The sequence below is a fragment of the Pseudomonas sp. Gutcm_11s genome (assembly GCF_028649395.1).
Taxonomy (GTDB): domain Bacteria; phylum Pseudomonadota; class Gammaproteobacteria; order Pseudomonadales; family Pseudomonadaceae; genus Aquipseudomonas.
Genome location: NZ_JAQSUW010000017.1, coordinates 194,116 through 306,265 on the forward strand (window position 1 = coordinate 194,116; position 112,150 = coordinate 306,265).

At 65.4% G+C, this 112,150-nt stretch carries 95 protein-coding genes, 1 tRNA gene and 4 pseudogenes (1 of these 100 cut by a window edge); 52 read left to right on the top strand and 48 right to left on the bottom strand.

The window, feature by feature from the left end; genetic code table 11:
• The first annotated feature begins 116 nt into the window (after positions 1 to 116).
• The 3 genes and pseudogenes from PTT45_RS19430 to PTT45_RS22445 form a co-directional block, all read left to right on the top strand.
• Positions 117 to 1,343, top strand: coding sequence for a nucleoside recognition domain-containing protein (locus PTT45_RS19430; protein WP_273815575.1), 1,227 nt, complete (start codon positions 117 to 119; stop codon positions 1,341 to 1,343).
• 149 nt (positions 1,344 to 1,492) lie between these two features.
• Positions 1,493 to 1,990: pseudogene (locus tag PTT45_RS22440) on the top strand (MCP four helix bundle domain-containing protein); the annotation flags it as partial.
• An 87-nt stretch (positions 1,991 to 2,077) separates the two neighbouring features.
• Positions 2,078 to 3,076, top strand: a pseudogene (locus PTT45_RS22445) (methyl-accepting chemotaxis protein); the annotation flags it as partial.
• 9 nt (positions 3,077 to 3,085) lie between these two features.
• Here PTT45_RS22445 and norR read toward each other — a convergent pair.
• Entirely contained in the window at positions 3,086 to 4,648 is a 1,563-nt protein-coding gene (norR, locus tag PTT45_RS19440) for a nitric oxide reductase transcriptional regulator NorR (protein ID WP_273815577.1), read from the bottom strand.
• 141 nt (positions 4,649 to 4,789) lie between these two features.
• Between norR and hmpA the strand changes: the two genes are divergently transcribed.
• From hmpA to PTT45_RS19450, 3 genes and pseudogenes are all read left to right on the top strand, one after another.
• On the top strand, positions 4,790 to 5,971 hold the full coding sequence (gene hmpA / locus PTT45_RS19445; RefSeq protein ID WP_273815578.1) for an NO-inducible flavohemoprotein: 1,182 nt from the start codon (positions 4,790 to 4,792) through the stop codon (positions 5,969 to 5,971).
• A gap of 81 nt (positions 5,972 to 6,052) precedes the next feature.
• Positions 6,053 to 6,574, top strand: a pseudogene (locus tag PTT45_RS22450) (Tar ligand binding domain-containing protein); the annotation flags it as partial.
• Between the two features lie 12 nt (positions 6,575 to 6,586).
• Positions 6,587 to 7,669 carry a methyl-accepting chemotaxis protein gene (locus PTT45_RS19450; RefSeq protein WP_443218223.1) on the top strand — a complete coding sequence of 361 codons (1,083 nt, stop codon included), beginning with the start codon at positions 6,587 to 6,589 and terminating at the stop codon, positions 7,667 to 7,669.
• Positions 7,670 to 7,672: 3 nt separating this feature from the next.
• Here the strand turns inward: PTT45_RS19450 and PTT45_RS19455 are convergent, their stop codons facing one another.
• The 8 genes and pseudogenes from PTT45_RS19455 to PTT45_RS19485 all read right to left on the bottom strand — a co-directional run bounded on the left by PTT45_RS19455 (position 7,673) and on the right by PTT45_RS19485 (position 16,352).
• Complete coding sequence (locus tag PTT45_RS19455; protein ID WP_273815580.1) at positions 7,673 to 8,278, bottom strand: hypothetical protein; 606 nt, start codon at positions 8,276 to 8,278, stop codon at positions 7,673 to 7,675.
• Between the two features lie 62 nt (positions 8,279 to 8,340).
• Complete coding sequence (locus PTT45_RS19460; protein ID WP_273815581.1) at positions 8,341 to 9,345, bottom strand: DUF5924 family protein; 1,005 nt, start codon at positions 9,343 to 9,345, stop codon at positions 8,341 to 8,343.
• Between the two features lie 65 nt (positions 9,346 to 9,410).
• Entirely contained in the window at positions 9,411 to 11,093 is a 1,683-nt protein-coding gene (locus tag PTT45_RS19465) for a Na/Pi cotransporter family protein (RefSeq protein WP_273815582.1), read from the bottom strand.
• A 103-nt stretch (positions 11,094 to 11,196) separates the two neighbouring features.
• Positions 11,197 to 12,054 carry a methyl-accepting chemotaxis protein gene (locus PTT45_RS22455; RefSeq protein ID WP_443218224.1) on the bottom strand — a complete coding sequence of 286 codons (858 nt, stop codon included), beginning with the start codon at positions 12,052 to 12,054 and terminating at the stop codon, positions 11,197 to 11,199.
• Positions 12,055 to 12,456: 402 nt separating this feature from the next.
• Positions 12,457 to 12,786 (bottom strand): annotated as a pseudogene (locus PTT45_RS22460) (PAS domain-containing protein); the annotation flags it as partial.
• Positions 12,783 to 15,029 (bottom strand): putative bifunctional diguanylate cyclase/phosphodiesterase, encoded by a 2,247-nt coding sequence (locus PTT45_RS19475; protein WP_273815584.1) that lies wholly within the window; start codon positions 15,027 to 15,029, stop codon positions 12,783 to 12,785. The pseudogene PTT45_RS22460 and the gene PTT45_RS19475, both read right to left, overlap by 4 nt.
• A gap of 164 nt (positions 15,030 to 15,193) precedes the next feature.
• Positions 15,194 to 15,490, bottom strand: a complete 297-nt coding sequence (locus tag PTT45_RS19480; RefSeq protein ID WP_273815585.1) for a hypothetical protein — start codon at positions 15,488 to 15,490, stop codon at positions 15,194 to 15,196.
• 124 nt (positions 15,491 to 15,614) lie between these two features.
• Positions 15,615 to 16,352 carry a Bax inhibitor-1/YccA family protein gene (locus PTT45_RS19485; RefSeq protein ID WP_273815586.1) on the bottom strand — a complete coding sequence of 246 codons (738 nt, stop codon included), beginning with the start codon at positions 16,350 to 16,352 and terminating at the stop codon, positions 15,615 to 15,617.
• A gap of 110 nt (positions 16,353 to 16,462) precedes the next feature.
• Between PTT45_RS19485 and recC the strand changes: the two genes are divergently transcribed.
• The 3 genes from recC to recD are packed head-to-tail and all read left to right on the top strand — an operon-like array spanning position 16,463 to position 25,124.
• A complete protein-coding gene (recC, locus tag PTT45_RS19490; RefSeq protein ID WP_273815587.1) occupies positions 16,463 to 19,726 on the top strand; it encodes an exodeoxyribonuclease V subunit gamma in 3,264 nt (1,087 codons plus the stop codon).
• Positions 19,723 to 23,283, top strand: a complete 3,561-nt coding sequence (gene recB, locus PTT45_RS19495) for an exodeoxyribonuclease V subunit beta (RefSeq protein ID WP_273815588.1) — start codon at positions 19,723 to 19,725, stop codon at positions 23,281 to 23,283. The genes recC and recB overlap by 4 nt, the downstream gene beginning before the upstream one ends.
• Positions 23,280 to 25,124 carry an exodeoxyribonuclease V subunit alpha gene (recD, locus tag PTT45_RS19500; protein WP_273815589.1) on the top strand — a complete coding sequence of 615 codons (1,845 nt, stop codon included), beginning with the start codon at positions 23,280 to 23,282 and terminating at the stop codon, positions 25,122 to 25,124. Before recB ends, recD begins: the two co-directional genes overlap by 4 nt.
• Before the next feature lie 55 nt (positions 25,125 to 25,179).
• Here recD and PTT45_RS19505 read toward each other — a convergent pair whose 3' ends face one another.
• Together PTT45_RS19505 and PTT45_RS19510 are read right to left on the bottom strand one after the other, a co-directional pair.
• On the bottom strand, positions 25,180 to 25,941 hold the full coding sequence (locus tag PTT45_RS19505) for a TerC family protein (RefSeq protein ID WP_273815590.1): 762 nt from the start codon (positions 25,939 to 25,941) through the stop codon (positions 25,180 to 25,182).
• A 91-nt stretch (positions 25,942 to 26,032) separates the two neighbouring features.
• Entirely contained in the window at positions 26,033 to 27,337 is a 1,305-nt protein-coding gene (locus tag PTT45_RS19510) for a CitMHS family transporter (RefSeq protein WP_273815591.1), read from the bottom strand.
• 265 nt (positions 27,338 to 27,602) lie between these two features.
• Here PTT45_RS19510 and PTT45_RS19515 point away from each other — a divergent pair, with 265 nt between their 5' ends.
• Positions 27,603 to 28,004, top strand: coding sequence for a GFA family protein (locus PTT45_RS19515; RefSeq protein ID WP_273815592.1), 402 nt, complete (start codon positions 27,603 to 27,605; stop codon positions 28,002 to 28,004).
• 8 nt (positions 28,005 to 28,012) lie between these two features.
• On the opposite strand, the gene PTT45_RS19520 is transcribed toward PTT45_RS19515, so the two are convergent.
• Both PTT45_RS19520 and PTT45_RS19525 read right to left on the bottom strand, forming a co-directional pair.
• Entirely contained in the window at positions 28,013 to 29,971 is a 1,959-nt protein-coding gene (locus PTT45_RS19520; protein WP_273816040.1) for a DUF7844 domain-containing protein, read from the bottom strand.
• Positions 29,971 to 30,291: a DUF2388 domain-containing protein gene (locus PTT45_RS19525; protein ID WP_273815593.1), complete on the bottom strand. Its 321-nt coding sequence runs from the start codon at positions 30,289 to 30,291 to the stop codon at positions 29,971 to 29,973. The genes PTT45_RS19520 and PTT45_RS19525 overlap by 1 nt, the downstream gene beginning before the upstream one ends.
• Positions 30,292 to 30,691: 400 nt before the next feature.
• Here PTT45_RS19525 and PTT45_RS19530 point away from each other — a divergent pair, with 400 nt between their 5' ends.
• From PTT45_RS19530 to PTT45_RS19565, 8 genes are read left to right on the top strand one after another with little or no spacing between them, the layout of a single operon-like run.
• Positions 30,692 to 32,101, top strand: coding sequence for a glycosyltransferase (locus PTT45_RS19530; protein ID WP_273815594.1), 1,410 nt, complete (start codon positions 30,692 to 30,694; stop codon positions 32,099 to 32,101).
• The gene (locus PTT45_RS19535; protein ID WP_273815595.1) at positions 32,098 to 33,591 is read left to right on the top strand and encodes a glycosyltransferase; all 1,494 of its coding nucleotides are present in this window, start codon (positions 32,098 to 32,100) and stop codon (positions 33,589 to 33,591) included. The genes PTT45_RS19530 and PTT45_RS19535 overlap by 4 nt, the downstream gene beginning before the upstream one ends.
• A complete protein-coding gene (locus PTT45_RS19540; RefSeq protein ID WP_273815596.1) occupies positions 33,585 to 34,454 on the top strand; it encodes a class I SAM-dependent methyltransferase in 870 nt (289 codons plus the stop codon). Before PTT45_RS19535 ends, PTT45_RS19540 begins: the two co-directional genes overlap by 7 nt.
• A gap of 30 nt (positions 34,455 to 34,484) precedes the next feature.
• On the top strand, positions 34,485 to 35,318 hold the full coding sequence (locus tag PTT45_RS19545) for a methyltransferase domain-containing protein (RefSeq protein WP_273815597.1): 834 nt from the start codon (positions 34,485 to 34,487) through the stop codon (positions 35,316 to 35,318).
• Positions 35,315 to 36,436 carry an acyltransferase family protein gene (locus tag PTT45_RS19550; RefSeq protein WP_273815598.1) on the top strand — a complete coding sequence of 374 codons (1,122 nt, stop codon included), beginning with the start codon at positions 35,315 to 35,317 and terminating at the stop codon, positions 36,434 to 36,436. Before PTT45_RS19545 ends, PTT45_RS19550 begins: the two co-directional genes overlap by 4 nt.
• Before the next feature lie 7 nt (positions 36,437 to 36,443).
• Positions 36,444 to 37,874, top strand: a complete 1,431-nt coding sequence (locus tag PTT45_RS19555) for a hypothetical protein (protein WP_273815599.1) — start codon at positions 36,444 to 36,446, stop codon at positions 37,872 to 37,874.
• On the top strand, positions 37,864 to 39,057 hold the full coding sequence (locus PTT45_RS19560; protein WP_273815600.1) for an acyltransferase family protein: 1,194 nt from the start codon (positions 37,864 to 37,866) through the stop codon (positions 39,055 to 39,057). The genes PTT45_RS19555 and PTT45_RS19560 overlap by 11 nt, the downstream gene beginning before the upstream one ends.
• Positions 39,058 to 39,061: 4 nt before the next feature.
• Positions 39,062 to 40,609 (top strand): hypothetical protein, encoded by a 1,548-nt coding sequence (locus PTT45_RS19565; protein WP_273815601.1) that lies wholly within the window; start codon positions 39,062 to 39,064, stop codon positions 40,607 to 40,609.
• 194 nt (positions 40,610 to 40,803) lie between these two features.
• Here the strand turns inward: PTT45_RS19565 and PTT45_RS19570 are convergent, their stop codons facing one another.
• The 3 genes from PTT45_RS19570 to PTT45_RS19580 are packed head-to-tail and all read right to left on the bottom strand — an operon-like array spanning position 40,804 to position 43,245.
• Entirely contained in the window at positions 40,804 to 41,541 is a 738-nt protein-coding gene (locus tag PTT45_RS19570) for an SDR family oxidoreductase (RefSeq protein ID WP_273815602.1), read from the bottom strand.
• A gap of 1 nt (position 41,542) precedes the next feature.
• A complete protein-coding gene (locus tag PTT45_RS19575; protein WP_273815603.1) occupies positions 41,543 to 42,841 on the bottom strand; it encodes an FAD-binding oxidoreductase in 1,299 nt (432 codons plus the stop codon).
• The gene (locus PTT45_RS19580; protein WP_273816041.1) at positions 42,841 to 43,245 is read right to left on the bottom strand and encodes a GtrA family protein; all 405 of its coding nucleotides are present in this window, start codon (positions 43,243 to 43,245) and stop codon (positions 42,841 to 42,843) included. Before PTT45_RS19580 ends, PTT45_RS19575 begins: the two co-directional genes overlap by 1 nt.
• 29 nt (positions 43,246 to 43,274) lie before the next feature.
• Between PTT45_RS19580 and PTT45_RS19585 the strand changes: the two genes are divergently transcribed.
• Genes PTT45_RS19585 through PTT45_RS19630 form a run of 10 tightly spaced genes read left to right on the top strand, consistent with a single transcriptional unit; the run spans position 43,275 to position 53,519 of the window.
• Positions 43,275 to 44,153 carry a decaprenyl-phosphate phosphoribosyltransferase gene (locus tag PTT45_RS19585; RefSeq protein ID WP_273815604.1) on the top strand — a complete coding sequence of 293 codons (879 nt, stop codon included), beginning with the start codon at positions 43,275 to 43,277 and terminating at the stop codon, positions 44,151 to 44,153.
• A complete protein-coding gene (locus tag PTT45_RS19590; RefSeq protein WP_273815605.1) occupies positions 44,153 to 44,572 on the top strand; it encodes a divergent PAP2 family protein in 420 nt (139 codons plus the stop codon). Before PTT45_RS19585 ends, PTT45_RS19590 begins: the two co-directional genes overlap by 1 nt.
• Before the next feature lie 4 nt (positions 44,573 to 44,576).
• Positions 44,577 to 45,485: a GDP-mannose 4,6-dehydratase gene (locus tag PTT45_RS19595; RefSeq protein ID WP_273815606.1), complete on the top strand. Its 909-nt coding sequence runs from the start codon at positions 44,577 to 44,579 to the stop codon at positions 45,483 to 45,485.
• Positions 45,482 to 46,453: a GDP-mannose 4,6-dehydratase gene (gene gmd, locus PTT45_RS19600; protein ID WP_273815607.1), complete on the top strand. Its 972-nt coding sequence runs from the start codon at positions 45,482 to 45,484 to the stop codon at positions 46,451 to 46,453. The genes PTT45_RS19595 and gmd overlap by 4 nt, the downstream gene beginning before the upstream one ends.
• 4 nt (positions 46,454 to 46,457) lie before the next feature.
• Entirely contained in the window at positions 46,458 to 47,903 is a 1,446-nt protein-coding gene (locus tag PTT45_RS19605) for a mannose-1-phosphate guanylyltransferase/mannose-6-phosphate isomerase (protein WP_273815608.1), read from the top strand.
• Positions 47,903 to 48,700, top strand: coding sequence for an ABC transporter permease (locus PTT45_RS19610; RefSeq protein ID WP_273815609.1), 798 nt, complete (start codon positions 47,903 to 47,905; stop codon positions 48,698 to 48,700). The genes PTT45_RS19605 and PTT45_RS19610 overlap by 1 nt, the downstream gene beginning before the upstream one ends.
• Positions 48,700 to 49,932 (top strand): ABC transporter ATP-binding protein, encoded by a 1,233-nt coding sequence (locus tag PTT45_RS19615; protein ID WP_273815610.1) that lies wholly within the window; start codon positions 48,700 to 48,702, stop codon positions 49,930 to 49,932. The genes PTT45_RS19610 and PTT45_RS19615 overlap by 1 nt, the downstream gene beginning before the upstream one ends.
• Positions 49,929 to 51,290, top strand: coding sequence for a glycosyltransferase family 4 protein (locus tag PTT45_RS19620; RefSeq protein WP_273815611.1), 1,362 nt, complete (start codon positions 49,929 to 49,931; stop codon positions 51,288 to 51,290). The genes PTT45_RS19615 and PTT45_RS19620 overlap by 4 nt, the downstream gene beginning before the upstream one ends.
• Positions 51,274 to 52,407 (top strand): glycosyltransferase family 4 protein, encoded by a 1,134-nt coding sequence (locus tag PTT45_RS19625; RefSeq protein ID WP_273815612.1) that lies wholly within the window; start codon positions 51,274 to 51,276, stop codon positions 52,405 to 52,407. The genes PTT45_RS19620 and PTT45_RS19625 overlap by 17 nt, the downstream gene beginning before the upstream one ends.
• Positions 52,407 to 53,519 carry a glycosyltransferase family 4 protein gene (locus PTT45_RS19630; RefSeq protein WP_273815613.1) on the top strand — a complete coding sequence of 371 codons (1,113 nt, stop codon included), beginning with the start codon at positions 52,407 to 52,409 and terminating at the stop codon, positions 53,517 to 53,519. Before PTT45_RS19625 ends, PTT45_RS19630 begins: the two co-directional genes overlap by 1 nt.
• On the opposite strand, the gene PTT45_RS19635 is transcribed toward PTT45_RS19630, so the two are convergent.
• The 7 genes from PTT45_RS19635 to PTT45_RS19665 all read right to left on the bottom strand — a co-directional run bounded on the left by PTT45_RS19635 (position 53,509) and on the right by PTT45_RS19665 (position 61,155).
• Entirely contained in the window at positions 53,509 to 54,561 is a 1,053-nt protein-coding gene (locus PTT45_RS19635; RefSeq protein ID WP_273815614.1) for an acyltransferase family protein, read from the bottom strand. The genes PTT45_RS19630 and PTT45_RS19635 overlap by 11 nt on opposite strands.
• A 65-nt stretch (positions 54,562 to 54,626) precedes the next feature.
• A complete protein-coding gene (locus PTT45_RS19640) occupies positions 54,627 to 55,784 on the bottom strand; it encodes a hypothetical protein (protein WP_273815615.1) in 1,158 nt (385 codons plus the stop codon).
• 20 nt (positions 55,785 to 55,804) lie between these two features.
• Complete coding sequence (locus PTT45_RS19645; RefSeq protein ID WP_273815616.1) at positions 55,805 to 56,983, bottom strand: MBOAT family O-acyltransferase; 1,179 nt, start codon at positions 56,981 to 56,983, stop codon at positions 55,805 to 55,807.
• A 360-nt stretch (positions 56,984 to 57,343) separates the two neighbouring features.
• Positions 57,344 to 58,792, bottom strand: a complete 1,449-nt coding sequence (locus tag PTT45_RS19650; protein WP_273815617.1) for an NAD(P)(+) transhydrogenase (Re/Si-specific) subunit beta — start codon at positions 58,790 to 58,792, stop codon at positions 57,344 to 57,346.
• A 1-nt stretch (position 58,793) separates the two neighbouring features.
• Entirely contained in the window at positions 58,794 to 59,108 is a 315-nt protein-coding gene (locus PTT45_RS19655) for an NAD(P) transhydrogenase subunit alpha (RefSeq protein WP_021700956.1), read from the bottom strand.
• An 11-nt stretch (positions 59,109 to 59,119) separates the two neighbouring features.
• Positions 59,120 to 60,241, bottom strand: a complete 1,122-nt coding sequence (locus PTT45_RS19660) for a Re/Si-specific NAD(P)(+) transhydrogenase subunit alpha (RefSeq protein WP_273815618.1) — start codon at positions 60,239 to 60,241, stop codon at positions 59,120 to 59,122.
• A gap of 389 nt (positions 60,242 to 60,630) precedes the next feature.
• Positions 60,631 to 61,155, bottom strand: a complete 525-nt coding sequence (locus PTT45_RS19665) for an Mpo1 family 2-hydroxy fatty acid dioxygenase (protein ID WP_273815619.1) — start codon at positions 61,153 to 61,155, stop codon at positions 60,631 to 60,633.
• A gap of 83 nt (positions 61,156 to 61,238) precedes the next feature.
• Between PTT45_RS19665 and PTT45_RS19670 the strand changes: the two genes are divergently transcribed.
• The gene (locus PTT45_RS19670) at positions 61,239 to 61,931 is read left to right on the top strand and encodes a Crp/Fnr family transcriptional regulator (protein WP_273815620.1); all 693 of its coding nucleotides are present in this window, start codon (positions 61,239 to 61,241) and stop codon (positions 61,929 to 61,931) included.
• On the opposite strand, the gene PTT45_RS19675 is transcribed toward PTT45_RS19670, so the two are convergent.
• Together PTT45_RS19675 and PTT45_RS19680 are read right to left on the bottom strand one after the other, a co-directional pair.
• Positions 61,928 to 63,151 (bottom strand): HDOD domain-containing protein, encoded by a 1,224-nt coding sequence (locus tag PTT45_RS19675; RefSeq protein ID WP_273815621.1) that lies wholly within the window; start codon positions 63,149 to 63,151, stop codon positions 61,928 to 61,930. The two genes, PTT45_RS19670 and PTT45_RS19675, sit on opposite strands and share 4 nt — an antisense overlap.
• A 148-nt stretch (positions 63,152 to 63,299) precedes the next feature.
• Complete coding sequence (locus tag PTT45_RS19680) at positions 63,300 to 63,869, bottom strand: TetR/AcrR family transcriptional regulator (RefSeq protein ID WP_273815622.1); 570 nt, start codon at positions 63,867 to 63,869, stop codon at positions 63,300 to 63,302.
• Positions 63,870 to 63,951: 82 nt separating this feature from the next.
• On the opposite strand from PTT45_RS19680, the gene PTT45_RS19685 reads away from it, so the two are divergent.
• Positions 63,952 to 64,686, top strand: a complete 735-nt coding sequence (locus PTT45_RS19685; RefSeq protein ID WP_273815623.1) for an SDR family oxidoreductase — start codon at positions 63,952 to 63,954, stop codon at positions 64,684 to 64,686.
• A 162-nt stretch (positions 64,687 to 64,848) separates the two neighbouring features.
• Entirely contained in the window at positions 64,849 to 65,442 is a 594-nt protein-coding gene (locus PTT45_RS19690; RefSeq protein ID WP_273815624.1) for a 2-hydroxychromene-2-carboxylate isomerase, read from the top strand.
• Here PTT45_RS19690 and PTT45_RS19695 read toward each other — a convergent pair.
• The 4 genes from PTT45_RS19695 to PTT45_RS19710 all read right to left on the bottom strand — a co-directional run bounded on the left by PTT45_RS19695 (position 65,439) and on the right by PTT45_RS19710 (position 71,110).
• Positions 65,439 to 66,629, bottom strand: a complete 1,191-nt coding sequence (locus tag PTT45_RS19695) for an HDOD domain-containing protein (protein WP_273815625.1) — start codon at positions 66,627 to 66,629, stop codon at positions 65,439 to 65,441. The genes PTT45_RS19690 and PTT45_RS19695 overlap by 4 nt on opposite strands.
• Positions 66,630 to 66,848: 219 nt before the next feature.
• Positions 66,849 to 68,126, bottom strand: coding sequence for a 4-aminobutyrate--2-oxoglutarate transaminase (gabT, locus tag PTT45_RS19700; protein WP_273815626.1), 1,278 nt, complete (start codon positions 68,124 to 68,126; stop codon positions 66,849 to 66,851).
• Positions 68,127 to 68,319: 193 nt separating this feature from the next.
• Entirely contained in the window at positions 68,320 to 69,771 is a 1,452-nt protein-coding gene (gabD, locus tag PTT45_RS19705; RefSeq protein WP_273815627.1) for an NADP-dependent succinate-semialdehyde dehydrogenase, read from the bottom strand.
• 331 nt (positions 69,772 to 70,102) lie between these two features.
• Complete coding sequence (locus PTT45_RS19710) at positions 70,103 to 71,110, bottom strand: AraC family transcriptional regulator (protein WP_273815628.1); 1,008 nt, start codon at positions 71,108 to 71,110, stop codon at positions 70,103 to 70,105.
• A 136-nt stretch (positions 71,111 to 71,246) separates the two neighbouring features.
• On the opposite strand from PTT45_RS19710, the gene PTT45_RS19715 reads away from it, so the two are divergent.
• From PTT45_RS19715 to PTT45_RS19735, 5 genes are all read left to right on the top strand, one after another.
• On the top strand, positions 71,247 to 72,302 hold the full coding sequence (locus tag PTT45_RS19715; protein ID WP_273815629.1) for a fatty acid desaturase: 1,056 nt from the start codon (positions 71,247 to 71,249) through the stop codon (positions 72,300 to 72,302).
• A gap of 76 nt (positions 72,303 to 72,378) precedes the next feature.
• Positions 72,379 to 73,098 carry an NAD(P)H-dependent oxidoreductase gene (locus PTT45_RS19720; RefSeq protein ID WP_273815630.1) on the top strand — a complete coding sequence of 240 codons (720 nt, stop codon included), beginning with the start codon at positions 72,379 to 72,381 and terminating at the stop codon, positions 73,096 to 73,098.
• Positions 73,095 to 73,259, top strand: coding sequence for a rubredoxin (locus tag PTT45_RS19725; RefSeq protein ID WP_273815631.1), 165 nt, complete (start codon positions 73,095 to 73,097; stop codon positions 73,257 to 73,259). Before PTT45_RS19720 ends, PTT45_RS19725 begins: the two co-directional genes overlap by 4 nt.
• 55 nt (positions 73,260 to 73,314) lie before the next feature.
• A tRNA-Arg gene (locus tag PTT45_RS19730) sits at positions 73,315 to 73,391 on the top strand.
• Positions 73,392 to 73,562: 171 nt separating this feature from the next.
• Positions 73,563 to 74,324, top strand: coding sequence for a hypothetical protein (locus PTT45_RS19735; protein ID WP_273815632.1), 762 nt, complete (start codon positions 73,563 to 73,565; stop codon positions 74,322 to 74,324).
• Positions 74,325 to 74,331: 7 nt separating this feature from the next.
• Here the strand turns inward: PTT45_RS19735 and PTT45_RS19740 are convergent, their stop codons facing one another.
• From PTT45_RS19740 to PTT45_RS19765, 6 genes are all read right to left on the bottom strand, one after another.
• On the bottom strand, positions 74,332 to 76,917 hold the full coding sequence (locus PTT45_RS19740; protein ID WP_273815633.1) for a LuxR C-terminal-related transcriptional regulator: 2,586 nt from the start codon (positions 76,915 to 76,917) through the stop codon (positions 74,332 to 74,334).
• A 133-nt stretch (positions 76,918 to 77,050) separates the two neighbouring features.
• Positions 77,051 to 78,415: a DUF1329 domain-containing protein gene (locus tag PTT45_RS19745; RefSeq protein ID WP_273815634.1), complete on the bottom strand. Its 1,365-nt coding sequence runs from the start codon at positions 78,413 to 78,415 to the stop codon at positions 77,051 to 77,053.
• A gap of 14 nt (positions 78,416 to 78,429) precedes the next feature.
• A complete protein-coding gene (locus tag PTT45_RS19750) occupies positions 78,430 to 80,259 on the bottom strand; it encodes a DUF1302 domain-containing protein (RefSeq protein WP_273815635.1) in 1,830 nt (609 codons plus the stop codon).
• A 230-nt stretch (positions 80,260 to 80,489) separates the two neighbouring features.
• Positions 80,490 to 81,821: a spinster family MFS transporter gene (locus PTT45_RS19755; protein ID WP_273815636.1), complete on the bottom strand. Its 1,332-nt coding sequence runs from the start codon at positions 81,819 to 81,821 to the stop codon at positions 80,490 to 80,492.
• A 273-nt stretch (positions 81,822 to 82,094) separates the two neighbouring features.
• Positions 82,095 to 83,318, bottom strand: a complete 1,224-nt coding sequence (locus PTT45_RS19760) for a CaiB/BaiF CoA transferase family protein (RefSeq protein ID WP_273815639.1) — start codon at positions 83,316 to 83,318, stop codon at positions 82,095 to 82,097.
• Between the two features lie 71 nt (positions 83,319 to 83,389).
• Positions 83,390 to 84,571, bottom strand: a complete 1,182-nt coding sequence (locus PTT45_RS19765; RefSeq protein ID WP_273815641.1) for an acyl-CoA dehydrogenase — start codon at positions 84,569 to 84,571, stop codon at positions 83,390 to 83,392.
• Between the two features lie 176 nt (positions 84,572 to 84,747).
• Here PTT45_RS19765 and PTT45_RS19770 point away from each other — a divergent pair, with 176 nt between their 5' ends.
• On the top strand, positions 84,748 to 85,653 hold the full coding sequence (locus PTT45_RS19770) for a LysR family transcriptional regulator (RefSeq protein ID WP_273815643.1): 906 nt from the start codon (positions 84,748 to 84,750) through the stop codon (positions 85,651 to 85,653).
• 50 nt (positions 85,654 to 85,703) lie between these two features.
• On the opposite strand, the gene PTT45_RS19775 is transcribed toward PTT45_RS19770, so the two are convergent.
• From PTT45_RS19775 to oscA, 6 genes are all read right to left on the bottom strand, one after another.
• The gene (locus PTT45_RS19775; RefSeq protein ID WP_273815645.1) at positions 85,704 to 86,465 is read right to left on the bottom strand and encodes a hypothetical protein; all 762 of its coding nucleotides are present in this window, start codon (positions 86,463 to 86,465) and stop codon (positions 85,704 to 85,706) included.
• A 200-nt stretch (positions 86,466 to 86,665) separates the two neighbouring features.
• The gene (locus tag PTT45_RS19780) at positions 86,666 to 87,655 is read right to left on the bottom strand and encodes a sulfate/molybdate ABC transporter ATP-binding protein (RefSeq protein WP_273815647.1); all 990 of its coding nucleotides are present in this window, start codon (positions 87,653 to 87,655) and stop codon (positions 86,666 to 86,668) included.
• A gap of 3 nt (positions 87,656 to 87,658) precedes the next feature.
• Positions 87,659 to 88,531 carry a sulfate ABC transporter permease subunit CysW gene (gene cysW, locus PTT45_RS19785; protein WP_273815649.1) on the bottom strand — a complete coding sequence of 291 codons (873 nt, stop codon included), beginning with the start codon at positions 88,529 to 88,531 and terminating at the stop codon, positions 87,659 to 87,661.
• Positions 88,532 to 88,541: 10 nt separating this feature from the next.
• On the bottom strand, positions 88,542 to 89,360 hold the full coding sequence (cysT, locus tag PTT45_RS19790; RefSeq protein WP_273815651.1) for a sulfate ABC transporter permease subunit CysT: 819 nt from the start codon (positions 89,358 to 89,360) through the stop codon (positions 88,542 to 88,544).
• Positions 89,361 to 89,518: 158 nt separating this feature from the next.
• Positions 89,519 to 90,517 (bottom strand): sulfate ABC transporter substrate-binding protein, encoded by a 999-nt coding sequence (locus tag PTT45_RS19795; RefSeq protein WP_273815653.1) that lies wholly within the window; start codon positions 90,515 to 90,517, stop codon positions 89,519 to 89,521.
• A 107-nt stretch (positions 90,518 to 90,624) separates the two neighbouring features.
• On the bottom strand, positions 90,625 to 90,807 hold the full coding sequence (oscA, locus tag PTT45_RS19800; protein WP_273815655.1) for a sulfur starvation response protein OscA: 183 nt from the start codon (positions 90,805 to 90,807) through the stop codon (positions 90,625 to 90,627).
• A 280-nt stretch (positions 90,808 to 91,087) separates the two neighbouring features.
• Here oscA and PTT45_RS19805 point away from each other — a divergent pair, with 280 nt between their 5' ends.
• From PTT45_RS19805 to PTT45_RS19815, 3 genes are all read left to right on the top strand, one after another.
• Entirely contained in the window at positions 91,088 to 92,056 is a 969-nt protein-coding gene (locus tag PTT45_RS19805; RefSeq protein ID WP_273815657.1) for a GGDEF domain-containing protein, read from the top strand.
• A gap of 98 nt (positions 92,057 to 92,154) precedes the next feature.
• On the top strand, positions 92,155 to 92,736 hold the full coding sequence (locus tag PTT45_RS19810) for an RBBP9/YdeN family alpha/beta hydrolase (RefSeq protein ID WP_273815659.1): 582 nt from the start codon (positions 92,155 to 92,157) through the stop codon (positions 92,734 to 92,736).
• Positions 92,737 to 92,837: 101 nt separating this feature from the next.
• Positions 92,838 to 93,746 carry a sigma 54-interacting transcriptional regulator gene (locus PTT45_RS19815; protein WP_273815661.1) on the top strand — a complete coding sequence of 303 codons (909 nt, stop codon included), beginning with the start codon at positions 92,838 to 92,840 and terminating at the stop codon, positions 93,744 to 93,746.
• A gap of 51 nt (positions 93,747 to 93,797) precedes the next feature.
• On the opposite strand, the gene PTT45_RS19820 is transcribed toward PTT45_RS19815, so the two are convergent.
• Together PTT45_RS19820 and PTT45_RS19825 are read right to left on the bottom strand one after the other, a co-directional pair.
• Positions 93,798 to 95,018 carry an acyl-CoA dehydrogenase family protein gene (locus PTT45_RS19820; RefSeq protein WP_273815664.1) on the bottom strand — a complete coding sequence of 407 codons (1,221 nt, stop codon included), beginning with the start codon at positions 95,016 to 95,018 and terminating at the stop codon, positions 93,798 to 93,800.
• Positions 95,008 to 95,982 (bottom strand): aliphatic sulfonate ABC transporter substrate-binding protein, encoded by a 975-nt coding sequence (locus tag PTT45_RS19825; protein WP_273815666.1) that lies wholly within the window; start codon positions 95,980 to 95,982, stop codon positions 95,008 to 95,010. Before PTT45_RS19825 ends, PTT45_RS19820 begins: the two co-directional genes overlap by 11 nt.
• 336 nt (positions 95,983 to 96,318) lie before the next feature.
• Between PTT45_RS19825 and PTT45_RS19830 the strand changes: the two genes are divergently transcribed.
• The 4 genes from PTT45_RS19830 to PTT45_RS19845 all read left to right on the top strand — a co-directional run bounded on the left by PTT45_RS19830 (position 96,319) and on the right by PTT45_RS19845 (position 100,301).
• On the top strand, positions 96,319 to 97,641 hold the full coding sequence (locus PTT45_RS19830; RefSeq protein WP_273815668.1) for an OprD family porin: 1,323 nt from the start codon (positions 96,319 to 96,321) through the stop codon (positions 97,639 to 97,641).
• 90 nt (positions 97,642 to 97,731) lie between these two features.
• Positions 97,732 to 98,724: an aliphatic sulfonate ABC transporter substrate-binding protein gene (locus PTT45_RS19835; protein ID WP_273815670.1), complete on the top strand. Its 993-nt coding sequence runs from the start codon at positions 97,732 to 97,734 to the stop codon at positions 98,722 to 98,724.
• Positions 98,725 to 98,727: 3 nt separating this feature from the next.
• Positions 98,728 to 99,576 carry an ABC transporter permease gene (locus PTT45_RS19840; RefSeq protein ID WP_273815671.1) on the top strand — a complete coding sequence of 283 codons (849 nt, stop codon included), beginning with the start codon at positions 98,728 to 98,730 and terminating at the stop codon, positions 99,574 to 99,576.
• Between the two features lie 2 nt (positions 99,577 to 99,578).
• On the top strand, positions 99,579 to 100,301 hold the full coding sequence (locus tag PTT45_RS19845; RefSeq protein WP_273815673.1) for an ABC transporter ATP-binding protein: 723 nt from the start codon (positions 99,579 to 99,581) through the stop codon (positions 100,299 to 100,301).
• A gap of 48 nt (positions 100,302 to 100,349) precedes the next feature.
• On the opposite strand, the gene PTT45_RS19850 is transcribed toward PTT45_RS19845, so the two are convergent.
• The gene (locus tag PTT45_RS19850; protein WP_273815675.1) at positions 100,350 to 100,970 is read right to left on the bottom strand and encodes a LysE family transporter; all 621 of its coding nucleotides are present in this window, start codon (positions 100,968 to 100,970) and stop codon (positions 100,350 to 100,352) included.
• 66 nt (positions 100,971 to 101,036) lie between these two features.
• Positions 101,037 to 101,822 (bottom strand): MmyB family transcriptional regulator, encoded by a 786-nt coding sequence (locus tag PTT45_RS19855; RefSeq protein WP_273815677.1) that lies wholly within the window; start codon positions 101,820 to 101,822, stop codon positions 101,037 to 101,039.
• Positions 101,823 to 101,946: 124 nt separating this feature from the next.
• Between PTT45_RS19855 and PTT45_RS19860 the strand changes: the two genes are divergently transcribed.
• On the top strand, positions 101,947 to 102,348 hold the full coding sequence (locus PTT45_RS19860; protein ID WP_273815679.1) for a hypothetical protein: 402 nt from the start codon (positions 101,947 to 101,949) through the stop codon (positions 102,346 to 102,348).
• Positions 102,349 to 102,351: 3 nt separating this feature from the next.
• On the opposite strand, the gene PTT45_RS19865 is transcribed toward PTT45_RS19860, so the two are convergent.
• Positions 102,352 to 103,185, bottom strand: coding sequence for a hypothetical protein (locus PTT45_RS19865; RefSeq protein ID WP_273815681.1), 834 nt, complete (start codon positions 103,183 to 103,185; stop codon positions 102,352 to 102,354).
• Positions 103,186 to 103,292: 107 nt separating this feature from the next.
• Positions 103,293 to 104,285: a sulfate ABC transporter substrate-binding protein gene (locus PTT45_RS19870; protein ID WP_273815683.1), complete on the bottom strand. Its 993-nt coding sequence runs from the start codon at positions 104,283 to 104,285 to the stop codon at positions 103,293 to 103,295.
• Positions 104,286 to 104,491: 206 nt separating this feature from the next.
• On the opposite strand from PTT45_RS19870, the gene PTT45_RS19875 reads away from it, so the two are divergent.
• The 7 genes from PTT45_RS19875 (at position 104,492) to PTT45_RS19905 (ending at position 109,913) form a co-directional block, all read left to right on the top strand.
• The gene (locus PTT45_RS19875) at positions 104,492 to 105,130 is read left to right on the top strand and encodes a peroxiredoxin (protein ID WP_273815685.1); all 639 of its coding nucleotides are present in this window, start codon (positions 104,492 to 104,494) and stop codon (positions 105,128 to 105,130) included.
• A 9-nt stretch (positions 105,131 to 105,139) separates the two neighbouring features.
• Positions 105,140 to 105,733: an NADPH-dependent FMN reductase gene (gene ssuE, locus PTT45_RS19880; RefSeq protein WP_273815687.1), complete on the top strand. Its 594-nt coding sequence runs from the start codon at positions 105,140 to 105,142 to the stop codon at positions 105,731 to 105,733.
• A gap of 86 nt (positions 105,734 to 105,819) precedes the next feature.
• Positions 105,820 to 106,782, top strand: a complete 963-nt coding sequence (locus PTT45_RS19885; RefSeq protein WP_273815689.1) for a sulfonate ABC transporter substrate-binding protein — start codon at positions 105,820 to 105,822, stop codon at positions 106,780 to 106,782.
• A gap of 59 nt (positions 106,783 to 106,841) precedes the next feature.
• Complete coding sequence (gene ssuD / locus PTT45_RS19890) at positions 106,842 to 107,990, top strand: FMNH2-dependent alkanesulfonate monooxygenase (protein WP_273815692.1); 1,149 nt, start codon at positions 106,842 to 106,844, stop codon at positions 107,988 to 107,990.
• Positions 107,991 to 108,049: 59 nt separating this feature from the next.
• Positions 108,050 to 108,844, top strand: a complete 795-nt coding sequence (gene ssuC / locus PTT45_RS19895; RefSeq protein ID WP_273815694.1) for an aliphatic sulfonate ABC transporter permease SsuC — start codon at positions 108,050 to 108,052, stop codon at positions 108,842 to 108,844.
• Positions 108,841 to 109,641 (top strand): aliphatic sulfonates ABC transporter ATP-binding protein, encoded by an 801-nt coding sequence (gene ssuB, locus PTT45_RS19900; protein ID WP_273815695.1) that lies wholly within the window; start codon positions 108,841 to 108,843, stop codon positions 109,639 to 109,641. Before ssuC ends, ssuB begins: the two co-directional genes overlap by 4 nt.
• Positions 109,642 to 109,697: 56 nt before the next feature.
• Complete coding sequence (locus tag PTT45_RS19905; protein WP_043312198.1) at positions 109,698 to 109,913, top strand: TOBE domain-containing protein; 216 nt, start codon at positions 109,698 to 109,700, stop codon at positions 109,911 to 109,913.
• Between the two features lie 110 nt (positions 109,914 to 110,023).
• Here the strand turns inward: PTT45_RS19905 and PTT45_RS19910 are convergent, their stop codons facing one another.
• A protein-coding gene (locus tag PTT45_RS19910) for a putative bifunctional diguanylate cyclase/phosphodiesterase (protein ID WP_273815698.1) crosses the window boundary here: on the bottom strand, positions 110,024 to 112,150 show its 3' portion. 144 nt of this gene lie beyond the right edge of the window; only the last 2,127 of its 2,271 coding nucleotides appear in the window; its start codon lies off the right edge, out of view; its stop codon occupies positions 110,024 to 110,026.

Below are 112,150 nucleotides of genomic sequence, written 5' to 3' on the forward strand. Positions count from 1 at the left end.
GCAAACGGCGCCGCCCCACAAGGGCGAGCCGTTTGCGCCTTCGTTCATTCTGGGGCCATGACTCGCCCGCTCCCGGTCTGCTCGCTATCATCGCCAGCGGACAAGGGGAACTGACGATGCTCAACGGCCTGTGGCTAGGATTCTTCGTGGTGGCCGCGCTGGCCGCCCTGGTGCGCTGGATAGGCGGTGACGCGACGGTGTGGGCCTCCATGGTGGAGGCGCTGTTCACCATGGCCAAGACCTCCGTCGACGTGATGATCCTGCTGTTCGGCACCCTCACCCTGTGGCTGGGCTTCCTGCGCATCGCCGAGAAGGCCGGCCTGGTCGACATGCTGGCGCGCCTGCTCTCGCCGCTCTTTGCCCGGCTGATGCCGGACGTGCCACGCGGCCACCACTCCCTCGGCCTGGTCACCCTGAGCTTCACCGCCAACGGCCTGGGCCTGGATAACGCCGCCACGCCCATCGGCCTGCGCGCGATGAAGGCGCTGCAGGAGCTCAACCCCAACCCGACCTCGGCGAGCAACGCCCAGGTGCTGTTCATGGTGATGAACGCCTCGTCGTTCGTCCTGCTGCCGGTGTCGATCTTCATGTACCGCGCCCAGCAGGGTGCGGAGGACCCGGCCCTGGTGTTCCTGCCGATCCTCCTGGCCAACGCCATCTCCAGTGCCAGCGCCCTGCTGTCGGTGGCAGTGATGCAGCGCCTGCGCCTGTGGGACCCGGTGCTGCTGGCCTGGCTGGGCGGTGCGGCACTGGCCATCGGCACCTTCATGGCGGTGCTTGCGGGCCTCAGTGCCACGGCGCTGACCGCACTGTCCTCGCTGCTCGGCAACCTCACCCTGTTCGGCCTGATCCTGAGCTTCCTGCTGCTCGGCGCACTGAAGAAGGTGCCGGTGTACGAGAGCTTCGTCGAGGGCGCCAAGGACGGTTTCGAGGTGGCCAAGAACCTGCTGCCCTACCTGGTCGCCATGCTCTGCGCGGTCGGCGTGCTGCGTGCGTCCGGGGCGCTGGACGTGCTGCTCGACGGCGTGCGCTGGTGCGTCGAGGGCCTGGGCTGGGACACCCGCTTCGTCGAGGCGCTGCCCACCGGCCTGGTCAAGCCGTTCTCCGGCAGCGCGGCGCGGGCCATGCTGATCGAGACCATGCAGAGCCAGGGCGTGGACAGCTTCCCGGCGCTGGTCGCGGCGACCATGCAGGGCAGCACGGAAACCACCTTCTACGTGCTGGCCGTGTACTTCGGCGCGGTGGGCATCCAGCGCGCCCGCCACGCGGTGGGCTGCGCCCTGTTCGCCGACTTCGTCGGGGTAGTCGCCTCGATCCTGGTCTGCTACTGGTTCTTCGGCTGATGCGCCGGCAGCTCTAGCCTGCGGGCCTCGCCCGGGGCCTGCAGGAAGTTTTTCGCGGCCCCTAAATAACCGACCGATACTGACGCTAACCCTGTACTCCCCATCACTCCCTGGAGTCGATCATGGTTATGCGTTCAGTCAGTGTCGTAATGCGCAACATCATTGGCTTCGGGGTGCTCACCCTGATCCTGCTGTTTACCGGGGGCGTCGCCCTCAGCCAGCTGTCCAGCCTGCGCGGCGACCTGCTGGAGGTGAAGGACGTGTGGATGCTCGGCCTCGACCTGATGGCCAAGATCAAGTCCGAGCGCCAGAGCCTGCGCCTGGTCGAATACGAGCTGATGGCCAACCCGGAGCGGCAGGGCGCGCTGAGCACCGAGGCCCAGGCGATCCGCGGCCGGGTCAGCGGCTACGACAAGGCCTACGAGGAGACCATCATCCTCGACGAGGACCGTCGCCTGTTCCAGGACTACGAGAGCAAGAGCCACGCCTACGAGGAGTCGCTGAGCCGGGTGGTCGACAGCGTTCGCGCCGGCCAGCTGGACGAGGCGGCCGCCGACCAGTCGGCCCAGCGCTTCGACGAGCTGATCACCGCGCTGGACAAGCTGATCGACATGAACAACCGCGGCGCCGCCGATGCCGGTGACCGCGCGGAGAAGAACGCCGATGGCGCCACCTGGCTGTTCAGCGTGATCCTCGGCGCTGCCGTGCTGTTCACCCTGCTGGCTGCCTGGCTGCTCAGTCGCAGCATCACCCAGCCGCTGGCCGAGCTGAGTGCCTCGGCCAAGCGCATCGCCGGTGGCGACCTGAGCCAGCCGGTGCGCGCCGAGGGCGCCGACGAGGTGACCCAGGTTCAGCAGTCCCTCGCGGAAATGCAGCGCACCCTGCGCGATACCCTGCAGGGCATTCAGGGCTCGGCTACCCAGCTGGCCTCGGCAGCCGAGCAGCTGCATGCGGTGACGGACGAGTCGGCGCGCGGCATCACCCGGCAGAACGACGAGATCCAGATGGCAGCCACGGCGGTGACGCAGATGTCGGCAGCGGTGGACGAGGTGGCGCGCAACGCCAACCACACCTCGGACTCGTCACGCGAGGCTGAGCAGACCGCCGAGGCCGGCCGTCGTCAGGTCAGCACCACGCGCAGCACCATCGAGCAGCTCAGCCAGCGCCTGCAGCACACCTCCGGCACCATCGGCCGGCTGGCCGACGAGGCGATTGCCATCGGCCGGGTGCTGGAAGTGATCCGTACCATCGCCGAACAGACCAACCTGCTGGCGCTGAACGCGGCCATCGAGGCGGCGCGGGCTGGTGACCAGGGTCGTGGCTTCGCCGTGGTGGCCGACGAGGTGCGCGCGCTGGCCCAGCGCACGCAGAGCTCGACCCAGGAGATCGAGCGCATGATCAGCGCGATCCAGAGCGCCAGCCAGGAATCGGTCGAGGCCATGGGCGAGAGCAGCGAATACGCCGGACGCAGCAGCGAGCTGGCCAACGAGGCGGACAGCGCGCTGGCGCTGATCTCCGAGCGGGTCAGCCAGATCAACGAAATGAACCTGGTGATCGCCAGCGCGGCCGAGGAGCAAGCCCAGGTGGCCCGCGAGGTGGATCGCAACCTGGTGGCCATCCGCGATATCGCCGAGCAGAACGCCACCGGCGCCCACGAAACGTCGGTGGCCAGCGATCAACTGGCGCGCCTGGCCAGCGACCTCAACGGCATGGTGCAGCGCTTCCGCCTGTGAGGGCGGCGCTTACTTGATCCCCAGGCGCGTCGCCAGCCGGTGCAGGTTGGCGCGGTCCAGGCCCAACTCGCGGGCTGCTGCTGCCCAGTTGTCCTGGGTGCGCTGCAGGGCGGCCTGGATTAGCCGGCGCTGATATTCGTCCACTGCCTGGCGCAGGTCGCCCACGGCCGCCGGTGCCTCCAGAGCTTCGGGTGGCGGAGCGCCGTTGGCCGGTGCCACGGCGGCTGGCAGCCCCAGGTCTAGGTCGCAGGTCTCCAGGCTGAGGATGCGCGGCCGCTCCGGCTGGCGCGCCAGGGCCTTGAGCGCGGCGCGGCCGAGCAGGTGTTCCAGCTCGCGCACGTTACCCGGCCAGTCGTGGCGCAGCAGTGCCGTTTGGGCTTCGGCGCCCAGGCGTAGGCCGCGCAGGTGCAGGCGTGCGCGGTTCTGTTCGAGGAAGTGGCCGGCCAGCAGCAGCACGTCGCGGCCGCGCTCGCGCAGCGGCGGCACCTGCAGCGGATAGACGCTGAGGCGGTGATAGAGGTCGGCGCGGAAGCGCCCGGCGCGCACCTCCTCGGCCAGGTCGCGGTTGGTGGCGGCGAGGATGCGCACATCCACCCGGTGCTCGCGGTCCGAGCCCAGGCGCTGCAACTGGCCGCTCTGCAGCACGCGCAGCAGCTTGGCCTGCACCGGCAACGGCAGCTCGCCGACCTCGTCGAGCAGCAGGGTGCCGCCGTCGGCCAGCTCGAACTTGCCGCTGCGTTCGCCACTGGCGCCGGTGAAGGCGCCGCGCACATGGCCGAACAGCTCGCTCTCCACCAACTGGTCCGGCAGCGCCGCGCAGTTGATGCTGATCAGCGGCTTGCGCGCCCGCGCCGAGCGGGCGTGGATGGCCTGGGCCACCAGCTCCTTGCCGACCCCGGTCTCGCCGGCGATCAGCACGGTCAGGTCGCTGCCGGCCACAGTGTCGATCTCCGCCTGCAGGCGCTTGTGCGCGCTGCTCTGGCCGATGATCTCGGTGGCGCCAGCCTGCCCGGCGACCTCGCGGAAGCGTGCGGCCAACTGGCGCTCGGCCTCGGCGCGCTGGGTCAGGCTGAGCAGGCGGTCGTTGGCCTTCACGGACGCGGCGGCCAGACGGGCGAAGGCTTCCAGGTTGTCCAGGTCGCTCTGCGCGAAGCTGCCGGGTTCCAGGCTGTCGAGGGTGATCAGGCCCCAGGGGCGGTCATCGATGAACAGCGGGCAACCCAGGCAGTCGTGTACTTCCAGATGGCCGACATGCTCCTCGACCAGACCATCGTAGGGGTCGGGCAGATCGCTGTCGGCGGCGAAGCGGGTCGGCGCGCGGTCGCCGAGCAGCATCTCGAAGCGCGGATGTTCGGCCAGGGCGAAGCGCCGGCCGAGGGTGTCCGGACTGAGGCCATCCACCGCCAGCGGAATCAGCTGCTCGCCGTCCAGGCGCAGCAGCGCCGTGGCGTCGCAGGGAATCAGCGCGCGCAGGGCCGCCAGCAGGCGTCGGTAGCGCTCGTCCTCGGCCAGCTCGCGGCTGAGGTCGTCGACCAGCGGTAGCAGCGCCTGGAGCAATGGATGGGTTGTCATCTGGACTCCTTGATGTCGAAATGACTTGCTGTCTAATCGACTCTTAATTCATTAACTAATTGAAATTTATAGATAAATAATCTGGCATGAATGCTGATTGCTCCTGCTGCAGAAAAACCCTGCGTGCAAGAGGAATACCTTATGTTGTCCAACGAACACATCGCTCTCGTCAAGGCCACCGTGCCCCTGCTGGAAACCGGCGGCGAGGCGCTGACCACCCACTTCTACCGCATGATGCTCAGCGAGTACCCCCAAGTGCGCCCGCTGTTCAACCAGGCCCACCAGGCCAGTGGCGACCAGCCGCGGGCCCTGGCCAACGGCGTGCTGATGTACGCCAAGCACATCGATCGCCTGCAGGCGCTCGGCCCGCTGGTCGGGCAGATCGTGCAGAAGCACGTGTCGCTGCAGATCCTCCCCGAGCATTACCCGATCGTCGGTAGCTGCCTGCTGCGCGCGATCCGCGAAGTGCTCGGCGCCGAGATCGCCACCGACGAGGTGATCGCCGCCTGGGCCGCCGCCTACGGGCAGCTGGCCGACCTGCTGATCGGCGCCGAGGAAGAAATCTACGCCGCCACCGAACGTGCCGCGGGCGGCTGGCGTGGCGGGCGGGCCTTCCGCGTGGCGCGCAAGGTGCGCGAGAGCGAGGAGATCACCTCCTTCCATCTGCAGCCGGCTGACGGCGGCGCCATTCTCGACTTCATTCCCGGCCAGTACATCGGCCTGCGCCTGCTTCTGGATGGCGAGGAAGTGCGCCGCAACTACTCGCTGTCCGCCGTGCCGAACGGCCGCGAGTACCGCATCAGCGTCAAGCGCGAGCCTGGTGGCCGGGTCTCCAACCACCTGCACGACCGCGTCGTCGAGGGCGCCGAGATCGAGCTGTTCATCCCGGCCGGCGAGTTCACCCTCAACTCCTCGAAGAAGCCACTGGTGCTGATCAGCGCCGGGGTCGGCATCACCCCGCTGATGACCATGCTGGAGACGGCGGTGCACAGCGGGCGGCCCATCCACTTCATCCACTGCGCCCGCCACGCCGGCGTGCAGGCCTTTGCCGCGCGCATCGACGAGCTGGCCGCCGCCCATCCGCAACTGCAGCGCTTCTACTGCCTGGAAGAACAGCGTGCGGACGACGGCGCCGATGCCTACGGGCGCCTGAGCCTGGAACGCCTGCAGGCCTGGCTGCCGGCCGAGCGTGACGTCGACGCCTACTTCCTCGGGCCCAAGCCGTTCATGAGCGCGATCAGGCGCAGCCTGCGCGAACTCGGGGTGCCGGATGCCCAGGCCCGCTACGAGTTCTTCGGCCCGGCTTCGGCGCTGGAGGGCTGACGGCACTAGCGCTCGCGCGCTAATGGCAAAACGCGACTATGGTTCTGGTAGGTGCATTGGCCAGCAGTAAGGTGACCTACCATGAAGAACTGGACTATTCGGACAAGGTTGTTCGTCCTCATCGTCCTGATGATGGCGGGCAGCCTGGCCATAGGAAGCGCCGGCCTCATCGGCCTGCGCGGCGTGCTTGGCGGACTCAACAGTGTCTATCTCGATCGCGTGGTGCCCCTGCGCGATCTCAAGCTGATTTCCGACCTCTATGCGGTGAATATCGTCGATGCCAGCCACAAGGCGCGCAACGGCGGTACTTCGCCCGCTGAGGCCGCGCGCCAGGTGGAAGAGGCGCAAGGCAAGATTCGCGAGATCTGGCAGGCCTACAAGGCCACCCAGCTGATCGACGAGGAACAGCGTCTGATTGCCCAGATCGAACCCCTGATGCAACAGGCCGACGAGCCCCTGCGGCGGCTCAAGGACATCCTGCGTGCCGGTGACAACGAGGCTCTGGCGACCTTCACCGCCAAGGAGCTGTATCCGCGCATCGACCCGTTGTCGGAGAAGTTTTCCAAGCTGATCGAACTGCAGCTGCACGAGTCCGAGCGCCAGTACCACGACGGTGTGGCCCTGGAGCTGCGCAGCGAGTACATAGTCGCCGGGCTGCTGGCCTTCCTGCTGATCGGCGGTGGTTTGCAGGCCTGGAACATGAGCCGTGGCATCAACCTGCGCCTGTCCGAGCTGCGCGAGGTGGTGGCGCGCAATGCCGCCGGCGACCTGCGCGAACCGGTGCGCTGCAGCGGCAGCGACGAAATCACTGCGGTGCAGACCTCGCTCAAGCAGATGCAGGAGAACCTGCGCGACACCCTTCAGGGCATCCAGGGCGCCGCCACCCAGCTGGCCTCGGCGGCCGAGCAGCTGCACGCGGTGACGGACGAGTCGGCGCGCGGCATCACCCGGCAGAACGACGAAATCCAGATGGCGGCCACGGCGGTGACGCAGATGTCGGCGGCGGTGGACGAGGTGGCGCGCAACGCCAACCACACCTCGGACTCCTCGCGCGAGGCGGAGCAGACCGCCGAGGCCGGCCGGCGCCAGGTCAGCACCACGCGCAGCACCATCGAACAGCTCAGCCAGCGCCTGCAGCACACCTCCGGCACCATCGGCCGCCTGGCCGACGAGGCCATCGCCATCGGCCGAGTGCTGGAAGTGATCCGCACCATCGCCGAACAGACCAACCTGCTGGCGCTGAACGCGGCCATCGAAGCGGCGCGGGCTGGCGACCAGGGCCGCGGCTTCGCCGTGGTGGCTGACGAGGTCCGCGCGCTGGCGCAGCGCACGCAGAGCTCGACCCAGGAGATCGAGCGGATGATCAGCGCGATCCAGAGCGCCAGCCAGGAATCGGTCGAGGCCATGGGCGAGAGCAGCGAGTACGCCGGGCGCAGCAGCGAGCTGGCCAACGAGGCCGACAGCGCACTGGCGCTGATCTCCGAGCGGGTCAGCCAGATCAACGAAATGAACCTGGTGATCGCCAGCGCTGCCGAGGAGCAAGCCCAGGTGGCGCGTGAGGTGGACCGCAACCTGGTGGCGATCCGCGACATCGCCGAGCAGAACTCCACCGGCGCCCACGAGACGTCGGTGGCCAGTGATCAGCTGGCGCGCCTGGCCAGCGACCTCAACGGCATGGTCCAGCGCTTCCGCCTGTAGGCCTCAGCGCTTGGCCTGTTCGTCGCCATCCTCGTCGGCGAACAGGCCCTTGCCCCAGCTCACCAGCGGGTCGTCGTACTGGTGCTGGCGCAGGGCGACCAGCTTGGGCTCGATGAAGTCTTCGAACGACGCGGCGTCGGTGAAGTAGTGCTTGCCGGTGAATACGGTGAAGAACAGCTTCTTGCCGATGCTCACGGAGAACATGTTGCCCATCGGCTTGCCCTTGTTGCGCAGCAGGATCAGCTTGGCGTGGCTGCCTAGTTCGCGGGTCAGCGGCAGTTCTTCCTCGGTGACGTCGTCGGCGATCAGGCCCAGCGCGATGCCGGCGCCCTGCAGCGCGCTGTAGCTGGCCACCAGCGCCTCGCTGGCACTGGGCGTGAGCGAGGCCGTGCTGTGCAGGTAGAGGCCGCTGACCGAGTCCAGGTCGTAGCTGAGGTCGGTGGTGCGGGTCCAGTAGGTGGTGGTCTTCTCGAAGCGCCCGGCGTCCTCGCCGTAGCCGAAGTCGGCGCCGGTGAGCAGCAGCTGGCGTTCGGTTTCGGTCGGTTCCGCGCTGTCCACGCAGCCGCCCAGCAGCAGGGCGGCGAGCAGGCAGGTCAGGTGTCTGAGCATGATGCGATCCTTGCGATGTGCCTGGCCGCAGCTTGCCTCAGAGGCGCAGGCCTGACCAGCGACTAGTCGACGCGGAAGCGCAGCACGCCGATCTGCTGGCCGGCTTCCGTGACCACCTGCACCTGCCAGTCGCCGGCCGGTTGTGCCGGGAAGTTGCGCTTGTGGGTCCAGGCGCGATAACCGGCCTTACGCCCGCCGTGGATATCGAGGGCGATGCGGTCCATCTCCACGCCGTCGCGCTTCCACACATGGTAGATGCGCTCGTTGAGCCCGCGCGGCGCGCTGATCGAGGTGAAGGCATACAGCCCGGCCTGCTGCAGCTGGGCGGCCGAGACCTGCTCCAGGCTGCTGCCCGGATTGCGCTGTTGCAGCTGCTCGGTGACCGCCACCTGGGTCAGCCACAGGGTTGCCGGCGGCACCCAGGGGCGCGCCAGCCAGGCGCCGACGCCGAGCGCGGCGACCAGGCCGGCCAGGGCCGCCCAGCGCCAGCGGCGCTGGATGCGCAGGCTGCTGCCGAGGCTCGGCAGGGTCACCACCAGGGCGATGCCCAGCGCCAGGCGATAGCTCTCGGCGGTGGTCAGGTGGACGATCAGCGGCAGCGCCACCAGCAGCACGGCGAACAGCGCCAGGCTGTGGAAGCTGAGGTACAGCCAGCGCCGCGCGGCCAGCCACTTGTAGTACAGCGGGTCGATGATGGCGAGCAGCGCCGCCGCGCCGAGGAGGCCGGTGAACAGCGCCTGGCCGCTGTTCCAGGCGGTGGTGATGAAGAAGAACGGCAGGGCGAAGAACAGGCTCTCCTGGTGGATCATCTGGGTCAGGTAGCGCAGCAGCATCGGCGGCACTTCCAGCCCCAGCCAGCGCGCCGCACTGCGGGTCAGCAGGCTCTCCAGCAGCAGCACGGCCCAGCTCAGCAGCATCAGCACTGCGATCACCTTGCCCACGCCCGCCTGGCGGTCGACCAGGATGAAGCTGGCCACGCCGGAACAGAAACCGAAGGCCGCGACCAGGCCGGGGTAGCGTTGCAGCAGGGCGAGCAGACGAAGCAGGTGGGGTTTCCAGTGCGGCATGGGTGGCTGAGGCGGCAGGTGTCAGAGGGGACGGCAGGATACCAGCAAGCGCAGGTGGCTTGGCGCTAGCGCTGCCAGTCGCCGACCGGGGGCTGGCCTTGGTCTGCCTCGGCTGCCGCTGCCTCGCCCTCGCCCTCGCCCTCGCCAGCCTCCAGCACCAGGTAGGCGCTGCCGCAGAACAGCGAGTTGAGGCGCTTCATGTCGGCGATCAGCTCCAGGTGCAGGGCGCTGGTCTCGATGCTCTGCACCACCTGGCGGCTCAGGCGGCCGACGTGGGCGTGGGCCAGGCGCCGTTCCTCCTGGCGGAAGCGGCGTTTTTCCTGGAGCAGGCGCCGCGCGTTGTCGTGGTTGCCGCTGAGGAACACGTTGAGGCCCAGGCGCAGGTTGTCGCCGAGCATGCCGTGCAGGGTGCTGAGCTCCTCCAGGCCGCTGGCGGAGAAGCTGTAGTGGCGGGCGCGCTTGTGGTTGTCCAGCTTGCCGGCCATCTGCTCGATCAGGTCGCCGGCGTGCTCCAGGTTCACCGCCAGCTCGATGATCTCCGCCCAACGCCGGCTGTCATGGGCCGCCAGGTCGTCGCGGGGCATCTGCGCCAGGTACAGCTTGACCGCGTTGTATAGTGCGTCGACGTCGTCATCCAGGCGGCGTACCTCACGCCCCGCCTCCGTCGATTCCTCGCGCAGCACCTCGCCGAGGTGGCCGAGCATGCGTTCTACCAGGTCGCCGATGCGCAGGGTCTCGCGCACCGCGTTGGCCAGCGCCAGGCTCGGCGTGTCCAGCGTGGTGCGGTCGAGGTGGCGTGGTGCGGCGACGCCGACATCGCGGTTGCGCTCGGGCAGCAGCAGGCTGCACAGGCGCGCCATCAGCCCCACGCTGGGCAGCATCAGCAGGCAGCGCAGGCCGTTGTAGGCCAGGTGGAAGCCGATCACCAGGGTCGCCGCCGACCAGTCCAGTTCCTTCATCCACTCCACCAGCGGGTGCACGACCGGCAGTACCAGAAACAGGCCGAGCAGCTTGTACAGCAGGCTGCCGAGAGCCACGCGGCGCCCAGCGGCGGACTGCATGCTGCTGTTGAGCAGGGCCAGCACGCCGCTGCCGATATTGGCGCCGATGACCAGGCCGACGGCCACCGGCAGGCCGATCACGCCGCTGCCGGCCAGGGTCGCGGTGAGCAGCACGGCGGCCAGGCTGGAGTAGGTGAGCATGGCGAACAGCGCACCGACCAGGGCGTCCAGCAGCAGGTCGCCGGTCAGCGAGGCGAACAGCGCCTCGATGCTGTGCGACTCGGCGATCGGCCGCGCCGCCTCGACGATCAGCTGCAGGGCCAGGATCAGCACGCCGAGGCCGATCGCCACCCGGCCGATCTGGCCCAGGCGGCTCTGCTTGCGCGAGAGGAACAGCACCACGCCGGCGAAGATCAGCAGCGGCGACAGCCAGGACAGGTCGAGGGTCAGCACCCGCGCCATCAGCGCGGTGCCGACGTCGGCGCCGAGCATGATCGCCAGCGCCGGGGCCAGCGCCATCAGGCCCTGGGCGACGAAGGAGGTAGTCAGCAGCGCCGTGGCGTTGCTGCTCTGCACCAGGGCGGTGACGCCGATGCCGGCGAGGAAGGCCTGCGGCCGCTTGCTCACGCTATGGCTGAGTACGCGGCGCAGCTGCGAGCCGTACACGCGCAGGATGCCGGTACGCACGATGTGCGTGCCCCACACCAGCAGGGCAATGGCGGACAGCAGGTTGAGCAGGGTGAGCATGGCGCAGCCTCCACGCTGGGGCTCGCTTCTTCTTCGACGGACGCGATTCTCCGGCGCCCTCCTGTTTAGCTTTAGTTGTAGATAGGAGAAGGCGCCAGCCGGTTCAGCCTTGTTGTTGCCGGCCGCGGAACTGCTCCACCAGCAACTGCAGGCGCTCGGCCAGGGCCGCCACGTGCTCGGCGCTGCTGCGGCTGCGACCACTGGCTGCGACGCTGCTGTGGCCGGCCTCGCGGATGCCGTCGAGATTGCGCTGGATGTCCTCGCCCACCGCGCTCTGTTCCTCCACGGCGGTGGCGATCTGCAGGCTCATGCCGCTGATCGCCTCGACCTGGCGGTTGATCCCGGCCAGTGCCTCGGCGGCCTGCAGGGCGTTGTCGACGCTGCCCTGGGCCTGGTCCTGGCTGCGCTGCATGGCCGTCACCGCCGCCGCCGTGCCCTGCTGCAGGCGTTCGATGATGCTCTGGATCTGCGCGGTGGACTGCTGGGTGCGGCTGGCCAGGCCGCGCACCTCGTCGGCGACCACGGCGAAGCCGCGCCCGGCCTCGCCGGCGCGGGCCGCCTCGATGGCGGCGTTGAGCGCCAGCAGGTTGGTCTGCTCGGCGATGGCGTGGATCACCTCGATGACCTGGTCGATCTCCTGGCTGTGGCCCTGCAGCTGCTGGATCACCCGGTTGCCGCGCAGCACCTCGTCGGCCAGCACGGCGATCTGCCGGCGGGTCTGCTCGACCTGGCGCAGGCCGCTGTCGGTGGCGTGGTTGGCCTCGGCGGCGGCACTGGCGCTGAGCTGGGCGTGGCGCGCCACCTCCTGCACGCTGCTGGCCAGCTGGTCGACAGCGCAGGCCACCTGCTCGGTCTCCTGCTGTTGCAGCAGGCTGGCGCCGCGGTTGCAGTCCAGCGCCGCGGCCAGCTCGCCGGCATCGTCGCTGAGCTGGCGCGCCGAGTCAGCGATGCGCCCGACCATCGCCCCGGCTTCGGCCTCCAGGCTGTGCAGGGCGAAGGCGATCTGCCCGAAGCAGTCGTTGCGCCCGCTGTACACCAGCTGGCTCAGCGGGTTGTCGGCGATGCGCCGGGCCTGGCGGGTCAGCGCATCCAGCGGGCGCAGGCGCCAGTGCACCAGGCCGGCCAGGCCGGCGCCGAGCAGCGTGCCGCCGGCCAGCGCCGGCAGCAGTGGCAGGGACCCGGCCAATCCGAGCAGCGCCGCGCCGGCCAGCGGCCCGGCTGCCACCAGCAGGGCCAGGCTGCCGATCGCGCTCAGGCGTGGCGGGCGCAGCGCGCGTGGCGTCTGCCCGGCGGCCAGGGCGCGGTACAGCGGCTCGGCGCGCTCGACCAGTGCCGGCGCGGCATGGTTGCGCACCGACTGGTACTCCACCACTGCGCCGCCGCGCACCACCGGGGTGGCGAAGGCGCTGACCCAGTAGTGGTCGCCGTTCTTGCAGCGGTTCTTCACCAGGCCCATCCACGAGCGCCCGCCCTTGAGCGTCTGCCACAGGTGAGCGAAGGCTGCCGCCGGCATGTCCGGGTGGCGCACTTGGTTGTGGCTGTGGCCGAGCAGTTCGGCCTCGCTGAAGCCGCTGACCGCGACGAAGTCCGGGTTGACGTAGGTGACCACGCCCTTGAGGTCGGTGGTGGAGAGGATGTTGGCGCGCGGGTCGACCGCCACTTCACGCTGGCTGATCGGCAGGTTGAGCTTCATGGCTGGATTTCCCAGGGTTGGGTGGATTCGGGCAACAGGCCCCAGAGGCCTTCGCAACAGGTGTCGGCGCTGAACAGGCACTGCAGCTCGGCGGCCGGCCGCGGCCGGCTGAACCAGTAGCCCTGGGCCAGGCGGCAGCTCTCGTGGTGGAGGAAGTCGAGCTGCTCGTCGCGCTCCACGCCCTCGGCCACCACTTCCAGGCCCAGGCTGCGGCCGAGGCCGATGATGGCGCGGCTGATCGCCCGCGATTCGGCGTCGGCGCCGTCGATGAAGCTCTTGTCGACCTTGAGGATGTGCAGCGGGAAGCGCTTGAGGTAGCCCAGCGACGAGTAGCCAGTGCCGAAGTCGTCCAGCGCCAGGCGCACGCCCAGGCTGCCCAGCTCGCGCAGGGCGATCAGGGTGGCGGTGCAGTCGCGCATCAGCTGGCTCTCGGTGATCTCCAGCACCAGGCTGGAGGGCGCCAGGCCGCTGTCCATGAGGATGTCGGTGAGGCGGGCGACGAAGTCGTCCTGCTGCAGCTGGCGGCTGGACAGGTTGACCGAGCAGCGCAGGTGCTCCTGGCCTGCCAGCTGCCAGGCGCGCACCTGGCGGCAGGCCTCGCGCAGCACCCAGTCGCCGACCCGCAGAATCTCGCCGGATTCCTCCAGCGAGGGGATGAACTCCTGTGGCTGGATCAGCTGGCCGCCGTGCTGCCAGCGCAGCAGCGCCTCGACCGCGACCAACCGTGGCTGGCCCTGGTCGATGCGGCAGATCGGCTGGTAATGCAGGACGAACTCGTCGCGCTGCAGGGCCTGGCCGAGTGCGCTCTCCAGCTCCAGCTGGCGCCGTGCGGCGGCCTGCAGCTCCTGGCTGTAGCGCGCGTACTGCGCCTTGCCGGCCTGCTTGGCGCGGTACAGGGCAAGGTCGGCGGCCTGCAGTGCCTCGGCCGGATCGGCGCTGGCGCGCAGGCCGGCGACGCCGATGCTGGCGCTGACCACCAGGGTCTGCTCGCCCAGGTGCAGCGGGTGGTGCAGGGCCTCGAGCATGCGCTGCGCCACCTGCTCGGCGTCGGCCATGCTGGCCAGGTCGTTGAGCAGCACGACGAATTCGTCGCCGCCGAAGCGGAACAGGTGGTCGCCGGGACGCAGGCAGTGCTGCAGGCGGCGGCCGACCTCCACCAGCACCTGGTCGCCGCTGTGGTGGCCGAGGCTGTCGTTGATCAGCTTGAAGCGGTCGAGGTCGACGAACAGCAGCGCGGCCTGGCGCGCACCGGGCTTGGCCAACTGCTGCAGGGTCTGCTTGAGCAGCTCGTCGAGGCGCAGGCGGTTGGCCAGGCCGGTCAGCGGATCGTGGCGCGCGGCGTGCTGCAGCTGGTGCTCGACCATCTTGCGCGCGCTGATGTCGGTCTGCGAACCGGCCATACGTCGCTGGCCGTCCGGGTCCAGTTCGACCACGCCGCGCGCCAGCACCCACAGGTAGTCGCCGCGCCGGCGGCGCATGCGGTACTCGTGGTGCAGCAGCGCGGTGCGTCCACCGAGGTGCGCGTCGATGGCCTGGCGCAGGCCCGGCAGGTCGTCCGGGTGGACCCGCGAGAACCAGGCCGCGCAACCCTCGCCGAGGGCGTCGCGGCTGAGCTCGAGCATCTGCGCCCAGCGCTCGGAGACGTACAGGCGGTCGTGTTCCAGGTGCCAGTCCCACAATCCGTCGTTGGCCCCGCGCAAGGCGCGGGCGAAGCGTGCCTCGCTGTCTTCCAGGGCACGGCGCTGGGCGGCGCCGTAGGTGTCGATGGCCAGGGTCATGTCGAAGAACACCGCCTTGAGCAGGCTGGCGAACAGCTCGGCGTGCGGGTGGTCGTGGAACAGCGCGTCGTGCATGGCGTCCAGGTACAGGCGGTAGCCGGCCAGGTACCACTTGGGCTCGACCCCGGCCAGCTGGTGGATCAGGCCGATACGCAGGCGCCCGTTGAGATAGTCGTGGTCGTAGGGGCCGCGCCACAGGCGCTGGTAGTAGTCGAGCTGGCTGTGCTTGAGGTTGGCGACCTGCTGCTCGTCGTTGAGCAGCGCGGCCGGGCCCATGAAGCGCCCCAGGTGCTGGTACAGGCGGTCGACGAACACCAGGTGCGCGCTGCTCACCTCGTCCGCCCCGCCGTTCAGACGCTGCGGGTCGGCGTGTCCCCAGTCGAGCAGGCGCAGGCGCTCGCGAATCTCCCGGTCATCCAGGCCGATCCGTCCGATCAGGTCCTGCAGGCTTTCCTCTGACTTCATGGCATATCCCTTCCACTGCTTTTCTGCGGGCACAAAAAAAGCGCCGCACGGCGCATCCCCGGGGGAACGCGACGTCGCGGCGCTTCGTCTTGCAGGCCCATTCGTCCTGCCCGGCAAAGCCGGTCTCCACCTTGCGGCGGAACCTCGATAACGGCGGTTCTACCTCATTCGGGTGGTGCTGACAATTCGACCAACAATTGCTCCAGGCGCCGGCGCAGCAGGCCCAGCTCGCGGGAGCGGAAGGCATGGCGGGTACGTTCGAGGGTGGCGACGGTGTCGTTCAGGGCATCCTTCATCCGCGCCGCGAGGTCCATTTCGGCATCGTTCAGCCAGCGGCACAGCGGCGCCTGGCTGCAGTCTTGCGGGCTCTCGATCACCTCGCAGTGGCCGAGCAGATGGCGCAACTCACAGGCTAGCTGTGGGTCGCTACAGGCGATGCGTAAGGGACCGGGGGTAGTCATGGCATTTCAATGGCATCAGAGGATGCCGCGACCTTAGGGGTAGGTCGGCGAAGGGCCATTGATCTGCGTCAAGCGGCCCACCGAAGCACCCGGCCGCCCATCGGCAACCGGGTGCGCGGGCACATCAGCGGCGCAGTTTGGCCAGCAGGCGGAGGATTTCCAGGTACAGCCAGACCAGGGTCACCAGCAGGCCGAAGGCGGCGTACCACTCCATGTATTTCGGGCACTGCTGCTCGACGCCCTGCTCGATGAAGTCGAAATCCAGCACCAGGTTGAGCGCGGCGATCACCACCACGAACAGGCTGAAGCAGATGCCCAGCACGCCGCTCTCATGGATGAAGGGAATCGACAGGTCGGTGAACAGGCGCAGGCCCAGGTTGACCAAGTACAGCAGGGCGATGGCGCCGGTGGCGGCGACCACGCCGAGCTTGAAGTTCTCGGTGGCGCGGATCAGTCCGCTGCGATACGCGGCCAGCAGGCAGAACAGGGTGCCGAAGGTCAGCGCTACCGCCTGCATGACGATGCCCGGGTACTTGGCCTCATAGAACGCCGAGATGGCGCCGACGAACACGCCTTCGACCAGTGCATACAGCGGCGCCACGATGGGTGCGCTGCGCTTGGCGAAGATGATGATCAGCGACAGCACCAGGCCGGCGATGGCGCTGCCGATCACCAGCGGAAACAGGCTGGCGGCGCCTTCGGGGTTGCTGAAATAGCGGCTCCACACCCACAGCGCCGGGATCAGCATCAGCGCCAGCAGCATCGCGGTCTTGTTGACCGTGCCGCCAAGGGTCATCGGATCGGGGGAAACCTCCAGGTTGCTGAAGGCTTTTTCGGATAGCGAGGGATTGCCAGATGCCATGTTGCGCTCCTTGCGTCGTTGTTATGTTGGCGCTGGCACGGTAGCAAAAAAGCCGCATCTCCAGTGCTTCTTGTTAACCTTGCCGGCAGTCCATTCGCCGACACTCTTCGATGCTCAGCCTGTACCACGCCCCCGACCTGGAAACCCTCGGCCTGCTGGCCTGCAAGCTGCTCGCCCAGCCGCAGGCGGACGTGCTGGCGCCCGCGCGGGTGGTGGTGCCGAGCCAGGGCATCGGTCGTTGGCTGACGCTGCAGCTGGCGCGCGAGCAGGGCATCGCCATGCACCTCGATGTGCAGCTGCCGTCCAGCTTCGTCTGGGGCCTGGCGCGCCAGGTGCTCGGCGCCCTGCCCGAGCAGTCGGCATTCAACCCGCAGGCGATGACCTGGCGCCTTTACGACTGGTTGTGCGAGCCGGCCAACCTGGCGCGTGCCGAGCGCCTGGAGCGCTACCTGGCAGACGGCGACGAGCGTCGCCGTCTGGCCCTGGCGGCGAAGATTGCCGACGTGTTCGACCAGTACCTGCTCTATCGCGATGACTGGCTGGCTGCCTGGGAACGTGGCGAGCTGTGCGGGCTGGGCGCCGACGAAGCCTGGCAGGCGCTGCTCTGGGCTGAACTGACCAAGGACGGCCACCCGCACCGCGCGCGCCTGCTCGGCGAGCTGCTGGCGCGGCTGCATTCCAATCAGCCCATCGCCGAGATGCCCGAACGCCTGCTGGTGTTCGGCATCAGCTCGCTGCCGCCGCATCACCTGCGCGTGCTGGAAGGGCTGGCGCGGCACACCGACGTCATCGTCTTCGCCCTCAACCCTTGCCGCGAGGCTTGGGGCGAGATCCGAGACGTACGCGAGCTGGCGCAGCAGCCGGAATCCAGCCCCGAGGACTGGTACCTCGACGTCGGCCATCCGCTGCTGGCCAGCCTGGGCAAGCAGGGCCGCGACTTCTTCGATAGCCTGCTCGGGCAGATCGCCGAGGAAAACGGCATCTACCCGCAGGACGCCGAGCTGGCCGACGACAGCCTGCTGCATGCCCTGCAGCAGGACATCCTGCGCCTGCGCACCCGTACCGCAGATGAGCGCCTGGCGCTGCGCGTGGACGACCGCTCGCTGGAGCTGCATATCGCCCACTCGCCGCTGCGCGAGGTGGAAATCCTGCATGACCAGCTGCTCGCCCGCTTTGCCGCAGAGCCCCACCTGAGCCCGGACCAGGTGGTGGTGCTGACCCCGGATATCGAACGCTACGCGCCCTACATCGAGGCGGTCTTCGCCCGCCGCGAGGGCGCGCCGTACGTGCCCTACAGCCTGGCCGACCGCAGCCTGCGCGCCGAGACGCCGCTGATCGAGGCCTTTCTCGGTCTGCTCAGCCTGCCGGAGAGCCGCTTCGCCGCCGAAGAGATCCTCGCCTGGCTGGAACAGCCGGCCATCGCCCGCCGCGCCGGCATCGAGGCCGAAGACCTGCCGCTGCTGCGCGACTGGCTGCGCCAAGCCGGCGTGCGCTGGGGTCGCGACGCCGGCCACCGTGGCGCCCTCGATTTGCCCGCCGATGACGCCTTCACCTGGCGCCAGGGCCTGGACCGCCTGCTGCTCGGCTTCGCCGCGCCGCCGCAACTGGCCGCCGATGGCGTGCCGCTGCTCGGCGACAGCTTGCCACTGGACGCCCTAGAAGGCGCCCGCGCCCAGCTGCTCGGGCGCCTGTGCGCCTTCGTCGAACAGCTCGCCGGCCTGGCCGAGCGTCTGCAGCGTGACCGCCCGCTGGCCGACTGGGCGCTGGACCTGCAGGGCCTGATCGACGCGCTGTTCGACGAGCGTGAGTCCGGCGACACCTTGTTGCTGCTCAGTCAGGCCTGCGCGGCGCTGGCGCGCCAGGCGGAGGATTCCGCCATCGCCCGCCCGGTCGAACTGGCCCTGGTGCGCCAGCAGCTCGGCGCGGCGCTGGAGAGCGGCAGCGGCGCCTCGGGCTTCCTCACCGGTGCGGTGACCTTCTGCACCATGGTGCCGATGCGTAGCCTGCCGTTCCGCCTGGTCTGCCTGCTCGGCCTGGACGACGGCGCCCTGCCCCGGCGCACGCCGGCCGCCGGCTTCGACCTGATCGCCAAGCGGCCACGCCGTGGCGACCGCGCGCGGCGTCTGGACGACCGCTACCTGTTCCTCGAAACCCTGCTCAGCGCCCGTGACGGCCTGTATCTGAGCTATGTCGGCCGCGACCCGCGCGACAACGCCGAGCTGCCGCCCTCGGTGCTGGTCAGCGAGCTGCTGGAGGCGGTGGACATGACCGCCATGGCCGCCAGCGGCCAGGCCTCGGCGCAGGTCACCATCGAGCATCCGCTGCAGCCCTTCTCCCCCGGCAACTTCGAGCAGGCCGGTGCGCGGCGTGGTTTTGCCGGTGCCTGGTTCCGCGCCGCCCAGCGCCTGGCCGAGGCGCCGGCGGCCAACCCGCCGCCCTTCATCCAGCGCCTGCCGGAGCCGAATGCCGATTGGTTGGTAATTGAGCCCAGTCAGTTGCTCTACTGCTTCAAACACCCGGCGCGCTTCCTGCTGGAGCAGCGCCTGGGCCTGCGCCTGGCCGATGCCGACGAGGCGATTGCCGCCGACGAACCCTTCGCCCTCGAAGGCCCGGCGCGGCGCGGCCTGCGCCAGCTGGCCCTGCAGGCGGTGGAGCGTGGCTGGTCCGAGGAGCAGGAGCGGCGCATTGCCCGCGCCGCCGGTTGGCTGCCGCCCGGCGAGCTGGGCCATGCCCTGTGGGGCAAGCAGCGCGGCCCGGTGCGCGCCTTCGCCCCGCGCCTGTTCGAGGCCCGCCCCGAGGAGGCTCCCGAGCCGCTGCTGGTGGATATCCAGCTGGCCGGCGTGCGCGTGCATGGCTGGCTCGATGGCGTCACCTCCAGCGGCCTGTTCGACTGGCGCCTGGCCGCCCCCGGCGCCTGGGACCTGCCTGGCTTCTGGCTGCGCCACCTGCTGCTGAACATCGCCGCGACATCGGCCATCGCCCGCGACAGCCTGCTGGTGTCGCCGGCCGGCGACTGGCAGCTGGGCCCGCTGAGCGACGCCCGCGTGCTGCTCGAACCCTGGCTGGCCGCCTACCGCGAGGCGCTGTGCGAGCCGCTGCCGCTGCTCACCCGCAGCAGCTACGAGTTCGCCAAGGCGCTGGTCACGCCCAGCGCCAAGAGCCGCAAGGAGCCCATCGACGCCGCGCGCGACAAGGCCGAGGCGGCGTGGCTCGGCGCCGAATTCAGCCCGCTTCCGGGTGAGGTCGAAGACCCCTGGTACGCCCTCGCCTTCCGTCAGCGCGAGCCGCTCGACGCACGCTTCGAGGCCCTGGCCGAACAACTGCTCGGTCCGGCACTCAAGGCGCTGGCCAGTGCCGAGGAGGATGCCGAATGAGTGGCCTGAACCTGCACGACTCGCCCTTCGCCGGCCGCTCGCTGATCGAGGCCAGCGCCGGCACCGGCAAGACCTGGACCCTGACCGCGCTGTACGCCCGCCTGCTGCTGGAGCAGCAGCTGAGCGTCGGGCAGATCCTGGTGGTGACCTACACCACCGCGGCCACCGCCGAGCTGCGCGAGCGCATCCGCGCGCGCCTGGCCGAACTGCTGGCGCTGTATGAGGGCGGCGAGAGTAGCGATGACTTCCTCGTCGAGCTGCACCGCCGTCATCCCGGCGAGGCGGCGCGCCGCCGTCTGTTGCTGGCCGTGCATGGCTTCGACGAGGCGGCGATCTTCACCATCCACGGATTCTGCCAGCGCGCCCTGCAGGACTCGGCCTTCGAGGCCGGCGGCGATTTCGACGCCGAGCTGACCCAGGACGACCGCGAGGTGCTCGATGGCCTGCTCGGCGACGCCTGGCGCCACGTACTGGCCGAGGCCGACCCGGCCTGGGCGCGTTTCCTGGCCAAGCAGAAGATCGCCAAGAAGGCGATCACCCCGGTGACCCTGCGCCAGGCGCTGCGCAGCCACTTGGGCAAGCCCTACCTGCGCGTCGAGCCGCGCGAGAGCGTCGGTGAGGCCGAGCTGAATGCCGCCAACACCGCCTGGCAACGTGCCGCCGAGCTGTGGCGCGGCGCGGGCTATAACTGGGTCGAAGTGCTGCGTGAGCACGGCGGCCTCAGCCAGAGCACGCACAAGGTGGCCAAGCTGCCGCTGTGGTCGGCCGAGCTGGATGCCTACTTCGCCGACCCGGCGGCGCTGTTCGAGGCGCCGGATGGCCTGGCCAAGCTGGGCGCGGCGGCCCTGCTCAAGGCCACCAAGAAGGGCTTCGACGCCCCGCAAAGCGCGCTGGCCGAGGCTCTCGATCAGCTCGGCGAGAGCCTGCAGGCGGCAGAGCCGGCGGGCCGGCAGAAGCTGATCGCCCTGCAGGTCGAGCTGCTCGACCGCCTCAACGTCGAGCTGCCCAAGCGCAAGGCGGCGCAGCGCCTGCTGGCCTTCGACGACCTGCTCAACCGCCTCGACGAGGCGTTGCGCGGCCCGGCCGGAGAGGACCTGGCCACGCGCCTGCGCGAGCAGTATCCACTGGCGCTGATCGACGAGTTCCAGGACACCGACCCGATCCAGTACGCGATCTTCGACCGCATCTACCGGGACGCCGGCGACCTGTGTTTTGTCGGCGACCCCAAGCAGGCCATCTATGCGTTCCGTGGTGCCGACCTGGCCACCTACCTGCAGGCGCGCGATGCCGCCGAGCGACAGTACGACCTGCCCTTCAACTACCGCTCCACTCCCGAGCTGATCGCCGCGCTGAACCGGCTGTTCGACCGCCCGCAGCCCTTTGCCGAAGACGGCCTGGTCTATCCGCCGGTCAGCGCCGGCAAGAAGTCGCGGGCGACGCTGGTGCTGCCCGAGCAGGATGGCGGCGCGCCGCTGGGCCTTGTCTGGCTTGGCGACGAGGGTCTGAACAAGGCGCGCGCCGGCGAGTTGGCGGCGCTGGACAGCGCCCGGCGGATCGCCGCCCTGCTCGCCGCGAGCGCTCAGGGAAAGGCCTATTTCGAAGAAGATGGCCGCATAAAGCCGCTCAAAGGCGGCGACATCGCCGTGCTGGTCAGCAACCACCGCGAGGCCGCCAGCGTCGCCACCGAGCTGGCCGCGCGCGGCGTGCCCAGCGTGCGCCGCGGCCGCGACAGCGTCTGGCACAGCGAGGAGGCTGGCGAGCTGGCGGCGGTGCTGGCCGCCTACGCCGAGCCGGGCCGCGAGGGCGTGCTGCGCTACGCCCTGGCCACCCGCCTGCTTGGCCGCGATGCTGCGCAGATCGCCCGCTGCCAGGATGACGAACGCGCCTGGGACGCCGAGCGCGCTGCCGCCGAGCAGTACCACCAGCTGTGGCAGCAGCAGGGCTTTATGCGTGTCTTTAGAGCGTGGTTGGACCAGGAACGGGTGGCCGAGCGCCTGCTCGCCGGCCTCGACGGCGAACGGCGGCTGACCAACCTGCTGCACCTGGGCGAGCTGCTGCAGGCCGAGAGCCTGCAGCGCCCCGGTCTTGAACCCCTGCTGGCCTGGTTCCAGGCCCAGCGCGGCAGCGAAGGTGCCGGCGAGGACGCGCTGCTGCGCCTGGAAAGCGATGCCGAGCGCGTGCAGATCGTCACCATCCACACCTCCAAGGGCCTGGAATACCCGCTGGTGTTCTGTCCCTTCCTGTGGGACGGCCGCCTGCTCGGCCAGCACACCGACACGGCGCGCTGCCATGACGAACACGGCCAGCCGCTGCTCGACCTGGGCAGCGCGCGCCTGGAAGAGCGCCTGCAGGCGGCGCGGCGCGAGAGCTTCGCCGAGAAGCTGCGCCTGACCTATGTGGCCCTGACCCGGGCCCGCGACCGCCTGTGGCTGCACTGGGGGCCGGTCGCCCTGCCCAAGGCCAAGAAGGACGGCTCGCTGCCCGACGAGGGTCTGCACAGCAGCGCCCTCGCCTGGCTGCTGCATGGCCGCGAGCTGCCTGGCGCCGATGCCCTGGCCGAAATGGCCGGCTACCTGGCCGGGCGCGAAGGCCTGGTGCTGGCCGCCGAGCTGGATCGCCTGGCCGACGGCAGTGCAGGGTTGATCGCCCGCCTGGCCCCGCTCGACGACGAAGCCAGGGCCGCTGGCGAGCGCCGCGCCGAGCCGCCGCAGTTACTGCAACCCTTCGCCCGCAGCCTGCACAGCGCCTGGCGTATCGGCAGCTTCTCCGGTCTCTCCGCCGGCATGCACATGGAGGCGCCAGACCGCGATGCCCTGGCCCTGGTCGACGCTAGCGAGCCGGGTACCGGCTTCTTCGCCTTCCCCCGTGGCGCCCGTGCCGGTACCTGCCTGCACGCCATCCTCGAGGACTGGATGCGCGCCAAGGGCAGCCTGGAACAGCTGGTGCCGGCCGCGCTGCAGGCCCACGGCATCGACGCCGAGCTGTGGGGCGCGATCGCCACCAGCCAGCTGCAGGCGGTGCTGGATACCGACCTGGACGGCCACGGCCTGTGCCTGTCGGCCCTGCAGCCGAACCGCCGCCTGCCGGAGCTGGGCTTCACCTTCCCGGTCGAGCGCCTCGACGTCGAGCGCCTGCGCGAGCTGCTGGCCGATCCGGCGCATGGGTTGCCGCCGGCCATGCGCCAGGCCGCCGAGCGCCTGCAGTTCGACGAGCTCAAGGGCTTCCTCAAGGGCTTTATCGACCTGACCTTCGAGCATGCCGGGCGCTGGTACATCCTCGACTACAAGTCCAACTGGCTCGGCCCGACGGCCGCGCACTACGGTGCCGAGCGCCTGGAACAGGCCATCGCCGGCGAGCACTACCACCTGCAATACCTGATCTACCTGGTGGCGCTGCGGCGTTTCCTGCGCACGCGCCTGGCCGGCTTCAGCGACGAGCAACTGGGCGGCGCCTGGTACCTGTTCCTGCGTGGCATGCCGCAGGCCGGGGTGTACTTCGCCCGGCCGAGCGATGCCCTGCTGGATGCGCTCGACGCGCTGTTCGGAGGTGCGGCATGACCCTGCAGGAACTGCCCCTAGGCCCGCTGGAGCGCGCCCTGCTGGCCAGCCTGCGGCGCCTGGAGCCGAAGGCGGATGACGCCGTGCTGGCCAGCGCCGCCCTGTGCAGCGAGGCCCTGGCGGCGGGCGATGTATGCCTGCCGCTGGCGCGGGTGGCGGGCCGTCGGCCCTGGGCGGAGTTCGACTTCGCCCTGCCGGCGTTGCTTGAGTTGCGGGCCCTGCTGGAGTCTTCCGCGCTGGTCGGCAAGCCCGGTGCCTTCGCCCCGCTGATCCTGGATGGCGAGCGCCTGTACCTGGCGCGCTACCAGGCTTACGAGCAGCATCTGGCCGAGCGCCTGCTGGCCATGTCCGCCGAGCGCCCCGCCGTGGACGAGAGCGGCCTGAGCGACAGCCTCACGCGCCTGTTCGCCTTCAACCAGCAGCAACCGGACTGGCAGCGCCTGGCCGCTGCCCAGGCAGTGCGTCGTCGGCTGGCGGTGATCTCCGGCGGCCCCGGCACCGGCAAGACCACTACCGTGGTGCGCCTGCTGGCGGCGCTGCTGGAGCAACCCGGCGGCGACAGGTTGGCCATCGGCCTGGCCGCGCCGACCGGCAAGGCCGCGGCGCGCATGGCCGAGGCGATTCGCAATGCCAAGGCCGAGCTGCCGCTGGCGGACGAGCTCAAGGCCCTGCTGCCGGACGAGGCGCGTACCCTGCACCGCCTGCTCGGTAGCCGTGGCGATAGCCCGGCCGTACGTCACGACGCGGCGCGGCCGCTGGCGCTGGACGTGCTGGTGGTGGACGAGGCGTCGATGGTTGATCTGGCGCTGATGGCCAAGCTGGCTGCCGCCCTGCCACCGCAGGCGCGCCTTATCCTGCTCGGCGACAAGGACCAGCTGGCGGCAGTGGAGGCCGGCGCGGTATTCGCCGAGCTGTGCGAAGGCCGTGGCTTCGACGCGGCGGCTGCCGCCGAGCTGCAACGCATCACCGGCCAGAGCGTGCCGGTCGAGGCACCACGCTCGGCGCTGGGCGATGCCGTCGTGCTGCTCACCCACAGCCACCGCTTCGCCGGCGACAGTGGCATCGGCGAGCTGGCGCGACGAATCAATGGTGGCGATGCCGCCGGTACCCTCAACCTGCTACGCGAGGGCCGTGCCGACCTGGCCTGGCAAGCCGGACCGAGTCAGGCGTCGTTGCTGGATCGCCTGGAGCAGGGTTATCGCCCCTATCTGCAGGCAGCGCGTACCGGCGAGCCGGCGGCGGCCTTCACCGCCTTCAACGCCTTCCGCGCGCTGACCGCCCAGCGCGAAGGCCCCTGGGGCGTCAGTGGCCTCAACGAGGCATTGGAGGCGCGCATCAAGCGCCGCTACTCGCTGGCCGAGCGCGAGCGCTGGTATCCCGGCCGCGCGGTGATGGTGCGGCAGAACGACTATGCGCTGGGGCTGTTCAACGGCGATATCGGCATTTGCCTCGCCTCGGAACACGGCCTGCGGGTGTTCTTCGAGGGCGAGGGTTCGGGCGCCGACAGCTTCCGCGCCTTCGCTCCGGCACGCCTGCCCAGCCACGACAGTGCCTTCGCCATGACCGTACACAAGAGCCAGGGCTCGGAGTTCGCCGAGGTCCTGCTGGCCCTGCCGGAAAGCCCCAGCCCACTACTGACCCGCGCGCTGTTCTACACCGGCATCACCCGCGCCAAACAGAAAGTGGAAATCTGGGGCCTGCCGGCACGCCTGAGCGAGGCGGTGAATACAAAAGCCGAGCGCGCGGCGGGATTGGCGCAGCGGTTGGGGGTTACCCCAGCCGAGCCGCCAGCGATCACGCCGCCGATCAAGACGCCTGCGGGCCAGCTCGATCTGTTCTGAGCGGCAATAAAAAACGGGGCCATTCGGCCCCGTTTTTCTGTTCACGCGTTGCGGCTTACTCGCCCGGAATGTCCTTGCGCAGTTTCACCGGGTCTTCCTTGCGGCCCTTGAGGACGCGCATGCGGATGTTCAGTGCTTCCACGCCCAGCGAGAAGGCCATGGCGAAGTAGACGTAGCCCTTCGGCACGTGGACTTCGAAGGCTTCGGCGATCAGCACGGTACCGACCACGACCAGGAAGGCCAGGGCCAGCATCTTCAGCGACGGGTGCTTGTCGATGAAGTCGCTGATGGTGCCGGCGGCCAGCATCATTACCAGCACGGCGACGATGATCGCGGCGACCATGACCGGCACGTGGGAGACCATGCCGACGGCGGTGATCACCGAGTCCAGGCTGAACACGATGTCGATGATGGCGATCTGGATGATGGTGCCGATGAAGTTGCGCGCGGCGGTGTTGCCCGGCGTCTGCTCGGCTTCGTCTTCGCCTTCCAGGCTGTGGTACATCTCGGTGGTGCTCTTCCACAGCAGGAACAGGCCGCCGAAGAACAGGATCAGGTCACGCCCGGAGATGCCCTGGCCGAACAGCTCGAACAGGTCGTTGGTGAGCTGCATGATCCAGGTGATCGACAGCAGCAGGGCGATACGGGTGACCATCGCCAGCGCCAGGCCGAACAGCCGGGTGCGCGCCTGCATGTGCGGCGGCATGCGCCCGACGAGGATGGCGATCATGATGATGTTGTCGATGCCGAGGACGATTTCCAGGGCGGTCAACGTCAGGAAAGCAACCCAGATTTCCGGGTTGGTGAACCATTCCATTTAGGGATTCCTTTGTACTGGGTAGGCGAAGGCCACGCGGGGCGGCGCGATTCTAGCCGCCTTTGCGTGAAAATTCCGTCAAGCCGTGAGTTTAGCCGCCGAACAGCGGGAACACGCCGAGCAGCAGCGCCGCCAGCATGATGGCCAGGCAGATCAGCACCGCCCACTTGAGGGTGAAGCGCTGGTGGTCGCCGAACTCGATCTTGGCCAGGCCCACCAGCAGGTAGGTCGAGGGTACCAGCGGGCTGAGCAGGTGTACCGGCTGGCCGACGATCGAGGCGCGGGCCATTTCCACCGGGCTGATGCCGTAGTGGCCGGCGGCCTCGGCCAGCACCGGCAGCACGCCGTAGTAGAAGGCGTCGTTGGACATGAAAAAGGTGAAGGGCATGCTCACCAGGGCGGTGATCACCGCCAGGTACGGGCCCATTGCCTCGGGGATCACCGCCAGCAGGCTCTTCGACATGGCCTCGACCATGCCCGTGCCGGACAGGATGCCGGTGAAGATGCCGGCGGCGAAGATCAGCCCGACCACCGCCAGCACGTTGCCGGCATGGGCGGCGACGCGTTCCTTCTGCTGCTGCAGGCAGGGGTAGTTGATGATCATGGCGATGCTGAAGGCAATCATGAACAGCACCGGCAGAGGCAGCAGGCCGGCGATCAGGGTGGCCATCAGCGCGGCGGTCAGCGCGCCATTGATCCACAGCAGCTTGGGTCGGCGCGCCTCCGGGTACTGCGAGACGCTGATCTCGGCGTGGTTGTCCTGGTCGTCCGGCAGGTGCAGCACGCCGAGGCGGGCGCGCTCGCGCTTGCCGTAGATCCAGGCGACGCCGAACAGGGCGATGCAGCCGACGATCATGGCCGGGATCATCGGCACGAAGATGTCCGACGGGTCGACGTGCAGGGCGCTGGCGGCGCGGGCGGTGGGGCCGCCCCAGGGCGTCATGTTCATGATGCCGCCGGCGAGGATGATCAGCCCGGCCATGATCAGCGGGCTCATGCCCAGCCGGCTGTACAGCGGCAGCATGGCGGCGACGCAGATCATGTAGGTGGTGGCGCCGTCGCCGTCGAGGGAGACGATCAGGGCCAGCGCGGCGGTGCCCATCGACACCTTCAGCGGGTCGCCCTTGACCATGCGCAGGATGGCACGCACCGCCGGGTCGAACAGACCTGAATCGATCATCAGGGCGAAGTAGAGGATGGCGAACATCAGCATCACCCCGGTCGGGGCGAGTTTGCCGATGCCCTCGAGCATCATCGGGCCGATGCCGGCGGCGAAGCCACCGATCAGGGCGAAGGTGATGGGCACGATGATCAGGGCGATCAGGGCGGACAGGCGTTTGGTCATGATCAGGTACATGAAAGTCATGACCATGGCGAAGCCGAGGAAGGTCAGCATAAGGCTATCTCCGGACGGGCGTGCTGTTCCGCTCATTCACTTCGCGGGGCGAAGCAGGCGGTGGCGGAACATGGCTTGCGCCCATCTTGTTGTTGTCGAAACGCCGGTTCCGGGGCCGGCGGTCGTCGGATGCTAGGGGCTCAAGCTTTCAGCGGGCTTTCGATGGATGACCGTTCGTGCCGTGAGGAGGGGACGTCGGCGGCGGCATGGATGGGCAAATGTGCGGATCGCCGCTAGGGTGAAAACCAGCACCGAGGAGCCTGTCATGTCCGAAACCCATACCGGCGGCTGTCACTGCGGCCGCCTGCGCTATGCCTTCGAGGCGCCGCTGCGCGACATCGCCCACTGCCATTGCTCGATCTGCCGGCGCACCACGGGCGGCATCGTCACCACCTGGCTGACCCTGCCGATGAGCGGCTTCCGCTGGACCCACGGCAGCGCCGCTGCCTACGCCTCCTCGGCCAGTTGCACGCGCTACTTCTGCGCTCACTGCGGCTGCCATCTGACGCTGTTCACCAGCCACAGCCCGGACACCCTGGATATCACCGTGGCCAGCCTCGACCAGCCGGAGCTGGCGCCGGCTAACCGGCATATCTGGATCGGCAGCCGGTTGCCCTGGTTGCGGCTGGACCCGGGCCTGCCGGAGGAAGAGGAGGAGCGCCTGTAGCGGCGGCGTCAGGGCAGGATCAGGCCGCCGCTGGCCTTGTGCAGCTCGCGCAGGTGCTGGCCGAGCTGCTGCAGATTGGCCTCGCCGGCCTCGATCTCGGCCAGCAGCTCCGGCTCCAGCAGGCTTCGCACTTCCTTGTCGAGGTCGTCGCTGAGCTGGCGCAGACGGGTCTGCCGCTCGCTGCTGGCGGCTTCCAGCTGCTGCCATTCACCGGGTTGCGGCAGGCCGTAGCCAGCGTCCAGCAGCTCGGCCGGACGGCTGAGGAAGCCGCTGTTGTCGAGGATCTGCTGCAGCGTGGCGTCGGCCGCGTTGAAGCGGCTTTCCTTGGGGTTGTCGCGGGCATTCAGGTAGCGCTGCTTGAGCTGTTCCTGGGCCAGCAGCAGCTGGCGGCGGAGGGCGGCCTGCTCCAGTAGCAGCAGCGCGGCGCTGGCGCGCAGGTCGGCACGCGCGAACCAGCTGCGGCGCTGCTCGGCCGGCAGTGCCAGCCAGTCCTCGACGGCCGGCTGTGGGATGTCCAGGCGCGAGCGCAGGATCTCGAACATCGCCTGGTAGCGCTCGCGGAAGGAGTCGAAGCGATAGCCCAGGCGCAGGGCCTCACGCGGGTCGTCGAGCACGCTGCTGTCGGCCAGGCCGCGCCCTTCCAGAATCTCCAGTAGGCCGTTGGGCATGATGCTGTCGAGGTCCTGCAACTCGCGCCGGCCGGTGCCACCGCGCAGCAGCTTGAGGGTCTCGACGGCGCAGTTGTTGGAGAGGAACCAGTAGTCGCCGTCGTAGCTCCAGTGCTGCTCGGCGGAGCGCCGCACCAGGCGTTCGATTTCATCGCGCGACAAGCGCAGCGGTATCGAGGACAGGCTGCGCAGCTCGACCTTGGTGTACTCCTCGATGACCTGGGCCAGCGGCAGGATGAACAGGCGCGAGGGGTAGGCGCCGGTCAGTCCGTCCCAGCTGGACAGTTGCACGTCGCCGACGAAGGCGCGGTAGGACAGCACCAGATGCTGGTCCAGATCCAGGCGGCAGGCCGGCCCGCGCGGGCGGCCCGGTGCGCAGACCACCAGGCGCAGCATGCTGTGGCCCCAGCGGCTGGCCCATTGCTGGTTGGCTTCGGCCAGCAGGTAATCGACCTCGTAGACGCGCTCGGGATCGAGCTTGCCCAGCGGCTGACGGGCGAAGTCGCGGCCGGCATTCAGATAGGGATAGTCGCCAGGGCATGCCGCCTGTGCTGCCGGCTGCCAGGCGAAATGCTCGCGCAGGTAGCGCTGCAGGGTGGGGCGGCGACAGGCGTAGCTCGGGTCGAGGAGGAAGTATTCCATGTTCACCGCGAGAAACTCGCGCGGGTTGCTCAGCTCGTAGCTATCCGGCGAGCGGGCCACCTGGCCGTTGTCCGTCTCGCGGACACCGCGGCGGCCGACTTGCTGCTGCCAGCCGGCGAGGTCGAGTAGCTGCGGGTCGTCGCTGAGGGTGAAGCGCCGCGCATCCTGCCCGCGACATTCGGCGCGCTGGCCGACCAGGCCGCTGGCCTGCGAGTCCTGCCGGCAGCGGGCCAGCAGGCGGCGCTCGGCCTCCGGCCAGAGGCGGGCGCGGTCATAGAGATGGGTCAGCTCGTGCAACACGGTGGCCAGCAATTCGCGCCGCAGGCTGCCATGGGCGCGCCCGCTGGGCGCTTCGGCCTGCGCTGGGTCGAGCAGGCGCGGCAGCAGGCTGGCGTTCAGCGCGAGGGCGTCGAAGCGAGTGGTACGGCCATAGACGGCGGCGGGCAGGTCGGCGGACCAGCGCACCGTCACCCCGCGGTCCAGGCGCTGGACGAAGCTCGGCGGCAGGGCGGCGCTGGCTTCGTCGAGCAGCTCCTGGCTGGCCTGGCGTTCGGCGAGGGAGAGGTCCTCGGCGTCCAGACTCAGGCGCAGTCCGGCCTGGGCGCTGGTGCCGCTGAGCAGCAGAAGTGCCAGCAGCCAGCGCGCGGCGCGCGGGATCACAGGGCGAGAATGGCTTCGGCCAGTTGCTGGTCGGAGGCGCCGCGGGCTTCTGGTAGCTGCTCACGCAGGGTGGCGAATGCCGCTTCCAGGCGCGCGCCGCGGATATCGCCCTGGCTGGCGACGAAGCTGGCAGCATCGTCACGAGCGGCCAGCACGACCTTCATGTCACGAATCGAGGTAGTGGTATCCGACGTGAAGTCGAAACTACGGTCCAGGGCGCGGACGATGATGTTGCTGGTGGCCACCAGGGTTTGCGCCTGGGCGCCGGCGGCGAGGCATAGGGAGGTGGCAAGAAGGGCGGACAACAGGCGGCGCATGGCAGCGGCTCCAAACAGGCGAAACGGGTAGGGTTGGGTATTGGACGAAAATAGGCCCTGTCAGTTCAAGCTCACAGAGCCTGAGGCGGGAGGCTTGTCACGTGATCTCGATGATTGTGGCTGTAGGTCAGCTTCAGATTGCTGGCTGCCAGCTGCAATGTCGCGGCCAGATATGCCGCCGCTCGGTTATGAATGAAAGATGCGGAATGGAAGGTTACTGCGAGAAATAACGGGTGGTCATTGCAGGCAGCAATGGGGCTATGGTCGACATCTACGCCGAAACGGCCCTTATCATCCGAGACTGCTTGCTTTGGTCCGCATTTGCTGCTTGAGTGCGCGTTTATTTTTATAGGCGGTACCGCATCCAGATCAGTCGGGGTGTGGTGTGGGCTGATTCGACATGATCATTCTAGTTGGTTCAAAAATCGACCAATCCAGTATTCAGGCGGCCCTGGGCAAGCCGGAGTACAGCTACTTCTTTTTGCTGAAGGACTTTCTTCCCGCCCTCGAACGATTGGGGCAGGTGATAAGTGTCAAAAGCATCGAAGAGGTCAATACGTTCTACCGGCAATATCGAGAAGCCGGTGAGCAGGTCGTTTTTTTCAGTTTCACTCCACCTCATCAGACCCCATTGGATCTGGCCTGCCCGACCATCTGTGTATTTGCCTGGGAGTTCGATTCGCTGCCGAGTATCTCGGAAGAGGAAGCGGCCAGGGCGCAATCCGGTGACTGGCATGCCGACCCGAGTAACGACTGGAGCCGTGTTTTCTCGCGGCTGTCCGGTGTGATTCCGACCAGTCGAGAAGCGGCCGCACTGGTCGAGCGCAGCTGCCAGGGGCGCGTGCCGGTTGTGGCATTGCCGGCGCCGATCTGGTCGCGCTTCGCGAGCGTTTGTCCGGAGCAGGGATGGCCAGTTGAAAAAGGGACGAGAAGTTTCCGTTTCGCCGGACAGGTTATCGATAGCCGACAGCTGAGGCTGGACCCCAAGAGCGTCGCCCATCGTCCCTATTCCGAAGCCAAACGTATCAGCAAGGCTCTGCTGCAGGGTTGGTGGCATGAAGTGCGCCTGCCCATGGCACGCCCCGGCCTATCCCAGCCGGAAGCGCAAGCGCCGGAATTGCGCCCGGTCAGTGTCGATGGCGTCGTGTACACCAGCGTGCTCAATCCGGCGGACGGGAGGAAGAACTGGATAGATATGCTCAGTGCCTTCTGCTGGGCCTTCCGCGATCAGCCGGATGCCACGCTGATACTGAAGATGACCCACAGGGACATCGAGCTATATCGCGGCACTCTCTTGAACACTCTGGCGCGGTTGTCGCCATTCCGTTGTCGAGTCATCGCGCTTCACGGCTTTCTCGATGATGAGCAGTACCTGGAATTGATCAAGGCAACCACCTATTACGTGAATGCCTCCTCCGGCGAAGGGCTGTGTATCCCGCTGATGGAGTTCCTCAGTTGCGGAAGGCCGGCGCTGGCGCCAGCCCATACGGCGATGGCCGATTATCTGAATGAAGATTGCGCATTTCTCGTCGATTCCTGCCTCCAGCCAACCGACTGGCCGCACGACCCGACCGGCATACATCTGACGCACAGCCATCGCCTCAACTGGGAGTCGTTGATGCAGCTCTACCGGGACAGCTACGAAATCGCGGGCGATCAGGCGCGTTATTCGAGCATGTCCAGGCAAGCAAGCGCCCGTCTGTGCGACTTCAGCTCTCTGGAACGTGTGGTGGGCGAGTTGCAGGGCTTCCTGGCGAAGATGCTGTCGCAGTCGGCGCCAGCCTCGCAATGCGAGGAGCTGCCGCGATGAGGTTCCTGGTTTATTCCGAGGTCAATGCCGACACTATCGCCAGCAATCTGGGGCAGTCCGAGTACAGCTATTACTTCGTGCTCAAGGAGTTCCTTCCCGTCCTGCGCGGGCTGGGCGAAGTGCAGGTAGTGAAGGATCCGCTGCGCGAAGTCGATGCGCTTTATGCCCAGGCCCGTAAGGGCGGCGAGAAGTGCGTTTTCCTTTCTTTCACGCCGCCACACAAGACCCCGTTGGGTCTTCGCTGCCCCACCTGGCCGGTTCTGGCTTGGGAGTTCGACAGCATCCCCACCGAACATTGGTTCGGCGAGCGCCACCAGAATTGGCGCCATGCGCTGGCACGCTGCGGCCACGCGATCACCCACTCCGGAATGACCCTTGATCTCATCAGGCGAGAGATGGGGGCGGACTATCCAGTGGCGTCCATCCCCGCACCGGTCTGGGACAAGTACGCCGCGCTGCGCGAACGTCTTGCCGCACAGCCAAGTCCGCAAGCCGTGGAGCTGCATCTCAGCTCGGGCATACTGATCGACAGCCATGCTGCCGATTTCGCGGAGCAACTCCCCGATCGCGAGAAGGTGGTAGCCGCAGTCGCCGCGGCGCGCCAGCCTCGCGGCGCTGCCAGTCCTGCGGCGGCGCTGCCGCGTGAGCGCCAGCAGTCTCTGCTTCGCATCACTTATCGCTATGCCATGGAGTGGTACCGCCTGGTGGGTCGCGAGCTTCTCGCCGACTGGCACCTGTATGCCCGGCACAAGCTGTTCGGTCAGCCGCTGCCGCCGAAAGCCGAACCGATCAAGCCGCCAATGCCTGAGAGCTGGTTCCCCCGGGAGCCGCGGCTGGCTCTGTCCGGAGTGGTATTTACATCCCTGTTCAATCCTAGCGACGGCCGAAAGAACTGGGTGGACATGCTGACGGCATTCTGCACAGCCTTCCATGACTGTCCGGACGCTACCCTGGTGTTCAAGTTGGGCAACAACGATTGCCAGCCGGAAATCAACGACATGCTTATCTGCATGGCGCGGCTGCCCAGATTCGCCTGCCGGGTGGTGGTATTCAATGGCTTCCTCGAGGGTGCGGATTTCGAGAGGCTGATCGAGGCGACCCATTTCGTGGTCAATGCCTCCTACGGTGAAGGGCAATGCCTGCCGTTGATGGAGTTTCTCTCCTGCGGTCGGCCTGCGGTGGCTCCGCGCAATTCCGCCATGCTCGACTACATGGACACGGAAGTCGGCTTCGTGGTGGATGGCTGGCAGGAAGCCAGGGCCTGGCCCCAGGACCCGCGAGCCGCTTTCCGTACCTGTCAGCAACAGATCAATTGGGAGTCCTTGGTTCAGGCTTATAAGGACGCCTACCGTTGTGTTCGCGAGGAGCCTGCGCGTTATGCCGAGATGTCGCGCAATGCGGTTGAGCGGATGCGGGGGCACTGCTCCCGAGAGCAGGCAAGCCAGAGGCTGCGCGAGCTTATGCAGCTCGAGGAGCTGCCAACATGCTGAGCAAGTTGATGTTCTGGCGCCAGAAAGCACCGCAGCTCAATGTCGATGCATCAGACGTAGTCTCTGATGCAGATTACGTCGATCCCCGCGATTGCGGGCTGGTCGATCTTGTGCAAAGCGGATGGTTCCAGAACGAGAGCGGCGAGCTGTTTCAAGGCTTCCCGATCGGTGGCGATGATGTCGTGCTCGATGTCGGTTGTGGCGCGGGCTTTGCCACGATGTTTGCCGCCAGCAGGGGCGCGCATGTGATCTTCAGTGATGTGGTGGCGGAGAAGGTGGAGAACCTGCGCGAGCGCGTCGTTGCTACGCCTGCACGCACTGCGCAGGGGCTGGTTTCGGACTCCGATCCGCTGCCATTGGCAGATGCCACGGCCACGCGGGTAGCCGCATTGGAGATGCTTGAGCATGTGTCGGATCCGCAAAAGGTGATGAGGGAGCTGGTTCGTGTTGGAAAACCCGGCGCTCTGTATCTACTGGCGGTACCGGATGCGCGTAGCGAGCACATGCAGCAGGGGCTGGCCCCGCAGTCTTACTTCAGCGCGCCCAATCATATCCACGTGTTTTCCCGCGAGCAGTTCGCGCGACTGGTGGAGGATGCGGGGCTGATCATCGAGCATCGTGGAACCTATGGCTTCTTCTGGTCTATGTGGATGCTCATTTACTGGACCTGGGCGAAGTCGACGGGGCAGGATCTCGACTCGATTCCGCACGACGTGGTGCAGCCGCCATATCCGCAGATCGTCAATGATTGGGCGAAGCTCTGGCACGCCATCATCAAGATGCCCGCATCCGACTCCATGAAGAATGCGCTGGATGAGTTACTTCCCAAGAGTCAGGTGATAGTGGCGCGCAAGCCACTGTGAACCTGCAACAAATAGATAATGAGGACTCCCATGCTGGGATTGCTGAAGCGAATCGGACGTCGGGTACTTGGAACCCCTGTGCAACCTGAACGCCCCCAGGTGGCGGATGACCCAACGCTGACCGACGCCCATCTGAGTGGCTGGTTTCATCGTGAAAGCCAGGAGCTTTTCGAGGGGTTCCCGATAGCCGCTGAAGATAGCGTGCTGGACATTGGTTGTGGCGATGGCACTTTCGTACGCTTTTGTGCCGAGTTCGGTGCTGAAGTTATCTTCGCCGACATCGACGGGGAGAAGATCGCTGGGGTCGAGCGCTCGTTGCAGGGCTCGCGTGCACGTGGCGTTGTGCCGTTGGTGACCGACGCTAACCCGCTGCCGTTGCCAGATGCGCGTGTCAGTAAGGTAGTAGCCATGGAGGTGCTGGAGCACGTGGAGGATCCGGCGCAGTTCGTGAGGGAGCTGGTACGTGTCGGCAAGCCTGGCGCGCAGTACCTGATCACGGTTCCGGATGCGCTGGCCGAGAACGTACAGAAAAACCTGGCTCCCGCTTCTTACTTCGAGCGGCCCAACCATATTCGTGTCTTCCAGCGTGACGAGTTCGAGAAGCTGCTCACCGATGCTGGTCTGATCGTCGAGAAGCGTGCCTATTACGGCTTCTACTGGTCCATCTGGTGGTTCTTCTTCTGGGCGTGCAAGCAGGAGCTGTCGCCGCCATGGCATCCGCTGCTCGAGACCTGGCAGCGTACGTGGGGCATCCTGCTTTCTACTCCGGATGGTCCACGCATCAAGAAGGCGCTGGACGAGGCGATGCCTAAGAGCCAAGCGATCATCGCCCGCAAGCCTTCTTCCCCACCTACCGGGCAATGAGCAACCGCATAGCCGACATTGAAATGCTGCGCGGTTTTGCCGTGCTGTTCGTGGTTATCCATCACGCCAATGGTGCTCTGTTCACTTGGAGCAGTTCGGCGATGTCGCATTTCTACAGCTACTTCTGTGGAGGCGTCGGTGTCGATCTGTTCTTCGCTATTTCTGGCTTTGTAATCGCCCGGGACTTGATACCGCGTCTGCGTGAAAGTCAGAGCGGTAAGGTGGCTCGAGCCATCACGCTGGCCTTCTGGGTGCGTAGGGCATGGCGCTTGTGGCCATCCGCCTGGCTATGGCTGGGCGTTATCTTGCTTGCCAGTATTTGGTTCAACTCAACAGAGGCGTTCGGCAGCTTCCAGACCAATCTTGAGGCCACCTTTGCTGGGGTGCTGCAGATAGCCAATCTGCGATTCGCTGATAGCTTCATGCGCTATTTCTATGGTGCCAGTTTTCCGTATTGGAGTTTGTCACTGGAAGAGCAATTCTATTTCCTGCTTCCGCTGGTAGTGTTGATTGCTCGGCGTTACTTGGTTTGGGTATTGCTCGCGCTGGTACTGTTGCAGTTCTTCCAGCAGCGTTCATTGATCATGCTGATGTTCCGTACGGACGCCATTGCACTTGGAGTGTTGCTCGCGCTCTGGTCCGCACATCCGTCTTATCAGGCGTTTAAGCCGACTCGGCTGGCCCGTAATGGACTGGGCATGCTGGCGTTGTTCAGCATGCTGTTATGCATAGCGGCTCTCGGATCAGAATGGCTCAGCACTATCCATTTCAATTATGGAATCATCGCTGTCGTTTCGGCTGCCTTGGTTTGGGTAGCTTCATACGATGCTGATCTGCTTTTTCCAAACGGGTTGTTCAAGAACCTGATGATTTGGCTGGGGACGCGCTCCTACGCCATTTATCTGGTACATATTCCGGCATTTTTCTTCGCGCGGGAGCTTTACCATCGGCTAGCCCCTGCATCGCTGGGCCCCGATGAAAATATGTTTTGGCCTTTGTTGATTATGGCTGGCGCTCTGATCCTGCTCTTGAGCGATTTGAATTATCGCTTTGTAGAAATTCCCCTCAGGGCGCGCGGGGTTACCTTGGCCAATAAGATTCTTAAGAAAGCATCGTGAGTGAAAAATGCTGAATGCCCTGAAGTCGCGAGAGAATATTTTCAGCATCTGCTGCATGCTCTTTTTTGTTTCAGGTGTGCTGTTCGTCCGATTGGCAATGGGCATGGAGTTCCCCATTCCCTGGAATGACGAGACAGCTTTCATCTCGCAGGCATTCGAGTTCAGTCGCACCGGCAGCTTCTATGTCTACGGGCTGAACAGTGACCGTGTGGTGATGTGGATGCCGCCGGGTTTCATGTTGCTGCTGGCAGGCATATATAAAGTCTTTGGTTACAGCTTTGAGGTGTCACGCTGGGTATCCAGTGTTCTCTACCTCGGTCTCGGTATGGTTGCTCTGCTGGTCGTGCGGGCCAGCTTGTGCGGTTGGCGACGCCAACTGGGCATCCTGCTGATGCTCGTGGCTTTTCTCTCGCCCTATGCGCTGGTCATCGCCAATGTCGGGCGGATGGAGTCGCTCTATAGCCTGCTCTTCATGCTGTCGTTGCTGGCTGCGTTAAAGCGTCAATATGTTCTGGGGCTGGCTCTGGTGCTGTTCTCGGCCACCGTGCACTTCAATGCGGTGTACTTCTTGCTGCCCTACGCCGTATTGGTCGGCTGGAAGATCGTTCGGCGCGAGAGTTTGACTGTTGGTTCTTGGGAGTTGCTTGCACTGGTGCTTGCAGCCGTCGCGCTAGGTGGGTACGGCCTGTTCGTACTCAAGAACATCGCAGGCTTCCTCGAGGACATGCGCTTTCAGTTCGCCTTCAAGCTGGGCTCTTCCGTCATGGGTGGAGCGTCCGGTTGGGCGCTGTTGGCGGTCTGCTTCTGTATTCCTGTGCTGCAGTTGGCTGTACACCGACGATTCGCGACAGAAGTTCTGCTTTCGTTATATGGCATAGCCTTTATCGCGATGGCTCTGAACGGCCATAGCATGTGGTACTACTGCGCTTTCAATTTTGGATTCTGGCTGCTGATTCTCGGCATCTTGGCGAGCGGCAATGCGCTGGCAAAGCCGATCACTCGTGGTGCGAGTCTAGTCGTAGCGCTGCTGTTGTTCGGCCAGCTCTGTTACTACGGGTATCGCAGTACACCGGAACTGGACCCCTTGAAGCCCTCCCTGGGCAAGCTCGCACGCGACTTCTTGCCGGAGGGGGAGATCGACAAAGTCAGAACCTTCGTCAGAGCGCTGCCGCCAGGTGCTACGGTCTCTTTTGGTTACTCGGGCGTGGAGCCGTACTTCTTTGCCGACTTCGCCAGATCAGGGGCGCTCTGGACCGGCTCGGCGCATAGCGTGACCCAGGTATTTCCTGCTCGCGCTGTGGACTATAGGGTGTTGTGTGACAGCGTCATGTTCCCAGCTTATCTCTCGATCTATGACTGGGATGGCTTTCCTCGCAAAAGTCAGGACAGTGGCTGCAATATCACTCGCCTGAGCAAGGAAGATAAGCGTGAGCCGTGACGCGAAAAATCTGGAGATCGAGCAGCTGAGAGCGGTGTCGATCTGCCTGGTACTGGTTGCCCATGTCATTCTGCTCTCTCCTTTCATTGCCGAACGCATGATGCCGCTGTTTCGGTATGCCAGCTTTGGTGTCGGAGTAGATCTGTTCTTCTGCATCTCCGGCTATGTAGTTGCCAAAAGCTACTGCGATTATTTCGATCGTCACCGCGCCAATGGCTCGTTTTGGCTGGCTGCTCGAGCATTCTGGCTACGTCGCTGTTATCGCCTGCTCCCCTCGGCCTGGTTGTGGGTCTTGATTGGCATACTTTGCGCCGTCGTTTTCAACCGAACTGGCGTATTCATGGATCTTGAGCAGAACCTGAAAAGCGCCCTGGCCATCTTCAGCTTCTCGGCGAACATCGCGCACATGTATGGCTGGCTGGCCCCAAACAACGTGTACTGGAGTCTGTCGCTGGAGGAGCAGTTCTACTTTGTGCTGCCGCTGTTCCTGCTGCTGATTACAGGCAGGCGTGCCAGGATCGCAGCACTTCTGCTGGTAGTCGCGATCCAGTTCCCGCTCGCCCGTAATCCATTCGGCGATATGACTTCGCAATATCTCGCCTCATTTCGTATCGACGGCTTCGCCTGGGGAATTCTGGTTTTCCTGTTGTCCCGCAGCATCTGGTACAAGCGCCTGGAGCCTTGCATCCTTGCTCGACGCCCCGTAGCGCTGCTGGTCACGCTGTTGCTGTTTGGTCTGTTGATTACCGTCCCCGCGTTGTTTTTCACATGGTCGGTAAACATGGGCCTGTTGGCGATGATTGCCGCCATGCTCGTCTGGTTGGCCTCTTATGGGCGGGGCTACCTTTTTGGCTACCAGGCATTGACCGGCATCTTGTCGTGGCTCGGGGCCCGGTCCTATGGGATCTACCTGATTCACCTGCCGGTATTTCGCATCACCCATGAAGGTGTGACTCGCTATCTGGAAGCTACCGGCCAGGCCTATACGGTCGAGATTGTTCCGTTGCTGCTGCTCGTGGCGGGCGTGCTCATCGTGGTGCTGGCGGAGCTCAATTTCCGCTATGTAGAAGAGCCTTTGAGGCGTGTCGGTGCCGAGCGTGCCAGGCGCAAGCTGGCGGCACTGGCAGCTGAAGAAAGGGCTTTCCCCGCACTAAATCAGGACAAGGCAAGGAACACTGCTTAAACCCATGAATATGCCTTCCGTATTTCAGCGTCCATCCAAGGCGTTTGCTCTCACCCTCCTTGTGCTGGGCGGCCTGTTGTGTTTGTACGGCTATGAGTTCCTTCAACCCACGATCCAGATCGACGACGCTTACATCAGCTACAGGTATGCCCAGAACCTCGTCGATGGCCATGGCCTGGTTTACAACGTAGGCGAGCGGGTGGAGGGCTATACCAATCTCCTGTGGACCTTGCTGGTGGCTGGCGGGGTCGCGTTTGGAGGAAGTGCTTCCCTGGTGGGCCATTGGCTGGGTTTCGTCTCGGGCGTGTTCTTGTTGCTGGCCACCTTTTTTTACAGTCGTTGCTTGCTGCCCAGGGAAATGCAGTGGCTCGCTCTGGGTGCCCCGATATTGCTCTATGCGAGCAATAGTTTTGCTGCCTGGACGATTTCTGGTCTGGAGACGCCGCTCTTTGCAGCATTTGTGACTGCCGCAATGGTGGCCTTTGTGGTCGGGCGCATTGGCTGGGTATTGGCTTTCTGTGTCCTGGCTAGCCTGACTCGCCCGGAAGGTGCATTGCTGGCTGCGTTGTTGCTCGGTATCGACTGGCTGGCGCAACTGATTGCCCTGCGCCCCAGGCGTCTTACGGAGCTGCTACGACTCTCGCTGCCCTGTTTGGCCTACGCACTGTTCATCGCCGGACTCACGGCGTTCCGTGTCATCTACTACGGCGATGCCCTGCCCAACACCTTCTACGCCAAGACTGGCGGCATCCCGCTGAACTACGGGCCAGCCTATCTGTATCGTTTTCTCATCGATGGCGCGATCTTTTTGCTGGTACCGGCACTCGTAGCCTTGCGCTGCAGGGCCTATCGCATGGGATTCGCATTCTTCGTGCTGATTGCGCTTTATCTGATAGTCGTAGGGGGGGATGTATTCTCCCATGGCCGCTTCCTATTGCCTGTGCTACCAATTTTGATTGCCGGGGCACTGCTGGGCATTGCTGAGCTCAGTAAAGCTTCCAACAAGGTCGGCTTAGTGGCAGCTCTCGTGCTTCCTGCCTTCGTGCTGTGTTCGCTATACAGTCTGTGGCCCCGCAATACCGATTTCTCCTCAACGCTTGAGGTTACATCCGCCTTCCCGCTTTCCGCTAAACGCGAGAGCGTGAAGGTGCCGAGCCTGCCGCTATCCGAACCATTCTTCGAGGCTCAGGTCGCCAAGCTGCGTCAGCTCGACCCGCCTGCCAAGCTAATAGCGGCGATAGGTATTGGCCAGATGGGGTATTTCGGTCGGGAAATGACAATTATCGATTTGGTGGGGCTGACAGATCGCCATATCGCTAGAAGTGCAGAGCAGATTGAGGGCTCGCTAATGATTCCGGGTCACCAGAAATCTGATGCTAACTATGTGTTGTCGCGTCGCCCGGATGTCATCTACATCCCAAAGTTGGGAGAGGCTGCATTGATCCCAACCTTGCTGAGCTTGCATCGTGATCCGCGCCTATCCGAGGAGTACCAGTGGGATGATGATCTAGCGGCATATGTGCGCCGCCCCGAGCTGCGGCGGGTGCCCTAGGGGTTCGCCGCGTAGCGGCAGATCGAGGCTGGCTTCCCGTTGGGTTTGAGTTCTTTATTGGCTATACCGGTAAATCGGCATGCCGCGCTCATGCCGAAGTAGCGACGCGAGACTGCTGGGCGCCTCAAGATAGACTGCCAGCAGTGTTCTGCTGCAGAAGATAGCCTGGCTGGAAGCGGTTTAGTGAAGCGCGCTCAAAGCGACAGCCTTTTGAAGATCGCTTCCGGAACAGACCTGATGATCAACATGATCAGCTGCCAGAAACCTGGGGTGTAGATAACGTCACGACGTTTGTCGAGCGCGCTCAGGATGTCGCCTGCCACCTTCTCCGGGCTGGCCCACAGCGGCCCCTTGGGGAAGGCTGCGGTCATTGGCGTGTCGACGAATCCCGGCTTGATCGTCAGCACCTGCACACCGCTCCGGTTCAGGCGATTACGTAGCCCCTGCAGGAACAGGCTCAAGGCACCCTTGGCCGTGCCGTACACATAGTTCGACTGACGACCTCGATCACCTGCTACCGAGCTGATCACGGCGATGCTGCCGTGCCCTTGTCGTTCGAAGTGGTTCGCTAGGCGAGTCAGCAGTGCGATGACGCTGAGTGCATTGGTCTGCAGCTCCTGCAATGTTGACTCGACGCTGCTTTCGCAGGCCTTCTGATCACCCAGCGTGCCATGTGCTATGAGGACCATGTCCAGCCCACTCAGGGTGTCCATTGCCTCGCTCAGTAGGCGCTCATGATCGTGCAAGGCATTGGCATCGAATACGGCACCCTGCGCGTTGCCAGCACCGCGCACGCGCAGATCCTTAAGCAGCGAGTCGAGACGCTCCGCATTGCGCGCCAACAGGAAAAGATGGTCACCGCGGCTGGCAAAGCCACGAGCAGTGGCCTCGGCAATTGCGGAGGTGGCGCCAATGATCAGAACCTTTTTCATGTCATTCATCCAGGCCGAGACGACGAGACTGCAGCGAAGCAAAGCGACCCAGGGCTCCCACGGAGGCGCGCACGGATTGGAATTGCTGCCAGTTGGGATAGCTGCGTTTGAAGGTGGTGGAGCTCATGCGTGCGTCCTTGGTGAGATAGAGGCGGCCACCATGGTCGAGCACCATGGCATCCAGTTCATCAAGCAGCGGCAGTAGGTTCGGCTCCATCTTGAAGTCGAGCGCCAGGGTGTATCCCTCTATCGGGAAGGACAGCAGGTTGTTGTTACCTGGGCCGAAGGCCTTGAGTACGGCGAGAAAGGAGCCGCGACGGGAGGCGGCAATGCGCTGAAGAATGGCATGTAGTCCATCTCGACCGGCCTCGCGAGGGAGGACGAACTGGTACTGGATAAAGCCTTCTTGTCCGTAGAGCCGATTCCAGTGGTGTATGCCATCGAGTGGATAGAAAAAACTCTCGTATGAGACTCGCTGGCGGCTCTCGGCTTGTCGGACGCGATTGTAGTAAAGGGAGTTGAAGGCCTGCATTGAGTAGCGATTGAGCAGGAGGCTCGGCATATCTATTGGAATGCTAAGCGCCGCTTTCTTTGGCAGTTGCAGATTGCCCTCTGGAGAGTGTTCGCCCAGCATCAGCAACGAGCGTCCTAGAGCGGCACCTTGGGCAAGGCAGTCGATCCAGGCCACAGAGTAGGTGCTCGCATGGTGGCGCTCGAATAGCTCCAGGGCCTCGTCGAGATTGGCCGCCTTGTGCGTGGTTTGATCGATATGGGCGCTGGCGATTCTTTTGAGGCGTAAAGTCGCAGTGAGGATCACCCCGGTAAGGCCCATGCCGCCACAGGTGGCCCGGAACAGCTCGGTTCGCTCGGAGTGCGAGCAAAGAACGCGGCTGCCGTCGGCTAACAACAGTTCAATTCGTTCCAGGCAGTTACTGAAGCAACCATCGAGGTGATGGTTTTTGCCGTGCACGTCACTGGCAATGGCGCCGCCTACGCTGACGAAGCGTGTTCCTGGGGTCACTGGTAGGAACCAGCCGCGTGGAACGAAAACGGCCAGGATATCGCTGAGACTGGTTCCTGCTTGGCAGTGCAGTAGCCCACTATCTTCATCGAAGGTCAGCAGATGCTGACAGTGGCGTGTCTCCAGTGTGATGGGGGCTAAGGCGCTGTCGCCGTAGCTGCGGCCATACCCTCTCGGGATCAGGGGGCGGTCCAGCATCCCTTGGATGTCGCTGATGGTCGTTGGCCACAGCGTTTGGCCTTCAATCCGTGGGTAGCGCCCCCAGCCTTCTAGCTTCATTAGTCGCTCTCGCCCACGCGGAACACATAGCGTTTATCCAGCTTGTACTTGGCCAGATAACCTATCGCCAACCCGATGACTCCCCCGACATAGCGCAGGGTGTCGGTCTGGAATATGAGATGGAAGGTGAACTCGAAGCCCCAGAAGATCACCGTCGTAAAAACGCCCATCAGGCTGTAAAGCAGGAAAATTCGGCCATCGTGCGCCATGTTGTCGGCTTTGAAACAAAAGATATAGCGTTTATCGAGGACATATTTGACAATCAGGCCCGCCCCAGTGCCCACCAAGACTGACAGGAAAATGTCGTAAGGGCCCCCATAGGCAAACAAGAAGGCATCCTGTGCGGCGATATTGCAAATGGTCGCTAACGCCGCCAGCAAGGCGTAGATCGCCGCCAACTTCATAATAATCACAGCCATCCGGGGAAAATGGCATGCATGCTAACGCAGCGCCGCGCAGCACTCTAGCGCGTCTTCAAGGATTGTTCGTTCTGCTACGGCCACGTCAGTGGGTCAAGAATGTGTTTGTACTGGCCCCTCTTTTATTTACCGGTCAGTTCATCCATTCGGGCGCTATTGTCGACAGCCTGTTCGCCATGGCGATCTTTTGCCTGGCTTCTTCTGCCTGCTATATCGTCAACGATCTTCACGATATCGAACGGGACCGGCGGCACCCCAAGAAATCACTAAGCCGACCGCTGGCTTCTGGATTGGTCCCTATTCCATTGGCACTGGCGGCTCTGGCTCTGCTCTACCTGTTGTTGATCCTCAGTTGGTGGTCATTTCCCAGGGTTCTGCCCGTGATTGCCGGCTATCTCCTGATCAATCTTGCATACACCTTTGTTCTGAAGCATCAGCCGGTAATCGACATCTTCACTGTGGCTACTGGATTTGTCTTGCGTGTCTATGCGGGAGCAATGGCGCTCAATGTGCCGGTTTCCGCTTGGATGTTTGTCACTACGCTCTGCCTGGCTCTCTATCTGGCTGCGGTCAAGCGTCGCCAGGAACTGGCCAGCCATGGTGGCGGCAGTCGCGAAGTGCTGGATCACTACACCCCTGCACTCATTGACCGCTACGCGGAAATGGCTGCTACCGGGGCGCTGCTTTTCTATAGTCTGTTCGTCATGCAGACACGCCCGGAGTTGGTGCTGACCATCCCCTTGGTGTTGTTCGGACTCTATCGCTACTGGTTCATCGTTGAGGCGCGCGATGAGGGCGAATCACCCACAGATGCACTGCTCGGTGACTGGCAGCTCCAGGTGACGGTTCTTATCTGGTGTGCTGCTTGCGCCCATGCGTTGTGGCCGAACTGATGGATATCTCATATCTGATCACGCCTTTTGCAGCCTGGTTAATTGCAGGCTGCAGCAAGTTCGCTATCAATAGCTTGCGAGCTCGACGTTTGGCATTCGACCTGATTGGTTATGGTGGTATGCCGAGCAATCACAGCGCCATTGTTGGCAGCATGGCAGCCCTGATTGCCTTGCGAGAAGGTATTGATACTCCTGCTTTTGGCGTTGCCCTCACACTCGCTTATATCGTTCTCCTTGATGCCAATAGCCTGAGGCGTCAGGTGGGTTTGCAAGCCGAGCGGCTGAACTTGCTATCGGTAGGAGCCCACCCACTGCGTGAACGTGTCGGACATAGCCGTCTGGAAATCGCAGCTGGGTTATTGGTAGGGGGGGCGGTGGCCTGGTTGGTCGATTTCCACTCTGTCCTGCTTGGAGCCTGATGCCATGCCCAGAAAAATACTGGTAACCGGCCTCAGCGGCTTCGTGGGTCAACAGCTACAACAGCATCCGCAGATTGCTACATGGCATTTGCTCGATAACAACCGGCTGGAACTGCTCGACCCGGCGTCCTTGGCGGAAATGCTGCAGAAGGATCGTCCGGATGCGGTCATTCATCTGGCTGGGCAGACCTTTGTGCCAGAAGCATTCCGGGCCCCGCAGCAGACTTTCGAGGTCAACCTGCTAGGGACGCTCAATCTGTTGCAGGCTCTTAAACAGTCCGGTTTTTGTGGCAGCTTCCTGTATGTCAGCTCAGGGGATGTTTATGGTCAGGTTGACGAGGAGGATCTGCCAATTTGTGAGACCTTGCTTCCTCGGCCACGGAACCCCTATGCCGTAAGTAAAGTTGCCGCTGAACTGCTCTGCCTGCAGTGGAGCTATCTGGAGCCTTGGCGCATCATGGTTGCGCGACCTTTCAACCATATAGGCCCTGGGCAGCGCTCGGACTTCGTCATTCCGGGAGTGGCCAGGCAGCTGGCCCGGATTCGACTGGGGCTACAGACGCCACGTATCGAGGTCGGGGACGTCGACGTTACCCGCGATTTTCTTGATGTCCGCGATGTACTGGACGCCTATTTCCACCTGCTTGATCGTGGGCGGAATGGCGAGATTTACAACGTTTGCTCTGGGATGGAATATCGCGTTCGCGACTTGATTGAGCAGATGGTGAACATCGCAGGCGTTGAGGTGGAGCTTGTTCAGGACCCGGCGCGCCTGCGCCCCAGTGAGCAGCGCCGAGTGGCCGGGAGCTCCTGGAAACTACAACAACAGACCGGATGGAAATCCGGCATTTCAATCACGGAAACCCTGAAGAGTGTTCTCTCTGACTGGGAAGCAAGAGTAGTAGAAGAATGAAAAAATCTGCTTTGATCACGGGTGTTACGGGCCAGGATGGCGCATACCTGGCCAAATTGCTGCTTGGAAAGGGCTATGAGGTGCACGGGCTGGTAGCACGCCGCAGCAGCGATACTCGCTGGCGTCTGCGAGAGTTGGGCATTGAGGGTGAGATTCGCTACTTGGAAGGCGATTTGGCCGATGCCTGCTCGATTCAGCGTGCCGTGATCAAGGCTAAACCTCAGGAAATCTACAACCTTGGCGCACAGAGCTTTGTCGGTAGCTCGTGGGATCAGCCGGTTATCACCGGTGTGGTCGATGGTCTGGGCGTCACCCACCTGTTAGAGGCTATTCGGCAGTTCAGCCCGGAAACCCGCTTCTACCAAGCATCTACCAGTGAAATGTTCGGCCTGATCCAGGCTGAACGCCAGGACGAGAACACGCCTTTCTACCCTCGTAGCCCATATGGCGTGGCGAAGCTCTACGGTCACTGGATTACTGTCAATTACCGCGAAAGTTTCAACCTGCACGCCTCCAGCGGCATTCTGTTCAACCATGAGTCGCCTCTGCGGGGCATCGAGTTCGTGACGCGCAAGGTCACGGACGCTGTTGCACGCATCAAGCTTGGCAAGCAGCGAGAGTTGCGCCTGGGTAACATCGATGCCAAGCGCGACTGGGGATTCGCAGGTGATTACGTCGAAGCCATGTGGCTGATGCTGCAACAGGATAGACCTGACGATTACGTGGTCGCGACCGGGGTTACTACTACGGTGCGTGATATGTGCAAGTTGGCGTTCGAGCATGTGGGCCTCAGCTATGAGGAGCATGTGGTTATCGATCCTCAGTTCTTCCGTCCTGCCGAAGTAGAAATCCTGTTGGGCAATCCTGCTAAGGCCGAGCGTCAGCTCGCATGGAAGCCGAAGACCAGCCTCGCCGAACTGATTCAGATGATGGTTGACGCTGACCTGCAGCGTGTCGGTCGGGAGTAAGTAGATGACTCTCGTTCCCGTGATTCTTTCCGGAGGCGCTGGTACCCGGTTGTGGCCGGTTTCTCGTGAAGGCCATCCCAAGCCGTTCATGCGCCTACCCGATGGCCAAAGCCTGCTGAGCAAGACCTATTTGCGGGCCGCCGCCCTGATCCCGCAGGGTGGTGCCATTCTCACGGTGACCAACCGCGAGCACTACTTTGCCAGCAAGGATCAGTTCGGCGAGGCCAATCTGCCGCTGCACAGCTCCCATTTTCTGCTCGAGCCGGAGGGGCGTAACACGGCGCCCGCCATTGCCGTGGCGGCTAGCCTGGTGGCCAAGCAGTACGGCGAGGATGCTCTATTGGTGATCATGGCGGCGGATCACCTGATTCAAGACCTCGCTGCTTTTCAGCGGGCCACCGCGCACGCGCTGGAGCTCGCTGAAAGCGGCCATCTCGTTACCTACGGTATTCGACCGACGGCCCCCGAAACCGGCTTCGGCTATATCGAATCCGGAGAGGCTCTGGATAGTGAAGGTGGCTGCAGGGTTGCGTGCTTTGTTGAAAAGCCGGATCTGCAAACTGCGGAAGAGTATCTGCAGAGCGGTCGCTTCCTGTGGAACTCGGGCATGTTCTGTTTCACTGCAGGCAGTATTTTGCGTGAGCTAGGTGAGCATGCTCCGGAAATAGTCCAGCTGGCGGAGGAGTGCTTGAGCGCTAGTCCCGCTCAGGAAAGCGCAGGCAATATTCTGCACGAGCTACAGGCCGCGAGCTTCGCTCGCCTACCAGACATCTCCATTGATTATGCCGTTATGGAGCGCTCTAAGCGGGTCGCGGTGATTCCTGCAACTTTTGACTGGAGTGACATTGGCTCCTGGAGCGCGCTATCCCAGCTGGTTCCGGCCGATGCTCAGCAGAACCGAGTGCAGGGCGATGCGATACTGGTCGAGACGCGCAACACCTTCATCCTTGGCGACAATCGCCTGATCGCCACCGTCGGTGTGGATGATCTGATCGTGGTAGATACCGCCGATGCTGTTCTGGTCGCGCGTGCCGACCGAGCTCAGGAAGTTCGTCAGGTCGCCAAGCAGCTCAAGCTCCGCAATCATGATTCTTACAGGCTGCATCGTACGGTCACCCGCCCGTGGGGGACCTATACGGTGCTTGAAGAAGGACCACGCTTCAAGATCAAGCGAATCGTGGTTAAGCCCGGAGGATCACTCTCTTTGCAGATGCATCACCATCGTAGTGAGCATTGGATTGTCGTCAGTGGTATGGCCAAGGTCGTCAACGGCGGCGAGCAGCCTTTGCTGGTGAATACCAACGAGTCGACCTTCATTCCGGCTGGCCACAAGCACCGCTTGGAGAACCCCGGTGTTATCGACCTGGTAATGATCGAAGTGCAGAGCGGTGAGTACCTCGGCGAGGATGATATCGTCCGTTTTGAGGATCACTACGGCAGGGTGCGCTAGTGCAGTTACTACTTCGCCGCGACCTGTGGGTCTATCGCGGCTTCATCCTCAGTAGCGTCAAACGTGAGTTCCAGAGTCGCTATCGAAACTCTCTGCTGGGGGCTCTCTGGCCCCTGCTGCAGCCTCTGGCGATGATCCTTATCTATACGCTGATCTTCTCTCAGGTCATGCGCGCACGCCTTCCGGGTGTAGACGATGGGCTGGCCTACGGCATCTTCATCTGCGCCGGCATATTGACCTGGGGGCTGTTTGCCGAGGTGTTGAATCGCAGTCTGGCGATGTTTCTCGATAACGCCAATCTGCTCAAGAAGCTCAGCTTTCCGCGCCTGTGCCTGCCGATCGTTGTGGCGCTCACGGCACTACTCAACTTCGCCATCACTGTGGGGCTGTTCCTCCTCGTGCTGGCCCTGATCGGCCGTTTTCCAGGCGAAGCGGTGCTGGCGCTGCCATTACTGGTCGGTCTGCAGTTGCTCTTTGCTCTCGGGCTAGGCCTGCTGCTCGGGGTTCTCAACGTGTTCTTTCGCGATGTTGGCCAGCTGTTCGCCATCGGCCTGCAACTCTGGTTCTGGCTGACCCCCATCGTTTACCCAATGAACATTCTGCCTCCCGCTCTCCAGCCCTGGCTGGCCCTCAATCCGATGAGTGGGCTGATGCAGGCTTATCAGGCGCTTTTCCTTCACGATGCCTGGCCGGGCTGGCAGCAGCTAGTGCCTGTCGCGGTAGCAGGGCTGGTCAGCTGCGTGCTCGCACTGCTGCTATACCGTGCCAAGACCTCCGACATGCTGGATGAGCTCTGATGGGCTGGGTTCGCGTGCAAGGGCTGGGCAAAGCCTTCAAGCAGTATCCGACACGCTGGGCGCGCCTGGCTGAATGGTTGATGCCGTGGAGGGGCGCGCGCCACCAGCTGAGATGGGCGCTCCGGGATGTCAGCTTCGATGTGCAACCTGGTGAAGCGATAGGTCTGATCGGTGCCAACGGTGCAGGAAAGAGCACGCTGCTCAAGTTGATTACCGGTACCAGCATACCCAGCACGGGCCGTATCAGCTTTGAGGGAAGAGTTGCGGCCTTGCTGGAGCTGGGCATGGGTTTCCACCCCGATTTCACGGGTAGACAGAATGCTCTGATGGCGGGTCAGTTGCTCGGATTGGCGGTCCATGAGGTTGAGCAACTCCTGCCGGACATCGTGGCTTTCTCCGAGATCGGTGCGGCTATCGATCAGCCGGTCCGAACCTATTCCAGTGGCATGCAGATGCGCCTGGCATTCAGCGTGGCTACCGCCCGCCGCCCCGATATCCTGATCGTCGATGAGGCCCTCTCGGTTGGCGATGCCTATTTCCAGCACAAGAGCTTCGAGCGCATTCGCGAGTTCCGGCGTCAGGGCACCACCCTGCTGATCGTTTCTCACGATCGCTACGCGATACAGTCGATCTGTGATCGAGCCTTGCTGCTGCATCAGGGAGATCTCCTGATGCAAGGCAGCCCTGAGGCGGTGCTCGATTACTACAACGCATTAATGGCCGACCGTGACGGCCAGTCGATCCGTCAGCAGGTGCTGGAAACCGGTCATGTGCAGACCATTTCTGGAACGGCCGAAGCCAGCATCCTCGCCGTGCGCATGTTCGATGACAAGGGCGCTACAAGTGAGGTGTTCGAGGTCGGAGAACCGATGTCGCTGGAAGTCGACATCGGGGTGAATGCGGATCTTGAGCGCCTCGATCTTGGCTTTTTGTTGAAGGACCGATTTGGCCTGGCGATGTATGGCATCAATACTCACCGACTCGAGCAGACCGTTCTGGCACCGAAGGTGGGGGATCGCTTCACCTTCCGTTTCGACTTCCCCATGCTGCTGGGACCGGGAAATTACTCGCTGTCATTGAGTCTCACCAAGGCTGACTCGCATCTGGACGGGAATTACGAATGGCGTGATTACGCCGCCATCCTCCATGTACATAACCGGCAACATGAACAGTTCGTTGGCAACACCTGGCTGAATGCCAAGGCCAGCGTCATGCGAGGAGGAGTCGTGTGAGCCGCTTGCTGTTCGAGTGCACCAACGTGTTCCGCAGCCCGGGAGTCAACTCCGGTATCCAGCGCGTTGTGCGCAATATCGTGCGCCAACTGGATAACGTCTCCGGCGATATTGAATGCGTGCCCGTTCTGTTCGCGCACAACCGGCTGTACAGGGTTCGTCAGCTGTTGCCGGGGGACGAAGGAAAAACCCTGCCGGCTCGCGCCTATGCCTGGCTGGAACGCCTGAACCAGGCCTTCTGGCGCCTGCATGGACGCTACGAGCAACATTGGCCGATGTGTCGCTGGCATAACGCGCGACGTGTTTTCTTCGTGCTCTGGCGGCTGCTCGGGCTACCCCTGGCAGTTGCCATGAGAGTGCTGCGACTGCTTGGTTACGATCCCTTGCAGCAGCGTGCCGAGCCTTTCGAGGCTCAGCCTGGCGACCAGTTGGTTCTGCTCGACTCGTCATGGCATGCCCAGCATTTTGCCCAGATTGAGGGGCTCAAGCGCCGCGGGGTGGGCGTGATTGCGGTCATATACGACCTGATCCCGGTGGTGCGCCCGGAGTTCTTCGAGGAGCGCCTGCGTGGCGTCTTCAACATGTGGTTCGATTGGGTGGTGCACCAGGCCGACGGCTACATGTCGATTTCGCAGAGCGTCAGCGAGCAGGTAAGCGATGAGATCACTCGCCGCCTGGGTAGAGACGCTGCGGCCGAGCGCTGGTACGGTTATTTCCACCTGGGCTCCGAGCTGGACCTGCGTGATGAGGCGGGAACGCCAACGGCAGACCTGATAGACCTGTTCGATTCCAATCGCCAGGTTTTCCTGGCGGTGAGCACCATAGAACCGCGCAAGAATCACGCCTATCTGCTGGACGCGTTCGAGCTGGCATGGGCCGAGGGTAGCCAGGCCTGCTTGTGCATCGTCGGCCGCGTTGGCTGGAAGTGCGAGGCTCTGATCAAGCGCATTCGCGACCACGCGGAGTTTGGTCGCCGCCTGTTCATGTTCAACGATGTCGATGACAACGGACTCGAGCTGGCCTATTCGAAAGCCGCTGCTCTGGTGTTCTCCTCTCACGCCGAAGGCTTTGGCTTGCCTCTTGTCGAGGCGATGCAGCGTGGCCTGCCGGCCATGGGTAGCGACCTGCCTGTGTTTCGTGAGATTGGCGGGGAGTACATGGCCTACTTCGGCCTGGAGCGTCCGGCCGACCTTGCCGAGCTGGTCCGGCGCTTCGAGGTGAGTGGTCAGTTCCCGGCAGCCCGCGCGCTTTCGGGCTGGAGCTGGATCGATTGGCGCGAGAGCGCAGGACAGCTGATCGAAGGTGTCGAGGCGGGCAGTGCTGCTGGCCGGGCGGGGCAGCATGCGCGTAGCGCTTAACGTCAGCATCCTGCGGGCACCGCGCACCGGCATCGGCCACTATGTCGCTGAGTTGTGCGAGGCGCTGCGCGGTGAGGATGGTCTCGAGCTCGAACTCTATGGCGGGTGGAAATGGGGGGACGAACTACCTTCTGCGCCGATGCCTGGGTACTCGCGCCTCAGCAACCTGATCAAGGATTTCGTCCCGCAGGCGTATCGTGTGCGCCGTGCGGTCGAGCAGCGTGGCTTTACCCGCGGTGTTCGGCTGCTTCGACCTGCGCTTTATCATGAGCCCAGCCTCTGGCCATTCGAATTCGATGGTCCGATGCTAATGACCTTGCATGACCTGGCGCATGTACATTACCCGTATACCCAGCCGGCAGATCGGTTGCGCGAGATCGAGCGCCATGTCCAGACGGGGCTGCAGCGTGCAACCAGAGTCCTGGTCGACTCGCAGTACGTAGCCGATGAGGCTCGGCGCCACTACGGTATTGCCGCCGAAAAAATGGTGGTCGCGCCTCTCGGTTACGCCGAGCGGTTCCGGCCACGGGCGGATGAGGATCTGGCTCCTGTGCTGGCGACGATGGGGCTTTTCCCCCGCCAGTATCTGCTCTGTGTTGGTACCCTCGAACCGCGCAAGAATCTCGAGCTGGCGTTGAGTGGTTACATGGCGCTCCCCGAGGCAATTCGCAGCCGTTACCCGTTGTTGCTTGCGGGCATGTCGGGTTGGCATACCGAGCGGCTACAGGGCAGCTTGCGTTCGGCTTTGTCTTCTGGCCAGGTACGCTTGCTCGGCTATCAACCGGACGAGCAACTGGCTGAGCTTTTGGCAGGTGCGCGCATGCTGTTGTTCCCTTCCCTATACGAGGGTTTCGGCTTGCCGGTACTGGAGGCGATGGCAAGCGGTACGCCGGTAGTGCTCGGGCGAAACTCTGCTCTGCCGGGAGTGGCGGGCGAGGCAGGTTGTTATATGGAGGATACGGATCCGCAGGTCTATGCACAGACCATTCGGCAGCTGATCGAGGATCAACCACTCTGGCAGAGATTGCGAGAAGCCGGCCTGGAGCGAGCTCGACTGTTTTCATGGAAGCGCTGTGCGCAGATCACCGCTGGTGTGTACCGCGAGGTAATTGGCTAGTGCGAGTACTGCATTTCTTCAAGACCTATCTGCCGGAGACCGTTGGTGGCATAGAGCAGGTGATCTATCAGCTGTGCGAAAGTACCCGGCCCATCGGTGTGGATAGCGAGGTGCTGACGCTCAGTGCGGATCGCGATCAGGCCGAGCTGATGGTCGGTACGCACAAGGTACATCGGGCCAGACTCGACATGCAGGTGGCTTCAACCGGTTTCTCCTTCTCTGCCTTGGGTCAGCTGAGTTCCCTGGCCCGTGAGGCGGATCTGGTTCACTACCATTTTCCCTGGCCATTCATGGACGTAGCGCATTTTGCGGCGCGGATAGACAAGCCATTCGTGGTTTCCTATCACTCCGACATCGTGCGCCAGAAGTACCTGTTGCATCTGTATCGCCCGTTGATGCGGCACTTTCTCTCCAAGGCCGGGCGTATCGTTGTCGCTTCGCCCAACTACCTGGAGAGCAGTGAGGTACTGCAAGGCTTCCGTGACAAGACCCAGGTGATTCCATACGGCCTGGATGAGGCTGCCTGTCCGCAGCCATCCGAGAAGCGCCTGGAGCATTGGCGTAGCCGGCTGGGCACGCGCTTCTTCCTGTTCGTGGGTGTGCTGCGCTACTACAAGGGACTGCATATCCTGCTGGAGGCTGTGGCCGACACAGGTTATCCGCTGGTTATTGCCGGTGCCGGCCCTATGGAGCAAGAGCTGCGCAGCCAGGCTGCCGCGCTGAAGCTGAGCAATGTCCACTTCGTCGGTCGTGTTGACGAGGAGGACAAGTATGCGCTGCTGCAGCTGTGCAGCGCTTTCGTCTTCCCGTCACATCTGCGCTCCGAAGCTTTCGGCATTTCCCTGCTGGAGGCTGCGATGTACGGCAAGCCGATGATCTCCTGTGAGATTGGCAGTGGCACCAGCTACATCAACCTGCATGGGGAAACCGGGCTGGTGGTACCGCCCAGTAATGCGCCTGCTCTGCGCGGGGCGATGGCCGAGCTATGGAACTCCCCAGCGCGCGCCGACGAGATGGGACAACGTGCCGTTGAGCGGTATCGGGAGCTCTTTACCGCGGAGCGCATGGGCCGCCAGATGGCGGCGCTCTATGACGAGCTGCTCAGCGGCTGACAGCCCCGTTCATCGAGGCGAAGCCGCGCTTGGCGATGCGATAGTTGTCTACCTGAGCTTGCAGTCTGATCAGCAGCAACGAGGTGATGAGGCTGCCCGCAACGACGACGAGCACATAGCGTGATCCACCCTGCGACGGGGTCAGTCCGAGCAGCTTCTCGCTGCAGAAGAACACCAGAGTGTGGCTGATGAAGATGGGGTAGGCCAGCCGCCCCAGTAGATCGTCCGCTCGTTTCAACCAGGCCTCGGTATTTTTCATCTGCAGCGCAGCGCCCAGCAGCGGAATGGCCAGGCAGGCGCCGAGTAGCAGCTCCTGCACTTTTGAGTTGGCATACAGGCCGAGGCTGGGAGCAACGATCAGGAGCATGCCTAGATAAAGGGCGAAGTAGAGTCGCACGATATTGCGATAGAAGGCCTCCTCGCGCCTGCCATAGGCCAGCCCGGCCAGGAAGAAGACCAAGACGCCGAAGATGAAGCGATAGCCGAAGTTGTCGCTGTTGAATAGGCCGCTTCCATGAAACATCGCAGCGACTTGTATGGTCGCGGCAATGGCGAAGATTGCCAGGAAGCCCCCTCGCCCGCACAGCAGGATCACCGGCAGCAGCAGATAGAAATGGAACTCAGTGGACAGCGACCAGGCCGGTGGAATGATCGGATGGGGCAGCAGTGCATCGATGCTTAATGGGGCGAATACATAGTTGGCGGGGAGCAGTGCTAGGTTCAGCATTACCTTCAGAGGGTCGGCCGTCTGGTTGAGCAGAAAGGTCTGTTGAGCTGGTCCAAGCCAGTGGATCAGCAGGAAGGTCAGTATGACCACCACACTGTATTGGGGCATCAGCTTGAGCAGGCGGTCCGTATAGAAGTCGCGCACGGGACTCAGGCTCTGCTTCTGAAAACGCTGGTAGCTGCGGCCCATCAAATAGCCGCTGATGAAATAGAACAGGATTACCGAAGTGACTCCTGGGTTCAGCGGCATACCCAGTCCGGGAATGTGCGATAGCAAGACCAGCATGGCGAGAACGAAGCGCAGAATGCCGAGCATAGGACCTTATCTGACGTAGGTTGTAGGTAGTTGATTGGGTGCGGGTATTGCAGGAGACGGCGCCTTCAAGGGGGCGGCGTTTTCCTCTCTGCAGTCGCCAGCGATCCGCTCGCAGGTGGGCTGCCGTCGAGCTGGTCGTGTGGCGGAGCGTATTGACGAAGCTGTGCCAGCAACCGCTCCTGCAGGGCCTTGGGGTCCATAGGCACGGACCTCAACCCTTCCCCTTCCAGCTGCAGGATCAGTCGCTGGGTCCGGACTTTCGCGCAGCTGGCCCGCACGTGGTAGTAGGTGTCCAGCAGGCAGCTGCTATCGAAACGGCTCTGATCGGGTTCACCGAGAAAGGTGAAACCCTGTTCCTCGACCATCTGGCGAATGTCGTTGGCATATTTCTGAATGGGCAGGCCCAGGAGTTGGTAGCACTCGTTGCCATCGCGTGCGGCAACCGCGGGCCAGGTGAGGAGTATCCTGGCTCCGCTGGCCTGTTCGACGGCGCGTAGGTGCTGCAGGTTGTCCTGAAATGTTTCGCTGATACCCGGAAACTCGAATAGCCCGAACAGGTAGTGGTCGCAGGCAAGACCGCTGGTCAAGTGGTCGATAGGTGGTGGTACTTCGATCAGCTGGCTGCCACGCGCACCCTGGCGTATCTCCTGATCGAAGCGCAGCAAGGACGCCTGCGTGGTTGCAGGGATCTGTTGGTTCCAGGACTCCACCCCATTCAGTTTGATGATCGCCTGCAGGCCCTGCTTTATCGGGACGCTGCGATAGACGAACTTGATACGTTCCAGCCAGGGAAGCTCTCTGTAATAGAAGGCGTTGGAGCCACTCTCATCGAGGATGGACTGGACGTAGTCCGCGGGCAGCGCATCATCGGCCCGGTACTGCAGCCATTCCAGTGGGAGAATCAGCGTATCGCCTGTCTTCAGGTGATTGGCGAGGCGTTCTATCTTGTGGCGCAGCGGGTAGCCGGCGTTGTCGGAAAGGATCAGGGTCGGCCGCCCGAAGTGGGTTTCCAGCATCTGCGCATCGATGGAGTGGATGGCGCTTGAGCCGCTGTCCACGATGATGCGATTCGGTACGTCGTCGGTGGCCCTGAGCAGGAACTGGCGGTACGACTTGCCCAGCGGTACGTCTGCGATGGCCAGGCGATCAATGAGCAGGAAATATCCGACGCCCAGCAGCATGAAGCTCGCCAGGCTGGCCAGGATGAATCTCGATTCGCGCATCGCTATCGCTATCGCCATTGTCAGAAGTTGAAGTAGAGGAAGTCCGAGGGTGTGTTCTGGATCTGTGCGACCAGTGCGTAGAAGAAGGCGAAGCCGACCAGCGTCGCCGCTACCAGGCCCTCTCTGAAGCGCAGGCGTCCCTGGTGGGGGATCAGGCCGGCGATCTGTTGGGAGTTCGGCGCCAGGAAGGCCAGCAGTGCGGCCAGTCCCAGGCTGAGCATTGCCTCGAGAGGCAACAGGGCACTGCCTAGCCTTCCAATGCCAACTCCGCCCAGGCCGAGCATGCTGGAGAGCATGCGCTGTGCCGCTGGCAGATCTTCGGCGCGGAAGAATACCCAGGCGAAGTTCACGAACAAGAAGGTCACGCCCCAGCCCAGCCAGCCGGGAAGCCTCATGCCCAGATCCTGCCAGCCGCGATGCGCCACGACTGCGGCGCCATGCAGCGCGCCCCAGATCAGGAAGGTCCAGCCTGCGCCATGCCAGATGCCACCGATCAGGAAGGTGGCGAACAGGTTGAAATAGACGCGCGGCAGGCTTGCCCGCTTCCCGCCGAGGGGGATGTAGATGTAGTCGCGTAGCCAGCTGGACAGCGTCATGTGCCAGCGGCGCCAGAAGTCCTGGATGTTCTTGGCTTGGTAGGGCGAGTTGAAGTTCTGAGGCAGGCTGATGTTGAACATCAGGCCGAGGCCGATAGCCATGTCCGAATAGCCTGAGAAGTCGAAGTACAACTGGAAGCTGTAGAGCAGGCTGGTGCTCCAGGCTTCGATCACGGTCAGTGTCTGCTCGCTGGCATAGCCAGCATTGGCCCAGTGTCCCAGGTTGTCCGCGATCAGCACCTTCTTCACCAGGCCGATGGCAAAGACGAATAGGCCGAGCGAGAAATTATCCAGGCGGAAGCGCAGGTTGCGGGTGCTTGCGAACTGCGGCATCAGGTCCTTGTGGTGAACGATCGGGCCGGCTATCAGGTGCGGGAAGAAAGTGACGAACAGGGTGTAGTTGGCCAGGCTGTAGTCCTTCACCCCGGATCTGCTGCAGTCCACCAGATAGGCGATCTGGGTAAAGGTGAAGAAGCTGATGCCCAGCGGCAGCAGCAGGTTGAGGCTAGCCAGCTGGCTGCCACTGAGGGTGTTGAACGTCTGGATGAGGAAGTCGGTGTACTTGAAGTATACGAGCCCGGCGACGTTCAGCAGGACACCCATCAGCAACAGGGCTCTGCTATGCCGAGTAGGGCCGTCATTGGTCAATACCAGGCGTGAAATACGAGTGCCTAGGAGATAGTTGACGATGATCGAGAGGCCAATGAGGAGCAGGTACTTCGGTCCCCAGTAGCCATAGAAGAGCAGGGAGGCGGCCGCGAGCCACAGGCGCGAAAAGGAGCCGTGCCCAAGCCGTGCCAGCAGAAAATATCCGGCAAGTGTCAGGGGCAGAAAGACATAGATGAAGATGGATGCACTGAAAAGCATGTGCAGCGGTCCTGTTTGTTTGTGCAGCAGGATAACTGGCCGCGTTGAAACGAAAAACCCGGCGTTGGCCGGGTTTTTCGCTGTTGGGAGGGCGTGTTACTCGACCGCCTTCACCATGTCCTCGATCACCTTCTTGGCGTCGCCGAAGACCATCATGGTCTTGTCGAGGTAGAACAGTTCGTTGTCCAGGCCGGCGTAGCCGCTGGCCATCGAGCGCTTGTTGACGATCACGGTCTTGGCTTTGTAGGCCTCGAGGATCGGCATGCCGGCGATCGGCGACTTCGGATCGTTCTTCGCGGCCGGGTTGACCACGTCGTTGGCGCCCAGTACCAGCACCACGTCGGCCTGGCCGAACTCGGAGTTGATGTCTTCCATCTCGAACACCTGCTCGTAAGGCACCTCGGCCTCGGCCAGCAGGACGTTCATGTGGCCAGGCATACGACCGGCAACCGGGTGGATCGCGTACTTCACGGTGACGCCGCGGTGGGTCAGCTTCTCGGCCAGCTCCATCAGCGCGTGCTGGGCACGGGCTACTGCCAGGCCGTAGCCCGGGACGATGATCACGGTGTCGGCGTTGGTCAGCAGGAAGGCTGCGTCGTCGCTCGAACCGGATTTCACCGGGCGGGCTTCCTGGGCGCCAGCCGGGCCGGACGCTTCTGCCGCGCCGCCGAAGCCGCCGAGGATCACGTTGAAGAACGAACGGTTCATCGCCTTGCACATGATGTACGAGAGGATGGCGCCCGAAGAACCTACCAGCGAACCGGCGATGATCAGCATCGAGTTGTTCAGCGAGAAGCCGATACCGGCCGCCGCCCAGCCCGAGTAGCTGTTGAGCATCGACACCACGACCGGCATGTCGGCGCCGCCGATCGGGATGATGATCAGCACGCCGATGATGAAGGCCAGGGCCACCAGTACGGCGAAGGCACGGATGTCACCGGTGAAGGTGAAGTACAGGCCCAGGCCGGCGATGGCCAGGCCGATCACCAGGTTGACCATGTGCTGGCCCTTGAACACCACAGGGGCGCCCTGGAACAGGCGGAACTTGTACTTGCCGGACAGCTTGCCGAAGGCGATCACCGAACCGGAGAAGGTGATGGCACCGATGGCCGCGCCGAGGAACAGCTCCAGGCGGTTACCGGCCGGGATGGCGTCGCCCAGGGCGTGAACGATGCCCAGGGATTGCGGCTCGACCACGGCAGCGATGGCGATGAACACGGCAGCCAGGCCGATCATGCTGTGCATGAAGGCGACCAGTTCCGGCATCTTGGTCATCTCGACGCGCTTGGCCATGATGGAACCGGCGGTGCCGCCGACCAGCAGGCCGACCAGCACGTAGGCCAGGCCCTTGGCAGCGCCGCCATCGGCCATTTCCGCGCCCAGCTTGAACACCAGGAACACGGTGGTGACCACGGCGATGGCCATGCCGACCATGCCGAAGGCGTTGCCCTGGCGGGACGAGGTCGGGTGGGACAGGCCTTTCAGCGCCTGGATGAAGCAGACGGAGGCAACCAGGTACAGCAGGGTGATCAGGTTCATGCTCATCTTATTTGCCCTCTGCCTTGGCTTTGGGCGCCTTCTTCTTGAACATTTCCAGCATGCGGCGGGTGACCAGGAAGCCACCGAACACGTTGACCGCGGCCAGGGCCACGGCCAGGGTGCCCATGGCCTTGCCCAGCGGGGTCACGGTCAGGGCGGCGGCCAGCATGGCGCCGACGATGACGATGGCGGAGATCGCGTTGGTCACGGCCATCAGCGGGGTGTGCAGGGCCGGGGTGACGTTCCATACCACGTGGTAGCCCACGTAGATGGCCAGTACGAAGATGATCAGGTTGTAGATGCTGGGGGAGATCAGTTCCATCTCTCGACTCCTTAACCGTTCTTGCGCACGACTTCACCGCCCTTGCACATGAGGCAGGCAGCGACGATGTCGTCTTCGAGGTTGAGCTGGAACTGGGCTTCCTTGTCGATCACGAGCTTGAGGAAGTCCAGCAGGTTGCGGGCGTACAGGGCGGAGGCATCCGCCGGCACCAGCGCGGCCAGGTTGGTGTGGCCGACGAGCGTCACGCCGTGCTTGACCACGACCTTGTCGGCCTCGGTCAGCGGGCAGTTGCCGCCCTGGGCAGCAGCCAGGTCGATGACCACGGAGCCCGGCTTCATCTCGGCCACTGTGCTCTCATGGAGCAGCGTCGGTGCCTTACGACCCGGAATGAGGGCAGTCGTAATGACGATGTCGGCCTGCTTGGCCTTCTCGTGCACGGCCTTGGCCTGGCGCTCCATCCAGGAGGCGGGCATCGGGCGGGCGTAACCGCCGACACCCTGGGCGCACTCGCGCTCTTCGTCGGTCTCGAACGGTACGTCGACGAACTTGGCGCCGAGCGACTCGATCTGCTCCTTCACGGCCGGGCGTACGTCCGAGGCCTCGATCACCGCACCCAGACGCTTGGCGGTGGCGATGGCCTGCAGGCCGGCAACACCGGCGCCGAGGATCAGCACGCGGGCGGCCTTAACGGTACCGGCGGCGGTCATCAGCATGGGCATGAAGCGCGGATAGTGGTTGGCGGCGAGCATCACGGCCTTGTAGCCGGCGATGTTGGCCTGCGAGCTCAGCACGTCCAGGCTCTGCGCGCGGGAGGTGCGCGGTGCGGCCTCCAGGGCGAAGGCGGTAACCCCACGGGCGTTCATGCGCGCGATGGTGTCGTTGCAGAACGGGTTGAGCATGCCGACCAGTACTGCGCCGGACTTCATGTGAGCCAGTTCGGCTTCGGTCGGGGCGACCACTTTCAGCACCAGGTCGGCACCGAAGGCGGCGGCGTCGTTGCCGATGCTGGCGCCGACGGCTTCATAGGCGCTGTCCGGGATGCTGGCGCTGATGCCGGCACCGGCCTGGACGGTCACCTGATGGCCTTGGCCAACCAGTTTCTTGACGGTCTCGGGCGTCGCGGCAACCCGCGTCTCCCCGGCGTGGGTCTCGAGAGGAACACCGATGTGCACTGATAAATCTCCTGCGTGATCATTCTGATGAACCAGCGCACTACGTGTGGCACGCGGGTGTGTGGGATCAGCACAAACCGCCCCACAACAGGGCGGGGCGCGGCATTGTGCAGGCGAATGCCGGGGTCATCAAGAATTTCTGAAGTGGCACTGTGAGATAACTACAAGTCACTCAGTGACCAATAGTTCCTGCTGCGGCCCGTAAAGTGCCGGTATGCCTGGGATGCTGCTTGGTTGCGGGGTGTTGCGCGGCTTTCAGGTCATCAAGGAGCTGAATGACCGTCCGTCAGTCACGGCGAATAAGCGAGGCGGTGTCGCAAAGTCGACAGACGGAGTCGTTCTTGTAGTCGTCCCGGCGCCTGGACTACCAGGCCACCGGGAGAGGGGGATCAGGCCAGGGCCTTGGGCGGGCGGATGCAGGTGGGGCCGGCGCGGTGCTCGACCGCTTCCTGGACTGCGGGGCGCAGGCCGAGCAGGAAGGCCAGTTCCGCGACCACGAACAGCGGGCCGACCACCAGGCCCATCAGGTCGTCGACGAAGGCCGGCTTGCGGCCCTCGTAGTAGTGGCCGACGAACTGGATGATCCAGCCGACCACGAACAGGCCGAGGCCGCCGCTCAGCCAGACCAGGGTGCTCTGCTGCGCCAGTGCGGCGCCAGCCCACAGGCTCAGTACCAGCAGGACGCCCATGATGATGCCGAAGCGCAGATCGAGGCGCAGATAGAACAGGCCGGCAGCGATGGCGGTGAGCAGCGCGGGCGAGGCCCACAGGCCGGCAATCTCCCAGCCCGGGCGCGAGAGCAGGACGGCGACGGCGACCACGATCATCGGGATACCGATGAAGTGGCTGAGAATGTTGCGACGGTCGCGATGGTATTCGGCGTACTGGCCGAGGTGATCGACGAGGGTTTTCATTGTTATGGTCCTCAGCAAGGCAGGGTTGGTGGCATCATCTCGCCAGCCCCCATTGCACGACTGTCAGCTAGCCGACAAAGCCCATGCCCGAGAATCCTGTCACCTATCTGCCCCTGCTGGAAAGCGGCCAGTGGTTTAGCCACCTGCCGCAGCCCCTGCGCGCCGCGCTGCTGGCCGAGGCGCGGCTGTTGCAGCTGGAACCGGGGCAGCGCCTGTTTCGCCGCGGCGATCCGCCCTGCGGGCTGTATGCCGTGCTGGAGGGGATGATGCGCGTCGGCGCAGTCAGTCGCGAGGGTAAGGAGGCGTTGCTGACGCTGGTCGAGCCGCCCTACTGGTTCGGCGAGATCTCCCTGTTCGACGGCCAGCCGCGCACCCACGATGCCTACGCCGAAGGGCCGACCCGCCTGCTGCAGGTGCCACAGACCGCGTTGTTGGCACTGCTGGCGCGAGAGCCCGGCTACTGGCGCGAGTTCGCCCTGCTGATGAGCCAGAAGCTGCGTCTGGCCTTCATCGCCCTGGAAGAGACGAGCCTGTTGCCGGCGGCACAGCGCCTGGCCCGGCGCCTGCTGATGATGGCCGAGGGCTACGGCGAGACCGGGCCGCGGAGGGTGCTGCACCTGGCCCAGGAGCAGCTGGCGCTGATGTTGGGATTGTCGCGGCAGACCACCAACCAGATCCTCAAGGACCTCGAGGCGCGCGGCGCGCTGCGCCTGACCTATGGCGAGATCGAGATATCCGACCTCGCCGCCCTGCGCCAGGCGGCAGGCGCAGCTTAGCCCGGCACGGCGCTCAGCAGGCTGCCGGGCACCCGGCGCAGGAAATCCTGGCTCAGGCGCAGCATGCGCGCCGGGCGTGACTCCACCAGCTCGCCGGCATCGCGATTGCCGGGCAGGGTCAGCAGCTGGGAGCCGAGGTTGAGCACCAGCGCCTCGCGGGAGAATACCCCGCTGCCCAGTGCGTAGAACGCAGCGATCAGCTCGCGCAGGCCGAATGGCAGGCGCCAGCGGATGCGCAGTGCCGAGCCGAAGCCGGCGGCGCGCTGGCGCAGGTGCAGTTCGATTTCCTCGTTGGCCAGGCTGCCGCCGGCCTCCTGCCAGTCCTGCAGGCAGCGCAGCAGGGCCAGTTCGCCGATGTTGTGCAGCAGGCCGGCGGTGTAGCACAGCTCGTGATCCAGGCGCAGTTGCGCCGCCAGCCAGTGGGCCAGCTCGGCGCTGCGCTGGGCGCGCTCGCCGACCTGGATGGCCAGTTCGGCCAGGCGCGGGTCGCGCAGGCGGGCGTTGCGCTGCACGGCCAGGCCCAGCACCAGATTCAGCGTGCGCGGCACGCCCAGGCGCTGCAGTGCCTGTGGCAGGGTCTGGCAGGCACCTCCACGCTGCTCGGCGGCGCTGTTCGCCGCGGCGATCAGGCGCGCGGTGATCTGCGGGTCGCGGGCGAACTCGCGGGCCAGCTGGCCGAGGTCGGTCTCGCTGGCGCGCAGGCTGTTGCTCACCGCGTCACGGATATCAGCCAGCAGAGGTGCGCCCTGACCCTCCTCGCGAACGCTGTCGAGATACTGGCCGAGGTCGTTGACCAGCAACGGCGTCGGCGTGAGATGGCTTTCGTTGCAGGCGCTGGGCAGCAGGCTGCTCAGGCGTTGGCGCAGGTGCTCGGCATTGAAGGGCTTGGCCAGGTAGGCGGTGGGGGCGAGTGGCAGCACGGCGCGCACGCTGTTGGCGTCTACCCGGTTGCTGATCAGCACGCAGGGCAGTGCAGGTGTGCGTGGGTGGCGGCGCAGCTGGCGCAGCAACTCGATGCCGTCGAGGCCTGGCAGCTCGCCATCGGCGATCACCAGGTCGGGCAGGTGCCGGCGGCAGCGCGCCAGGGCCGATTCGCCATCGGAAAAGCGCTGTATGCGCGCGTCCTTGCGGATATCCAGGACAAGTTGGGTAAGCAGATCGGCGGTCCAGGGGTCGGCTTCGGCGATGAGAACTTCCGGTGTTGCAGCCGGGGTGGACATGAGGGCCTCGGGGTGATGGCGAAATAATGGCGCCAGGATGGCGGCGCGCATTCTACGGGGCGGACCGACGCCGGCCAAACGATCCCGATGAAATGCTGCGCAGGGCGTCAGGATAACGCTTTCGCGGCTCCGCTTAGACCGCTCTGGATCAATATTCCTGAGGGTTTTTCGGCAGCTGCGCTTCGATCAGCGTACGGCTGGCCGCCAGTACTTCCTCCTGGCGCGCGGGGCTCGCCAGCATGCGTGCCACCACCAGGGCGCCGACGCACTGGGCCAGCAGTGCCCAGGCCAGTTGCGGGTCCTGCAGCTCCTCGCCCCACGCCTGTTGCAGGCGCACCAGCCAGTGTTCGGTCTGCTCGCGCACGGCGAGGCCGGCGCGGGCGATCTCCGGGCCCAGCGTGGGCAGGGCGCAGCCGCTGTCCGGCTGCTCCACGTGCTTCATGTTGAGGTAGATGTCCAGGCAGCGGCGCAGCTTGTCCTGGCCGCCCTCGCCGGTGCCGAGCAGGGCGACGCTGTGGCTCAGCTCGCGCTCGACGATGGCGGCGAACAGCTCGTCCTTGGAGGCGAAGTGGCCATAGAAGGCGCCGCCGGTCAGGCCGATGGCCTTCATCAGGCCGTCCACCCCGGTAGCCGCGAAGCCGCCGCGCTTGGCCAGGGCGCCGCTGCTGGCGAGCAGTTTCTCGCGGGTCTGGGCCTTGTGTTCGCTGGAATAGCGCATGCTGGAATCCTGCTTGACGAGTGCCGCGAGCATAGCATAACGTTTCTTTACTAAATGATCGTTTATCAATGAGGTGGGCGGCATGAGCGAGAACAACAAGAAGGTGGTGCTGGTGATCGGTGCCGGCGATGCGACCGGCGGAGCCATCGCCAAACGCTTCGCCCGCGAGGGCTATGTGGCCTGCGTGACCCGGCGGAGCGCCGACAAGCTGCAGCCGCTGGTCGACGAGATTCGCGCCGCCGGAGGCGAGGCCCACGGCTTCGCCTCCGATGCGCGCAAGGAAGAGGAAGTGGCGGCGCTGGTAGAGGGCATCGAGCGCGACATCGGTCCGATCGAGGCCTTCGTCTTCAACATCGGCGCCAACGTGCCGTGCAGCATCCTCGACGAGACCGCGCGCAAGTACTTCAAGATCTGGGAGATGGCCTGCTTCTCGGCTTTCCTCACCGGCCAGGCCGTGGCGCGGCGCATGGTCACCCGCGGCCGCGGCACCATCCTCTTCACTGGTGCCACCGCCGGCCTGCGCGGCGCCTCGCACTTCGCTGCCTTCGCCGGCGCCAAGCACGGCGTACGCGCCCTGGCGCAGAGCATGGCGCGCGAACTGGGGCCGCGGAACATCCATGTCGCCCATGTGGTGGTGGACGGTGCCATCGACACCGCCTTCATCCGCGATACCTTCCCGGACATCTATGCGCGCAAGGATGAGGACGGCATCCTCGATCCCGATCATATCGCCGACAACTACTGGTTCCTGCACGCCCAGCCGCGCGATGCCTGGACCTTTGAACTGGATCTGCGCCCCTGGATGGAGAAGTGGTAACGGCTGGCTGCGCGGCGCTGATGCGTCGTTGGCGAATCGGTGCGAAATGCTCATTGGCTACAGCCAGCTGCGCTTTCTCCCCGACCCGCCGCCTAGCCTGAGCGCCGCTCGCTCAGCCTCGACTCCGAACAGACAACAACAAACAAAAAAGAGAAAAACGCCATGAGCAAGACCGTCGAGTTCTATTTCGATTTCGGTAGCCCCACCACCTACCTGGCCTGGACCCAGCTGCCGGCGCTGTGCGCCGAGACCGGCGCGAGCCTGGTGTACAAGCCGATGCTGCTCGGCGGCGTGTTCCAGGCCACCGGCAATGCCTCGCCGGTGACCATCCCGGCCAAGGGCCGCTTCATGCTCCAGGACCTGGCGCGTTATGCCCGTCGTTACCAGGTGCCGATGCAGTTCAATCCGCACTTCCCGATCAACACCCTGGGCCTAATGCGCGCCGCCGTGGCGGTGCAGGAACGCCTGCCGGAGCGTTTCGAGGCATTCCTCAAGCTGGTCTTCGAGGCCATGTGGGTCGAGGCGCGCAACCTCGGCGACCTGGCGGTGCTGGGCGAGGTGCTGGCCAAGGGTGGTTTCGAACCGCAGCAACTGTTGGCGCTGAGCGGCGAGCAGGCGACCAAGGACCAGCTCAAAGCCAACACCGACGAGGCGATCAAGCGTGGCGTGTTCGGCGCGCCGGCGATGTTCGTCGGCAACGAGCTGTTCTTCGGCCAGGACCGCCTGGACTTCGTGCGCGAAGCCCTGCAGGCCTAGCTCAGCTCCAGCTCGGGCAGTGAGCCGAGCAGGCTGGGGTTCAGCGCGAGCATCTTCGCCGCGCGGCTGTTGGCCAGGCCGCGCGGGTCTTCGCCCTCCGGCAGCTCGCTGGCGAGCCGCGCGAGGTGCAGGATCAGCGCCTCGCGCGAGTACACGCCGCTACCCAGCTGGAAGCACGCCGCGATCAGCTGGCGCAGTTCCAGCGGCAGGCGCCAGCGGGTACGTAGGGCCGAGCCGAAGGGGGCCGCGTGCTGGCGCAGGGCGCCTTCCACCTTCTCCGCGCTGAGCTCGCTGCCGCCCAGGTCGCACCAGTCCTGAATGCTGCGCAGCACCGCCAGGTCGCCGAGCAGGTGCAGCAGGCCGGCGGTGTAGCAGCGCTCGCCGTCGGCGCCCAGCAGCAGTGCCAGCCAGTGCGCGAGCTTGGCCACCCGCTGCGACTGGCGCCAGATGCGCTGCCCCGGTTCCTGCAGCTGCTCCTGCTCCAGGCTGATGCTGCGTTGCAGCGCCAGGCCCAGGGCCAGATTCAGGCTCTGCTTGAGGCCGAGGCGGGGCAGGGCCTGGGCCAGGGTCTGGCAGTTGCTGCCGCAGTGCTGAGCGGCGCTGTTGGCGGCGGCGATCAGCTGCGCGGTGAGTTGCGGGTCCTGGCGGAACAGCTGCTCCAGTTCGCCGAGGTCGTGGCCTTCCGGCTCCATGCAGCGGCGCAGGGCCTCCTGCACATTGCGCAGCAGCGGCGCGCCGGTGGCGTCCTCGCGGTGCTTGGTCAGGTAGTCGGTCAGCGCTTCCTCGATCGGTGCGGGGCTCTGGCTGTACTCCTGCTCCGGCGGCAGGGCCTGGCGCAGGCGGCGCAGGAGGTCCTCCACATCGAACGGTTTGCTGAGGAAGGCGGTGGGCGCCAGCGGCATCACCTCGCGCACGCTGCGCGCGTCGATGCCGGCGGCGATCAGGAAGAACGGCAGCGGTGGCTGGCGGCGCTGCTTGCGCAGCTCGCGCAGCAGTTCCAGGCCGCCGCCGCCAGGCAGGTTGAAGTCGGCGATCAGCAGGTCCGGCAGGGCATGGCTGCAGCGTGAGCGCACGCTGGGCACATCATTGAGCAGCTCCAGGCGGGCATTGGGATGCTGGCTGCGCACCAGCTGGGCGAGCAGCTCGGCGGTCCAGCGGTCGGCATCGGCGATGATCACATTGGGCATGAGTTATCGGGCCGCAGGTGTCGAATGGATGGCGCCAGGCGGCGCGTAACCAGCAGCGTAGACAATTCGCTTCGACGCGGCCCGGCGATGGCCGAATGCCGGGCAAAAAAAGACCCGCCGAAGCGGGTCATGAGGGAGTCGCCCGGCCTGGTGAGACCGCGGGCGAATCTGGACCGCCCCCATGCACTAGGGGCGGCACGCAGGATCGTGAGCCAGGCCTCAGACCAGCTCGTCGAAGCACTCGGCGACGATGGCGATGCCTTTTTCCAGCTGGGCATCGGGGATGGTTACCGGCATCAGGAAGCGCAGCACGTTGTAGTAGGTGCCGCAGGACAGCAGGATCAGGCCCTTCTCGCGCGCCTTGGCGACGACCTTGCCAACCAGCTCGGCAGCCGGCTTGCTGTGGTCACCGCCCTCGAACAGCTCGATGGCGACCATCGAACCCAGGCCGCGCACGTCACCGATGACCTTGTGCTTGGCGGCGATGGCGTTGAGGCCGACCTTGAGCTTCTCGCCCACGGCTTGCGAACGCTCCAGCAGTTTCTCTTCGTCGAATACCTTGAGCACGGCCAGGGCCGCGGCGCAGGCGATCGGGCTGCCGGCATAGGTGCCGCCCAGGCCGCCCGGGGCGATGCTGTCCATGATCTCGGCCTTGCCGCACACGCCGGAGATGGGGAAGCCGCCGCCGACCGATTTGGCGAAGGTGGTCAGGTCCGGGGTCACGCCCAGCTGCTCGGTGGCGAAGAAGGTGCCGGTACGGCCGGCGCCGGTCTGTACTTCGTCGGCGATCAGCAGGATGCCGTGGGCATCGCACAGGGCGCGCAGGCGCTTCATGAAGGCCGGGGAGTTGACGTAGAAGCCACCCTCGCCCTGGACCGGCTCGATGATGATCGCGGCGATGTCCTGCGGCTGGGCGTCGTTCTTGAAGATGCGTTCGATGCTGGCGATCGACTCGTCTTCGCTGACGCCGTGCAGCGGGCACGGAGCCAGGGCGCGGAACACGCCGCCCGGCATCAGGCCCATGCCGGCGGAGTAGGGCGCGACCTTGCCGGTCAGCGACAGGGTCATCATGGTGCGGCCGTGGTAGGCGCCGGTGAAGGCGATCACGCCGGCGCGGCCGGTGGCGGCACGGGCGATCTTCACTGCGTTCTCGACGGCTTCGGAGCCGGAGGTGACCAGCAGGGTCTTCTTGGCGAAGTCGCCCGGTACGCGCTTGGCGATCTCTTCGCAGAGCTCGATGTAGGGCTCATAGGCCAGCACCTGGAAGCAGGTGTGGGTCAGCTTGGTCAGCTGTTCCTGTACGGCAGCGATCACCTTCGGGTGCAGGTGGCCGGTGTTCAGCACGGCGATACCGCCGGCGAAGTCGATGTACTCGCGGCCGTCGACGTCCCACACGGTGGCGTTCTCGGCGCGCTCGGCGACGATCGGGTGGATCTGGCTGACGCCACGGGCCACGGCGGCCTGGCGACGTTGCAGGAGGGATTCGTTCTTGCTCATGTTGTCCTCATAAGCCGCTTATGGCGACTCGGTCCAAGGATGATGACGGGGCGAGCGACGCTGCAGCTAACGATGATCGAACTGCTGTCTACTCGCTGGCCGTCGGCTGGGTTAGCCGGTGCCACCACCGGAAACGCCGACGCCGGGTAGCACGGCTTCTGCCTGCTACCCGACACCCACGGAAATGCTTGAATCAGATGCCGCCGAGGCAGAGGTACTTGATTTCCAGGTAGTCCTCGATGCCGTACTTGGAGCCTTCACGGCCCAGGCCGGAAGCCTTCATGCCGCCGAACGGCGCCACTTCGTTGGAGATCAGGCCGGTGTTGATGCCGACCATGCCGTACTCCAGGGCCTCGGCCACGCGGAACACGCGGCCCAGGTCGCGGGCGTAGAAGTAGGAGGCCAGGCCGAACTCGGTGTCGTTGGATATGGCGATCACGTCGGCCTCGTCCTTGAAGCGGAACACCGGGGCCAGCGGGCCGAAGGTCTCTTCCTTGGCCACGGCAGCGTTGTTCGGCACGTTGATCAGGATGGTCGGCTCGAAGAAGCTGCCGCCCAGGGCATGCGGCTTGCCGCCGAGGGCCAGGGTGGCGCCTTTGCCGACGGCGTCGGCAATGTGTTCCTCGACCTTGGCCACGGCCTTGTTGTCGATCAGCGGGCCGGTGGTGGTGCCGGTTTCCAGGCCGTTACCGATGTTCAGCTTGGCTACGGCGACCTTGAGCTTTTCGACGAAGGCGTCGTACACGCCATCCTGTACGTACAGGCGGTTGGCGCACACGCAGGTCTGGCCGTTGTTACGGAACTTGGAGATCAGCGCGCCATCGACAGCGGCGTCCAGGTCGGCGTCGTCGAAGACGATGAACGGCGCGTTGCCGCCCAGTTCCAGGGACACCTTCTTGATGTCCTTGGCGCATTCGGCCATCAGCTGGCGGCCGATTTCGGTGGAGCCGGTGAAGCTCAGCTTGCGCACGATCGGGTTGCTGGTCAGCTCGGAACCGATGTCGCCGGCGCTACCGGTGACCACGCTGAACACGCCAGCCGGGATGCCGGCGCGGTGCGCCAGTTCGGCCAGGGCCAGGGCGGAGTAAGGAGTCTGCGAAGCCGGCTTGAGCACCATGGTGCAGCCAGCGGCCAGGGCCGGGCCGGCCTTGCGGGTGATCATCGCCGCGGGGAAGTTCCATGGGGTGATGGCCGCGGTCACGCCGATCGGCTGCTTGATCACGATCAGGCGCTTGTCCGGCTGGTGGCCCGGGATCACGTCGCCGTAGACGCGCTTGGCTTCTTCCGCGAACCACTCGAGGAAGGAGGCGGCGTAGGCGATTTCGCCCTTGGCTTCGGCCAGCGGTTTGCCCTGCTCGAGGGTCATCAGGCGGCCGAGGTCGTCCTGGTGCTCGATCATCAGTTCGAACCAGCGGCGCAGTTTGCCGGCGCGTTCCTTGGCGGTCAGTGCACGCCAGGCCGGCAGAGCCTTGTCGGCGGCTTCGATGGCGCGGCGGGTTTCGGCGGCGCCCATCTTCGGCACGCTGCCGAGGATTTCGCCAGTGGCCGGGTTGTTGACCTTGATGGTCTGGCCGCTGTCGGCGTCCAGCCAGGTGCCGTTGACATAGGCTTGCTGGCGGAACAGCTGGGCGTCTTTCAGTTGCATGTTGTTCTCCTGGTGCACGGCGCCGATGGGGCAGGCAATCAAGCAAAAAAGCGGGCAGCCGAATAGCGCTGCCCAGCGTTTGAAATGTCAAACGAATCCTAGGGCCAAGGTGGGCAAAGGGCAAGAGCTATGTTCGATAAAACCAACAAAATAACCAAAAAGAATGAACGGCCATCCTTTCCGTCGGCTTTCCTCGTTTATGGGGGCGCAAGCGAGGCTGGGCGTGGATTGCAGCGTTGCGGGGAGCGATGCGCGGGTCTGTTTTGCGTGTTCGATATCTAGAACGTTTGTGTCGAGAGCGACTGTAGCGCCGTTCGCCACGCACTACAGTTCAGCTGCGCAGCGAATCGCGGTATTGGCTGGGGCTCTGCCCGGTCCAGCGCTTGAAGGCGCGACTGAAGCTGCTGCTATCGGCGAAGCCGAGCAGGTAGGCGACCTCGCTGATCGAGCAGTCGTCCTCGCGCAGGTGGGTCTGCGCCAGGTCGCGGCGGGTGTCGGCCAGCACCTGCTCGTAGCTGCTGCCCTCGTCGCTGAGGTGCCGTTGCAGGCTGCGCAGGCTCAGGTGCAGGCCGTGGGCCAGCGCCTCGGCCGAGGGTTCGCCGTTCGGCAGCGACTGCTCAAGGGCGCGGCGCAGGCGGCGCGCCACGGTGTCCGGCTGCAGTGCCTCGAGGCGCTTCTGCAGCACTGCCTCGTTGTGCGCGGCCAGCTCCGGATTGCCGTCGGTCAACGGCCGGTCGAGGTCGACGCTGGCGAAGCACAGCATGTCCTCGGCGGCGTAGAAGTGCACCGGGGCGCGGAACACTTCCAGCCAGGGTTGCGGGTCGCTGGGCGCGGCGCGGCGCAGGTGCACCGACAGCGGCGCATAGTCGCGACCCAGGCGGTTGCGGCAGGTACGCACATAGATGGCGGCGAAGGCATCGATGGCCTCCGGCGCTGGCGCCGGGCCGTCGGGCGGCAGACGCAGGTGCAGCTCGCACACCGCGCCGGCCTCGCGCAGCTCCAGCACCAGCGCATCGCTGACCACCTGGTGGTAGCGCACGATACGCTCGAACACCTCGCGCAGGCTGCCGCTGGCCATCACTGCCAGGCCCATGGCATGGAAAGTGGTGGGCGCCACGTGACGCGAGGTGTGCAGGCCCAGGGTCGGATCGCCACTGGCAGCCACGGCCAGTTGCCACAGGCGGGTGGTGGCGTGCAGCGGGTAGCGCGCGTTGGGGTCGTCCATCAGCGCCGGGTCGAGGCGGGCCTCACGGCACAGGGCGGCGCTGTCCAGGCCGAGGCTGTCGAGCTGGCGGCGCAGCGCTCGGGTCCAGCTGGCCAGGGTGGAGGCTTCAGTCATGCAGGTTGGCATTCTCGGTCAACAGGTTGGCGTCGTCGGTCGGGCGCGTCGCCGTGCCGGCGCGCACTCTAACCTGGCCTGATCACAACAACGATCCCCGGCGCCCCGCATGGCGCCGCCACAAGAGGATGCGTGCATGACCCCGACTCCTGCAACCCACCAGCAACGCTCGGCGCATATCCGCGCCGTGGTGATGGCCCATGGCGACAGCCTGCGCCAGCGTTTCCCGATCCTGCGCCACCAGGACGCCATCGGCGCCGGCATCCTCGCCATCGCCCTGGCCGGCATGATTGGCAGTGCCTGGCTCTACGCCGAGGGCGCCATCGCCTGGTGGGCCTGCCTGCTGGCCAACGCCTTCTTCGCTTCGCTGACCCACGAGCTGGAGCATGACCTGATCCACTCGATGTACTTCCGCAAGCAGCGTGTGCCGCACAACCTGATGATGGCGCTGGTGTGGATGGCGCGGCCGAGCACGATCAACCCGTGGATCCGCCGCCACCTGCACCTCAATCATCACAAGGTCTCCGGCACCGAGACCGATATCGAGGAACGCGCCATCACCAACGGCGAGCCCTGGGGCTTCGCCCGTCTGCTGATGGTCGGCGACAATGTGATGTCCTCGTTCATCCGCTTCCTGCGGGCGCCGACCTGGGAGCGTCGCAAGATGATCGTCAGTCGTACGCTCAAAGGCTACGCGCCGCTGGGCCTGCTCAACTGGGGCACCTGGTACGTGTTCCTCGGCTTCCACCTGATCGACTTCGTCGCCTCCCTCGCCGGTGCGCCGATAGCCTGGTCGGCCACCACCCTGGCGGTGATGGATGGTGTCACCTTCGCCGTGGTCGTGCTGGTCGGCCCCAACGTGCTGCGCACCTTCTGCCTGCACTTCGTCAGCTCCAACATGCACTACTACGGCGACGTCGAGCTGGGCAACGTGGTGCAGCAGACCCAGGTGCTCAACCCCTGGTGGTTGTGGCCGCTGCAGGCGTTCTGCTTCAACTTCGGCAGCACCCATGCGATCCACCACTTCGTGGTCAAGGAGCCCTTCTACATCCGCCAGATGACCGCGACGGTGGCGCACAAGGTGATGCGCGAGATGGGCGTGCGCTTCAACGACTTCGGCACCTTCGCCCGCGCCAACCGCTGGGATGCGCCGAACAAAGAGGCCGTCGCGCCGGTGCAGCAGACCGCCTGACGGTCCTCGTGAGCCCCGGCATGCCGGGGCGCCTCCGGGGCCTGCGGGCCCCGCTTTTTTTTTTGCGGAAATCTTCATGAACATCCTGATCGTCCACGCCCATCCCGAGCCGCAGTCCTTCTGTACCGCCATGAAGGACCTCGCCGTCGCCACCCTGGCCGGCGCCGGCCATGCGGTGCAGGTCTCCGACCTCTATGCGATGAACTGGAATCCGGTGGCGTCGGCCGCCGACTTCCAGGTGCGCGGCAATCCCGAGTACCTGACCTACGCCCTGGAGCAGCGCGAAGCGGCGAAGAGCGGCAGCCTGGCACCGGACATCGCCGCCGAGCTGGACAAGCTGTTGTGGGCCGACCTGGTGATCCTCAACTTCCCGCTGTTCTGGTGCTCGGTGCCGGCCATGCTCAAGGGCTGGATCGACCGCGTGCTGGTCTCGGGCACCTGCTACGGCGGCCTGCGCTTCTACGACCGTGGCGGCCTGGCCGGCAAGCGCGCGCTGCTCAGCTTCAGCCTCGGCGGGCAGGGCCACATGTTCGCCGACGAGAGCGCCATCCACGGTGACTGGGAACCGATGCTGCGCCCGCTGCAGCGCGGCACCCTGGCCTATGTCGGCATGCAGGTGTTGCCGCCGTTCGCCGCCTACCACGTGCCCTACATCAGCGCCGAAGCGCGTGCTGTGATCCTCGACCAGTACCGCGACTATCTGCTCGGCCTGGAGGGCGCCGAACCGCTGCTCTTCCCCTCGCTGGCCGACTTCGACCGCGGCCTCAATCCGCTGCGCCAGGAGGTGCCGGCATGAAGAGCTGGATCTGTGTGATCTGTGGCCTGATCTACGACGAAGCCCGCGGCTGGCCGGACGACGGCATACCCGCCGGCACGCCATGGGCCGAGGTGCCGGACGACTGGCTGTGCCCCGACTGTGGAGTGAGCAAGGCCGACTTCGACATGCAGGAGCTCTGAGCGACCGCTCGCATGGACGCCCGCGAGGTGGATGCGTATGATTGCGCCCCGCAACGCATCCGTAGCTCAGCTGGATAGAGTACTGCCCTCCGAAGGCAGGGGTCGTGGGTTCGAATCCCGCCGGATGCGCCAGATATGAAAAGGCCCCAGGTGAAAACCTGGGGCCTTTTCTTTTGCCTGGTGATTACCGGTGTGCATGGCCATGAGAGATAGGAAGCCTGCGCGGCGGGCGCTTGCCCCTAGAATCGGGCGATCGCCGCGCCTTGCGGCGGTGTCGATCCTCCCTCAGTGAAGAGACCCGGCATGCGTGTAGTTCGCCTGTTGTTGATCGGCTGCGCCCTGGCCCTGAGCCTGTCTGCGCGCGCCCAGGAAAGTCTGGCGCTGGAGCTGCTCCAGCTCGATGCCTGCCGCAGTGTCGGCAGTTTTCTCCGCCTGCGTGGCGAGGGCCTGCAGGCCGAGCACCTGGCGGCCGTGCGCCGCGACAGCGCGCAGCTGCAGGCGGACTTCGAGAGCCTGCCCGAGGCCCAGCGCGGGCAGCTGCAGGAGCCCTACGCGCGGCTGCTGGCCAGCCTGCAGGAGGGCCTGGGCTTCGGCCCGGCGGAGGAAGATGTGCCGTGGCGTTATCCGGAGCAGCTCAGTCGTGCGCTGGTCGATCTGCTCAAGGGCGCCGAGGCGCTGGATGGCGGAGCCGAGGATTCGCCGCTGATGGTCGCCACCAAGCTCGAGCTGCTCAACGCGCAATACGCGGCGCAGGCCTACCTCGGCTACTTCGAGGCCGCGCCGGGGGCGGATGATTCCTACCTCAGCCGCAGCGAACAGCAGCTGCTCGACGAGCTGGACGCGGCCATGGCCACCCTGCTGCCGCAGCTGGCGGCTCGGGCCGACGACCAGGGCCGGCGTGCCGGTGCCGACTGGCGCTACCTGCGCATGGCCCTCGGCGACTTCGACCGCGCCGGCCGCGCCCGCCTGGGGCGCTCCGGGCGGCCGCTGGCGCCGCTGATGGTCGGTCGCCACGCCCGTGGCATGAGCGAGCGCCTGCAGACGCTGGTGCTGGCCGCTCGCTGAGCCGCCGTCAGCCCAGCCAGCCCTCGGCCTTGGCTCGCGCCACGGCCTGGGTGCGGCGCTGCACGCCGAGCTTGACGTTGATCCGCCGCGCGTGGGTTTTCACCGTGTGCAGCGAGATGTACAGCTGCTCGGCGATCTGCTGGTTGGAGTGGCCCTGGGCGATCAGCCCGAGCACGGCCAGCTCGCGCTTGCTCAGCAGCGACTCGCTGGGTTCGCCCTGGCTCACGTCGCCGGCCAGCTGCCGTGGCCACAGATCATCCTCGGCCAGCCAGTCCGGCAGGCGCGCCTGCAGTTCCAGCAGCGGGCGTAGCTGCTGCTGGCGGCGGACCTCGCCGGCGCCGATGCGCAGCAGGGCCTCGGCCTCCTCCTCGCGCCCGGCCTGGTGCAGGGCCTCGGCCTGGATCAGGCGCACCTGGGTGGCCAGGCTGTGGTGACCGCTGCGCCTGCAGCCGTCGTGCAGTTGCTGCAGGGCGGCCAGCGCGGCCTCCTGTTCACCGAGAAGCAGATCGGCTCTGGCCAGGGCCAGCTGGGCACGCGGCAGCAGGTCGTAGAAGCCGGAAGGCGCCAGCTGGTCGCTGCCTTCCAGGCGCCGGCAGATGCTGAGGAAGGCATGCCGTGCGCGCTGGGCATCGCCCTGGCGCAGCCACAGGTTGCCCTGGGCCAGCAGCAGGACATCGCGATAGCGCACCTCGGGCACGTGCAGCCACTGCATCTGCCGCTCCGCGCGGCGCAGCAGCTGCAGCGCCTGTTCGCTATCGTCGCGATGGGTGGCCAGCTCGGCGAGGCCGAGATAGCCGAACAGCAGGTAGGCATCCTCGCAGGATTCGGCCTCGCGCAGGCCGGTCTGCAGCGTCTCGCGCGCCGCCTCGATGTCGCCGCGCACGGCCAGGATATTGCCGCGCAGCAGCAGCAGGCGCGCCAGCACCGGACCGCGCAGCGCCGCGCCCTGCAGCGACTGCAGGCATTGCTCGGTGTGTTCGAGGGCGCGCTCGTGCTCGCCCTGCATGTTCAGCAGGTGGATGTAGTCGACGCTGAGCAGCGCCTCGAACAGCACGTTGCCGCGCAGGCGCGCCAGGCGCAGGCCCTCGTGGCTGTGCTGCTGCGCGCGCGGCAGGTCGCACTCGGCCATGGCCTGCTGGGCCAGGGCCTGCTGGCAGAGGATGTGCAGTGACCAGGCGGACTCGGGCAGCTCGCGCAGTGCCTCCAGGCAGTGCTCGCGGGCGCTGCTCAGGCCGCGCTGGCGTTGCAGTACGCCGAGCACCGCCTGGTAGTGGGCGATCAGCTGCGCCTGGCGCTGGGCGGTGGGTTGCGGCAGGAAGCGGCCGACCTCGGCCAGGCAGGCGTCGACCTCGTCCAGGCGGGTGCAGATGATCAGCGCCCAGGCCTGCAGCATGAGCAGCCGCGGAGTGCTGTTGAACAGGCTGGCGGGCAGCTCGTCGCGCCAGTGCAGGAACTGCGCGACGCTCTGCCCGATCAGCAGCTGGTCCTGGCCGAAGCGCTGCAGATAGCTGGCCGCCACGTCCGGTTGTTCGGCCCACAGGGCGTGCTCCACGGCCTCGCGTACCGCGCCCTGGCCGGCGAACCACTGGCAGGCGCGGATATGCGCATGCACCGGGGCCTGGCCGCCGGGCAGGCGTTTGAGCATGGCCGCCAGCGGCTGCCACAGACGGAACCACTCGCCGCAGCTGTCCAGGCTGTGCAGGAACAGCTGGCGCTGGCGCAGTTGCTCCAGCACGCCGGCGCCGCCCTGTTCTTCCAGCAGGTGCTCGCACAGTTCGGCGGAGAAGCGCGGCATGTGCGCCAGCACGAACAGCGCGTGGCGCAGCGGCGATGGCAGTGCCGCGAGGACCTCGCGTTCGAGGTAGTCGAGCAGCAGCGGGGTGCCGGCGCTGAGGCGCTGGGCCAGGTTGTCGGCGTTGCCGCCGATCAGCAGCAGGCAGACGCCGGCCAGCCAGCCCTCGCTGTGTTGCATGAGCTGGCCGGTGAGCTCGTCGGGCAGGTGTTGCTGGCGCTGTTGCAGCAGGCGTTCGAGCTCGCCGGCGTCGAGGGCCAGGTCATGGGCGTCGATCTCCTGCAGGTCGCCCTGCAGCAGCAGGCGCGGCAGGTTCCAGGCCGGTCGACGGCGCCCGCCGATCCACCAGCGCAGGGTGTGTGGGGCGCGTTCGAGCAGGCGGTCGAGGCACTCGTCGAGCTCCGCGCAGGGTTGGCGCGGATAGTCGTCGAGGATGATCCACAGCGGCTGTTCGATGCGGCCAAGAAGCAGGCCGAGTTCGGCGCAGGGCTCGCCATCGCTGTGTGGCAGCTGCAGGGCGGCGGAGAGGCGGGCCAGCAGTTCGGCCGGGCTGTGCGGGTGGCCGAGCAGGTCGAGCCACACCACGCGGGTACCGTGTGGCGCCTGGCGCGCACATTCGCCCAGCAGCACGCTCTTGCCGAAACCGGCAGGCGCGCAGACCAGGGTCAGGCGGCTATCGCCGGACAGCAGCGCCTGGGTCAGCCGTGGGCGGGCGATATGCGCCGCCGGCAGGCGGGGTAGCGAAGGATCGGGCTGGCGCACAGCGGCAGCCGGATGCAGGGCGCGAACCTTGTCGTGCATGGTCGTGGCCTCGGCTCTTGTAGTTGTTGTAGCGAGAGGTCGATCTTATCCAATTCATTGCCCGCATGACTGCCGCGGACAAAAAAGGCGACCGCTGGGGTCGCCTCAAGTTGGAGCAGCGTTGCGATGAAACTCAGCGTACGCCGGCGTTGCGCAGTGCAGCCGGAGTGAAGTCCACGGCCGAGGCCTGAGTGCCGTAGCGCACGGCGCTCTTCTCCTCGTTGGCCATGCCGATGGCCAGGTAGCGGCCGGCGATGATGTCGTACAGCGCCTCGAAGGCGTACACCGGCACCTGCTGGTCGAACTGCTGGATCAGCATGGCCTGGCCTACGCGCCACAGCTGGCCGCGACCGTCATAGTGCTCGGACACGGCGATCTGCCAGCTGTCCTCGTCGATGAAGAAGCGACGCTTGGCGTAGATGTTGCGCTCGCCGGACTTCAGCGTGGCCTCGACTTCCCAGACGCGGTGCAGCTCGTAGCGCGCCAGGTCCTGGTTGGTGTGGCCGGCCTGGATGATGTCGTCGTATTTCACCTGCGGCGAGGCGATGCGGTAGTTGTTGTACGGGATGTACAGCTCACGCTTGCCGACCAGCTTCCAGTCGTAACGGTTGGGTGCACCGTTGTACATGTCGAAGTTGTCCGAGGTACGCAGGCCATCAGCGGCGGTACCCGGACCGTCGTAGGCAACCTGCGGGGCACGGCGTACGCGGCGCTGGCCGGCGTTGTACAGCCAGGCCATGCGCGGCTCCTTGATCTGGTCCAGGGAGTCGTGCACCAGCAGTACGTTACCCGCCAGGCGCGCCGGCGCGGTTACGCGCTGTTTGAAGAACAGCAGGGCGTTCTCGGCCTTCTTCGCATCCAGCCCCTTGGTGTCGTTGGGGAAGGCTACTTCGTCCTCGAAGTGCACCAGGGTGTAGCTGCCGTTGGCCTGCGGAGCGGCCTGCACGATGGTGCGCTGCAGGTTGCCACCGCGGTAACGGGTGATGTGGTTCCACACCGCTTCCAGGCCGTTCTGCGGGATCGGGAAGGCGTAGTAGCGGCTGTCGGCGAAGCCGTTCAGGCCGTTGCCACCCTCGATCAGGCTGGTGTTGGCCGCGCTCTTCTTGGCTGCCTCATAGATCTTGTCCGGCAGGGCGACGCTACGATGGCTGGGGTAGACCGCCATCTTGTAGGTCTCCGGGTAGCGCTTGAACATGGCCAGTTGGCCGGCGGCCAGCTTGTCCTTGTACTGCTCGACGTTCTGCGCGGTGATGGTGAACAGCGGTTGCTCGTTGGCGAACGGGTCGGCCAGGAAGCCGCCCGGCAGCACGGTGGCGGCGTTGGTCGGCAGGCCACCGGTCCAGGCCGGGATGCTGCCGTCGGCGTTACCGGCCTTCTCGGCGCCCAGCGGAGTCAGGCTGCTGCCGAGCTTGCCCGCTTCCTCCGGTGACACCGCGGCGAGCACGCTGCCTGCGAGCAGCGACAGGGTGAGGGCAGTGATCAGTTTTGTTGTTTTCATCTCGATCGATTCCCTTAGAAGTTCACACCGACGCTGAACGCGAGGAAGTCGCGGTCGACGATCGGGTTGTAGTCACCACCGAAGAAGTCGGTGTAGGACAGGCTGGCGGTGTAGGTGTTGGCGTATTCGGCATCGAGACCGATGCTCACGGCCTTGGCGCCTTCGTTGAAGGTCGGGCCATAGCCATCCACGTCGTGCGACCAGGAGACGTTCGGCTTCAGGTTGATGCCGGCGAACACGTCGCTGTAGTCCCAGATGGCACGGGCGCGGTAACCCCAGGAAGTGTTGGTGTAGAAGCCGTGGTAGCCGTATTCCTCGGCTGCGGCCAGGTTGGAGGCGGCGGTACCGTAAGGCGAGCCATAGATCGAGTCGCGGCCGTAGCGCAGCTCGTCCTTGTGCTCCAGGCCACCGATGTGGGTGACACCGAGTTCACCCACCAGGGTCAGGCGATCGGCGCCCATGACCTGGTCGAAGAAGTGGGTCAGGGTGGTCTGTGCCTGGGTCACTTCCTTGCGGTTGTAGCCACGGCTGATGGCGCCGGCCTGGGCCAGGGCGCCAGCGAAACCGCCAGTGGCGGCAGCACCGGCGACCGAGGTGGCCAGCTTGCCGGTCATGTCGGTGGTGTTGATCTGCAGCGGCATGTTCGGCCGGTAGCTGATCTCGCCGGACCAGGCGGTGCCGGTGGGTAGCGAGGTGGAGAAGCTCAGGCCGTACAGGCGGATGTCCTCGGGGTACTCGAGGAAGTAGCTGCCACGGCCGAGCAGGATCGGCTGGGCCAGGGCGCCGCCGAGGGTGGTCAGCGCGGCGGTGATGTCCGCGGCGTTGGCGTTCTGCATGCTCAGGTTGGGCGTGCGGCTGTGGTAGTTGATGAAGTAGGCGGCGTATTCCGCCTCGTCACCCATCCAACGCAGGGCTGTACCGAACTGGCCGCTGTCCTTGGCATCGCGGTCGCCGCCGCGCGGCACGATCAGGCCTTCGTCGGTGACATTCACCTGGGCCATGGCGGCCTGGGCGTCCGGGCCGAAGCCACCAGACTTGGCGGCCTGGATCGAGGCGATCGAGCTCGGGCCGAGGATGTTGTAGTTGTTGTCGCAACCGTCAGCGACCACGTCGGCGCCGGCGAAGAAGGTGCCGCAGTTGTCGGCTACCGTCTGGTCCCACTCGAGCTGGTAGAAGGCCTCGGCGGACAGCTGGTCGGTGATGCTCTGCGACAGGTAGAACATGTTGACCGGGATCAGGCCTTCCTTGATCTCCGCGCCAGGGCGGCGGAAGGCGGCGGCGTCGATCGGGTTGATCGCGTTGATGCTGTTGCCGATGAAGGTGCTTTCACCCCAGCTCACCACCTGCTTGCCCAGGCGCGCCGAGCCCGGCAGTTCGCCGATGGCGTAGTTGTGGTAGACGAAGGCGTCGAGGATCTCGGCGCCGGAGGACTGTGCGGCCTGCTTGCGGTTGGAGTCGTCGATGTCCTTCCACAGGCGGCTCTCGTCCTTCAGCTCGAAGTCGTACCAGTACTTGCCGCGCACGAACACGCCGGTGTCGCCGTATTTCAGCTCGAGGTCGTGGATGCCCTTGAAGATCTTCGAGAAGGTCTCGCCCTTCTTGAAGTTCAGGCGACCGTCGTCGCCGGTCTGGGTGAAACCGGTGCCGCCGTTGGCTTCACCGATCAGGTCCGGATCTGCGCTGCGCATGGACCAGCTGGCGCCGACGGACATGGACGAGTCGAGCTGGCCCTCGATCTCCCCGATATTGAAGTTGACGGCATGCGCCGGTGCGACAGAACCGAGGGCGATGGCCAGGGCGAGGGTGTGCGGCTGGAAGATTCCGGGCCTTGTTGTTTTTGTCATGAGGCTCTCCGTGAATGGGGGTGCAACTGAGCGCACCCTACCCAGCGGATGACAGGCTTATAAGCGCACCAAGGATGTATTTGGCGTGTAGCCCGAAAGGATTAATGGCGTTATCTGGCGGGCCCTGAAGGTGGCAGAAATCGGGTGAATGGGCGGTCATAAACGAAACCCCCTGGCAACAAAAAAGCCCCGCCATGGGCGGGGCTTGCTGGAGCGTCGCAGGAAGGATGTCAGGCCGGGTTGAGCGACCACTGCTGCAGGCGCTGCAGGCTCTCGCGGTAAGGATGCAGGCCGCGCCAGAGCAGGATGATCGACGAACACACCGCGAGGCTGGTGACGATCAGCAGCGAGTAGCGCAGGGCATTGTCGTCGGCGAACACGAAGTCGGTGACCAGGGCCACCGCGGTCGGGCCCAGGCCCAGGCCGATCAGGGTGATGACGAAGAGGTACAGGGCCGAGGCCTGGCCGCGCATCGAGTTGGGCATGATCTCCTGGATCGCTGCCGGGGCTACGCCGAACGGCATGCTGAGGAAGAACACGGTGGGCGCCATCAGCACGCAGGACCAGAAGGCATCGCCCATCAGCGGGAAGGCTAGAACGAAGGGCAGGGCGCCGATGGCGGCGTACAGGCCGACGCGCATGTTGGCGTCACTGTGGCCGTGCTTGGCCAGCCAGTCGGCCAGGCGCCCGCCGAAGACGATGCCGAGGCAACCGAACACCGCAACCAGCGACCCATAGACGATGCCAACCTGGCCGGCGTCCCAGCCATAGGTGCGGATGTAGAAGGTCGGAATCCAGGCGGCGCTGCCGTAGCCGGCCAGCGACAGGCCGGCGAAGCCGAGGTTGTGGCACAGCACGGTGCGGCGGTTGCTGCGGATATAGCGGCCGACATCCGCCAGCGGAATGGCCACGCCGGCGCCGACGCCGCGGCGTGCCGGCTCGCGCACGGCCAGCATCAGCAGGGTGAACAGTACGCCGGCGGCGCCGAGGATGAGGAAGATCAGCTGCCACGGGCGTACCTCACCGAACACCGGAAGGTGTACGTCACCCTGGGCCGAGGCGAACTGGATCACCAGGCCACCGAGCAGGAAGGCGATGCCTGAGCCGAGGTACACCCCCATGCCGTACACCGCCATGGCGGTGGCGCGGCGGTTGGGCGGGAAGCTGTCGGCGATCAGCGAGTAGGCGGCGGGCGACAGGGCCGCCTCGCCGACGCCGACGCCGATCCGGCAGATGAGGAACTGCCAGTACAACTTGGCCATGCCGCAGGCGGCGGTGGCCGCGCTCCAGAACAGCACGCCGACGGCGATCAGGCCGCGCCGACTCTTGGTGTCGGCCAGGCGACCGAGCGGGATGCCGCACACGGTGTAGAACAGGGCGAAGGACAAGCCCATCAGCAGGCTCATCTGCGTATCGGTGATATCGAGGTCGCGGCGGATCGGGCCCACCAGCAGGTTGAGGATCTGCCGGTCGATGAACGACAGCACGTAGGCAACCATCAGGATGGTGACTGTGACCCAGGCAGAAAGGCTGGAGGGATAACCGTTGTTGTTATTGGACATGGTCAGGGGCTCCGCGGCGCCGTCATGGCACGCTTTGGGGTGACTGGTGTGACCCCAGCTTAGGACCGGATAACCAAGGCTTAGTATCGCTCGAAGGTACTATCAGCAAATTGAATCAGGTTGATGTCCACTCGCTGATGACTGTTACCAGGTGCGTAACGGCGCGCAGCCGCCAGCCCATGGCGCGGCCGGGAACAGCGGCAGCGCCTGCTGGGCAGGGCAGTGGCGAATAGTGCCGGCCCGTACTGGCGAGCCGGTGGCGCAGGTCGTGGTTCAGATCACCGCATCGCGACGCAGATTGGCGATCTGCTCGGCGTCCAGGCCGAGCAGGCGTTGCAGCAGGGCGTCGGTGTGCTCGCCGAGCAGTGGTGGCGCCATCCGGTAGTCCACCGGGGTGGCGGACAGGCGCAGCGGGCTGGCGACCTGCGGGGTGACGCTGCCCATGCCGTTGGCCATGTCCACGCGCAGGCCGCGGGCCTGCACCTGCGGGTCGGCGAACACCTGGGCCAGGTCGTTGATCGGCCCGCACGGCACGCCGGCCGCTTCCAGCAGCGCGACCCACTCGGCGGTGGTCTTGAACACCGTGGCCTGGCGCAGTAGTGGGATCAGTTCGGCGCGGTTGGCCACGCGAGCCTTGTTGGTGGCAAAGCGCGGGTCGTCGGGCAAAGCCGGGAGTCCGGCGACTTCGCAGAACTTGCGGAACTGCCCGTCGTTGCCCACGGCGAGGATGAAGTCGCCGTCGGCGGTGGGGAAGTCCTGGTACGGCACGATATTCGGGTGGGCGTTGCCCAGGCGCTTGGGTGCCGCGCCGGTGGCCAGATAGTTCATCGCCTGGTTGGCCAGGCAAGCCACCTGCACGTCGAGCAGGGCCACGTCGATGTACTGGCCCTGGCCGCTGTGCTCGCGGGCGTTCAGCGCGGCCAGCACGCCGACGGTGGCGTACAGGCCGGTGAGGATGTCGGTGAGCGCCACGCCGACCTTCATCGGCCCGGCGCCGTCTTCGCCATCCGGTTTGCCGGTCAGGCTCATCAGCCCGCCCAGACCCTGGATCATGAAGTCGTAGCCGGCGCGCTTGGCGTAGGGGCCGCCCTGGCCGAAACCGGTGATCGAGCAGTAGATCAGCCGTGGATTCACCGCCTTCAGCGACTCGTAGTCGAGGCCATAGGCCTTGAGGCCGCCGACCTTGAAGTTCTCCAGCACCACGTCGCACTGCGCCGCCAGCTCGCGCACCAGGCGCTGGCCCTCGGCCTGGGTGAAGTCCAGGGTCAGCGACTGCTTGTTGCGGTTGGCGCACTGGAAGTAGGCCGCCTCGCGGCTGTCGTTGCCGTCGGCGTCCTTGATGTAGGGCGGGCCCCAGTGGCGGGTGTCGTCGCCGCTGCCGGGACGCTCGACCTTGATCACCTCGGCGCCGAGGTCGGCGAGGATCTGCCCGGCCCAGGGGCCGGCCAGCACGCGGGACAGGTCGAGGACACGGATATGGGACAGGGCGCCGGGCATGGGATCACCTGGATGTGCTGCGGGGTAGGAGAGGCAGGCCGCGACGGGCCTGCCTAGTCGAGCCGGCGGGTTTAGAAGAACGCCTGCAGGCCGGTCTGCGCGCGGCCGAGGATCAGCGCATGCACATCGTGGGTGCCCTCGTAGGTGTTGACCACCTCGAGGTTGACCAGGTGGCGGGCCACGCCGAACTCGTCGCTGATGCCGTTGCCGCCCATCATGTCGCGGGCCATGCGCGCGATATCGAGGGACTTGCCGCAGCTGTTGCGCTTCATGATCGAGGTGATTTCCACCGCGGCGGTGCCTTCGTCCTTCATCCGGCCCAGGCGCAGGCAGCCTTGCAGGGCCAGGGTGATCTCGGTCTGCATGTCGGCCAGCTTCTTCTGGATCAGCTGGGTCTGCGCCAGCGGGCGGCCGAACTGGGTGCGGTCCAGGGTGTACTGGCGCGCGGTGTGCCAGCAGAACTCGGCGGCGCCCAAGGCGCCCCAGCTGATGCCGTAGCGGGCGGAGTTGAGGCAGGTAAACGGACCTTTCAGGCCACGCACGTCGGGGAAGGCGTTCTCTTCCGGGCAGAACACGTTGTCCATGACGATCTCGCCCGTGATCGAGGCGCGCAGGCCGACCTTGCCGTGGATCGCCGGGGTGCTCAGGCCTTCCCAACCCTTCTCCAAGACGAAGCCACGGATCTCGCCGGCGTCGTCCTTGGCCCAGACCACGAACACGTCGGCGATCGGACTGTTGGTGATCCACATCTTGGCGCCGCTGATGCGGTAGCCGCCGTCGACCTTCTTGGCGCGGGTGATCATCGAGCCCGGGTCGGAGCCGTGGTTCGGCTCGGTCAGGCCGAAGCAGCCGATGTATTCGCCGCTGGCCAGCTTGGGCAGGTACTTCTGCTTGGTCGCCTCGTTACCGAATTCGAAGATCGGCACCATCACCAGGGAGGACTGCACGCTCATCATCGAGCGGTAGCCGGAGTCGATGCGCTCCACTTCGCGGGCGATCAGGCCGTAGCACACGTAATTCAGGCCGCTGCCGCCGTAGGCCTCGGGGATGGTGGCGCCGAGCAGGCCGGTCTCGCCCATCTCGCGGAAGATCGCCGGGTCGGTCTTCTCATGGCGGAAGGCTTCCAGCACGCGCGGGGCCAGCTTGTCGGCGGCGAACTGCTGGGCGCTGTCGCGCACCATGCGTTCCTCTTCGGTCAGCTGCTGGTCCAGCAGGAGCGGGTCGATCCAGTTGAAGCTTGCCTTGGCGGCCATGGGCGAATCCTCGAAACGGGGGCAGTGGAAGCCGGCGCTGGCCGGACGATGGAGAGAGACTAGGCCGGGCGGCTGTCCTGGGCAAACGAGGATTTCGCACGCTGTTGTGCAGATAACTCACTCCGAGATAGCCTGAATAGGCACTTTCTGCATTTCAGATTGAGGTCTATGCATAGATGCGCCGCAGGATTCCCAGTACCGCCGCCTTGGTGGCCTTCGAATCGGCCGCTCGCCACCAGAGTTTCACTCGCGCCGCCGACGAGCTGGCGCTGACTCAGAGCGCGGTGTGCCGGCAGATCGCCGGGCTCGAGGAGTTCCTTGGCATCGAGCTGTTCCGCCGCTCGCGGCGCGGCGTGCGCCTGACCGAAGCAGGCCTGGCCTACAGTCGCAAGGTGGCGGCGCAGCTCGATGCAGTGGAGCGTGACACTCTGGCCGCCATGGGCCAGCAGGGCGCCCAGGGCCTGGAGCTGGCGGTAGTGCCGACCTTCGCCACGCAGTGGCTGGTGCCGCGCCTGAAGGACTTCCAATTCCTGCACCCGGAGGTCACGGTGCACCTGACCAACCGCACCCGGCCCTTCCTGTTCGCCGATACCGGTTTCGATGCCGCCATCTACTTCGGCGACGGCGAGTGGTCTGGTACCGAGGCGCATGTGCTGATGCCCGAGGAGCCTGTGCCGGTATGCAGCACCGAGCTGTTGGCGGGGCGTGAGCAATTTAGCGCCGCCGAGTTGGCCAGCCTGCCGCTGTTGCAGCAGAGCACCCGGCCCTACGCCTGGCGCCAGTGGTTCGCTGCCCAGGGGGTGAGCACGCCGCGCGACCTCGGCGGGCCGCGCTACGAGCTGTTCTCCATGCTGGCCCAGGCGGCCAGTCATGGCATGGGCGTGGCGCTGATCCCACCCTTCCTGATCGAGCGCGAGCTGGCCGAGGGCCGCCTGGTGCCGGCGCATCCGGCGGCGCTGCTGAGCAGCGACAAGGCCTACCGCCTGATGATTCCCGAGCGCAAGGTCGAGTCCGCCGCGCTGCGCGCCTTCCGCGACTGGCTGCTGCAGGCGGCGCGCGAGTACCGCGGCGAGCGGGCATGAAAAAGCCGGGCGGTGGCCCGGCTTTTCAGGGAGCTGGGGAAGGTCGTGGCTTACTGGCCGGCGACCTGGCCCAGGGAGATCCACTGCGACGTCATCGAACGTGCGTGGCGGTCCACGGTGGTCGGCGCGAAGGCGCGGCCGGAGGTGCTGGCTAGGGTGTTGCTGCCGCTGTTCATGTCCATCAGCGCGGCGCGCAGGAACTTCCAGCGGGTCTGCAGTTTGGCCAGGGCGGGGTTGCTCTTGCCGTCCATGCCGCCGAGTTCCTTGTCGATCTTCGGCACCAGGATGCGCTCGTCCTGGCCGACGTAGTTGTCGGTCTGCTCACGGGCGATCTCGAAGCTGCCGACATAGGAGCGGCTGAGGTACTGCACGGCCAGGTATTCGACCTGGGCGGGCAGCTCGCCGAGCGGGTCGGCATTGGGCACGGCACGGGCTACGGTCAGCAGTTCACGCAGGGACTGGGCCAGGTCCTGGGGATAGTCCCAGGGCATGTCGTCTTCTTTGGGGCCAAAGGAAACACCCTGGCGTAACTGGGTAACAAGTTTGTTGGTCAATCCGGGTATTTCCGAACTGGCGCTCATGGCTGCCTGGGAGGCTGTCTCCAGGTCGGCGATATCCTTCTCCAGACGCTGCAGATGCTCTTCCTGGAAGCCTTCGCCACGAACCAGCAGCAGGCTGCTGGTGGCTCGGCTGGCATATACCTGCACCTGTTCGGCGGCGGTCATGGCAGCGGCCTGGGCCATGGTGGAAAGCGTCGCCATGATCCCTAGCGTGATGGAAAACAACAGTCGAATCAAAGGACTACGATTCATCCCCGGTCGCTCCTTATTATTCTTGTCGGCGCGTGTCGTTCGGTTGGCCTACGGGCCGTTGGCAAGCGTGGCAAAAGCCTACTGCGCTTGCCATAGCAAAGGATGAGCCAAAAGAGTGATTTGCATCATGATTTTGGCGCCGCCAGACCGGCGGATACGCCGTACTGCCCGGGTCGGGGAGTACGGCGCGGGGCACCGGCTCAGAACGAGCTGTGCTGCTGCCAGACCTTGGGCTTGAAGTACAGGGTCTCGCCACGGGCCAGGCCGCTCAGGCTGTCGTGATCCTTGACCACTTCCGCCTCGATCAGCTCCTCCTGGCCGTCGACCTTGAGGGTCACCCGGGTGATGGCGCCGAGCGGGCGGATGTCGCGCACTTCCGCCGCGCGATGCTCCTCGATGGCCTGGCGCGACAGTGACACCTCGTGCGGGCGGAACAGCAGGTGTTCGTCGCCGCCCAGATGCAGGCGATTGGAGTCGCCGAGGAAGTGGTAGACGAAGTCGCTGGCGGGGTTCTCGTAGACCTCGCCCGGCGAGCCGATCTGCTCGATCACGCCCTTGTTCATCACCACGATGCGGTCGGCCACTTCCATGGCTTCTTCCTGGTCGTGGGTAACGAACACGGAGGTCAGGTTGATCTCCTCGTGCAGGCGCGCCAGCCAGCGGCGCAGCTCCTTGCGCACCTTGGCGTCGAGGGCACCGAAGGGTTCGTCGAGCAGCAGGATCTTCGGCTTCACCGCCAGGGCACGGGCCAGGGCGATGCGCTGGCGCTGACCACCGGATAGCTGCTCCGGGTAGCGGTCGGACAGCCAGTCGAGCTGCACCATGTTGAGCAGCTCGTGGACCTTCTCGGCGATCTCCGGCTCGCTCGGGCGCTCGCCCTTGGGCTTCATGCGCAGGCCGAAGGCGACGTTGTCGAACACCGTCATGTGACGGAACAGGGCGTAGTGCTGGAACACGAAGCCGACGTTGCGATCGCGCACGTCGTGCTGCGAGACGTCCTCGCCGTGGAACACGATGCTGCCGTTATCCGGGGTTTCCAGGCCGGCGATGATGCGCAGCAGGCTGGTTTTGCCGCAGCCGGACGGGCCGAGCAGGGCGACCAGCTCGCCGCTGCGGATGTCCAGGTTGATGTCGTTGAGGGCGCGGAAGGCGCCGAAGTGCTTGGTGACGTTACGGATTTCGATACTCATGGCTTATTCCTCATCGCCAGCAGACTTCAGACGGGACAGACGCGCTTCGCTCCACTGCTTGAGCAGCAGGATGACCAGCGCGAGCAGCAGCAGCAGGCTGGCGACGCTGAAGGCGGCGACGTGGTTGTATTCGTTGTAGAGGATCTCGACGTGCAGCGGCAGGGTGTTGGTGACGCCGCGGATGTGGCCGGAGACCACCGACACCGCGCCGAACTCGCCCATGGCCCGCGCGGTGCACAGCACCACGCCGTAGATCAGGCCCCATTTGATGTTCGGCAGGGTCACGTGCCAGAACATCTGCCAGCCGTTGGCGCCGAGCAGGCGCGCGGCCTCTTCCTCCTGGGTGCCCTGCTCCTGCATCAGCGGGATCAGTTCGCGGGCGACGAAGGGGAAGGTGACGAACAGGGTGGCCAGGACGATGCCGGGCACGGCGAAGACGATCTGGATGTCGTGGTCGGACAACCACGGGCCGAGCCAGCCCTGGGCGCCGAACATCAGCACGTAGATCAGACCGGCGATCACCGGCGACACCGAGAACGGCAGGTCGATCAGGGTCACCAGCACGCTCTTGCCGCGGAACTCGAACTTGGTCACGCACCAGGCGGCGGACACGCCGAACACCACGTTGAGCGGTACCGAGATGGCCACGGCGATCAGCGTCAGCTTCAGCGCGGCGATGGCGTCAGGCTCAATAATGGCCTCGAAGAAGGTACCGAAGCCGAGCTTCAGCGCCTCGCTGAGGACCACGTAGAGCGGCAGCAGAAGGAACAGGGCGAAGGCCAGCCAGGCCAGGCCGATGAGGACGCGGCGGCCGAGCACGTTGCCACGGCGGGACGCATTGGCGGCAGCTGCCGCAGTCAGGGATGCACTAGACATGGCGGGCTCCTCAAGGCCTCTCGATACGGCGCTGCAGCAGGTTGATCAGCAGCAGCAGGACGAAGGACACCACCAGCATCAGCACGCCGATGGCGGTGGCGCCGGTGTAGTCGTACTGATCGAGCTTGACCATGATCAGCAGTGGCAGGATCTCGGTCTTCATCGGCATGTTGCCGGCGATGAAGATCACCGAGCCGTACTCGCCGACGCCACGGGCGAAGGCCAGGGCGAAGCCGGTCAGCCAGGCTGGCAGCAGTGCCGGCACGAGGATGTGGCGGAACACCTGCAGCGGCTTGGCGCCCAGACAGGCGGCGGCTTCCTCGACTTCACGCGGGATGTCGGCCAGCACCGGCTGCACGGTACGCACCACGAACGGCAGGGTGACGAAGGTCAGTGCCAGGGTGATGCCGAGCGGGGTGTAGGCGATCTTGAAGCCGAGGTCGGTGGCGAACTGGCCGACCAGGCCGGACGGCGCGTACAGCGCGGTCAGGGCGATACCGGCGACCGCGGTGGGCAGGGCGAACGGCAGGTCGATCATCGCCTCGATGATCTTGCGCCCGGGGAAGCGGTAGCGCACCAGTACCCAGGCCAGCAGGGTACCGATCACACCGTTGACCAGGGCGGCGGCGAAGGCGGTGCCGAACGACAGCTTGAGTGCGGCGAGCACTCGGGGCGCGCTGATGATGTTCCAGAACTGCGTCCAGGTGAGGTCGAAGGTCTTGATGAACATGGCAGCCAGGGGAATCAGCACCAACAGGCTGAGGTACACCAAGGTGTAGCCCAGCGTCAGCCCGAAGCCGGGTATGACGGGGGAGATACGGCGTGACATTGTCTGTCCTTTATCTGCCTGGTTGTTGAGCAATCAGGATGCTCGGAAAGGTGGCGGGGCCACCGCTTCCTTGTCGCAACGAAGGGAAGCCGAGGCTTCCCTTGCGTTATCTGCAGTCGGGCCGGGGATTCTAACCCCTGTCGGCCCGCGGCATGGACTTACTGAGCTTGGTAGATCTGGTCGAACACGCCGCCGTCGTTGAAGAACTTCGGCTGAGCGCTCTTCCAGCCACCGAAATCGCTGTCGATGGTGACCAGCTTCAGGTTGGGGAACTGCTTGGTGAACTCGGCGGCGACCTTCTCGTCACGCGGACGGTAGAAGTTCTTCGCGGCGATGCGCTGGCCTTCCTCGCTGTACAGGTACTGCAGGTAGGCGGTGGCGATTTCGCGGGTGCCTTTCTTGTCGACGTTCTTGTCGACCACGGCCACCGGCGGCTCGGCCAGGATGGACAGGCTCGGCGCGACGATTTCGAACTGGTCGCCACCTTGTTCCTTCAGGGCCAGGAAGGCTTCGTTTTCCCAGGCCAGCAGCACGTCGCCGATCTTGTTGTTGACGAAGGTGATGGTCGAGCCGCGGGCGCCGGTGTCCAGTACCGGTACGTGCTTGTACAGCTCCTGCACGTATTCCTGCGCCTTGGCTTCGCTACCGTATTGCTGCTTGGCCCAGGCCCAGGCGGCCAGGAAGTTCCAGCGAGCGCCGCCGGAGGTCTTCGGGTTCGGGGTGATGACTTCCACGCCGTCCTTGGTCAGGTCGGCCCAGTCCTTGATGCCTTTCGGGTTGCCCTTGCGCACCAGGAACACGATGGTCGAGGTATAGGGAGTGCTGGACTGCGGCAGGCGGGACTGCCAGTCCTCGGGGATCAGTTTGCCCAGCTTGTTCAGTTCGTCGATGTCGCCGGCCAGGGCCAGGGTCACCACGTCGGCCTTGAGGCCGTCGATCACGGCGCGCGCCTGCTTGCCGGAGCCACCGTGCGACTGCTGCACGGTCACGGCTTCGTGGCCCTTGGCCTGCCAGTACTTGTTAAAGGCGGCGTTGTATTCCTGATACAGCTCGCGGGTCGGGTCGTAGGACACGTTGAGCAGTTCGCTGGCGGCAGCGGCCTGGCCGGCGAACAGGGCGGAGGCCAGGGCGGCCAGAGCGAAACGGCGAATGGACATGGTGCTACTCCTGAATACTCGAATGTTGTTCTTGGGTGTTGGCGTTCTGGTTGTTGCCCCGGCCGGCGCCTGGTGCTCGCGCGGCCGTTGCAGGAGATGCTCGGTGATCAGGCCGGCTTGCCGTGCTGGGCTTGCAGGCGGAATTTTTCCTTGCGTTCGATCTGCACCACCTGACCGTTGTGGACGGTGATCTCGACGGCGCCGAAGCGCAGGTTGTGCAGGGCGGACTGGATTTCGCGCAGGATGCTGGCTTCTTCCTGGCCTTCGACGCTTCTGAGAGTGGCGCTCATGATCTGCTCCTATGAATGGGGCCCGAGGTGGGCGTGGAGCGGATAGTAGGGGGAGATGATTTAGGCTTAAAAAGAATATTTAACGATTTATTTATTCTTTATTGATATATGTCGATGTTGATACCGCAGAATTTCACTCGGGTTCCCGTCGCTTAAATGCGGAACTCAAATTCCTGCCGCTCGTCACAAGCAGGCTTTCCAGGCATCGCCAGCGGTGCGCTGGCGCGCATAGTCTGTAGCCATGAACCCAGTAGCGATGAATCTCACGAGGCGGCGTCCGATGGACGACAACGAGCAGGCTCCCAGCGAGCTGGAGACCCTGACCCTGGCGCTGTTGCACAGCCGGGGTGAGGTCGAGCGCCTGCGCGAACGCGAACTGCTGGTCAGCAGCCTGCTGGCCAGCGTCAATGCCGTGCTGTGGGCCTTCGACTGGGAACAGCAGAAGATGGTCTACGTCAGCCCGGCCTACGAGCAGGTCTTCGGTCGCAGCGCTGCGCTGTTGCTGGCTGACTTCGGCGAGTGGCGCAACAGCATCTACCCGGACGACATGGAGTACGCCGAGCAGAGCTTGCAATCGGTGCTCGAGGTCGGCTCGGTGGAGCAGCGCGAGTACCGCATCATCCGCAACGATGGCGAGGTGCGCTGGCTCAGCGACAAGTGCTTCATCAGCCCGCCCAACCTGTTCGGTGGGCAGTCGCTGATCGTCGGCATCGCCGAGGACATCACCGAGAAGAAGGCCCTGCAGAGCGAACTGCATCGCCTGGCCACCAGCGACGTACTGACCGGCGCGAGCAACCGCCGCTATTTCTTCGAGCAGGCCGAGCAGCTATTCGCCGAGGCCCAGGCCAACAGCCGGCCGCTGGCCTTCCTGCTGCTGGACATCGACGACTTCAAGAAGATCAACGACGGCCACGGCCACCAGATGGGCGACCGCGTGCTGCAGCGCGTGGCTCACTGTGGCTCCTACGTGGTGCGGCGTGACGACCTGTTCGGGCGGATCGGCGGCGAGGAGTTCGCGGTGATCTTCCCCAACTGCGATGCGGCGCAGGCGCGCCAGGTTGCCGAACGCCTGCAGCGCGAGGTGCAGCGTTTGCAGTTCCCGGCCGACGAGGGCAGCTTCGGTGTGACCATCAGCCAGGGCATCACCGTGCTCGGCGAGGGCGACGAACTGGACGATCTCTACGCCCGCGCGGATGCGGCCATGTACCAGGCCAAGCGCCAGGGCAAGGACTGCATCGTTCTGGGGTGAAATTCGCTTAAAGGAATAAGCAAATGAATTCTTATTCCTTAACACTCGATTGATCCCTGCCTAGACTGGCCTCCGGAACGTTTTGAAGGAGGCCCACCATGGCCAGCCAGACCACCAGTTACCTGATCCTGCCGGGATGGCAGGGTTCGCCGGACGACCATTGGCAGAGCCACTGGCAGCGCAGCCTGCCGAACGCCAGCCGGGTCGAGCAGGCGGACTGGAACAATCCCGATCCGCACAACTGGGTCGCCGCTGTCGAACAGCGCGTCGTCGCTTCTCGCGGCCCGCTGATCCTGGTGGCGCACAGCCTCGGCTGCATCACCGTGGCGCGCTGGGCCGAGCAGGCCCCGCTGAGCTCGCTGCGCAAGGTGCGTGGCGCCCTGCTGGTGGCGCCGGCGGACGTCGAGCGCGCCAACTGCCCCGAAGCGCTGCAAGGCTTCGCCCCGGTCTCCCGCGAGTTGCTGCCGTTCCCCAGCCTGCTGGTGGGCTCGGACAACGACCACGCCGCCAGCGCCGCCCGTGCCCTGCAGATGGCCCGCGACTGGGGTGCCCAGGCCGCCATTCTGCCCGGTGCCGGGCACATCAACGTGAAGTCCGGCCACCAGCGCTGGGAACAGGGCTTCGCCTACCTGTACCGCCTGCAGCGGCAGATCGAGCAGCTGGAGCGCCTACGCGCATGAGCTCCTGTCCCCGCGTGTCGCGCCTGCGCGCGCGGCGACACCACCCCATTCCCATCTGAGCCGCCGCTCGGCGCCGGCTCACCTCGACAAGAGATTGCCCCATGAGCCGCCCCGCCTCCCCCCAGCAGGCCCTGCTGACCTTTGCCGATACCGAGAAGAGCCCGCTGAGCATCCGCGCCAAGGCGCTGGTGTTCGTCGACCCGCGTTCGCGCCAGCTGCGCGAGCGGGCCAATGCCCTGGCCGCGGCCGAATTGCCGGTGCTGATCAGCGGCGAGACTGGCACCGGCAAGGAGCTGCTGGCCCGCCATATCCACCGCGAGAGCGAGCGCGGTGGTCTGTTCGTCGCCGTCAGCTGCGGCGCCATCAGCCCGCAGTGGGGCGAGGCCGAGCTGTTCGGCCATGCCGCCGGTGCCTATTCCGGTGCTGCCAGCAGCCGCGCCGGCTGGTTCGGCTCGGCCAACGGCGGCACTCTCTATCTGGACGAGATCGGCGACCTGCCGCTGGCGCTGCAGGACAAGCTGCTGGCCGCCTTGGAAACCCGCGAGGTGCTGCGGGTCGGCAGCGCCCACGCCACGCCTGTGCAGGTACGCTTGGTGGCGGCCACCAGCATCGACCTGGCCCAGGCGGTGGCCGCCGGCAAGTTCAACGAGCGGCTGTTCCACTACCTCGACGAAGGTCGCCTGCCGCTGCCGGCCCTGCGCGAGCGCCCCGGCGACATCCTGCCGCTGGCCGAATACTTCCTCGGCATCTACGCCCAGCGCCTGGGCCTGGCCATTCCGCAGATCGGCGCGGCCGCCCAGGCGGCGCTGGAGAGCCATCCCTGGCACGGCAACACCCGTGAGCTGGAGAACGTCATCCACTTCGCCCTGCTGGTCAGCGGCGACGAGGAGATCCTGCCGCAGCACCTCAACCTGCCGGTGGAGGCGCCACTGCAGAGCATCGAACGGCAGCTGGTGCTGCTCGGTGCCGCGGAGCGCGCGCGGCTGCAGGCGCTGCTCGCCACCGGCTGAATGCAAAAGCGGGAGCCGCCCTGTCGGACGACTCCCGCCACTAGCGCAGGCTCAGGAATACAGCGAAGGCGTCGGCGGCAGTCCGCTGGTCAGCCACTGGCCGATGTCGCGCACCTTGTAGTCCAGCGGGTCGTGCAGGCTGTGCACCCGCACGTTGCGCCAGAAGCGGTCGAAGCCGTAGCGCGAGGCGGTAGAGCGGGCGCCCATGGTCTCGAACACCTGGCTGGTGATCTCCAGCGCCGCGCGCGCCGAGGCGACCCGTGCCTCGGCGATCAGCAGCGCCACCTCACCACGTTCAGCGGTGCCCAGCGCCGGCTTGTCCCAGGCCTGCTGCAGGCGTTCGGCGGCCAGCTCGGCCTGCAGCAGGGCGCCGCGATAGAGCAGCCACAGCTCGCCATAACGCTTCTGGATGAAGGGATCTTCCACAGCCGCCTCGACACCGGCGCCGGCCCACGGCCGGGCCTGTTCGCGCACATAGCGTAGCGCGCCGTCCAGTGCGCCCTGGGCATTGCCCAGGTAGAGCTGGGTGAGGATCAGCTGCGAGACGCAGACTCGCAGGCTGCTGCGCGGGCTCTGTCCGCCGGAGAGGAGCAGCTCGTCGCGGTCGACGAAGACGTTCTCGAACTGCACCGTGCCGCTGTCGGTCTGGCGCTGGCCGAAGGCGTCCCAGTCGTCATTGATGGCCAGGCCTTCGCGCTGCGCCGGCAGCACGACGAAGACCCGCTCGCTGGGGCCGCGTGGCGCACTGATCACCAGTGCATCGGCACCCAGGGCGCCGGAGCAGAACGACTTGCGGCCGTTCAGCTCGAAGTGCTCCTCGCGCGCATCGAGGCTCAGGCCCAGGTCGCGGCCATTGGTGGCGTTGCCCCAGAACCAGCGCTCGCGCACCGCGCGGGTCAGCCAGTGGCGCTGCTGCTCGGCGCTGCCGTGCAGGAGGATGGTCGCCACCTGCAGGTGGTTGAAGGCGAACAGGTGGGCCAGCGAGCTGTCGGCGGCGGCCAGGTGACGAACGATGCGGTAGATATCCGGCCACGACTTGCCCTGGCCATCGAAGCGCTGCGGGATGGCCAGGCTGAGCAGGCCGCTGTCGCGGATCAGCTCGCGCTCGGCCTGTGCATGGCCGCCCTGGCGGTCACGCGCTACCGCGCTCTCGCCGAGCTTGCGCGCCAGGCGCTCGACCTTGGTGGTGAGGTTGCCGAAGTCGATGGGGAACAGCCGCGCATCGAGCAGCGTCTCGGCGTTGGGGTGCAGTTGCCGGGCTTCACTGGGCATCGCGAGCCTCCGGCTGCCAGACGGCGACGTCGCTGGCATTCACGCGCTTGGGCAGCAGGCCCTCGGCGAAGAAGGCGTCGGCGATCTTCTGCTGTTCGGCCAGGCCGTCCTTCTGTACCGGGCGGACTTCATAGCTGCGGCGGCCGTTGGCCTGCTCGACGATGGCGGGGTCGAGGTTGCCCCACAGCGGGCCGAGGATCTTCGCCGCTTCGGCCGGGTGCGCGCGCAGCCACTCGCCGGCCTTGGCCAGCTCGCCGTAGACGGTCTGCAGCACCTGCGGGTGTTCCTTGGCGAAGCGGGTGCTGGTCAGGTAATAGCGCTGGTAGCTGGCCAGGCCCTGGCTGCCGGCCAGGGTGCGGGTCGGCAGCTGGCGCTGGGCGGCGCTGAGGAAGGGCTCCCAGATCACCCAGGCGTCGACCTTGCCGTTCTCGAAGGCGGCGCGGCCGTCGGCGGGCGTCAGGTAGGCCGGCTGGATGTCGCTGAACTTCAGGTTGGCCTTGGCCAGCGCGGCGATCAGCAGGTAGTGGGCGCCGGCGGCCTTGGTCACCGCCACCTTCTTGCCCTTGAGCTCGGCCAGGCTGTGCAGCGGCGAGCCTTCGCGCACGATGATCGCCTGGGCAGACGGCGAGGGCGTCTCGCGGGCGAAGTAGGCGAGTTGCGCGCCGGCGGCCTGGGCAAACACCGGCACGGTGTCGGCGACGTCCGCGGAAATATCCACATTACCGACGTTGAGCGCTTCGAGCAGCGGCTGGCCGCTGGCGAACTCGTGCCAGCTGACCTTGATGTCGTGGGCGGCCAGGGCCTTCTCCAGGTTGCCCTGGCTCTTCAGCAGGCTGATCAGTGTGGAGGACTTCTGGTAGCCGATGCGCAGCGCGGTTTCCGCCTGGGCGGGTACGGCGGCCAGCAGACTGAGGCTCAGGCCGAGGCCGAGCAGGGTGCGGCGGGATAGGGCATGACGGGACATGGTGGGGGCTCTCGATAGGGCGTCCCGGCCATGACGAGGCGGCGGAACACGGAAACTTCGGGGATGGAAGCGAGAAGTCCGGTGGTCCGGTCGGTGCAATCTAGTCGATCTAAAAAAGCGCCAGCAAATAATTTTCAGGAATTAGCTTATAGACCGCTTGGTCACGATATATTCCTTTTTGTTTCATAAAACTGAAAAATAATTCTTTTTTGGGCTTACCAAAATCCCATACATTTGCCGCCAAGCCGGTGCCAGAGCATTGCACTGAGCCGAATAACTACAAGGGGCAAAGCCCCAACGCCCAAAACAGACCAAGAAAAGTACCTGGAGCACCTCATGAACAAGTCGACCCTGGCCCTCGCCGTCGCCCTTGCTGCAGTCGCGCAGCAGGCTTCCGCCGGTGGCTTCATCGAAGACAGCAAGGCCACCCTCGGCCTGCGTAATTTCTATTACGACCGTAACGACAAGAACACTGCGAACAACAGCACCGAGGCCAACGAATGGGGCCAGGGCTTCCTCTTCAACTACACCTCCGGCTTCACCGAGGGTACCGTTGGCTTCGGTCTGGATGCTGTAGGCCTGCTGGGCCTGAAACTGGATGCCGGCGGTGACGGCGATAGCAGCGACAGCCGCAAGCCAGGCCAGCTGTTCCCGCTGGATAGCGACGGCAAGGCCGTGGACGACTACAGCAAGGGCGGTGTGACCGCCAAGGTGCGTGTGTCGAAGACCGAAGGCCGCCTGGGCACCCTGCAGCCGAAGCTGCCGGTGGTGACCTTCAACGACGGTCGCCTGCTGCCGCAGCTGTTCGACGGTGGCCAGATCACCTCCAACGAGATCGACAACCTGACCCTGACTGCCGGTCAGCTCGAGCACACCAAGACCCGTTCCTCCACCGACGACATCGGTCTGCGCATCGCCGCACCGAGCGGCACTACGGTGGTCGACAGCAACAAGTTCTACTTCGCCGGCGGTGACTACAAGATCACCAAGGACCTGGTTGCCCAGTACTACTACGGCAACCTGGAAGACTTCTACAAACAGCACTTCCTTGGCCTGACCCATAACTGGGCCATCGGCCCGGGCGCGCTGAAGTCCGACCTGCGTTACTTCGATAGCAGCTCCGATGGCAAGAACAGCAGTGCCGCTGGCCGTGCTGAGGGCTATGCCAGCAGCGGTTACTGGGCTGCTGGCGACGCCGATCGTGGTGAAGTCGACAACCAGACCTGGAGCGCCCTGTTCACCTACACCCTGGGCAGCCATGCACTGAGCGGTGGCTACCAGCAGGTCGAGGGCAGCAGCGCCTTCCCGTTCCTCAACCAGGGTGACGGCTCCACCGCCTACCTGATCACCGACCGCCAGATCGGCAAGTTCCTGTCGGCCGGCGAGCGCACCTGGCTGGCCGAGTACGCCTACGACTTCACCAAGGTCGGCGTACCGGGCCTGAAGGCCACCGTGACCTACCTGTCCGGCGACAACATCGACGCCGCCGGCGGTGACCAGAAAGAGTGGGAACGTGACTTCCGTCTGGACTACACCCTGCAGGAAGGCGCTCTGAAAGGTCTGGGCTTCTCCTGGCGTAACGCCTCGCTGCGCGGTAACGCAGCAACCGACCAGGACGAGAACCGTCTGATCGTCAGCTACACCCTGTCGCTCCTCTGATCGACAACGGCGGGGGCTTCGGCCCCCGCCATCTCCTGACCCGGCCGCCAACGGTTGGGAAGGCCTCACCCCGAGTCCAAGGAGATTCCCATGAAAAGTTTCAAGCCCCGCCATCTGCTCGCCGCGCTGCTCGCCACCACCCTGCCGCTCGCTACCCACGCCGCCGAACCCAAGGAAGTCCGCCTGGACTACGCCTATTACGCGCCTACCAGTCTGGTGCTGAAGGATCAGGGCATCCTCGAGAAACGTTTGGCCGCTGACGGCATCGCCGTGAAGTGGGTGTTCAGCCAGGGCAGCAACCGCTCCCTCGAATATCTCAACGGTGGCAGCGTCGACTTCGCTTCCACTGCCGGCCTCGCCGCCGTGCTCAGCCGTGCCAACGGCAGCCCGGTGAAGACCGTGTACATCGCCAGCCGTCCGGAATGGACCGCCCTGGCCGTGCCCAAGGATTCGTCGATCAAGACCCTGGCCGACCTCAAGGGCAAGAAGGTCGCCGCCACCAAGGGCACCGACCCCTACCTGTTCCTCCTGCGCAGCCTGCACAGCGCCGGCCTCGGCAAGAGCGACGTGGAGATCGTCCACCTGCAACATCCGGACGGCCGCGTCGCCCTGGAGCGCGGTGACGTGGACGCCTGGGCCGGCCTCGACCCGCACCTCGCCGCCAGCCAGCTGCAAGCCGGCTCGCGCCTGCTGTATCGCAATGTCGAGTTCAACAGCTACGGCGTGCTCAACGTCAGCGACAAGTTCCTCAAGGAACAGCCGCAGCTGATCGGCAAGGTCATCGCCGCCTATGAAGAGGCGCGCCAATGGACCATCGCCCATCCGCAACAGACCGCGGAGCTGCTGGCCAAGGAAGCCAAGCTGCCGCTGGAAGTGGCCAAGCTGCAGCTGTCGCGTACCGACTTCAGCAACCCGCAGCCGGGTGCCGAACACGTCGCCGCGCTGAAGGCCGCCGCGCCGATCCTGCTCGACGAGCAGCTGGTACGTCCGGGCGCCGACGTGGCTGCCGTGGTCGACCAGCTGATCAGTCCGCAGCTGGCAGCCGGCGTGATCGGCCAGCCGGTGGCCAAGGCGGAGCAATAAGTCATGCCTGCTAGCAGTCTGCTCGCCACCCTGCTGGCCGCCCGTGCAGCCGTGCGTGGCGAGCATGTGCTCAGCGTGCGCCGCCCATGGACGGGTAACTGGCGCGGGCTGGTGCTGCCGCTGGCGCTGCTGGTGCTGCTGGAAGTGCTGGTGCGCCTGGACTGGATACCGGCGCACCAGCTGCCGGCGCCCAGCCAGGTCGGCCAGACCCTCTGGTGGCTGGCCGCCGGGGGCGAGCTGTGGGGGCATATCGGCGTCAGCCTGGCGCGGGTCGCCGCCGGTTTCGCCATCGGTGCGGCGCTGGCCGTGCTGATCGGCGCCTGGGTCGGCCTCAGCCGACGTGCCGAGAGTTATCTGGAGCCGACCTTCCAGGCCCTGCGGGCGATTCCCAGCCTGGCCTGGGTGCCGCTTCTGCTGCTCTGGCTGGGCATCGACGAAACGCCCAAGGTGGTGCTGATCGCCCTCGGCGCCTTCTTCCCGGTCTACCTGGCGCTGCTCGCCGGCATCCGCAACGTCGACCGCAAGCTGGTCGAGGTCGGCCGCCTGCATCGCCTGTCCGGCGTCGCGCTGACCCGACGCATTCTGCTGCCGGCGGCGCTGCCGAGCCTGTTCACCGGCCTGCGCGGGGCGCTCAGCCTGAGCTGGATGTTCCTCGTCGCCGCCGAGCTGATCGCCGCTACCCAGGGCCTCGGCTACCTGCTCAGCGACGGTCGCGAGACCTCGCGGCCGGATCTGGTGATCGCCGCCATCCTGCTGCTGGCCGTGCTCGGCAAGCTCAGCGACGGCCTGCTCAAGCAGCTGGAGACCCGTGCGCTGCACTGGCGCGACAGCTTCGTCGGCGGGGAGGGTTGAAGATGAGCAGTGCATTGCTGGAACTACGCGGCATCCGCAAGGCCTTCGCCGGCCAGCGGGTGCTGGAAGACGTCGACCTGAGCCTGGCGCCGGGCGAGATCGTCAGCCTGCTCGGCCCCAGTGGCTGCGGCAAGAGCACCCTGCTGCGCATCGCCGCTGGCCTCGACCAGGACTTCAGTGGCGGCCTGGCGCACAACCCGCTGCTGGATTTCGGCGGCGGCAGCGGCATCGGCGTGGTGTTCCAGGAGCCGCGCCTGATGCCCTGGCTGAACGTGGCGCAGAACGTCGGCTTTGCCGACGGTCGTGGCGCTGACTCGGAGTGGATCGAGCAACTGCTGGAGGACGTCGGCCTGGCCGGCCAGGGCGGCAAGCTGCCCAAGCAGCTCTCCGGCGGCATGGCCCAGCGCGTGGCCATCGCCCGTGGCCTCTACCAGCGCCCGCAGGTGTTGCTGCTGGACGAGCCGTTCAGCGCGGTGGATGCCTTTACCCGCATGAAACTGCAGGACCTGGTGGTGCGCCTGGCGGATCGCTACGGCATCGCCCTGCTGCTGGTCACCCACGATCTCGACGAGGCGTTCTATCTCAGCGACCGCGTGCTGATCCTCGGCGGCACTCCCAGTCGCATCCAGCGCGAACTGGCCGTGCCGCTGGCACATCCGCGCGACCGTCGCTCGGCCGAACTGGCCTACCTGCGTGGCGAGGCGCTGACCGAGCTGACGCTGTAAACGAACCTCAGGGTGGAAGCTGTTTCCGGGCCGCATGGCCCGGTTTTTTTAGCTGCGCTGCAGCGAGGAAGCGGCCAGGCCCAGACCCAAGGCGACCAGCACGCCACCGATGGCGCGCTCGATCAGGTGCCGGCTGCGGGCGACGAAGCCGCGCGCCGCTTCCGAAGACAAGCCGTAGGCCACCAGGGCGAACCAGAACAGGTGCGCGGCGGACATGAACAGGCCGTAACCGAGCTGGGTCAGGGTGGCGGTATCCGGGCTGATTACCTGGGTGAACAGGGCGACCACGAACAGCGTGGTCTTGGGGTTCAGCGCATTGGTCAGGAAGCCGATGCGCAGCGCCTGCCAGTCACTCAGCTGCGGCGCGGCCACCACCTGCTGCGGGTCGACCTTGCGGCTGCGCAGCATGCCGATGCCGAGCCAGATCAGGTAGGCGGCGCCGGCGAACTTGACCAGGTTGAACAGCAGGATCGACTGCGAGATCAGCAGGCCGATGCCGAGCATCGAGTAGGTCACGTGGACCAGCACGCCGAGGCTGATGCCCAGCGCGGTGAGCAGGCCGGCGCGGCGCGAGAGGAACATGCTGTTGCGGCTGACCATGGCGAAGTCGGCGCCGGGGCTGATCACGGCGAGCAGGGTGATGGTGACGACCGAGACGAGTTCGAGCATGGCGCAGTCCGCTTTTCGGGTGGGCAGATCAAGATGGGGGCAGCCGGCGTTGCCTGCAAGCGCGACCTAGATCTGCGCCAGCTGGCGCAGATACTCGGCACTCTCGGCATCGGCCGGGAAGAAGGTCTCCAGGGCCAGCTCGGCCAGGGTCACGTCGTTGGGCGTGCCGAACACCGTGGTGGTGCTGATCATGCTCAGCACGCCGTGCTCGGTGCGGAACTGCAGCGGCATCAGCACGCTCTCAGGCGCCGGTTCGGCCTTCTCGCTGGGGGCCGGGTAGCTCAGCAGTTCTTCCTGCAGGGCCATCAGCTGTGGGTCGCCGCTGATGTCGATGTCGTGCTGCAGGCGCATCAGCAGGTAGGCGCGCCACTGCGCCAGGTTGACGATACGCGGCGCCAGGCCGTCCGGATGCAGCGACACGCGCAACACATTGAGCGGCGGGCCGAGCAGCTCGGCCGGCAACCCGTCGAGGAAGGGTGCCACCGAAGCATTGGCCGCCAGTAGGTTCCACTGGCGGTCGATGGTCAGCGCCGGGTAGGGCTCGTGGGCCTTGAGCAACTGCTCGATGGCGGCGCGGGCGGCGGCCAGGGCCGGGTCGTTCAGGCCGTGCTGGCTGTACAGCGGTGCATAGCCGGCGGCGCTGAGCAGGCGGTTGCGCTCGCGCAGGGGAATCTCCAGCTGTTCGGCCAGGTGCAGCAGCATCTCGCGGCTGGGCAGGGCGCGGCCGGTCTCGACGAAGCTCAGGTGGCGGGTGGAGATGTCCGCTTCGCAGGCCAGGTCGAGCTGGCTCAGGCGGCGGCGCTGGCGCCACTGGCGCAACAGGGCGCCGACGGGGTGATTGACTGTGTTCATGGGATCGGACGATAGCCCAGGGGCGTCAAGGCGACCATTACCTGGCAGGTAATCGACGCGCCGCCCGCGGCGGGAGAACTCTATGGCCAGGCGCCAGTCCGGCGCCCTCATTGGAGGATTCGCCATGCATACCCTGAACGCTTCTCCGTTGTTGCGCCGCGCCCTGCTCGCCGATGGCGTGGCCGGCCTGGCCACCGGCTCACTGCTGGTACTGGCCGCCGGCTGGCTTGCCGAGCTGCTGGCCCTGCCGCGCGAACTGCTGCTCGGCGCCGGCTGGCTGCTGCTGCCGCTGGGCGTGTTCCTGGTCTGGCTGGGCAGCTGCGAGCAGATCAACCGCCTCGCCGTATGGGCGGTGCTGGCGATCAACGCGCTGTGGGTGATCGACAGCCTGGTGCTGCTGCTCTCCGGCTGGGTCACACCGAACCTGCTCGGCCACGTCTTCGTCATCGGCCAGGCGCTGACGGTGCTGCTGTTTCTCGAGCTGGAGCTGGTCGGCCTGAAACGTTCCGAACCGCTGGCGGCATGAGGGTTACTGGGCTGCAACCCGTGTGAGGCGGACAATCTCTCCCGGGTAGCCGCCCAGGTGTCCACTGGGACCTGCGAAGAAAATTCCATCGACCGTCAACTGATGATCATCCAGATACTGGAGCGGAGTCGTTTTCTTCGCCACGGCTGACCATCCACCAAGCCAGAGTGAACGGCCATTGTCGCTGAGGGCTGAGGACTCATATCCCAGGTGGTAGGTGCCTTGTGTCGTGATTCTTTTGCCGTTGTAGCGATCAGGAGCACTCAGTAACTCCGCAATGCTTACCTTGAGCGGAGGTTGAGTGTCGCCTTGGGATACGCGCTCTCGTTTTTCTATTGCGTGGCGAGAGGCCTGCTCGTCGAAGAAGGTGCGGATTTCGGCAATTACATGGCTGCGGGCATCGCCAGCATTGGTGGTGGCGAAAGACAGCCGGGTTTCCTGGCAGTCTGCGTCAAAGATGAGCTGGACCTGCTGAAACGGTGTTTCGGGAGTTTTGGGGTCGCTTTGTAGATCGAAGATACCCAGGGATTTCAGCCGTTGGGCTAGAGCCAGCATCTCTTCTGCGTTGGGACCAGGCTGCTCCGAATAGAAACGGTGGTAATCCAGACTCGAGTCGGTGGCGCTTTCGGCTTTAGTGCCCAGTACATCTAAGGACTTACTGTATTGAAAAAGACCGTTCTGGTTGAGCAGTAGCTGCTCGTCGACAGACATAACCGAGTCGGCGTTGCTCACGGTTCCTCGGGTGCTGAAGTGCAGAAAAACTCCATCGCACTCCTGTGCGATTGCTCCTGTACTGGCTGTGGCCAGACTGAGGGTCAGTCCTAGTGCCTTACGCATGTCCTTTGCTCCGTAAAAGCCCTGATCCGGACGCTACCCATTAGGTATTTCAGGAGCAATAGCAAAAAGCCCGGCAGATGCCGGGCTTTCTGGTGTCACTGGCTGACTTACTGGGCGGTGTAGATCTGGTCGAACACGCCGCCGTCGTTGAAGTGGGTCTTCTGGATGCTCGGCCAGTCGCCGAAGGTCTCGTTCACGTTGAGGAAGGTAACCTTGGGGAAGCGGTCGGAGAACTCGGCGAGGATTTTCTCGTTGCGCGGGCGCAGGTAGTTGTTGGCGGCGATGCGCTGGCCCTCGTCGGACCACAGGTACTTCAGGTAGGCCTCGGCCTCGGCGCGGGTGCCTTTCTTGTCGACCACCTTGTCGACCACCGACACCGGCGGCTCGGCCTGGGCGGAGACGGTCGGGTAGACCACTTCGAAGCCGCCGCGACCAAATTCGCGGGCGATCATCTCGGCCTCGTTCTCGAAGGTCACCAGCACGTCGCCGATCTGGTTCTGCATGAAGGTGGTGGTGGCGGCGCGGCCACCGGTGTCGAGTACCGGCGCCTGCTTGAACAGCTTGCCGACGAAGTCCTTGGCCTTGGTCTTGTCGCCGCCGTTCTGCAGCACGTAGCCCCAGGCGGAGAGGTAGGTGTAGCGGCCGTTACCCGAGGTCTTCGGGTTCGGCACCACGACCTGGACGCCATCCTTGAGCAGGTCAGGCCAGTCTTTCAGGGCCTTGGGGTTGCCCTTGCGCACGATGAACACGGTGGCGGAGGTAAAGGGGGCGCTGTTGTTCGGCAGGCGCGCGGCCCAGTCTTCGGGGATCAGCTTGCCGTGCTCGGCCAGGGCGTTGATGTCGGTGGCCATGTTCATGGTGATGACGTCGGCCGGCAGGCCGTCGATCACGGCGCGGGCCTGTTTGCTCGAACCGCCGTGGGACATCTGGATGGTCAGCGCTTTGCCGCCCTCGGCCTGCCAGTGCTTCTGGAACGCGGCGTTGTAGTCCTTGTAGAAGTCGCGCATCACGTCATAGGAGACGTTGAGCAGGGTCGCCGCCTGGGCGGAGGTGGCCAGGGCGAAGCTGGCGGCCAGGGAGAGGGACAGTAGGCGTTTCATCGGATGTCCTTATGGGGATGGGAGCGCAGGCGACTATAAGAGAGTCACGCATATTCTTTGAAAGAATAATTGTTTAGGTACTTATGCCGTAACGCTCGTGATGAATATTTCTATATGGAATAAATAAATCGTTATTTATTCTTTTTACTTTGTTTCGTTCCTGATCATAGTGAGCCCCACGCAACGAACTGCCAAGGAGCATCACCATGAGCATCCGCCTGGGCGACATCGCCCCCGACTTCGAGCAGGACTCCAGCGAGGGTCGCATCCGTTTCCACGACTGGCTGGGTAATGGCTGGGGCGTGCTGTTCTCCCACCCCGCCGACTTCACCCCGGTGTGCACCACCGAACTGGGCTTCACCGCCAAGCTGAAGGATGACTTCGCCCAGCGCGGCGTCAAGGTCATCGCCCTCTCGGTGGACCCGGTGGATTCGCACCTGCGCTGGATCGACGACATCAACGAGACCCAGAACACCCGGGTCAACTTCCCGATCATCGCCGACGCCGACCGCAAGGTCTCCGGCCTGTACGACCTGATCCACCCGAACGCCAACGACACCCTGACCGTGCGTTCGCTGTTCATCATCGACCCGAACAAGAAGGTGCGCCTGATCATCACCTACCCGGCCAGCACCGGACGCAACTTCAACGAGATCCTGCGCGTGATCGACTCGCTGCAGCTGACCGACAACCACAAGGTCGCCACCCCGGCCAACTGGCAGGACGGTGATGAAGTGGTGATCGTGCCGTCGCTGAAGGACGAGGCGGAGATCGCCCAGCGCTTCCCCAAAGGCTATCGCGCGGTGAAACCCTACCTGCGCCTGACGCCGCAGCCGAACCGCTAAGGGGCGCTCATGCACGTTGTCCTGTTGTCCGGCAGCCCATCGGCGCGCTCACGCACCGAACTGCTGCTGGAGTACGTCAGCCAGCGCCTGCAGGCCCATGGCCTGGAAGTCAGCCTGCTACGGGTCCGTGACTTCCCGGCCGAGGCCCTGCTGCATGCGGACTTCGCCAGCCCGTCCGTGCAGCAGCTGCAGGCGGCGGTGGCCAGCGCCGATGGTCTGGTGGTCGCCACCCCGGTGTACAAGGCGTCCTTCACCGGCGCGCTGAAAGTGTTGCTCGACCTGCTGCCGGAGCGCGCCCTGGCGCACAAGGCGGTACTGCCCATCGCCAGTGGCGGCAGCCCCGCCCATTTGCTGGCCGTGGATTACGCGCTGAAGCCGGTACTGGCGGCGCTGAAAGCCCAGGAGATGCTCCCCGGCGTGTTCGCCGTGGACAAGCAGATCGCCTATCCGGAAGGGGACCACCCCGCCCGCATCGACGATGAACTGCGCGAGCGTCTCGACGAATCGGTAGAGCAGCTGGTCGCCGCCCTCGCGCGCCGGCCGAAGCCGATCGACCCGAACCTGTTGAACGACCGGCTGGTGAACGCCCGCTGGAGTATCTGAACCGACACACAGCAACACCCCGCCTTACTCGCCCGCCAACGGGCAAGCAGGTTGCCAACCAAGAAACCACAGCAAAGGAGAGCGCCATGCGCACCATTACTTTGCGTCGGAGCCTGGTCGCCCTGTTTGCCGCGGCCATCTCCTTCGGCGCCATCACTCAAGCTCAGGCCGAAACCCTGCGTATCGGTTATCAGAAGTACGGCACCCTGGTGCTGCTCAAGGCCAAGGGCACGCTGGAGAAGCGCCTGGCCGAGCAGGGCGTCGAGGTGAAGTGGACCGAGTTCCCGGGCGGCCCGCAGCTGCTCGAAGGCCTCAACGTCGGCTCGGTGGACTTCGGTGTCACCGGCGAGACCCCGCCGGTATTCGCCCAGGCCGCCGGTGCCGACCTGCTCTACGTCGCCCACGAGCCGCCAGCGCCGACCGGCGAAGCGATCCTGGTGCCGAAGGATTCCTCGATCAAGAACGTCGCCGAACTCAAGGGCAAGAAGGTCGCCCTGAACAAGGGCTCCAACGTGCACTACCTGCTGGTGCGCGCCCTGGAAGACGCGGGCCTGAAGTACAGCGACATCCAGCCCGTGTACCTGCCTCCAGCCGATGCCCGCGCCGCCTTCGAGCGCGGCAGCGTCGACGCCTGGGTGATCTGGGACCCCTTCCAGTCGGCCGCCGAGCACCAGCTGCAGGCGCGCAGCCTGCGTGACGGCAGCGGTCTGGTCGACAACCACCAGTTCTACCTGGCCACCCGTCCCTACGCCGAGAAGAACCCGCAGGTGATCGGCGTGCTGGTCGAGGAAATCCGCGGCGTTGGCGAGTGGGTCAAGGGCAACCTCGACGAAGCCACCAGCCAGGTCGCCCCGCTGATCGGCCTGTCGCCGGAAATCACCCGCCAGGCCGTCGAGCGCCAGGGCTACGGCGCGCAGTTCATCACCCCGGACGTGATCACCGCGCAGCAGAAGATCGCCGACACCTTCACCGACCTCAAGCTGATCCCCAAGAAGCTCAGCATCAAGGACGTGATCTGGAATCCGCCGGCCAAGGTCGCGCAGCAGTAAGCCCCGCGCCGTGGCCCTCGGGCCACGGCGACACCGAATTTATCTAAGGAGACGACTCCATGAGCCTCAATATCTTCTGGTTCCTGCCCACCCACGGCGACGGCAAGTACCTCGGCACCAGCGAAGGCGCGCGCGCCGTCGACCATGGCTACCTGACCCAGGTGGCTCAGGCCGCCGACCGCCTCGGCTTCGGCGGCGTGCTGATCCCCACCGGGCGTTCCTGCGAGGACTCCTGGCTGGTGGCCGCCTCGCTGATCCCGGCGACGCAGAACCTGAAGTTCCTCGTCGCGCTGCGCCCGGGGATCATTTCGCCCACCGTGGCCGCGCGCCAGGCGGCGACCCTGGACCGCCTGTCCAACGGCCGCGCGCTGTTCAACCTGGTCACCGGTGGTGATCCGGACGAGCTGGCCGGAGACGGCCTGCACCTGTCCCACGAGGAGCGTTACGAGGCTTCCGTCGAATTCACCCGCATCTGGCGTCGCGTACTGGAGGGCGAGACCGTCGACTACGACGGCAAGCACCTGCAGGTGAAGGGCGCCAAGCTGCTCTACCCGCCGATCCAGCAGCCGCGCCCGCCGCTGTACTTTGGTGGCTCCTCCGACGCCGCCCAGGACCTGGCTGCCGAGCAGGTCGAGCTGTACCTGACCTGGGGCGAGCCGCCATCTGCGGTGGTCGAGAAAATCGCCGCCGTGCGCGAGAAGGCCGCTGCCCAGGGCCGCGAAGTGCGCTTCGGCATCCGCCTGCACGTGATCGTGCGTGAGACCAACGAGGAAGCCTGGGCCGCTGCCGATCGCCTGATCAGCCACCTGGACCAGGACACCATCGACCGCGCCCAGGCCTCCCTGGCGCGCTTCGACTCGGTCGGCCAGCAGCGCATGGCCGCCCTGCACGGCGGCAAGAAAGACAACCTGGAAGTGTCGCCCAACCTCTGGGCCGGCGTCGGCCTGGTGCGTGGCGGTGCCGGCACCGCACTGGTCGGCGACGGCCCGACCGTGGCCGCGCGGGTGCAGGAGTACGCCGACCTCGGCATCGACACCTTCATCTTCTCCGGCTACCCGCACCTGGAAGAGTCGTACCGCGTCGCCGAGCTGTTGTTCCCGCACCTGGACATCGCCCAGCCGGAACGTCCGGCGAGCCGCGGCTACGTCAGCCCGTTCGGCGAGATGATCTCCAGCGACATTCTGCCCAAGGCCGCCTCGGCGAGCTGAGACGACAACGGGGCGGCCCACCGCCCCGGTTCCCGCACTACCAGAGAAGGAGCGTTGCCATGTCGACGCACAAGCTACACAACATCGGCCACCGTCTGGCGCCCTGGGCGCTGCCGGTCGCACTGCTGGCCCTGTGGCAGGGCGCTGTGGTCTTTGGCCTGCTGTCCACGCGCATCCTGCCGGCACCCAGTGCGGTGATCGGGGCGGGCTGGACGTTGCTGTCCAGCGGCGAGATCTGGACTCACCTGGCCATCAGCGGCCAGCGCGCGGCCATCGGCTTCGCCATCGGTGGCGGCATCGGCCTGCTGCTCGGCTTCATCACCGGCCTGTCCAACTGGGGCGAGCGCTTCCTCGACAGCTCGGTGCAGATGATTCGCAACGTGCCGCACCTGGCGCTGATCCCGCTGGTGATCCTGTGGTTCGGCATCGACGAGGCGGCGAAGATCTTCCTGGTCGCCCTCGGCACCCTGTTCCCCATTTACCTCAACACCTACCACGGCATCCGCAACGTCGACCCGGCGTTGGTGGAAATGGCGCGCAGCTACGGCCTGAAGGGCTTTGCCCTGTTCTGGCAGGTGATCCTGCCCGGTGCCCTGCCGTCGATTCTGGTTGGCGTGCGCTTCGCTCTCGGCTTCATGTGGCTCACGTTGATCGTCGCCGAGACCATCTCCGCCAGCAGCGGCATCGGCTACCTGGCGATGAATGCCCGCGAGTTCCTGCAGACCGACGTGGTGGTGCTGGCCATCCTGCTTTACGCGGTGCTCGGCAAGCTGGCCGACGTCGCTGCTCGCCTGCTCGAGCGTGCCTGGCTGCGCTGGCACCCGGCCTACCAGGACAAGGGAGGTGCGCAATGACTGCCCTGCACAGCATTCGCCAGGGTATCCCGCTGGCCATCGAGGGCATCCGCAAGGCCTTCGGCGAGCGCGAGGTGCTCAAGGGCATCGACCTGCACATTCCGGCCGGGCAGTTCGTCGCCGTGGTCGGCCGCAGTGGCTGCGGCAAGAGCACCCTGCTGCGCCTGCTGGCCGGTCTGGGCGCGCCCACCGGTGGCCAGCTGCTGGCCGGCAACGGCCTGCTGGCTGCCGCCCGCGAAGACACCCGGCTGATGTTCCAGGACTCGCGCCTGCTGCCGTGGAAGCGCGTGATCGACAACGTCGGCCTCGGCCTGTCAGGTGACTGGCGGCCCCGGGCGCGCGAGGCGCTGGCTGCCGTCGGCCTGGCTGACCGTGCCAACGAGTGGCCGGCCGCCCTCTCCGGCGGGCAGAAGCAGCGTGTGGCCCTGGCCCGTGCGCTGATCCACCAGCCGCGCCTGCTGCTGCTCGACGAGCCGCTCGGCGCCCTGGACGCGCTGACCCGCATCGAGATGCAGCAACTGATCGAAGGCCTGTGGCAGCAACACGGCTTCACCGTGCTGCTGGTGACCCACGACGTGGCTGAGGCCGTGGCCATCGCCGACCGGGTGATCCTGATCGAGGACGGCGAGATCGGCCTCGACCTGGCCGTCGACCTGCCGCGTCCGCGTCACCGCGGCTCGGCGCGCCTGGCCGCGCTGGAGGCCGAAGTGCTCGACCGCGTGCTGGCGCTGCCGGCCACGCCTCCGCAACCCGAACCCGTTTCGCCATTGCCCACGCAACTGCGCTGGGCCCTGTAAGCAAGCCCCCGGCCCGGACTGTATCCGGGCAACCCAAACCGCAAAGGAGCTAGACCATGACCATTAAAGCCATCAACGTCCGCAACCAGTTCAAGGGCAACATCAAGGAAATCGTGATCGGCGACGTGCTGTCGGAAATCGACGTGCAGACCGCAGCCGGCATCGTCACCTCGGTGATCACCACCCGCTCCGTGCGCGAGCTGGACCTGCAGGTGGGCAGCGAAGTGATTGCCTTCGTCAAATCCACCGAAGTGTCGATCGCCAAGCTTTGAGATGGGCTTGCTGCCCGTCGTGAACCGCGTCGCAACGAGGTAGCGGCCACCGCCTCGGCCGTTACTCTCGTTACCCGCCACACCCCGCGCTCTACCCGGGGTAGTCAGATTCAGGCATTGGCCTGCGCCGCCAGCAACTGCTCGGCCGGCTGCGGGCGGCCGAACCAGTAGCCCTGGCCCAGGACGCAGCCGATCTCGCGCAGATAGGCGGCCTGTTCCTCGGTCTCGATCCCTTCTGCCAGCACGCGCAGGCCCAGGCTCTGGCCGAGGGTGATCACCGCGCGGGCGATGGCCGCGTCCTCGCGGTCATGCGGCAGGCCGCGCACGAAGCTTTGGTCGAGCTTGAGCTTGTGCACCGGCAGGCTCTTCAGGCGCGCCAGCGAGGAATAACCGGTACCGAAGTCGTCGATCGCCAGGCGCACGCCCAGCTTGTGCAGCTGGGTGAGCAGCTCACTGGCGCGCTCGGGGTTGTCCATCACTGCGCTCTCGGTCACTTCCAGCTCCAGGCGTGCCGGCTCCAGTCCGGTCTCGCGCAGCACCCGTTCGACGCGCAGGTCCAGCTCGCCGCGGCCGAACAGGCGGCTGGAGACGTTCACTGCGATGAACTCCAGGCTCATGCCAGCCGCCTGCCAGCGGCACATCTGTGCGCAGGCCTGCTCCAGCACCCAGGCGTCGATGGCGCCGATCAGGCCGCTGTCCTCGGCCACCGGGATGAACTCGCCCGGCGGCACCAGGCCGCGCTCGGGATGCTGCCAGCGCACCAGGGCCTCGGCGCCGATCATGCGCTGGTCGTCGAGGCGGTGGATTGGCTGGTAGTGCACGCGCAGCTGGCCTTCTTCCAGGGCCAGGCGCAGCTGGCTCTCCAGGCGTACGCGGATCAGCGCGTGCTGGGTCATGTCCTGGCTGTAGAAGCTGAAGGTCTGGCGGCCGCTGTTCTTGGCGCGGAACAGCGCCGAGTCGGCGTTGCGCATCAGCTGCTCGACGCTGTCGCCGTCGTCGGGGTACAGGCTGATGCCGATGCTGGCGCCGACGAACAGCGGCTGGTCATCGAGCAGGAACGGCTGGCTGAGGCTGTCCAGGGTCTGCAGGGCCAGTTGCGAGGCCTGCTCGGCCTCGGCGCAGTCATCGCAGAGCACGCCGTACTCGTCGCCACCCAGGCGGGCCAGGGTCATGTCGGGGCCGAAGGCCGCGCCGAGGCGCTCGCCGATCATCTTCAGCAGCAGGTCGCCGGTGTTGTGGCCGAGGCTCTCGTTGACGATCTTGAAGTGGTCAAGATCGAGCAGCAGTAGGGCGCCGCGGCGGCCTTCGCGCTTGGCGCGCTGTAGCGCCTGCTCGATGCGCTCGCCGAACAACAGGCGGTTGGGCAGCCCGGTCAGCGGGTCGTGGTGGGCGAGGAAGTCCAGCTCGTGCTGCGAATGCTTGATCGCGCTGACGTCGGAGAACACCGCCACGTAGTGGCTGAGGTGACCGTTCTCGTCGTGGATGCTGCGGATGCACTGCCACATGGGGAACACTTCGCCGTTCTTGCGCCGGTTCCAGATCTCGCCGCTCCAGGTGCCGCGGGTGCTCAGGGCGTGCCACAGGCTCTGGTAGAAGGCAGGGTCGTGGCGCCCGGACTTGAACATGCTCGGCGACTTGCCCAGCACGTCCTTGCTCTCGTAGCCGGTGATGCGGGTGAAGGCCGGGTTGACGTGGCTGATGTGCAGGTCGCGGTCGGTCACCAGCACGCCTTCCAGGGTGCTGTCGAACACGGCGGCGGCCTGGCGCAGGCTGTCTTCGTCGGCGCGGCGCTGGGTGATGTCGCTGGAGGTGCCGATGAAGCGGTGCGGCTGGCCCTGGTCGTCCAGCAGCAGGCGCCCGCGGGAGTACAACCAGCGGTAGTTACCGTCGCGGTGGCGGATGCGGAAGATGCTCTCGTAGTAGGGCGTGCGGTCTTCGATCAGCGCGCGCAGGCGCTCCTCGGCGAGATGGCGGTCCTCCGGGTGCAGGCGGCCGAGCCAGGCGTCGCGATCCGCGCCGAACTCCTCGGGGCGGTAGCCGAGCAGCTCGCAGTAGCGCGCCGAGTAGAAGACGCGGGTGCTCTTCATGTCCCAGTCCCACATGCCCTCGTCGGCGGAGTCGAGGGCCAGGCTCAGGCGCTCCTCGCTGCTGCGCAGTGCCTCGCGCGCCAGCTCCTGCTGGCTGCGGTGCTGGGCCAGGGCGGCATACAGGACCAGGCCGGTGATCAGGACGAAGGC

What these genes read in the sequence shown, in the direction of transcription:
- PTT45_RS19430 (WP_273815575.1), top strand. Translation starts at nt 117, where the DNA reads ATGCTCAACGGCCTGTGGCTAGGATTCTTCGTGGTGGCCGCGCTGGCC.
- norR (WP_273815577.1), bottom strand. Translation starts at nt 4,648, where the DNA reads ATGACAACCCATCCATTGCTCCAGGCGCTGCTACCGCTGGTCGACGAC.
- hmpA (WP_273815578.1), top strand. Translation starts at nt 4,790, where the DNA reads ATGTTGTCCAACGAACACATCGCTCTCGTCAAGGCCACCGTGCCCCTG.
- PTT45_RS19455 (WP_273815580.1), bottom strand. Translation starts at nt 8,278, where the DNA reads ATGCTCAGACACCTGACCTGCCTGCTCGCCGCCCTGCTGCTGGGCGGC.
- PTT45_RS19460 (WP_273815581.1), bottom strand. Translation starts at nt 9,345, where the DNA reads ATGCCGCACTGGAAACCCCACCTGCTTCGTCTGCTCGCCCTGCTGCAA.
- PTT45_RS19465 (WP_273815582.1), bottom strand. Translation starts at nt 11,093, where the DNA reads ATGCTCACCCTGCTCAACCTGCTGTCCGCCATTGCCCTGCTGGTGTGG.
- PTT45_RS22455 (WP_443218224.1), bottom strand. Translation starts at nt 12,054, where the DNA reads ATGGTCGGGCGCATCGCTGACTCGGCGCGCCAGCTCAGCGACGATGCC.
- PTT45_RS19475 (WP_273815584.1), bottom strand. Translation starts at nt 15,029, where the DNA reads ATGAAGTCAGAGGAAAGCCTGCAGGACCTGATCGGACGGATCGGCCTG.
- PTT45_RS19480 (WP_273815585.1), bottom strand. Translation starts at nt 15,490, where the DNA reads ATGACTACCCCCGGTCCCTTACGCATCGCCTGTAGCGACCCACAGCTA.
- PTT45_RS19485 (WP_273815586.1), bottom strand. Translation starts at nt 16,352, where the DNA reads ATGGCATCTGGCAATCCCTCGCTATCCGAAAAAGCCTTCAGCAACCTG.
- recC (WP_273815587.1), top strand. Translation starts at nt 16,463, where the DNA reads ATGCTCAGCCTGTACCACGCCCCCGACCTGGAAACCCTCGGCCTGCTG.
- recB (WP_273815588.1), top strand. Translation starts at nt 19,723, where the DNA reads ATGAGTGGCCTGAACCTGCACGACTCGCCCTTCGCCGGCCGCTCGCTG.
- recD (WP_273815589.1), top strand. Translation starts at nt 23,280, where the DNA reads ATGACCCTGCAGGAACTGCCCCTAGGCCCGCTGGAGCGCGCCCTGCTG.
- PTT45_RS19505 (WP_273815590.1), bottom strand. Translation starts at nt 25,941, where the DNA reads ATGGAATGGTTCACCAACCCGGAAATCTGGGTTGCTTTCCTGACGTTG.
- PTT45_RS19510 (WP_273815591.1), bottom strand. Translation starts at nt 27,337, where the DNA reads ATGCTGACCTTCCTCGGCTTCGCCATGGTCATGACTTTCATGTACCTG.
- PTT45_RS19515 (WP_273815592.1), top strand. Translation starts at nt 27,603, where the DNA reads ATGTCCGAAACCCATACCGGCGGCTGTCACTGCGGCCGCCTGCGCTAT.
- PTT45_RS19525 (WP_273815593.1), bottom strand. Translation starts at nt 30,291, where the DNA reads ATGCGCCGCCTGTTGTCCGCCCTTCTTGCCACCTCCCTATGCCTCGCC.
- PTT45_RS19530 (WP_273815594.1), top strand. Translation starts at nt 30,692, where the DNA reads ATGATCATTCTAGTTGGTTCAAAAATCGACCAATCCAGTATTCAGGCG.
- PTT45_RS19535 (WP_273815595.1), top strand. Translation starts at nt 32,098, where the DNA reads ATGAGGTTCCTGGTTTATTCCGAGGTCAATGCCGACACTATCGCCAGC.
- PTT45_RS19540 (WP_273815596.1), top strand. Translation starts at nt 33,585, where the DNA reads ATGCTGAGCAAGTTGATGTTCTGGCGCCAGAAAGCACCGCAGCTCAAT.
- PTT45_RS19545 (WP_273815597.1), top strand. Translation starts at nt 34,485, where the DNA reads ATGCTGGGATTGCTGAAGCGAATCGGACGTCGGGTACTTGGAACCCCT.
- PTT45_RS19550 (WP_273815598.1), top strand. Translation starts at nt 35,315, where the DNA reads ATGAGCAACCGCATAGCCGACATTGAAATGCTGCGCGGTTTTGCCGTG.
- PTT45_RS19555 (WP_273815599.1), top strand. Translation starts at nt 36,444, where the DNA reads ATGCTGAATGCCCTGAAGTCGCGAGAGAATATTTTCAGCATCTGCTGC.
- PTT45_RS19565 (WP_273815601.1), top strand. Translation starts at nt 39,062, where the DNA reads ATGAATATGCCTTCCGTATTTCAGCGTCCATCCAAGGCGTTTGCTCTC.
- PTT45_RS19570 (WP_273815602.1), bottom strand. Translation starts at nt 41,541, where the DNA reads ATGAAAAAGGTTCTGATCATTGGCGCCACCTCCGCAATTGCCGAGGCC.
- PTT45_RS19575 (WP_273815603.1), bottom strand. Translation starts at nt 42,841, where the DNA reads ATGAAGCTAGAAGGCTGGGGGCGCTACCCACGGATTGAAGGCCAAACG.
- PTT45_RS19580 (WP_273816041.1), bottom strand. Translation starts at nt 43,245, where the DNA reads ATGAAGTTGGCGGCGATCTACGCCTTGCTGGCGGCGTTAGCGACCATT.
- PTT45_RS19585 (WP_273815604.1), top strand. Translation starts at nt 43,275, where the DNA reads ATGCATGCTAACGCAGCGCCGCGCAGCACTCTAGCGCGTCTTCAAGGA.
- PTT45_RS19590 (WP_273815605.1), top strand. Translation starts at nt 44,153, where the DNA reads ATGGATATCTCATATCTGATCACGCCTTTTGCAGCCTGGTTAATTGCA.
- PTT45_RS19595 (WP_273815606.1), top strand. Translation starts at nt 44,577, where the DNA reads ATGCCCAGAAAAATACTGGTAACCGGCCTCAGCGGCTTCGTGGGTCAA.
- gmd (WP_273815607.1), top strand. Translation starts at nt 45,482, where the DNA reads ATGAAAAAATCTGCTTTGATCACGGGTGTTACGGGCCAGGATGGCGCA.
- PTT45_RS19605 (WP_273815608.1), top strand. Translation starts at nt 46,458, where the DNA reads ATGACTCTCGTTCCCGTGATTCTTTCCGGAGGCGCTGGTACCCGGTTG.
- PTT45_RS19615 (WP_273815610.1), top strand. Translation starts at nt 48,700, where the DNA reads ATGGGCTGGGTTCGCGTGCAAGGGCTGGGCAAAGCCTTCAAGCAGTAT.
- PTT45_RS19625 (WP_273815612.1), top strand. Translation starts at nt 51,274, where the DNA reads ATGCGCGTAGCGCTTAACGTCAGCATCCTGCGGGCACCGCGCACCGGC.
- PTT45_RS19635 (WP_273815614.1), bottom strand. Translation starts at nt 54,561, where the DNA reads ATGCTCGGCATTCTGCGCTTCGTTCTCGCCATGCTGGTCTTGCTATCG.
- PTT45_RS19640 (WP_273815615.1), bottom strand. Translation starts at nt 55,784, where the DNA reads ATGCGCGAATCGAGATTCATCCTGGCCAGCCTGGCGAGCTTCATGCTG.
- PTT45_RS19645 (WP_273815616.1), bottom strand. Translation starts at nt 56,983, where the DNA reads ATGGGTGTCCTGCTGAACGTCGCCGGGCTCGTATACTTCAAGTACACC.
- PTT45_RS19650 (WP_273815617.1), bottom strand. Translation starts at nt 58,792, where the DNA reads ATGAGCATGAACCTGATCACCCTGCTGTACCTGGTTGCCTCCGTCTGC.
- PTT45_RS19655 (WP_021700956.1), bottom strand. Translation starts at nt 59,108, where the DNA reads ATGGAACTGATCTCCCCCAGCATCTACAACCTGATCATCTTCGTACTG.
- PTT45_RS19665 (WP_273815619.1), bottom strand. Translation starts at nt 61,155, where the DNA reads ATGAAAACCCTCGTCGATCACCTCGGCCAGTACGCCGAATACCATCGC.
- PTT45_RS19670 (WP_273815620.1), top strand. Translation starts at nt 61,239, where the DNA reads ATGCCCGAGAATCCTGTCACCTATCTGCCCCTGCTGGAAAGCGGCCAG.
- PTT45_RS19675 (WP_273815621.1), bottom strand. Translation starts at nt 63,151, where the DNA reads ATGTCCACCCCGGCTGCAACACCGGAAGTTCTCATCGCCGAAGCCGAC.
- PTT45_RS19680 (WP_273815622.1), bottom strand. Translation starts at nt 63,869, where the DNA reads ATGCGCTATTCCAGCGAACACAAGGCCCAGACCCGCGAGAAACTGCTC.
- PTT45_RS19685 (WP_273815623.1), top strand. Translation starts at nt 63,952, where the DNA reads ATGAGCGAGAACAACAAGAAGGTGGTGCTGGTGATCGGTGCCGGCGAT.
- PTT45_RS19690 (WP_273815624.1), top strand. Translation starts at nt 64,849, where the DNA reads ATGAGCAAGACCGTCGAGTTCTATTTCGATTTCGGTAGCCCCACCACC.
- PTT45_RS19695 (WP_273815625.1), bottom strand. Translation starts at nt 66,629, where the DNA reads ATGCCCAATGTGATCATCGCCGATGCCGACCGCTGGACCGCCGAGCTG.
- gabT (WP_273815626.1), bottom strand. Translation starts at nt 68,126, where the DNA reads ATGAGCAAGAACGAATCCCTCCTGCAACGTCGCCAGGCCGCCGTGGCC.
- gabD (WP_273815627.1), bottom strand. Translation starts at nt 69,771, where the DNA reads ATGCAACTGAAAGACGCCCAGCTGTTCCGCCAGCAAGCCTATGTCAAC.
- PTT45_RS19710 (WP_273815628.1), bottom strand. Translation starts at nt 71,110, where the DNA reads ATGACTGAAGCCTCCACCCTGGCCAGCTGGACCCGAGCGCTGCGCCGC.
- PTT45_RS19715 (WP_273815629.1), top strand. Translation starts at nt 71,247, where the DNA reads ATGACCCCGACTCCTGCAACCCACCAGCAACGCTCGGCGCATATCCGC.
- PTT45_RS19720 (WP_273815630.1), top strand. Translation starts at nt 72,379, where the DNA reads ATGAACATCCTGATCGTCCACGCCCATCCCGAGCCGCAGTCCTTCTGT.
- PTT45_RS19725 (WP_273815631.1), top strand. Translation starts at nt 73,095, where the DNA reads ATGAAGAGCTGGATCTGTGTGATCTGTGGCCTGATCTACGACGAAGCC.
- PTT45_RS19735 (WP_273815632.1), top strand. Translation starts at nt 73,563, where the DNA reads ATGCGTGTAGTTCGCCTGTTGTTGATCGGCTGCGCCCTGGCCCTGAGC.
- PTT45_RS19740 (WP_273815633.1), bottom strand. Translation starts at nt 76,917, where the DNA reads ATGCACGACAAGGTTCGCGCCCTGCATCCGGCTGCCGCTGTGCGCCAG.
- PTT45_RS19745 (WP_273815634.1), bottom strand. Translation starts at nt 78,415, where the DNA reads ATGAAAACAACAAAACTGATCACTGCCCTCACCCTGTCGCTGCTCGCA.
- PTT45_RS19750 (WP_273815635.1), bottom strand. Translation starts at nt 80,259, where the DNA reads ATGACAAAAACAACAAGGCCCGGAATCTTCCAGCCGCACACCCTCGCC.
- PTT45_RS19755 (WP_273815636.1), bottom strand. Translation starts at nt 81,821, where the DNA reads ATGTCCAATAACAACAACGGTTATCCCTCCAGCCTTTCTGCCTGGGTC.
- PTT45_RS19760 (WP_273815639.1), bottom strand. Translation starts at nt 83,318, where the DNA reads ATGCCCGGCGCCCTGTCCCATATCCGTGTCCTCGACCTGTCCCGCGTG.
- PTT45_RS19765 (WP_273815641.1), bottom strand. Translation starts at nt 84,571, where the DNA reads ATGGCCGCCAAGGCAAGCTTCAACTGGATCGACCCGCTCCTGCTGGAC.
- PTT45_RS19770 (WP_273815643.1), top strand. Translation starts at nt 84,748, where the DNA reads ATGCGCCGCAGGATTCCCAGTACCGCCGCCTTGGTGGCCTTCGAATCG.
- PTT45_RS19775 (WP_273815645.1), bottom strand. Translation starts at nt 86,465, where the DNA reads ATGAATCGTAGTCCTTTGATTCGACTGTTGTTTTCCATCACGCTAGGG.
- PTT45_RS19780 (WP_273815647.1), bottom strand. Translation starts at nt 87,655, where the DNA reads ATGAGTATCGAAATCCGTAACGTCACCAAGCACTTCGGCGCCTTCCGC.
- cysW (WP_273815649.1), bottom strand. Translation starts at nt 88,531, where the DNA reads ATGTCTAGTGCATCCCTGACTGCGGCAGCTGCCGCCAATGCGTCCCGC.
- cysT (WP_273815651.1), bottom strand. Translation starts at nt 89,360, where the DNA reads ATGTCACGCCGTATCTCCCCCGTCATACCCGGCTTCGGGCTGACGCTG.
- PTT45_RS19795 (WP_273815653.1), bottom strand. Translation starts at nt 90,517, where the DNA reads ATGTCCATTCGCCGTTTCGCTCTGGCCGCCCTGGCCTCCGCCCTGTTC.
- oscA (WP_273815655.1), bottom strand. Translation starts at nt 90,807, where the DNA reads ATGAGCGCCACTCTCAGAAGCGTCGAAGGCCAGGAAGAAGCCAGCATC.
- PTT45_RS19805 (WP_273815657.1), top strand. Translation starts at nt 91,088, where the DNA reads ATGGACGACAACGAGCAGGCTCCCAGCGAGCTGGAGACCCTGACCCTG.
- PTT45_RS19810 (WP_273815659.1), top strand. Translation starts at nt 92,155, where the DNA reads ATGGCCAGCCAGACCACCAGTTACCTGATCCTGCCGGGATGGCAGGGT.
- PTT45_RS19815 (WP_273815661.1), top strand. Translation starts at nt 92,838, where the DNA reads ATGAGCCGCCCCGCCTCCCCCCAGCAGGCCCTGCTGACCTTTGCCGAT.
- PTT45_RS19820 (WP_273815664.1), bottom strand. Translation starts at nt 95,018, where the DNA reads ATGCCCAGTGAAGCCCGGCAACTGCACCCCAACGCCGAGACGCTGCTC.
- PTT45_RS19825 (WP_273815666.1), bottom strand. Translation starts at nt 95,982, where the DNA reads ATGTCCCGTCATGCCCTATCCCGCCGCACCCTGCTCGGCCTCGGCCTG.
- PTT45_RS19830 (WP_273815668.1), top strand. Translation starts at nt 96,319, where the DNA reads ATGAACAAGTCGACCCTGGCCCTCGCCGTCGCCCTTGCTGCAGTCGCG.
- PTT45_RS19835 (WP_273815670.1), top strand. Translation starts at nt 97,732, where the DNA reads ATGAAAAGTTTCAAGCCCCGCCATCTGCTCGCCGCGCTGCTCGCCACC.
- PTT45_RS19840 (WP_273815671.1), top strand. Translation starts at nt 98,728, where the DNA reads ATGCCTGCTAGCAGTCTGCTCGCCACCCTGCTGGCCGCCCGTGCAGCC.
- PTT45_RS19845 (WP_273815673.1), top strand. Translation starts at nt 99,579, where the DNA reads ATGAGCAGTGCATTGCTGGAACTACGCGGCATCCGCAAGGCCTTCGCC.
- PTT45_RS19850 (WP_273815675.1), bottom strand. Translation starts at nt 100,970, where the DNA reads ATGCTCGAACTCGTCTCGGTCGTCACCATCACCCTGCTCGCCGTGATC.
- PTT45_RS19855 (WP_273815677.1), bottom strand. Translation starts at nt 101,822, where the DNA reads ATGAACACAGTCAATCACCCCGTCGGCGCCCTGTTGCGCCAGTGGCGC.
- PTT45_RS19860 (WP_273815679.1), top strand. Translation starts at nt 101,947, where the DNA reads ATGCATACCCTGAACGCTTCTCCGTTGTTGCGCCGCGCCCTGCTCGCC.
- PTT45_RS19865 (WP_273815681.1), bottom strand. Translation starts at nt 103,185, where the DNA reads ATGCGTAAGGCACTAGGACTGACCCTCAGTCTGGCCACAGCCAGTACA.
- PTT45_RS19870 (WP_273815683.1), bottom strand. Translation starts at nt 104,285, where the DNA reads ATGAAACGCCTACTGTCCCTCTCCCTGGCCGCCAGCTTCGCCCTGGCC.
- PTT45_RS19875 (WP_273815685.1), top strand. Translation starts at nt 104,492, where the DNA reads ATGAGCATCCGCCTGGGCGACATCGCCCCCGACTTCGAGCAGGACTCC.
- ssuE (WP_273815687.1), top strand. Translation starts at nt 105,140, where the DNA reads ATGCACGTTGTCCTGTTGTCCGGCAGCCCATCGGCGCGCTCACGCACC.
- PTT45_RS19885 (WP_273815689.1), top strand. Translation starts at nt 105,820, where the DNA reads ATGCGCACCATTACTTTGCGTCGGAGCCTGGTCGCCCTGTTTGCCGCG.
- ssuD (WP_273815692.1), top strand. Translation starts at nt 106,842, where the DNA reads ATGAGCCTCAATATCTTCTGGTTCCTGCCCACCCACGGCGACGGCAAG.
- ssuC (WP_273815694.1), top strand. Translation starts at nt 108,050, where the DNA reads ATGTCGACGCACAAGCTACACAACATCGGCCACCGTCTGGCGCCCTGG.
- ssuB (WP_273815695.1), top strand. Translation starts at nt 108,841, where the DNA reads ATGACTGCCCTGCACAGCATTCGCCAGGGTATCCCGCTGGCCATCGAG.
- PTT45_RS19905 (WP_043312198.1), top strand. Translation starts at nt 109,698, where the DNA reads ATGACCATTAAAGCCATCAACGTCCGCAACCAGTTCAAGGGCAACATC.